The sequence below is a fragment of the Actinomadura physcomitrii genome, assembly GCF_008923205.2.
Lineage (GTDB): Bacteria > Actinomycetota > Actinomycetes > Streptosporangiales > Streptosporangiaceae > Spirillospora > Spirillospora physcomitrii.
On record NZ_WBMS02000009.1, the window covers coordinates 1 to 83,627 of the forward strand.

An 83,627-nucleotide genomic window follows, 5' to 3' on the forward strand; every position below is an offset into this window, starting at 1 on the left:
CTTCAACTCGTCGTCGATCCGGGCATAGAGTGCCGTTGCGAGGGTGTCTAGGTCTGTCTTCACACACTGACATTGGACGCCCTCGCCCCATGTCCGCAGGCGAACCCTTGGACTCATTCATCTAGGCGCGGACCTCGCGGATGATGCCGACGAGCTCGCGCGTCACGGACTTGAAGCCGGGCAACCGCGACATCGACACCATCCGGTCGACGAGCGGGACGGTCCGCTCGACCAGCAGGTACGTCTTGCGGCAGCCGGGGGAGCTGTCGTGCACCCAGTACAGGACGATGCCCATCGAGTAGATCCACAGCAGCTCCGGCAGCTCCTTGCGGAACTCCTTGTCGATCTTCAGGTCGGAGCCGTCGACGACCTCGCGGTAGATCGCCACCGCGGAGTCGCGGGCCGGACCGGACTCGGCGCTGAACGGGTTGAGCGGGCTGGTGGGCTCGGCGGCGAACTTGAAGAACTTCCCGGCGAACTCGTGGTAGGGGACCATCGTGTCGACGCGGGCCTTCAGCACGCCGAGCAGGCGGGGCGCGAACCCGGTCTCGGCGTCGAGGACGGCGCGGCAGGCGGCGAGGTGCTCGTCCTGCAGCTCGTCGTAGTACGCCTGGATCAGCTCTTCCTTGGACCCGTAGTAGTAGTAGGCGTTGCCGACCGAGACCCCGGCCTCCTTGGCGATCGCGCGCATCGTCGTCGCCTCGTAGCCGCGCTCGCGGAACAGCCGGAGCGCGGTCTGGACGATCAGGGCCCGGGTCTGCTCGGACTTCACCGCCTTCGTCTCGGTCACGCATGCCACCCTACGGCCCCGATCGGACGTCCCGCAGACGCCGCGTCCGGCACCGGCCCGCGACCGCCGCGAACGCACCGGCGTTTCCGACGGCGGTCGGCGCAGCGCTCCGGGCCGTCACGGGGTGAGGTCGGCGGCGACGAGCTCGGCGATCTGGACGGTGTTGAGCGCGGCGCCCTTGCGCAGGTTGTCGCCGCACAGGAACAGCTCCAGCGCGCGCGGGTCGTCCAGGGAGCGGCGGACCCGCCCGGCCCACGTCGGGTCGGTGCCGGCGGCGTCGGACGGGGTCGGGAACTCCAGCATCTCCGGGTTGTCGCAGAGCACCACGCCGGGCGAGCGGGCGAGCACGTCCTGCGCCTCGCGCCGGTGGACGCGCTCGCCGAAGACGGCGTGCACGGCGACCGAGTGCGCGGTGACGACGGGGACCCGCACGCAGGTCGCGGTGACCTTCAGCTCCGGCAGGCCGAGGACCTTGCGGCACTCGTCCCGGATGCTCAGCTCCTCCGAGCCCCAGCCGTCCTCGGCCGGGTCGCCGGTCCACGGGACGACGTTGAGCGCGAGCGGCGCCGGGAACGGGCCGAGGTCGCCGACGACGCCGCGCACGTCGCCGGCGCGGTGGCCGAGCGCCCGGTCGCCGCCGACCTTCTCCAGCTGCGCGTACAGGGTGTCGGTGCCCGCGCGGCCCGCGCCGGACGCGGCCTGGTACGACGCGACGACCAGCTCCCGCAGCCCGTACCGCTCGTGCAGCGCGCCGAGCGCCACGATCATGGACAGGGTGGTGCAGCCGGGGCCCGCGAGGACGCCGCGCGGACGGTCCCGGACCAGGCCCGGGTTCACCTCGGGGACGATCAGCGGGACGTCCGGCGCCGCGCGGAACGCCGGGGACCCGTCGACGGCGACGGCGCCGCGCGTCACCGCGACCGGCGCCCACCGCGCGGCGACGGCGGGGGGCACCGCGAACATCGCGATGTCGGCGCCGTCGAAGACCTCGGGGGCGAGCGCGGCGACCTGCACGTCCTCGCCGCGGACCCGGAGCGTGCGGCCCGCCGACCGGGGCGAGGCGGCGAGCCGGATCTCCCCGTACACGTCGCGGCGGGTGGACAGCAGGTCCAGCAGCGCGGCGCCGACCGCGCCGGTCGCGCCGACCACGGCCAGCGTGGGCGCCCGCCGCCCGTCGCGTCCGGTCCTCGGCCCGGCGGTCGAGCCCATGGTCGCCATCACCCCTCGTCGGTCGGGTCGTCCGCCGCACGCGGCCCCGCACTGTGAACTTCCGCGGGGTGCGGCCGGTTCCCGGACGAGGGTGCCATGGCGCGGCGCGAGAATTTGCGCCATACGCCCCATAACGGCGGCACGGTCCCGGAAAAGCGGCGCGGGGCGCCCACGGCGTACGGTGCGGCCCCCGACCCGGCGGGGAAGGGGCGGGGCCGACATGGCCGGGGCGTACCGGGGACGGCTCGGGCAGCTGGCCCGGCAGGCGGACGTGTTCCTCGTCGCGGGCGACCACAGGACGTCCTGTGCGGCCCGCGACCGGGCGTCGAAGGGCCGCGGCGGGCTGTGCCGCCGCGCCGCGTCAGCGGCCGGTGCCGCCGTAGACGACGGCCTCGACCTGGTCGACGTCGAGGTCGAACGCGTGGTGCGCGGCGGCGACCGCGGTGTCCACGTCGTCCTGGGCGACGACCACGGAGATCCGGATCTCCGAGGTGGAGATCATCTCGATGTTCACCCCGGCGTCGGCGATCGCGGCGAAGAACGTCGCGGTGACGCCCGGGTGCGAGCGCATCCCGGCGCCGATCAGCGAGACCTTGCCGATCCGGTCGTCGTAGCGCAGCGACTCGAACCCGATCCGCTCCTTCAGCTTGTTCAGCGCGGTCAGCGCGGACTGCCCGTCGCTCGCCGGCAGCGTGAAGGAGATGTCGGTGCGGCCGGTGGACGCCGCCGACACGTTCTGCACGATCATGTCGATGTTGATCTCGGCCTCGGACAGCACCGTGAAGATCGTCGCGGCCTCACCGACCTTGTCGGGCACCCCGACCACGGTGATCTTGGCCTCGCTCCGGTCGTGCGCGACCCCGGAGATGATCGCCTGCTCCATGTCCTGTCCTTCGATCTCGCTGCTGTCGACGACCCACGTCCCCTCCTTCTGGGAGAACGAGGACCGCACGTGGATCGGGATGTTGTACCGGCGCGCGTACTCCACGCAGCGCAGATGCAGGATCTTCGCGCCGGTCGCCGCCATCTCCAGCATCTCCTCGTAGGAGATCTTCGGGATCTTGCGGGCCTGCGGGACGATGCGCGGGTCGGCGGTGAAGACCCCGTCGACGTCGGAGTAGATCTCGCAGACATCGGCGTCCAGCGCCGCGGCGAGCGCGACCGCCGTGGTGTCGGAGCCGCCGCGGCCGAGCGTGGTGATGTCCTTGGTGCCCTGCGAGACGCCCTGGAAACCGGCGACGATGCAGACCGCGTTCTCGTCCAGCGCGCTGCGGATCCGGCCCGGCGTCACGTCGATGATCTTGGCTTTACCGTGCGTGCCGTCGGTGATGACCCCCGCCTGGGAGCCGGTGAACGAGCGGGCCTCGTGGCCCAGGTTCGCGATGGCCATGGCCAGCAGGGCCATCGACATCCGCTCGCCCGCGGTGAGCAGCATGTCCAGCTCGCGGGCCGGCGGGAGGGGGCTGACCTGCTTGGCCATATCGATGAGATCATCCGTCGTGTCGCCCATCGCGGAGACCACGACGACGACGTCGTTCCCCGCCTTCTTCGTCGCGACGATGCGCTGGGCGACCCGCTTGACGCACTCGGCGTCGGCGACGGAGGAGCCACCGTACTTCTGCACGACAAGAGCCACGGGTGGGCGCTCCTCGGATCGGGGTCAGGCGTACTGACCGACGAGTCTACCGAGGCCGCGCCACTGGATCACGAGCAGGTAACTGCGCCCCCCGCTGGAGCCGGACCGGGTTGGCGAGCGCCTTGAACACGTCCAGCAGCTCGGCCGAGACGGCGTCCTCGGGGACGTCCTCGGCGGGATGCGCGTTCGTCGTCATGGTCACCCGCAGTCTACCCGGACGTTTCGCAGAACCTCGATATGACGTCAGGACGTGGCGCGCGCCAGCTCCCCCAGCACCTCCGAGGCGGTCACCGGGTCCAGGTCGCCGATCGGCCGGAACCCCTCCCGGGCGCACCCGTCGCCGGTCTCCGGCCGGTCCTCCACCCAGATGGCCTCCAGCCGCTGCCCCGAGGCCATGCCGATGTCCAATCCCGGATTCAGGTGGACGTTGACGTACAGCCCGCGGGGTACCGCGCGGTACATGCTGTGCTGGATGCCGGCGTCCATGGGGTCGCCGCGCCGCCAGCCGCGCTGCTCCAGCGCGAACACGGCTCCCGGGGCGAGCGCGGCGCCCTCGAACCGCGCCAGCCGCCGGGCGGCGCGCTCGGCCTCGGTCAGCGTGTGCACCTCCCGGCCGAGCTGCGGGAACGGCTGCAGGATCAGGTAGTCGGCGAACAGCGCCGACCACGCCTGCACCGCGCCGCCGAGCTCCAGCGGATGCGGGATGCCGACGCGCGCCGACTCCGGCAGGGACACCTCGTCGTCGGCGGCGTCGGCGAACGTCCGGTCCTCGGCCACCCGGAACGCCACGGCCTCGGCTCCGTCATCGGCACGGCCCTCGCCGCCGTCCTCGGCGAGCCACACCAGCCGCCGCGCGACGTGCCAGATCAGCGGATGCTCCACGAACAGGCGGCGGAACTCCCCGGCCGTCCAGCGGCGCCGCGCCACCATCGCCGCCTCCAGCCGGAGCCGAGCCGCCCCTGCTCCGCCTCCGCGACCCGGACGCCCGGGAACCCCCAGCCGAGCCCGCTCAAATCGGCGAACGCGCGCGCCGCGAACGGCAGCCCGTGCTCGGTCACCCACGCGTCCGCCAGCGGCGCCGCGAGCTTCTCGACGACGTGGTCCCACCGCGCGTCCTCGGCCAGCAGCGCCGCACCCACGGCCGCGCCCAGCGGGTTCGCGGCCCCGGCCAGGTACTCCTGCGCGGCGGCGGCCGGTTCCGGGGCGACGCCGTCGCGCTCGCCGACCGGCCGCTCGCGCTCCAGCGCGCGGAGCCGCTCCCGCACGTCCGCGGCGGCGCCCGGGTCGACCTTGATCGCCGGCCCGGGGCGCCCGCCCCGGCGCGGGAACATCCGCCGCCGCCACGCGTCCGGAAGGACCAGAACGTCTTCGTCCGGAACCGGAAGATCAGCCATGCCGCACACCGTAGGACAGCCCTCCGACACCCGCCCGCCGATCCGCCGAACGGCCGGATCCGGTGGCCGGCCGGAAGGATGAAGCCACAGGTCAGGGGTGCCTTGACTTGATATTTCGGCGGTTCGCAGACTGGGAGTGAACGAAGCGTCCGTCAGGAGGCAGGACCATGACGCACAGCGGAACGACCTCCCGCGCGCAGGCCGCGCAACTGACCGTGCTTCGACCCGGCGCCGGACGCGTCGGCGACCTCGGCGCCATCGGCGTGCAGTTCAAGCTCTTCGGCGCCGACACCGGTGACCAGGTGGCCATCGTGGAGCACCCGTTCCCCGTAGGGGCGCTCGTCCCGCCCCACCGGCACACCCGCGAGGACGAGTTCTCCATCGTCACCGCGGGCGAGATCGGGTTCCGGTCCGGCGACGAGGAGGCCGTCCTCGGCGAGGGCGGCTACATCAGCAAACCCCGCGGCGAGCTGCACGCCATGTGGAACGCGGGCGACATGCCCGGCCGCATGATCGAGGTCATCAGCCCCGCCGGGTTCGAGCACTTCTTCCTCGACCTCGCCGACCTGGTCGCAGGCGGCCCGCCCGAACCCGCGGCGATCGACGAGCTCGCCGGCCGCTACGGGCTCAGCTTCGGCCGGCCCGACTGGCTGCCCGGCCTCATCGACCGCTACGACCTCACCCCGCCCCCGTTCGGCTGACCGCCCTCGGAGGCCGAGGGCCGTCACTGGGCTACGGCGGCCTCCTGGGCCACGGCGAGACGGTCGTTCGCGACGTAGGCGTGCAGCGCGCGCAGCGACGCGCCCGCGTGGTTGCCCCAGTGGTTGAAGTACGAGTACTGCCACCACCACAGCGCCTCGAGGGGACGGTCCTGGTTGTAGTGCCGCAGCCCGTGGACGAGGTCGCTGGCGACGTCGACGAGGTCGTCCGACAGCCGGTAGGGCGTCGGCTCGGTGTCCTTGTACGGGTCGAACACCTCGACGTACTCGTCGAGGTCGCCGAGCCGCTCCGCCAGGCCCGCGCGGACCGCGTCGAGGTCCGGGTCGTCGCCGATCTCCGGCTCCCAGTTGTCCGGGAGGATCACGTCGGCGCTGGCGCCGAGCTGCGCGCCCGCCAGGATGACCTGCGAGACCTCCAGCAGCAGCAGCGGGATCGTGTGCGTCCCGCCGTCGCCGCGCGCGACGGCCTCCAGGCCGTTCAGGTAGTTGTCGACGTGGCACGCCACGCGCTCGGCGAGGGCGTTCCAGTCCTGCGGGCTGTTGGCATCAGACATCGAGCAGCCTCCGTCCTTCGAATGCGCGTCCCAGGGTCACCTCGTCGGCGTACTCCAGGTCACCCCCCACCGGCAGGCCGCTGGCCAGCCGCGTGACGGTGAGTCCCATGGGCTTGACCAGCCGGGCGAGGTACGTCGCCGTCGCCTCGCCCTCCAGGTTCGGGTCGGTCGCGAGGATCAACTCCGTGACCGTGCCGTCCGCGAGCCGCTGCATCAGCTCCCGGATCCGCAGGTCGTCCGGGCCGACGCCCTCGATCGGGCTGATCGCGCCGCCCAGCACGTGGTAGCGGCCGCGGAACTCGCGGGTCTTCTCGATGGCGACGACGTCCTTGGACTCCTCGACCACGCAGATGACCGACGGGTCGCGGCGGGCGTCCCGGCAGATCCGGCACTCCTCCTCTTCCGCGACGTTCCCGCACGTCCGGCAGAAGCGGACCTTGTCCTTGACCTCCTTGAGCGCCTTGCCGAGGCGCTCCACATCGGCCGGATCGGCGGCGAGGAGGTGGAAGGCGATCCGCTGCGCGCTCTTGGGGCCGACGCCGGGCAGCCTGCCCAGCTCGTCGATGAGGTTCTGGACCACCCCTTCGTACAACGGACCCCTCCTTTCGGTTCGGTGATCTGGTCGCCGGCCGGTCCGCGCGGCCGGCGCCCGTCAGGCCGGTCAGGCCGGTCGTGCCGGTCGAATCATTCGGGTCGGTCGGGCCGTTCGGATCGGTCAGGCGCCGGGGCCGCCGCCGAGGCCGGGGAACCCGCCGGGAATCCCGCCGCCGCCCGGCGCTCCGCCGCCCCCGAGGCCGGGGATGCCGCCCCCGCCGCCGAGGCCCGCCGCGAGCGGGCCCATCTTCTCCTGCTGCAGCTCGGCCGCCTCCCGGGCCGCGTCGCGGATCGCGGCGAGCACCAGGTCGGCGACGGTCTCGGCGGTGTCGGCCGGGTCGTCGGCGTCGATCACCTTCGGGTCGATCGCCAGGCCCATCACCTCGCCCTGGCCGTTGACCGTCGCGGTGACGAGCCCGCCGCCCGCGGTGCCCTTCACCTCCGCCTCCGCCAGCTCCCGCTGCGCGGCGAACAGCTGCTCCTGCATGGCCTGCGCCTGCTGCAGCAGTTCCTGCATGTTCAACTGACCACCGGGTTCCACGGTGCACCCCTCTTCCGGCCCCCTCGGAAGGGCCTTCTCTCTCGCGACCGCGCCGACCACCGGACGTCCGTCCCCCGAGACTACGGGGTCACGGGCTGATGCGGTACGTGCGGGCCGCCCGATGTCCCCTCCGCGCTCCCGGCAGCCGTCGATCTTCCGGACGATCCGGCCGCCCGGTCCCCCGCGCCCTGGAATCCGGTCCGGAATACGGCAAAGGCGCGCGCCCTAAGGCGCGCGCCTCCCGGCTCTGCGGTCCGCCTCGTTCGGAGGAGGCCCCGGCCGTTCGTCGGGTCCGTCCGGGTGGGCCGCCGCCCGGCCCCGCGTTCGAGCGGGGCCCGGGCAGCGGCGTCACCTGATGTTCGGTCGCCGAGGCGACCGCAGGTCAGCGGGCGACGGCAGCCGCCTCGCTGTGGCCCTTGGCAGCGGCGTCGCCAGAGTCGCCGCCCTGGCCGCCGGCGCCGCCGACGGTGCTCGACTTGTTCCAGGCGTCCCCGCTGTCGCCGGTGTCGCCGGTCTTGCCGGAGTCGCCGGACGTGGCGACGGCCACCAGCAGCGCGTGCTCGTCGTGCTTGCCGCCCTTGCCGTGCTCGTCGTGCTTGCCGTCCTTGCCGTGCTTGTCGTGCGGACGGCTGACGTTGACGGCGGTGTTCCCGCCGGTGGAGCCGGAGTCACCGGAGTCGCCGGTCTTGCCGGACACGGCGATGTTCTTGCTCTTGGCGTCGCCGCCGTCGCCGCCCTTGCCGGTGTCGCCGCTCTTCGCGACGGACTTGTTGCCGGACTCGGCGGCGGCGTTGCCGTCGCCCTTGTCGTCACCGTCCTTCGTCGCGAGCCGGTAGCCCTCCTTCTCCGAGGACTTCTCGGCGCTCTCGGCGCCGCTCACGGCCTGGGCCTTGCTGTGGCCCTCGGCGGCGGCCTTGCCGGAGTCGCCGCCCCGGCCGCCCTTGCCGCCCTCGGTCTGCGAGAGGTTCCCGGCGTCGCCCGAGTCACCGGTCTTCCCGGTGTCCCCGGACTCGCCGGACGTGGCCGCGGCCCCGCACTTGCCCATCACGCAGATGTTGTAGGCCTTGTTGCCGCCGGTGGAACCCGAGTCGCCCGAGTCGCCGGTCTGGCCGGAGACAGCGGTGTTCTTGCTCTTGGCGTCGCCGCCGTCGCCGCCCTTGCCGGTGTCGCCGCTCTTCGCGAGGGACTTGTTGCCGGAGGCGGCGGCCGCGTCGCCGCCGCCGTTCCACCCGCCGTACTTCTTGGCGTAGACCACCGCCGCGGCCTCGGACTTGCCCTTCGCGAGGCTGTTGCCCGAGTCGCCGCCGCGGCCGCCGTTGCCGCCCTCGGTCTTCGACTTGTTGAAGGCCTTCCCGCTGTCGCCGGTCTTCCCGGTCTTGCCGGAGTCGCCGGACGAGCCGTAGGCCACGCAGTCCGACATGACGCAGAGGTTGCCGGCGGTGTTCCCTCCCGTCGAGCCGGAGTTGCCGGAGTCGCCGGTCTTGCCGGACGCGGCGGCGTTCTGGCTGGCCGCGTCGCCTCCCTTGCCGCCGTGACCGGTCTTGCCGCTCACCGCGGCGCTCTGGTTGCCCGAACCGGCGTTCGCGTTGCCGCGGCCGTCGTGGCCGTCCTCGCCCGCCTGCGCGGCGGCCTGTCCCAGGAAGAAGATCCCGCCGATGGAAGCCGCGACCAGCAGGCCGCGCTTGAGATTGTCGATCATGAGGTGGTGCACATCCCTTTCGGAGAACAGGAGTCCCTCCGTCCGGTCGCCGACCTCGGCGAGGAGGGACTCGGAAGCCGGCGCCGACCGGAGCGGCCCTGGCGCCGTGTCCGTGAAGGGGGGTGACATGGTGGAAGAGGGTTCAGTCCGGGGGGCGCCCGGGCGTGCCGGCCGTCCGTACCGCCGGGCTGTGGCCTTCGACCGCGCCTCGCCGGCGTTCGCCGATCAGTGCCCGCATTCACTCCTCCTCCGGAGTGCCGGCGGCATCGCCGCCTGTAATCGATCTTCCACTCTACGTGCAGGATAGCGCCGGACCTGCAGGTCATCGAGGATCGCCCCCGTGTTCGCGGCGATGTCGGGGGAAGCCCGCGGGCATCCGAGAGGGGGCGTCCGTCCCTCGCTGTTCCGCGTGCCGGGGCTTGATCGCGTACCCGGGAGGTCGCCGAGGAGCCATAAGGTCGGCACGGTTGAATCCCGTGGGAGAACCGGCGCGCCGCACCGGCGGGGGACACCCCGAAGCGCGGCAGAAGGGGACGAATTTGACGGGCGAAGGTGAAGCGGAAGCCCCGGCTCAGGGGGTGGCGGCTCGGAGGGCGGCGGCTCAGGCGGCGGCGACCGCACCGGCGCCCACCGGCTCGGGCGCGGGCGAACCGGCGTCCGCGTGGCGGGACGGCGGCGGGGTGCTCCGGTTGGGCACCCGGACCTCGCGGCTGGCGATGGCGCAGGCCCGCGGGGTGGCCGCCCGGTTGCGGGAACTCGCGGACGTGACGGTCGAGGTGGTCGGCATCCAGACCTCCGGCGACCGGCACCGGGGCCACCTGGGCGAACTGGGCGGCAAGGGCGCGTTCCTGCGCGAGATCGACCGGGCGCTGCTGACGGGCCGGGCCGATGTCGCGGTGCACTGCCTCAAGGACGTGCCCGGCGACGTCCCCCGGCCCGGCGAGCTCGTCTTCGCCGCCTACCCCGAACGCGACGATGCCGCCGACGTGATGCTGTTCCCGGCGGGGAGCAAGGTCCAGTGCATGGCGGATCTCGCGCCGGGGGCGCGCGTGGGCACCTCGGCGGTGCGGCGCCGCGCACAACTCGTCCGGGTGCGGCCCGACCTCCAGGTCGAGTACCTGCGCGGCAACGTGGATTCGCGGCTGGAACGGCTGGACTCCGGCGAGTTCGACGCCATCGTGCTGGCGCGGGCCGGCCTCACGCGCCTGGGGATCGACCGGCCGGGCGAGACCCTCGGCATCCTTCCCGCCGTGGGGTCGGGGGTGCTCGCGGTGGAATGCCGCCGCGCCGACTCCGACGTCGCCGACCTGGTGCGGCTACTGGACCACCGGGAGACGCGGCGGTGTGCAGGCGCGGAACGCGCGATGCTGCACGGCCTTCAGGGGCACTGCAACAGCCCGATCGCCGGCCACGCCCGGATCGGACGCGACGGGCGGCTGACCTTGCGCGGGATGGTGTTCACGCAGGACGGCACGCGGTTGGTGCGGTCGGAGGAGTCCGGCCCGCCGGAGAAGGGCGAGGATCTCGGCGCCCGCGTGGCCGCCGACCTGCTGCGCAAGGGCGCCCGCGACCTGATCGACGCCATCCCGCACTGACCCGGGTCAGGAGTTGTCGATCTCGCGGATGATCTGACCGCCCAACTCCCGCTGGATGAGCGCCATCCCGCTCATCTCGGCCTCGGTGCCGTCCGCGTCGGCGTCTCCTTCCGGGTCCACCTCGTCGCTCTCGTCCACGGGGGACGGCTCCGGAGGCGGCGGCGGCTCGTCCGGCGGCGGCGGAAGCGGCCCCGGGTCCCCGGCGGCCGCGCCCGCACCGAACGCGTTCCCGCTGCTTCCACTGCCGTTTCCGTTCCCGTTCCCGTTCCCGCCGGGAGCCGGGCGCGGCACGGCGTTCGAGGGCGGCCCGCCCTGCTGAGGTCCGCTCTGGCTCGTTCCGCCGCCGAAACCGGATGGTGTCCTTGCCGCCGTCGTCGGCGCGGTCGTCGCCGTCGTCGCCGTCGAGCCGAAGCCACCGGGGGACGGGGAAACGCCCGGGGAAGACGATCCGAAGCCGCCCCCGCTCGAGGAAGCCGACCCGAACCCGCTACCGGGCCCGCCACCGGCGCCGAACCCGCCGCCTGGTCCGGTACCTGGCCCGCCGCCTGCGCCGGACCGTCCGCCGCCCGGGCCCGTGTTGGGTCCGGGACCGCCCTGGCCGCGTCCGCCGCTCCCCGCGCCGCCGGACACCGTCTCGATCCGCCAGTCGACGCCCATCCGCTCCCGGAGGACCTCGCTGAGGATCACGTCACGGTTGCCGTTGACGAACCCGAGACGGTTCCCCTCGGCGTCGAACGCGAGGGTGAGCACGCGCCCTTCCAGCGACGCCGGCCGCACCCCGGACATGATGACCATCCAGGTCGCGCGGCTCTTCTGCTTGACCGCCTCGATGATGTCCGGCCAGTAGCGCTGCACGGTGGACACGTCCACCCCGCCGCCGCCGGAGGCCTGCCCGGCCCCACCGCCGGATGCCGGCTGCCGGGCGGTACCAGCGGCGGCCGTCTGCCCGGCGCTACCTGTGGGGGCCGCCTGCCCGGCGCCACCTGCGGGGGCCGCCTGCCCGGCGCCACCTGCGGGGGCCGCCTGCCCGGCGGTACCGGCAGGGTGCGCCTGCCCGGCGGTACCGGCGGGGGGCGCCTGCCCGGCGCTGCCTCCCGTCGGGGGGCGGTTATCCACAGAACCGCGTTCCGCTTCCGCCGCGCCCCGTGGGTGCTCGACACTGGAAGTGGGGTCGCCCCCCTGGGCGGGCGGGGGCTGCCTTCCCTCAACTCCAGAAGCCGCAGGGGCGCCTGTTACCGGAGGCGCGCCGGCCGCAGCGGCACTTCCCGGGGCGGGTGCGGGGGCGGAGGCGGGGTCCGGGTGCGAGGACGGCGAGAACGCGGCGAACGCCTGGCTCAGGCCGTCGCCCGGCGCGGCGCCCCCGCCACCGAGACCGCCCTGCGCGGCCTGGCGTTCGAGACGGTCGAGGCGGGCGAACATGGACGCCTCGTCCTCGTACGCGGCCGGCAGCAGGATCCGGGCGCAGATCAGCTCCAGCAGCAGCCGCGGGGACGTGGCGCCGCGCATCTCCGTCAGCCCGGTGTGCAGCAGGTCCGCGGCGCGGGTCAGCTCCCCGGGCCCCATCGAGGACGCCTGCCGCCGCATCTGCTCCAGTTCGTCCGGCGGGACGTTCAGCAACCCCGAGCCGCCCGCCTCCGGGACGTTCGAAAGGATCACCAGGTCGCGGACGCGTTCCAGCAGGTCCGCGGTGAACCGGCGGGGTTCCTGACCGCTCTCGATGACGCGGTCGATCGCGGCGAACACGGCGGCGCCATCGCGGGCCGCGAACGCGGCGATGACCTCGTCCAGCAGCGTGGAGTCGGTGTAGCCGAGCAGCGAGACGGCCCGCGCGTAGGTGATGCCGTTCTCGTCCGAACCGGCGAGGAGCTGGTCGAGGATCGACAGGGTGTCGCGGGCGGATCCGGCGCCCGCCCGGACCGCGAGCGGCAGCGCGGACGCCTCGTACGGCACGTCCTCGGACCGCAGGATCTCCTCGACGAGTTCGGTCAGCACGCCGGGCGGGATCAGCCGGAACGGGTAGTGGTGCGTCCGGGACCGGATCGTGCCGATGACCTTCTCCGGCTCGGTGGTCGCGAACACGAACTTCAGGTGCGGCGGCGGTTCCTCGACGAGCTTCAGCAGCGCGTTGAAGCCCTCGCGGGTGACCATGTGCGCCTCGTCGATGATGTACACCTTGAAGCGCGCCGACACGGGCGCGAAGAACGCGCGTTCGCGCAGGTCGCGGGCGTCGTCGACGCCGCCGTGCGAGGCGGCGTCGATCTCGATCACGTCGATGTGGCCGGTGCCGGACGGGCCGAGCGCGACGCAGGAGTCGCATTTTCCGCACGGGTCAGGCGTGGGTCCCTGCTCGCAGTTCAGGGAGCGGGCGAGGATGCGGGCGCTGGAGGTCTTGCCGCAGCCGCGGGGGCCGCTGAACAGGTAGGCGTGGTTGATCCGGCCGTTGCGCAGCGCTTGCTGGAGGGGCTCGGCGACGTGCTCCTGCCCCTTCAGTTCGGCGAAGGTCGCTGGCCGGTACTTGCGGTACAGAGCCAGACTCATCGGGGGTCCGCCCTCCCTCGAGAAGCAGAGCGTCACGGGCGCGGTGGCGCGGCGAAAGCAAGGGACCCCCCGCACACCCGCCAGAGCCTGCTTATCCTTGCTGCCTTCCGGCCCTGGGGAGGTTCACAGGGTGACGCCGTGCGAGGGGTCTGCACAGAGTCTATGGCATCGGCGGCGAGGGTCGGGACGGTTGCCGCGTACTCTCCCGTCCATGACCGACGCAGCGCAGCAGACGCTCCTGCACATCGCCGAACGCCGCCATTGGGAGTCCGCGCGGGACTCGGGTGTGTCGTACACCATGTCGACGCTCGGCCGGACGCTCGACGAGGAGGGCTTCGTGCACTGCTCGTCGGACATGGGCCAGGTGGACGGCGTCCTCGGCCGCTTCTACGGCGCCGTCCCCCGGTCGGACCTGGTGCTGCTGGTCATCGATGTGGCGCGGCTGGACGCGCCGGTCCGCCACGAGCGGGTCGGTGACGAGGTCTTCCCGCACGTGTACGGGCCGATCCCGGTCTCCGCCGTAATTGGTGTCAGGTCACTGCCCGGGAACCGGTAGGCTCTCCCGTGGAGGATTCGCCTAGTGGCCTAGGGCGCACGCTTGGAAAGCGTGTTGCGTGCAAGCGCTCGCGAGTTCGAATCTCGCATCCTCCGCTCGCCTGACCAGGCAGAACATCCGAGGGCGGTTCCCGAGCGGGGACCGCCCTCAGCGCTTCTAGTCTCAGTTTTAGTCTCAATTCGCGCCGTCCAGTGGACGGAGCGGGCACCCGTCCGCACGTACGGCCGCGCGATGCACGGCCGTACGTGGACGGCGAAGCCCTACTTGAGGATCTTGTGAAGCGCGGCGGCCGCCGCGAGGCCGGCCCCGATCCCCGTCACGGGAGCAGGGACGACCGCCACGGCGTGTGTCGCGGCCACGCCGTGGCCCGCAACATACGAGCACACGCCGATGAAGGCCCATCGCAGGGGCAGCCGCTCGGGCTCGTCGGGACGCTGCGGCTCGTCAGGACGCTTGGCAGCGTCCGGAGGGTTGCTGTGTCGACCGTGGCTACGCCAGGGTAGGGTCATTGAAGTGTCCTTCTCTCGACTAGTACCCGGGATCGGACGCGAGAGCGGCTCCCTTGCCAGAGGGAGCCGTTCGCGTATGTGGAGTGGGGCATTCGCCAGCTGGCGCCCGCCGCGTTAGCTAGCTAACACACGGTCCCGCCCGTTCCAGCCCATAGGGGCCTCCTGCCGACATATGCCACCCCGCCACCTCTCCCCCTCACTCTAGAGGGGCTCTAGATGCGTCTGAGGTCGACGCTGTGGCACCACCATACCGCGCCCCGACACCTTCGGCGGCAAGCCGGAGATAGGCCCTCAGAAACGCTTACAGGGCCGCGTGTCGCGAGCGAAATCTCCGGCCAGGGTGGTATTTACGCGCCCGCGCGCGGCACCCGCGCGCGAGTAAACCACGGGCAGCCGACTTCCCCCCATGTCTGATGGATGTGGTACTTCGCGCGTGCGCGCGTGATACCACATCACTATCCCCGGAGCGGTCGGTCGTTCCACTCAGGAGGGGGCAACTTCAAGTTGCCCCCTCAATCCCTGTACACGTTGAGGTCTCCGGAAGTGCCGGGAGCCTCACGATTGGCATTCAACGCCCCCGCACGCGCGCGGATGATTGAGGCTTACGCGCCCCCGCACGCAGGCGGCACTGATCCCCGCACCCCCCCCGCACGCGCGCGGATGATTGAGATTTACGCGCCCCCGCACGCAGGCGGCACTGATCCCCGCACCCCCCCGCACGCGCGCGGATGATTGAGATTTACGCGCCCCCGCACGCAGGCGGCACTGATCCCCGCACCCCCCCGCACGCGCGCGGATGATTGAGATTTACGCGCCCCCGCACGCAGGGATGGTCGCAGCGACATGGGAGGGCCAGATAGCTAGATATTTGGCTCCCCGCGCAGGTGGGGGAGGGTCGCCGTCCTCAGCCCCTCAGACTGTGGACATGCTTGGGGAGCCATGCCGTGATCACTGACCTCACCTCGCAACACGTGGTAGACGCGCGCACCTGCGTAGATAGATAGGCATCGACACGGCCACGGGTCCGAGTTGGAGTGTCCGCAGCTAGTTGCATTGATCTCGTAGCGCGTGCTACACGCGCGCGCATACGCGTAGATAGATACGTCTGATCCATCCTCGGCCGACAACGAGCCCCCCGCGCACGTAGGGATGGAGCCCTACGCACGCGGGGTGGTTGACCTCGCCACGCGCCAGCGCGCACTTGGGGATGGTTGGCTGAGTCGTCCCTCGCCGGCGCACCCCCGCTCCCCCTGCACAGACCTCGCGACTCAGCATTCCGACTCCCGCAGGGCTCTGGGCCGGTCAGGCATTCCGGGTCCATTCGAGTCCCGTGCGCGACGTTGTAAGTCCTAGTCCTCGTCTTCGTCCTGACCGGCCTGCCAGAGGAGGCCGCCGACGCGGGCTGCCACGTCGTTGCGGATGGCGTCGCTCATGTGCTGGTAGCGCTTGGCCATAGAGGCGCTCGACCATCCCATGATGGCCATCGCGGTCGGCGTCGGGACTCCGAGGATGAGGAGGACCGTCGCGGCCGTGTGCCGGGCATCGTGCAGCCGAGCCTCGCGGAGGCCAGCCGTTACGAGGAGGGTTTTCCACTCGTGGTAGTCGGTGAAGGGGTTGAGCGGTTCCCCGTCTGGCTTGGTGAAGACGTATCCCTTGTCGGTCCAGAGTTGCCGTGCCTGCTCACGCTCGGCGTCCTGTTGGGCCTTGTGCTGTTTGAGGAGCTCCAGGAGCGGCGCGGGGAGCCCGATCATTCGACGTCCGGCCTTGGACTTGGTCCGGCCGGTCTCCGCCCGGACCTGTTGCCGCTGCGGGCAGTATCCCGCCATACGGCGTCCGCAGGACTCGCCCTTGCAGCCGTGGACATACTTCGGGCGGAGGCGGCCACGTCGGATACGGATCATGCTGGTGGTGAGGTCAACGTCCTCCCACTTGAGGCCGAGAGCTTCGCCCTGGCGGAGACCGAGGGCGAGTGCGAACACCCAGCGAACACCGTTGCGCGGCTGGTCCTCCGCGACCTTGAGCAGCTTCTTAATCTCGGCGATCTCGTACGGCTCGAACTCTTCCTCTTCCAACCTCGGAGGGGTGGCGAGAAGAACGGGGTTGGTGCCGAGGTGGCCACGTTTGACGGCGACGTTCAGGGCGTTTCGAAGCGTGCGATGCACATGATGAGCCGTACCCGCCGAAAGTCCCTGTTTCTCCTGCATCCTGGCGTACAGCGCCTCGCAGTGTTCGGGCGTGAGTCTGTCCAGGCGGTGAGCGCCAATGCCGGGGATGAGGTGCTTCTCGACGTCCACGCGGTAGCCGGAGTGCGCGTTCTCCGAGATCTTCGGCGGGGTTGCGATGTTGTCTATCCAGTGCCGTAGCCACTTCTCGACCGTCCAGCGCTGTCCGGCCTTGGGCACCCTCCCCTTGTCTCGAAGCTCCTCCAGCTTCTTGACCTTCGCAGTGACCTCGGCCTTGGTCTTGGCCATGACGTGACGCCGGTCGGGCTTACCGTCATCTTTGGTGCCGACCGTCACTCGGCCATGCCAGTACCCATCCTTGCCCTGGTAGATGCTGGATCGGCCATTGGCGTTGCGTCCCATGATCGTTCCCTCCGGCTAGTTGTGCTGAGCGGCGGCCATGAGGCCGGAGACGTAGGCGGTGAGGCATTCGGCGGGAATCCGGCGTAGACGGCCGATGGTCACGCTCTGGACTTCGCCGGACGTGATGAGGCTGTACATCTGCGTTCGGCCGATCTTGAGTCGGCGAGCGGCTTCCTCGACGGTCAGGAGAAGCTCTGAGTCCGGGGCGGCGAGTTTCGCCAAGACGGAACCTCCGAGTTAGCGTCCGATTACGGGGCGTCGCATGGGTTTGGGCGGGGCGGAGGTCTACAGCGGTGAAGCAGGTCAGCGGAATCGAGCAGAATTCGCCGCAATCGCCTTTCTGTTGAATTCCGCTGACGTGGTGTGCCGCTGACATCGACTGCGGGGCCTCTGGTGACGTGACGGTCTGTGAGCGGTCGCTCGGTGGTCATCGCGTCCCTGATGTCGCGTCGGGGTGTGTCTCGTAGACCGGTCCGGCCTTGCGGCCTCGGCCGGTTTTGGGGGGCGTGGGGATGCGCCGGGTCCAGCCGTGGGACTCCAGGATGCGGAGCCCCGGGTCTAGGTCGGTGACCTTCTTGAAGCGGCGCAGGGAGGACAGGACGTCGCGTGCGCCGAACTGTGTGGTCGCCGTTCGTTGAATCCATTCAAGGAGGGCGCGGGCATCGGCGACGGCCGGATCCGCTCCGATGGCGTCGTATGCGGCCTGCGCATGGACGGTGAAGTACTCGCCGATCTGGCGGGCGTTCTGGAACGTGGCGAGGCTGATCGGCCGGTCCCAACCGGCGCGGAAGTGCTCGGCGAGGTGGAGCAGAGCTGCGATGCGGAGGACGGCGCCGACGTACTTGCCGCCCCAATCGGTCATGTGGGCGAGGTCGCCGGTTCCGGGGCGGAAGCGTGGCTCTGTCTCGGTCAGCAGGGCGAGTGCGGCGGCCTCGGCGTCCGGGGAGAAAAGGAGCGTTGCCGGGTCGGAGAGCCCGTGCAGGGACAGGACCAGTGCCGTGACGTTGGCGCGGTAGGTGTCGGTGATGTGCGGGGGGATGGGTTCGGGGTTGGGGTCGCGGTAGCCGAGCAGCGACTTGGGCACGGAGTAGAGCAGCCGGCCGAGTAGTCCCTGTTCGAGGAACTGGGGCGTTTCGCCGAGGCGCGTGAGAACACCGGGTTGCGTGCAGATTCCCAGGGTGATCGTGGCTGCGGGGATGCGTTCGGAGGGGCGCCCCATGCGATCGATGCGCATTTCCTCGCCCGCGTGTCCGGACTTGAGGACGGCGAAGTTCGGGGCGCCGGAGTAGCGTCCTGCGGCGATCGAGAAGACTTCGCCTTCCGGCGAGAGGATCGCGAACCGGCCGCCTTGCTCGGACAGATGAGAGGTAAGGCGTTCCACCGTGGCGTCATCGGAGAACAGGCACGGTTCGGCCGGAACGGTCGCCTCGTCCAGCGCGAGACGAGCCGTGGTCGCCTCGTCCAGGGCGGCGGCCTGCTGGGTGGCGTCGATGGCGCTTGCGGCGGCCTTCTCGGTCTTTTCGGCGTGTGCTTCGGCGACGCGTCGGGCAATGACCGCCTCGGCAATGACGGGCTTGGCCTGCTCGACGAGGACCGATTCAGCGGCCCGGATCGGGGCCGTCATGTGCTTGTAGACCTCAGACTTGCGGTTACCGGGAGGCAAGACGACGAGCATGAAGAGGTTTGTCGGTTCGGTCCAGGCGGGGCCCTGTACCCAGACCTTGCCTCCGGCCGCGACGCCGAGAACGGCGAGCGCGAGTGATCCGGCGAGATCCGCCGGAGTCTGGGTGACCTCGGCGAGGCGGGCAACGTATTCGCCTAGCCAGTCAGGAAATGCCCAGACCGGGAACGTCGGCAGGTCCGGAGTCGCGGACAGGGGCGCAGGGGTCGGCCAACCCTGCGCGTCCACTGCGGCGAGTGCGGCGACTTCGGCGGCGACGGCGCCTCGGAAGTCGGATTCGGTGTCGCTGTTGGCGCCGTAGCCGAGCTGCATAAGGCGCGTCCCGGTTTCGATGACGCGACGGGCGTAGGCGAGGCTGCGAACGAGCTGGGCGTAGTACGCGGCGTTGGTGGCGCTGGGTACCTGGCTGATGAGCGTGTGAAGGTACGGGGCGCCCCCGACCTTCGCGAGTTCCCGCGCGTCGATGGCGGTTGCCACGGCGACGGGCTCAAAGGGGGCGCCTCGGTCGGCGAGGCCGATGACGCCGTCCCAGATGATCCGGTGTCCGGGGCGGTAGAACTCGCTGCCGTCCAGGAGCGCACGAACGTCCGGGAGCGCCAGCGGGGAGAGCATGACCGCGCCTAGAACGTGCTGCTCCGCTTCGATGCTGTGCGGAAGCGGCCGGATGAACTCGGCGAGGTCGGAAGGGGTGTCCGAGTGGCTATCGACCGGGTGAAGCGATGGCGTCATGATGAATGGGCCTCCGTCGGTTAGTGATCGGTAGGGGCGCGGCCTCGGTGCTCGTGCTTGGTGGCTGTGGCACCGGGGCCGCTCTGTCGCTAGTGCTTGCTGCGGCTCCGGGTGTTCGCCAGGTACGTCCAGAGGCGGCGGCCGAGACGGACCTGAGCGGCGCGTCCGCCGCACCTGTCGCAGTAGCGCCACGCGCGGCCGGACGGCGAGCGGAAGCGTCCGGCACCCCCGCACTTGCGGCACGCTCGGAACGGCCAGACGAGGCAGTGAACGACGTAGGCGACGAAGGCGACGAGGGTGAGAAGGACGAACGATCCGGCGTCCGCTCCGCTGTCGCTAGCGGCGACGATGATGGGGGTCACGGGTCCTCCTGAGGGTGTTTCGGGCATGGCTGCGCCCAGGGCGCTAGAACGCTTGTTCGCTGGTCAGAGGGCAGATCAGCCGCTAGCGGGGCCGCTAGGTCTAGCGGGCGGGGGCGCTAGACCTAGCGGCGCCTGCGGCGTCGGTCAGGGCGTGCCAGTCGCCTCGCGGGCGGCCTCCTGGATGTCCTCTCGGACGATGCCGCGCCGGTTCGCGCCCTTGCCGTCCTCGTCCTGTCCCCAGACTTGCCGGGTGGCGACCCCGTAGGGCTTGAGGGCGTCGGCCAGTTGTCCGGGCGTCCATCCGGCGTAGAGACCGGGGCGGAGTTCGGCGAGGCGCTTGACGACGGTTTCCGACCAGATCTTTTCCTCGTCGGAGCCGATGACTGCGGCCACGTCGTCGATGAGCGAGACTCCGGCGTCGTCGGGCGCGGAGTCCTCTCCGGCCGCGTAGCCGGTCAGGGTGCCGGCGGCCTTCCGCAGAGCGCGGGCACGCTCGCAGATGCGGTCCGCGGTGAGGTTGTCGATGTAGTACGAGCGGCCGATCTGCGGGTCGTCAGCGTCCCCGACCAGGTACCCGATGCCCTTGTCCCGGAGGCCGAACGTCGTGGCGCGGAGCCCGTTGCGGTACGCCGAAGTGCCGAGAACCATGTCGTTCTCGACCTGTCCCATGACCCGCAGACAGAACCGGATCCCCACGTTCGCAGAGACGCCGGTCGGGAGAGAGTCCTTATCGGGGCGCTGCGTGGCCAGAAGCAGGATCACGCCGAACGCGCGGCCGAGCTTGATGATTGCGGTACAGAGTTCGGCGGCCTCGGCGCCGTAGGTCGGGTGGGCGAAGAGGTTCTGACACTCGTCGACGATGAAGACCAGGGGCCGGAGTCCGAGCGACTTCTTCGCGGCGAGCTGGGGCGTGACCTTGTTCTCCGGGCACACGTCCTTTGGCAGCTTGCGGAGCGTCTGCGCGCGCCGCTCCAGATCCTTGCGGACCTCGCGGAGCGAGGCGAGGCACGCGGCGATCGTCTCGTCATCCTGTCCGGATCCGTAGTGGTGGGCCACCTTCTCTAGGGCGGACAGGTCACCGGAGCCCTTGAGTTCGAAGGTGCGGAGTTCGGCAAGGGCGTCCAGCGCAGCCGCCAGGGCGAGGATGCGCAGAGCGAAGGTCTTGCCCATGCCGGGCATGGCAGCGATCAGCGCGTTCGCGTACATGAGCGTCAGCGTGATCGTCCGGCCGCGCTGGTCGGTGCCAAACGGGATCGCCTTGAACAGGTCGGCCGTTCCCGACTTCGCCAGAGGCCATGCCGGAGGCTTGACCTGGTTCATGTCCTGGTCGCCGACCCACAGGACGAGGCGTCCGGCGTGCTGGTCGTGCGCAGGTTCCGGCCAGACACAGCCGAGCGGACGCCGGAGGCCGGACGCGAGGCGCTCGCGCCGGTCCATGATGTCGGTCACCGTGACCCCATACGGGAGATCGACGTCAGCGCGCCAGCCGGGACCGTCGCGCGTGATCGGCGCGGGGAACGTGATTCCGGCGCCACCCTTGCCGAGCGCCTTGTTTATCTCGCCGATGCCCAGGGCTCCCAGTGCTCGGACGATGATCTCGCTCGTCAGCTTCGGCGCGCTCGTCGACACGACGGCCGGACCCATGAGCGGCTTGTCCGCAGGGGACCCGATCCAGCCGAGGACGCCGACGAGAGCGGCGAGAGCGGCGCCCTGCGCGACCCCTCCGGCGGCCGCCACGGCGGAGGCGGCGAGGCCAGCGCCGAGCAGGCCGCCAGAGGCGAGCAGACGGCGCCACCGGACGCGGTTGTCACGCTCGCGGAGCAGCCGCAAGTACGTGTCCGCGTCGTTGCCGTCGACCGCGTTCAGGCGGAGCGGCAGGGCCTCGGCGTCACACGTCCAGCGCCAGGTTCCGGCGACGAGCCGCCAGAGGCCGCGGGGTGACCGGGCGGCGAGCGTCGCGGCGTACAGCGGGATCCGAACGGCGTGGAAACCGGCGATGTGGGTGCCATAGTCAACCGCCCACCGGACGGTCGTCTTCGCCTCTTCACGGTCGCGAAGCCATGGGGCGATGATCGGACGGCGCCGCGCGCCTCGGCCCGCGAGGAGACGAGTCCGGAACTCTTGCCGGCGGGGCGCGGCCTGGTCGACCAGGACCTTGCCCTCAAGGATGTCGTTGTTCCCGTCATCGGGGCCGTCCTCGGCGGACGGGACGGCCGGACGACTCTCGTCCACCCCGTTGCCGCTGTAGTCCGTACGCGGCTCGTCCGCCTCGGCGTCGGTCGGCTCGTCGACGTACGGGACGGGAAGGCGGAGTACCTCGGCCATGGGCTTGCTGAAGTTCATCGGTGCCCCTCGATCGGGTCGTGTGCGGCCGGAGCGTCGTCGGTGGTCGGGCGGATCGGTTCGGTCGGGGCTTCTGTCTTGAGTCGGGCGAGGAGAGCGCTGGCACGCGCGTTGCTCACGGCCTGGTCCGCCTCGCGGAGGGCGGCGGCGACGTTGTCTCGGCTGAGGGCTACGCCGCGCGCTTCGAGGTCGGCGGCGATGCGCCAGCCGAGCGGCATGAGGTCGTCCACGTCCGGGACGGCCCGTTTGCTCCGCGCGGACCGTCCGCGCTTCCTCGCGGAGGCCGTCCGCCGGTTCGTCCGCTCATCCGTCCGGGACGGCGGTGCGGACGGCGACGCGGACGGGGGTGCTTCGATCGCCGGACGGTCCTCCGCGTCGGAGAGCGGGGCGGACGGACGGTCGTCCGCGTCGCGCCTGTCCTCGGCGTCCTCGCCGGACGTGAGTTCGCCCAGTCGGTAGAGGGCGCGAACTCGTCGCGGAGCGTGCCAGCGCCACGCCACCGTGCCGTAAGCGTCCTGTAGCTCGGTCAGCGTCAGGAGCCTCGCGCGTTCCCGGGTGAGCGCGTCGGAGTAGGAGCGGATCTCCCACAGCACCATCCGGCGCCACAGGGCGGCCGTCCGGAACGGGGACAGGAACCATCGCGAGGACCGGATCCGGTCCATACGGGTTCCCGCCTCAATGCCCGCCCGTACGCGGACGACGTGAGCGGCGACTTCGACGGCGACGACCCAGAGGCACGGCAGGACGGCGTGTGCGACCTTGCCGAACGCGGACGCCTCTCCGGCAACGTTCATGTAGACCGTTGCCGCTGTGAGCGTCCAGGGGATGAGGCGGAGCCAGCGCATCCGCATGTCGAGCCGCGCGAGGACGATGTCTAGGGCGGCGAAGATCGCGATGCCCAGATCGACGCCGAGAGGAACCGTCCAGGCGAGGAACCCGAACGAGGGACGCGCCGCCTCGGCGACCGCCGCGAAGCTGTTGACGAATCCCAGCAAGCCGAGGACGGCGACCAGGGCCGCGACGACGGCCACGGCGGCGAACTCGTTGCTGGAGAGCGCCCGCGAGCGGGAAGCGTTGTTCTCGGGTCCCCCGAACGAGGGCGGCGGCGAGAGCGCCTTGAGATCGCTGCTCATCACGCGGCCTCCCCCTGCGGGACCGCGTTCGTGTCGCGCTCAGTGAACGGTGTCTTGAACCTCTCGGCGTCGAAGGTCGCCCAGACACCGGGTTCTGGCGTACCGGCGACAGCCCGGTTCAGGCAGCGGCCGAGCAAGGGGCAGATCCGGCACACCTCCGCCGCGACCAGGAGCCGAGTGTCCTTCTCGTCCGGGGACTCGCCGGAGTCCGCCGGACCGGTGTGCAACTCCGGGTCATAGAGGCACTGCGCCTCCGTGAAGCCGAGAGCTTCGCGGGATGTGAACGAGAGCCTGGACGGGTGAACGGTCATGACAATCCTCACTGCATCCGTCGTGATCGGTGGGGGCGCCCCATCCCGGTTCGCGCTTGGTGGCTGTGGGCCGAGACGGGAGGCTTGAGAGTGATCAGCCGAGAGCGTTCGCGAACCGCTCGATCGCGTCGAACGCCTGGTTGATGAACTGGGCGGCCTTCTCGGGGTTGTTGAAGGCGAAGATCAGCGCGACCACGCCGAAGATGGTGGGGCCGTACTTCTTGGGCTGGGGGAACATGCTGGCCTCCCTTGAGGGTTCCTGACTGACTTGGCTAGTCAGGTGTGTTGAGACAGCATCATGGCCAGCTTGGCTAGCCATGTCAACAAGTTCGCGCAGGATTCTTCTGGCTTGGCTAGTCAGCCCGTAGGCTGACGAGCGTGAGTGCAGACAGCGAATACCTGGATGACCTGGACCCCGACGACCCGCGCACGCCGTCACAACAGATCGCGAACAAGCTCCGAGCGGCGATCCTGACTGGCAAGCTCAAGCCTGGAGAGAAGCTCCCGTCACAGCCGGACCTGGCTACCCGGTACGGGGTTGCGCGCGAGACGATCAAGGCCGCGCTGAGGACGTTGCAAGCCGAGCGCCTGGTCGTCAGTCGGCAGGGGAGCGGCTCGTTCGTACGTGCTCAGACAGAGCGCCCGATCGGGCTGCGACCCCACATCGAAGCGGCCTTCGAGAGCCCGCATGTCTCGATCGACTTCGCTGGATTTTCGGGCGAGACCCTTCACAACACCCTGATTGAGGTACTCGACAAGGTTCGTGCCGGTCGCCTCAGGCCGGAGTCTCTAAAGATCAGAATCATGATGTGCGACACGGCCGCCCCCATGGCCTTGCCGCGCAGAGTGGGAACGGAGACGGCCGAGGACGCAATCAAGCAACGAGCGGAGCGCATCACAAGGCGCGCCGTCGATGGGATTGCGGACGCCGTTCACGAACTCGCCGACATGGGTCTCATCAAATCGGCTACGGCCGAAGTTCGCGTTCACGAACTGACCCCCTCTTTCAAGTTGTACATCCTCAACTCGGAAGAGATTTTTTACGGGCTCTATCCCGTGAAGTCGCACACGATTCGCCTGAACGGCGATCAAGTGAAGATCTTCGATCTTCTCGGCAAGGACGCGACTCTTTTTCACTTCTCTGCCAGTGATGACGACACATCAAACGCGCCTCAGTTCGTCAAAGAGGCGCAAGAGTGGTTCGATTCAATGTGGGGGACGATTGCCCGTGAGTACACGCCGTGACCTCGCTAAGGGCACTCGTCCAGACATCCAAGGCCATCCTTCTTGACTTCGACGGCCCTGTCTGTCGGTTGTTCTCCGCCGTTCCCGCTCCGGGTATCGCCCAGAAGATCCGCTCATTCCTCCTTGAACGATCGGTGTCCGTGCCGGAACCGATGATGACGGAAGGTGACCCGCTAGTCCTTCTCAGGTGGACCGGAGATGCGGCGCCCCACCTCCTTGCAGAGGTCGAACGGATACAGGCCGTCTCGGAGAAAGAGGCAGCAGAGCTAGCGGAGCCCACCTCGGGTGCTGCCGAAGTAATCCGGTCGTCGGCAGCACAAGGCCGACCCGTGGCCATCGTCACCAATAACTCGGCGGAGGCCGTAGAGACCTACCTTGACCGCCATGACCTCGCAGCTTCCATTGCAGGGATTTCCGCGCGCATCCAAGGGCGACCCGACCTTATGAAGCCCGACGCGCATCTTGTGTTCAAAGGGGCCGAGATGACAGGGCAGTCGGCAAGTGCGTGCGTGCTCATCGGCGATTCCCCGACCGACATGCAGGCCGCTAAAAAGGCGGGTGCTCACTGCGTCGGTTACGCCAAACGCAAGGCGCGAATCTCCGAACTGTCCGACGCCGGGGCTGACTCCGTCGTTCAAAGTATGGAATCTGTGGCCGATATCGTGACTCGGCTAAGGAGATAGCGAAGATGGCGACGAGTAAGCCGCAGATCCCTGCTGACATCGTTGACTCCGTCTCGAAGCGTTGGCCCGAACGAGCCTCCGCCTGGCTAGATAACGCGCCCGACGAGCTAGCACAGATTTGCCAACGTTATGAAGGCCGTTATGTACGGACATTCCACGCTCGCTACGGGTTCGTTGTCGAAGTCGAAACACCCCGCGGGCCGCTGGTCCTCAAATCCACTCCCGACCCGCACGGAATCGACCAAGCTGAGGTTTCGCGGTCGCTATCACGCATAGGCGTAGGTCCACACATATACAAGATCCTTCAAACGCCAGTCAGCGTATGGACGGTGGCAAGCCGAGTCCTCCCAGGAGACCCCCTTAACGGTAGGGCCGTCTCGCTGGATCGTCTGGCGCCGGTCTTCCGGAAGATGCGAGATCAGAAGTCGGAGAATGACAGGCTTCCAAGCCTTGCCGCTTGGTTGCGCGCCCGCCTGGACGACGAGAACTTGAGTGATCTCGCGCCGGGCCGCTCCCAAGCTCCGCACAGCGAACGTCAACAAGCGACCGCGATCCTTGAAGACCTGGGATCCGGCGTCTCTGACATGGTCTGCCATGGCGACGCATCCTCGCGAAACATCCTCCTCGGGCCGGACGAGCAACTCGTGCTGATCGACCCTCGTGGCATCAACGGCGACGTGTGTTACGACGTGGCCGTTGCTGCGTGGAAAACAGCCAATGGCGACCCCCCACAGGACCGCGCCGCGCAGCTGGCGCGCCTGGTCGGCGTCGACACGGAACGCGTCCGTGCGTGGCTCGTCGTTGCGAACACCGCTCGCGTGTAGCGAGTGCCGGCAAGGCTGCTCGATGTGCCTAGACCTCGTCCTCCTGGACGAGATTCGCCGCCTCGCTTGCGCCCTGTGCAGACTCCTGGGACCCCGGAAGCTGCGAAACCTTCCTTGGCTCTGCGTTCGTCCCGTAGAGGCTCATCCTCCGTGGGCTCCAGTGACAGGCGACGTTGCCGTCCTCGTGAGTCCAAAAGGTCAGACTCGCATAGGACGACTGGCGGAGAGCCTCTCCGCAGTGCCGACAGACGACCACCGGTATACCTATCGCTACGGCGTTCGCACTACGGGCGCGGTTGGCTGATGAGGGTCCGCAGTTCCGTAGTCCACTCCGCCGGGACAGACTCCGGAAGTGCATGGATCGTGCGCGCGGCGCGATGCCGGTAGATCGGGTCAATAGGCGCCTTCTCCATGGCGAACGACCGCATGACGTCAGTGGCCATTTCGAGTGCCCTCCCCGGATCGTGAGGCGCCTCGGACCAAGCCTGATTGAGCCGCAAGAGCTTACGGAACCTCATGCGCTCTTTGGCCTCATACGCAGTCGCCTGAAATCCAGCGGCGAAGAACTCACTCGCACTCGGCTGCCGACGAAAGGCATGTGCAACTGCGAGCGAGTTGTACATCTGCGATGGCGTGAGTTCGAAAGCATTGGGCCTACGAATTTCCGGCATACGCTGCTGCCAGTCGCGTACCTGACGCTCATACTCCTCGGATAGGCCCGCGTGTTCCGGCAAGCGCGAGTAATGCACCATGGCTTGCGAGTGCAGCCCAGCGAGAATCAACTTTCCGTAGTGTGTCCCTGCCTCGCCCTCGATTACCTTGATGCCGCGTACGGCCGCCCGTGAGCCGAGTTCTGGCGTCCCATACCAAATCTCGGCGATCGATTCGCGATCGTAGGCACTGGCAACGGCCGCACGGTCGCCGCACTGGTAGCCGAATTCCCGCGCGATAGCCGCCGCTTGGCGAGCTTGTTGGATCTCCCCGAGTCTCGTGTGAAGCGTCGTGAGGAGTACCCCTTGCCACGCCATGACTCGATACCCGGCGCGCTGCCGAGTCCGACCGTTGGCACGGTTGGCAAGGGACCGGGTGACGAGAAAGTCAGCATGCACCTCACCCAGAAGCGCCCTCGTCGACTCAGGATGTGCAGCCGCGGCCGCCCAGTCCTGGAAAATACGGGTCTCGAAATCGGAGATTCCGAGTTCGTTGCGTGCCAGGGCGGCACTCTGGAAGTGCATCATCCTTTCTCCTCCGTTTATGACGGGCATCAGCCCAACGAGCGCGATCCTGGAAAGTACTTGCCTTCGCCTCATGACACCTCTCGGATTCGTCGTCCTGCCCGGATTATGCAGAAATGCAGACCCTCCTAACCTTCTTGGCGATTCTCAGAAGCGGGCAACGTTCCGTTGCCACCCTGTCCCTGCTCCGCAACTCTGATCGCCGTCTCAGTCCGGAGATCGTTTGCCGCCTCTGTCATCTCGACCAACTTGGCTATAAGCCGCGTGGCGTAGTCGAATGCTTGGCGCAGATCCGGAGTAGAGCGGATTACCGACACTGCTGCTCCGTGAGCTTCGCTAAGCCCTTCCAGAATCCCCGTGAACGTCTTTGAAGAAACAGATGGGAGCGGGGGAAGACGACCCTCATCACTAGATCTCGGCCGAACAACGGATCTACTCCCTTGACGGCCGATTATGAGGTCCTCAGCGGCAAGTTGCCGCAAGGCGGCCTTGACGGTTTCCCGCGCGACGCCGTATCTCTTGGAAAGCTGCTGCTGAGAGGGAAGTCTCGTGTCCGGCTTCAAGTGACCAGCCAGGATCGCCGATCGAAGCTGCGCCGCGATTTGCTTCGACGGAGAACGCGAATCGTCGGGATCCAGTCCGCCGAGGAGGTCGTCCAGCCCCAGAGATAGCCCAGACTGCTCGCCGGCCGGTTGGCTGTCGGTTCCCGACATGAGACCTCCGCCGCTCATGAGCACGTCGCTTCGTCCGCGCTACTGACGAGGGACTCGCACTGCGAGGTGGCCAGCCACGAGGGTTCATCCTGGCTAGCCCTGCGGGTGTTGACCTTGGGGTTCGGAGCGATCCCCGGTCCGGCAGCCTCCGCCAGGGCGAGCCGCTCGGCCAACCGTCGCTGTGCATCACAGAGGACCCAGAGCTCTACGTCCGTCCGTGCCTCAACCTCCGACACCGCCCCCCAATGGCGCTGGTAGTCGGTGAGGCTCTCAGTCCTGGTCGCGACGTACGTCCGATTTTCGAGCACGACCGACCAACCGTTGATCGCGGGTACGGCCATGGCTGACTGCATGTGATGGCTCTCCTCACGGCCAGTGGCGCCGGAGCGGGGTGAACTTGGCGGACAGGTGGCCAAGGAAGTGTACGTGCCATATAGAGCTATGCATAGCTCTCTGTGCCTTTATGCAGGTCAACGGGGCTCTACGTTGGTCTCGTGAGTGATCGTCCAGGGGTTCCAGAGTTCGATCCGCAGGGGCCGCAACTCGTCTACATGGCGTTTGCTGACCACATCGCGGCGCGGATCGCTGCTGGCGACCTCCGGCCCGGCTCTCGACTCCCGTCCGAACGCGAACTTGCGGACGAATACGGCATCGCGTACATGACGGTCCGCCGTGGAACGCAGGAACTACGCGACCGCGGCCTGATCCTCACCGTCCACGGCAAGGGCACGTTCGTAGCCGACCCACCCCAGAACGACGCCAGCGAAGGAACTCAGGAAGGCTCCGAGAACTGATAGCCCGGACACCCTTCTAGAAACACTTGACTGACAGGGCTTGCCTACCTCGCATATCACACCGCATCAGGCACTTCGAACTCCCATGTCCGATAGTGGACGCAGGTTGCGTTGATCGTCACAAATCAATGCCCGCGCCGATAGGTGTGCTTCATCATGACTCCATGAGCGTCGCGGCACTCGTCCGAGCATCCCCCTCTGCTCGGCACCTAGTCATCACAAGCTTCGATGCGCACACCACTCCGAGAGGATGAGAATGGAAGAAGTTACCCCGGAAGACATCGCCCGGTGGATGCTGAAAAGGATCGAGAACGGAGAGGAGCTTTATCAGCAAGACGTCGTCTATGAAATCTCGCAGAAGTTTGGAGAGAAATTCGTCTACGACAATGAGCGTGGCAATCCAGCCATAGACAAGAAGGTCTTGAAGGCTTTCCGGGAAGTATCTGAAGATACGGTGGTATGGGAGAAAGGAATGCGTATGTGGCGTAAGCGGGAAGTCTATGATGATCCTGGTCGCGGCCAACAGTGACCAGTCTGCGGCAGGACGGATTAGGTTCGATACAACCGAATCAACATGCGTAGCATTCTGGGCACCCTGCCAGCTTCGAACCGGTAACTGAGCCGCATGGGTGCAAGGTCAGGCGAGTTGGACACAGGGATATTCAGCCCCGTTTCTCCAGCTCGCCCGGCCGAACAGTCGTTGGTCAGCCAGGTCATGAGCGAGCGAGGATGTGTGAACGGCTGAGATATCAGTCCTCGTCCAGGGGGACGACTGCGGCAACGAGCGCGAGGCATAGGTCGCCCATGTCATTCGTGCGGTAGATGTCACCGGGACCGAAGCTAATTCCCCTTCGAACATTCTCAACGAGCCCGTGACGCACTAGAACGGCAAGCAAAGAGTCTCCAACGAGTTCCATGCCCGGCTGTCGTTTAATCAGGGTAGCACTCCATCCCTCCTCTTGTTGGCTACTGCCACCATCAGGTGGGGAAGTACTTAGAAGCCTCAAGAGGCGGATATGCGGCCCTTCCATATCGTGCAAGGCTGCAACCAGACAGATCGACTCGTCAATCCTGGCATCGTCTGCGACAGCCCGACCGAGAGCTCTGCCCAGAGCACGCAGCTTGGGTTCGAGACTCGTGGCCCCACTAGCCGCATCGATGCGAACGAGGAGGCTATAAAGCTCCGGGTTATCGACTACCTGCTGTAGTAACGATTCTCGTTCTATCCCAGACTCTACCTCTGCTGCGTCGATTACAGTGCGACCTCGCTTTTGTCTTTGCTTCACCGTTAATTCGATGAAGCTCTGAGTCACTGGACCAGCGGTCGCACCCAGGTAAGCGCCCACTGGGCCAGCGATGAGAAGTCCGACGGTCGCCCCGACGACGCCGCCAGCGACGCCCGCTGTGGGCGTCAACCACTCTGGCTGATCCGTGTCCGAGTCACGATCCGTCACAAGTCCCCCGGCCTAGGTTGTGATGCTAGGTCTCCTCGACGGGGCCGCGTTCTCCCGCCGTTCCCCGAACATGTGCCAACTTCAACTAGGAAGAGGCTACAGGCCGCCTTCGTCGAGCAGGCTCGATTAACGGCCTAAGCGCTTGCTGACGCACGGGAACAGCCGTCGGTCAGTCTCAGTTCTAGTCTCAGTTGGTCGTCGTCAGGGGGACGTTCGGGGCCGTTCGTGGGCGTCTGGCCGCGGGCGCCGCTTGGTTTCCGCAGGGGTTGACCTCGGTTTGAGCGGGTGCGGCGTACTGCGGTGATCATGGGCGGACGGGGGGCCGCAGACTTGGAAAGCGTGTTGCGTGCAAGCGCTCGCGAGTTCGAATCTCGCATCCTCCGCCACCGGCGTGAGCCGAACGAAGGTCCCGGCCGCTCAGCGGCCGGGACCTTCGTGGTGTCCGGGCGGGTCGTACCGCCGTTGTCAGGCGTGCTGCGGCACCTCGTCCTTCAGCAGCTTGCGGATCTCCTCGCGGAGTTCCGGGCTGTCGGCGTGCCCGTGGACGGACGCCGCGTGCTCGGCGGCCGCCCGTACCACCTCCTGCTCCTCACCGGCGATGGTGAGGGTGCAGTTCATCTCGCTCGGGTAGTCCCTGCAGTCGGCAATCTTGCGCATGTCGGCACCTCCCCTCCCTGCCAGTCTCGGACGGCGCGCGCTCGCGGACGAATACGGGAAATCCCGTATGCGCCGTCTCGCCCGGCCCCGGCCCGGAGTTGCCGCCTTGTGCCGTCTGACCAGGGATTTTAGAGTGGAGGCATGACCGGCTGCGGGGAGGTCGGGCTGCGGCGGGCGCTGGCGGTCGCCGATCTGCTGATCGACGCCGACGACGAGCGGACGCTGCTCCCCGCGCTGCTGCCGATGCTGCTCAGTGTCCTGCCTGGCGACAGCCTCGTGTGGTCGGTGCGGCCGGACGGCGCCGGAGGGCCGCGCACGCTGCCGGACGGGCTGGTGACCCGGGACGCGCTGGTGGCGTTCGAGCGGGACAAGGCCGCCGATCCGCTGGTCGCCCACACCACGGCCGGGCCGGGCACCCCCGTCCTGCGCTCCGACCTGCAGTCGCGCGCCGAGTACCACGCGCTCGCCGCCTACGCGGACGTGTACGGCCCGCTCGGCGCCGAGTACCAGCTCGCGATGGCGTTCCCGGCGGGGTGGGCGGGGGACGCGCCGCGCAGCGTGTGCCTGGCGGTCAACCGGCGGCACGGGGACTTCGACGACGCGGACCGGGCCGCCGCCGAGCTGCTGCGTCCGCGGCTCGCGCGGGCGATGCGCCGGCTGGCGCGACCGGCACGGGACCGGGTTACGCGGCGGGAGGCCGCGGTCCTCGACCTGCTGGCCCGGGGGTTGACCGACCGGCAGATCGCGCGGCGGCTGGCGATCAGCCCGCGGACGGTCGAGAAGCACCTCGAGCACGCCTATCCGAAGCTCGGCGTGCACGGCCGGGTGGACGCGGCGACCACCTGGCTGTCTCTCGGCGGCGGCGCCAGCCGGGGGCCGTCCGCGCCCGTTCCCGGGACCGCCGGACCCGTGTGACGGCAGTTACTCACGGCGCCTCTGAGCTGCGGCGTAAGTGGTTTACCAATCGGTGGAATGCGGTGACCGGGCCAGTCGGGGCACGTAGACTCGGGGGGTGATCTTCAAGGCGGTGGGCGAGGGAAGGCCCTATCCCGAGCACGGACTCTCGTCCCGGGACTGGGCCAAGATCCCCCCTCGCCAGGTCCGCCTCGACCAGCTCGTGAGCACCAAGCGGGAGCTGGACCTGCAGTCGCTGCTGGCCAAGGACTCCACGTTCTACGGCGACCTGTTCCCCCACGTCGTCCAGTGGAAGGGCGAGCTCTACCTGGAGGACGGCCTGCACCGGGCGCTGCGGGCCGCGCTGCACCAGCGGCTCGTCCTGCACGCCCGCGTCCTGGACCTGGACGCCGTCGACATGACCGGCTGACCCGGCCTCAGCGGGTCCGGGCGGGTTCGGCGGCGGCGGGCAGGGCCTTGGGCTCGACGAGACGGCCGTCCAGGTGGGCGGGCCGGGCCGCCGCCGGGCGGACGAACCCGGGCCGGGCGGCGAGCATCCCGAAGACCAGTTCCGGCGCCACGAGGACGAGCAGCAGCGTCAGCGGGACGTGCCGGCCGCCCGTCGCGCCGTGCAGGACGCCCATGGCGAGCGGTCCGAACCCGGCGAGCAGGTAGCCGCCGGTCTGCGCCATGCCGGACAGCCGCGCCGCGACCGACGGGCTCGGTGAGCGCAGGCTGAGCAGGGTGTAGGCGAGCGGGAACGCGCTGCCGGTGCCGATGCCGAGCACGACCGTCCAGGCCCGCCGGCGGCGCGCTTGATGACCGCGGGCATGAGGACGTTCCCCATCGCGATCCCGGCGCCCGCCAGGACCGTTCCAACGAAGAGCGCCGCCGGCGCCGTGACGACCCGCAGCGCGATCCCGGCCGTGATCAGCAGGAGGGAGCCGGCGATCGCGGTCTCGGTGCCGAGCCGGCGCGCGGCGACCGGCGCCAGCGACGCGAAGACGCCCAGGCAGAGGACGGGCAGCGTGGTGAGGACGCCCGCCTCGACGCCGGACAGGCCGAATGCGTCCCGCAGATCGCCGAGCAGCGGGGAGATCCCGGTGATGGCGGCCCGCAGGTTGATCGTCAGCAGCACCAGGCCGACGAGCGACCAGGCGGTCAGGGCACGGGGGACGGGGGTCGTCGCAGGGGTGTTCATGTCGCCTTCGCCATGCGCCCGCGGGCGCGTCGAACCGGATGGGGGCGGCGTGCCGGCTCAGGGCCTGGTCACGCTGGTGATCGTTGATGGGACGCGGTGAACCGCGCGATGCCGGACGCGCGCCGCCGCTACGGCTCGCGCTCCTCCGGGGCCGGCGGGGCGCCGGGCGCGGCGTTCCACGGGCCCGTCGAGGCGAGGATCTGGTCGAGGCAGGCGTGCGTGGCCTGGACGGCCGCCGCCGCGTCGCCCGCCTCCACCGCCGCGGCGATGGGGCCGTGCGGGACGTCCGGGTGCTCGAGGAGGCTGCCCGCCGCGCCGATGCTGGCCCTCAGGGCGGTGCTGAAGTCGCGGTACAGGTCGGTGAGGACCCGGTTGTGGGTCGCCTCCACGACCGTGGTGTGGAACGCCAGGTCGGCCTCGACGAACGCGGTGTGCTCCCCCGCGGCCCACGCCGCGTCCCGGCGGGCGAGCGCGCCGGTGATGGCGGCGACGTCGGCATCGGTGCGGCGCGCGGCGGCGAGCCGGGCGGCCTCCACCTCCAGGCCCCGCCGGACCTCCAGGATCTCGACGAGTTCGGCCGTCTCCAGGCGCCGCCGGACGGCGCTGGACAGCTCGCTGGTGGCCCGCACGTAGGTGCCGTCGCCCTGGCGGCTTTCGAGCAGCCCCGCGTGGGTGAGCGCGCGGACGGCCTCGCGGACGGTGTTGCGGCCGACGCCGAGGGTCTCCGACAGCACCGGCTCCGCCGGGATCTTCCCGCCGACCGGCCAGGAACCGCCGGTGATCTCGGCTCTGAGCTGCTCGATCACCTGATCGACGAGCGACGACCGGCGGGCGGTGCGCAGCGTCACGGTCCCTCCTCGCGCCGACATCCGGTCAGCCGGTCATCCCATGTTTCCGCCACCATGGTAGGACGCGCCCGTCCCGGCTTTTATTCCGGGCCGCCGATCAACCCTTGGCCGTCAGACGCGGCCGAGGTCGTGATTCGCCTCCTGGGACGGCGCGGCGTGCAGGCCCGCGGCCTCCAGCGCCTGCCGGTACGCCGCCGCGGCGGACTCGGTGTCCTGGACGAGCTCGAACAGCTCCCCCAGCTCGCGCAGCAGGTGCGCGGCGGGGCGCCCGGCCGGCAGCGTCCTCAGCTGCTCGGACGCGGCGCGCAGCACGACCTGGGCGGCCTGGCTCTCCCCCTGCGCCACCCGGGCGCGGGCGAGGACGAGCCGGGCCAGCACGGTCTTCTGTGTGCGCGCGGCGAGGTCGTTGCCGGGGTGCGGCGTGATGCTGTGCGCCAGTGCCGGGGAAGGCGCCACCAGGGCCATCCCGGTGTCGAGGAACTGCTCCAGCTCGGCGATCGCTTCGTCCAGTTCCCCTATGAGGACCAGCGCGCGCGCCTTGGCGATGGTGCTCTCGGTGGCCTCGGCCCCTTCGAGCGCGCCCGTCCCCCGCAGCAGCTCCAGCGCCTCCCGCGCGGCCTCGCGGGAGCCTTCGGCGCGCGGCTTCTCGATGCCCGGCACGCCGTCGGCCGGCGACACCACGTCCGCCACCGCGGACGGCTCCGGCTCGGAGAACGGCATGACGCCCCTCAGCAGCGCCTTCGCGGCGGCGAGCGCGAGCCGCGCCCGCGCCTGCACGGGCGTCGCGTCGGTGCGGGCGGCCAGCGCCCGGTCGGCGAAGTACAGGGAGTCGCCGATCGTCCCCTCCTCCAGCGCGCGCATGCTGGCCCGCTGGTAGTGGACGCTCGTGGACGCGTCGTCCCCCGCGCCCTCCGGATGCAGGAGCCGCCTGCCGAGCTCGTGCGCGCGCGCCGGGTCGGAGCGGTCGACATAGGCCAGCAGCAGGATCCGGCCCGCCTCCGTGTACTCCTGCCCCGTGCTGAGCCCGAGCGTGCCGAGCCGGTCCATCGCGCGCTCGCCCAGCGCGATCGCCTGCCCGAGGTCGCCGACCGTGTGGTAGCAGCGCGCCAGCGCGATCACCGGCGGCAGCCAGCTCGCCCGTCCCGGGTCGCGTTCGGCCTGCTCGCGCAGCTCCTCGAACAGCGCGATCGCCTGGTCGGCGCGGCCCAGCTCCTCCAGGGCGCGGGCGCGGCCCCACCGGGCGCGGGACGTCAGGTCGGGATCGTCGCTGCGCGCGATCACCTCGTCGAAGCCGGACTCGGCGGTGCCGGGGTCGCCGCCCAGCAGCGCGAGGTGCGCGTGGCGCTCCCGCACCTCCAGGTGCGCCCGCTGCTCCGGCTCGACGCCCTCGGCGAGGTACTCGGGCGTGCAGCCGAGCCGTTCGGCCAGCATGCGCAGGACGGTCGGCGTCGGAGTCCGCTTACCGGACTCGATCAAAGAGATGTAGCTGTCGGAAAGGTCGTGACCGGCGAGCTGTGCCTGCGACAGGCGTCTGGTGAGCCGCAGGTTGCGGACACGTTCGCCGACATTGCCTGGACCCGGCATGTGGACTCACTTAGCGGAAGTAATCAGGCGGCTGGGGTGCCGACATGATTGCACATTGCGGGTTAACGCACATCGAGAGTAATGAAGCGGGACCCCCCGGACGCTCGCGGCACCTGTCGTCCTCGACGTTATCCGACGTTCCCCGCAAGATCGCCGATTCCGCCGAGATTGGTCCCGTACCCGCCCTACACCGTCCCGCGGGCCCCCCGCAACCACTCGTCCAGAACGCGATAATCCGCGTCCCCCAACCCCGTCCGAGCGTCGACCCGCCGCAACAGCGCCCGCCCCGCATGCCACACCGAAACCCAGGCGCGATCGGCATCGGAGATCTCGTCGTCGACCCAGGCGAACGCCCGTCCGGCCGCCCACTCGACGAGCGTGCGCGTCTTCCAGTGCAGGCCGTTCCGCGCGTCCTGCTCCTCGGTGGCGGACGTTTCCGGCCAGTCGACCACCGCCAGTTCCGGCAGGCCCAGGCGCGGCGCGATGCAGTCATTGGCGTCGGCCGCCCAGGTCGTCGCCCACACCAGTTCGCAGGGGAGCGCCGACAGCCGCGGGCCGTGGGCGGGATCCAGCCGGGGCAGGAGGGGATGGGAAGCACCGCCCCCTGGTTCCGAACGATCCGTCTCGTATGTCGGGTACGGCTGCGGGGAGCCGAACGGGATGAGCGGACCGTCGACATCGAGGAACAGCAGCGGCACGGGACCGGGCACGACCGAACGGTAGCGCCCAGGGCGCGCGGCGTCAGTCGTCGGCGGTGGCGTTCTTGTTCGGGAAGATCATTTCGCAGACCTCGAGGTAGAGCTGCTCCGGGTAGGGCAGGTACGGGACGTTCGACAGCGCCTGCTCCTGGCCCGCCGACTCCAGCACGAACTCGCCGTAGCCGAGCATCCGGCCCGCGATCGTCCGCTTGAAGCTCATGTCGGTGACCTTCGCCAGCGGCATCATCGCGACCTTGCGGGTGATCAGGCCGGTGGTCAGCAGCATCCGCTGGTTGGTGATCACGAAGTAGTCGACCGACCACTCGGCGACCCGCCAGACGAACCAGGCGAGCAGGATCAGCCACGCCCACCAGATCCAGCTGATCACCGTCCCGGCCTGGCTGGCGACGGTGTTGCTCAGCACGCCCGCGACGATCAGCCCGCCGAGGACGAGCCCCACCGGGACCATCAGCACCGCCGGATGCCGGCGCACCGTGATCACCTGGTTCTCGTGCGGGAGGAGGTACTTGTTCACCGAGGCCGGGGCCGAGTCCCCCGGGGTCACCAGCCTCATCGCGGCCTCGGGCCGGAGCGGCGCCGGTCAGGCGGGGCCGCCGCGGCCCACCTCATGTGCTTGCTTGCGGGCACGGCTGCCTCCCGGAGCGTCGACCCACGGACCCCGGTTCAGTTTCGCACAGCCGCAACCCCCGGCAAAGCAACGGCTATGGCGCGTTGTCGAGAGAAGACCGGCGCGCCCGGCGGCGCTTCTCGGCCGCCACCGTGGCGAGCACCTCCAGGTGCCGGCGCGCGATCCGCTCCACGAGGTCCGGGGTGGCTCCCCCGCACACCTCGTCCGCGCCGTGCCGCGCGGCGGACACGCACCGGTCCACGGTGTCGGCCTGGTGCACCCCTTCGAACTCCTCGGTGAGCCGCTCGCCGATCGCGGCGTAGCGCGGCAGGTCGCCATCCCCTTGGTGAGTCATCGCGACTCCTAGATTTCGCTCGCGCCGCCCGGTCCGTAACGGTCCCCTGTGCCGGGGCGGCGGAGGGGAACGCGCACTGACGTTCCGTAGCGCGTTCGTACCCCTTGCCACCGGGAACGAACATCCGGAACACGGCACGCGTCCGGATCCTTCCGGCAAGAACGTCAGACGACGCCGTAGAGGCGGTCGCCGGCGTCGCCGAGGCCCGGCATGATGAAGCCCTGCTCGTTCAGGTGCGAGTCGATCGCGGCGGTGACGACCCGGATCGGCGCGGCCGTCCCGGCGAACGCCTCCTCCAGGTGCTTCAGGCCCTCCGGGGCGGCGAGCAGGCAGATCGCGGTGACGTCGTCGGCGCCGCGGTCGAACAGCAGCTCGATCGCGGCGGCGAGGGTGCCGCCGGTGGCGAGCATCGGGTCCAGCACGTAGCACTGCCGGCCGGACAGGTCGTCGGGGAGCCGGGTCGCGTACGTCTGGGCCTGCAGGGTGCCCTCGTCCCGGACCATGCCGAGGAAGCCGACCTCGGCGGTCGGCAGCAGCCGGGTCATCCCGTCCAGCATCCCGAGCCCGGCGCGCAGGATCGGCACCACGAGCGGCTTCGGGTTGGCCAGCTGGACGCCGTCGGTCTCCACGAGCGGGGTGGGCACGGTGACCGGGGCGACCCGGACGTCACGGGTGGCCTCGTAGGCCAGCAGGGTGACGAGCTCGTCCGCCAGGCGGCGGAACGTGGGGGAGTCCGTGCGGGCGTCCCGCAGCGTGGTGAGCTTGTGCGCGACGAGCGGATGGTCGACGGCGAGGGTCTGCATGCGCACACGGTAGCCCACCGCCCGCCCGCCGCGGCCGGGCCGGCAATCTTGGATAGACCCCACTGAGCTGGGGCAGTATGGCTTTATGAGCAGCGACAGCGATCGGCGGCCGGAGCGGGCGGACGAGCCCGCGCCGGACCCGCCGGTGCCGGGGTCCGGCCCCGCGGAGAGCGCGCCGCCGGCTCCCGACTCCCTGGTCCCCCCGCCCGAACCGGTGCCCTTCCCCGTCGACGCCTCCGACGCGGACGAGGCGGTGAGCGATGTCACAGCGGCGGGCGAACCGGCCGGCGCCGGCGACGTCTCGCCCGAGCAGGTGCGGGAGCGGCTCCGCCGCCGCGCGATCTTCCTGCGGGAGCTCGCGGAGGCGCGGGAACTGCGCCGCCGGGTGACGCCGCACAGGTCACGGCGTGCGCGGATCCACGCGGCGCTGCGGCGCCGCACGTTCCGCATCAACTGACCGGACGGGCGCCGCCGGGTACCGCCCCCTTCGCGGCGCGCCGGAGGGGATCGAGTAGGTTCGTCCCTTGGGTACCGGAAAGCGGAACTGACTCCCCGCTTCACCCGGCGGTGCGGCGCCGAGTTTGGCGGTGGGGCACGCGAGCGCGCGCCGCATCTGCGACCATGCCCAGGCAGGAACGGCGCCGGTGGGGTGGAAATGACGGATGTGGACGCGACGGACTTCGCCGTCGTGGTGTACCGCGAGGACGACCGCTGGGAGGCCGAGATCCTTCCGGTGGCGCTGACCGAGGATCTCGCCGGGCTGATCCATGCCCTGCGGCAGCAGCCGAGCCTGGGCGGGACGGTCGGGCTCGTGTCGGTGGGCGACGACTTCTTCGTGGCGATCCGGCTGCTCGGCGACGAGGTGATGGTCTTCCTGTCGGACGTCACCGCGTCGGTGGACTGGCCCCTCGCCGGCCAGGTCCTGGAGTACCTGGACATCCCGATCCCGGAGGACGAGGAGCTCGACCAGGTGCTGCCGGTCGGCGACATGTCGATCTTCGCGGACCTCGGGCTGGACGAGATGGAGCTCGGCGCGATCTCCGGCGACCTGGAGCTCTACCCGGACGAGATGCTGCTCAGCATCGCCGGACGCGTCGGCTTCGCCCCCGCCTTCGAACGCGCCCTCGACGCTGTGTCCTAAGGCATCGCCCTCGGCGGTCGGGCGTTGAACGCCCTCCCTTCAACGGGCAATGCGTGCGATCGCTGCATCGCTCCGACTCGCCTAGCGGCTCGCTGCGCGATCGGATTCTCGCTTCGCTCGAATCCGGCTTCGCTCGCGATCGCGACGGTTCAGGTCGTCGCGTGGCTGGGCAGGCGGGCTGGGGCTTACTTGAAGCCGTGGGTCAGGGCGTAGGCGTTCAGCTGGGCCCAGTCGTCGCCGGTGTGGGTGTGCTGCGGGTCGAGGCAGCCCAGGGTGAGGGGGCGCGGGACGTCGTAGTGCGGCGCCGTCAGGTTCGGGGCGCTCTCGAAGTCGAGGACCTCGGCGATGTTGCGGGCCGCCGCGTCCCGCACCGACAGCGGTTCGAGGCCCCAGCGCCACTCGATCGCCTTGAGGACGGACGTGTGGTCGTACACCTCGTGGGCGATGGCGCCGCGCCGGGCGCGCGGGGAGATCAGCAGGCAGGGGACGCGGAAGCCGCGCAGGCCGGTGCCGAGGTCGGGGCGCGGGTCGGGGCCGGCGGGCGGCGGGACGTGGTCGAAGAACCCGCCCCACTCGTCGTAGTTGATCACCAGCAGGGTGCGGGCCCAGTTCGGCGAGTCGATGATCGCCGTGTAGACCTTGTTGAGGAAGCTCTGGCCGAAGCGGATGTCGGCGAGCGGGTGCTCGTCCTCGGACAGGCCGGGCAGCGCCTCGCCGACGAACCCGGGCTCGACGAAGCTGACGGCGGGCAGGTTCCCCTTCCTGGCGTCGTCGTAGAAGTAGGTGATGTGCCGGCTGATGTCGAGGTGCTTGAGGCCCCACAGCGCGGTGAACGGCACGTCGCTGAAGTAGTAGTGCGCGGGGATCTTCTTCTCCTTCAGCCGGTCCCAGACCGTGGTGAGCTCGGAGAAGGTGAAGGTGTTGGAGATCCGGTCGGTCTGCCCGGCGTGCTGGAAGATCCGGTTCGGGAACGTGGACGACATGACGGCGGCGAAGTAGCGGTCGCAGAGCGTCCAGTCGAGGGCGGCATGGCCGTGGAAGCCGAGGTCGGGGCCCTTGAAGTAGCCGATGGAGAAGACGTCGTTGTCGCCGGCGCGCAGCCATCCGTCGCAGGCGCCGCCGTTGTACTCGGTGCGTCCGCCCTCGTAGGAGTGGTCGGGGTCGTTGAAGCCGCACCCGTAGGGGACCTTGAGGTGGTGGGTGTCGTGTGCGTCGCCCTGCGCGTCGGTGAAGGTGAGGCCGGCCTGCACGCCGTCGGCGCCGGGGACCCAGCCCATGTAGTGGTCGAACGACCGGTTCTCCATCATGACGACGACGATGTGGTCGATGCCGGAGTCGCCGGGGCCCGGGAGCGCGGAGACGGGCGCCCGGACGGTCGCGGCGGCGTCGGCCGCCGTCCCGCCCGTCCCGCCGGCCGCGATGAGCGCGGCGGCACCGGCCGTTCCCGCGAGGAACCCGCGCCGCGTCAGTTCGTCCTTGCCCATGGTTCTCCTCCCGCCCGCCTGGCGGTGAGCAGTATCACGATCATTGGGGCACCGGGGGAAGAACCGCAGTGGTCCACTATGGGACAAAACCCGAAATATCCTCATGACCGAAAGCGCGCAGAGGGTGTGACCGGAGCAACCCCGTGGGTCAGAATGAGCAGGTGCCGTACTTCGCCGCCGTGTTCGCGCAGAGCCCGCAGGGCTGGGTCGGGGCCGAGGCCGTGCTCGCCGAGGCCGAGCACGTCGACGACGTCGCCGACCTGATGCGGGAGGCCGCCGTCGAGTCCTACGGCGACCCGGTCGTCCTGCTGGTCGAGCAGGACGACGACTGGTTCGCGGTCGTCCGGCTGGACGGCGACGACGAGCCCCGCGCGTACGTGTCGACCGTCCGCGAGGACGGGCTCGCCGCGCTGTTCCACCAGCTCGTCGGGGAGGTCCCGGACGGCGACTCCGGCGGCGACCCGGCGCTGCTGGAGGACCTCGGGGTCGACCCGGAGCAGCTCAGCGACCTCGGCGAGCGCGCCCTGCCCGGGGACGCGCTGCTCGCCGTCGCCGAGCGCGCCGGGTTCGGCGAGGAGTTCGACCGTCTCCGTGACTGAACCGGACGAGGAGTTCGGCGCGGCGATGCGCCGAGCGCTGGACGAGGCGCGCGCCGCCGCCGCGGACGGCGAGATCCCGGTCGGCGCCGTGGTTCTGGACGGCTCCGGTGCCGTGATCGGGACCGGCCGCAACGACCGGGAGCGCAGCGCCGACCCGACCGGGCACGCGGAGATCATCGCGATGCGGGCCGCGGCGAAGGCGCGCGGCGAGTGGCGGCTGTCCGGCTGCACGCTCGTGGTGACGCTGGAGCCGTGCACGATGTGCGCGGGCGCGTCCGTCCAGGCGCGGGTCGACCGGGTCGTGTACGGGGCGGTGGACCCGAAGGCGGGCGCGGTCGGGTCGCTGTGGGACGTCGTCCGGGACCGCCGCCTCAACCACCGGCCCGAGGTGCTCGCGGGCGTGCTCGCGGCCGAGTGCGGCGCGCTGCTCTCCGAGTTCTTCGTACACCGCAGAGTCCGGTAGGCTTCCCCGCGGTGGTGTCGCCTAGTGGACGAGGGCGCACGCCTCGAAAGCGTGTGAAGGGCAACCTTCCGTGGGTTCGAATCCCACCACCACCGCCATCGGCCATGACATGGCACAGCGCCGGGGGCCCCGCCCCCGGCGCTTTCTCGTCCGCCGCTCGCCTCGATCAGCGCGCGGGCTGCCGGCGAAGCACCGCCGCGAGTCGGCGGGCGTAAGCGGCTTCGCTCTTCGCGCCGGTCTGCGCGTTCTCGCTGTCGTCGATGCTGATGTCGGCCGTGAGGTTGTCGACGCGGAACATCAACTGCGGCGTGGCGAAGGGGTCCGAGGGATCGATGAAGTGGCCCTCGTCCCCTATGTCGGAGACGGAGTCGCCGCCTCCCGCGCTCATCATGGCCGCGTGCGCGTTGTCGGTCCCCGACTCCCGGCCCTTCTTGCCGTACCGCTTCAGCTCGACGGTGATGCTCCCCCGGTCGGCGAAGTTCTTCGGCAGGACCGAAAAGGTGCACTGCACCGAGTCCTTGGTGCCCGGCAAGCTCTTCGTCGGGGAGACCTCCGCGCCCTCGATGCTGGGCGTGGGGAGGCGGTCGCACGCGGGAGGCGCGGAGAATCTTCCGTCGTCCACCCCGCGCCCCGTGGGGTTCTCCAGCAGGAACCAGCCGCCCGCGACCACGGCGATGATCCCGGCCGTCGCCAGGAGCCAGGCCCTCAGGGAGATGGACGAGTCCTGTTCCACGGCGACCGTCGGCGGCGCCGGCTTCTCCGGGGCCTCCGTGACCGGCCGCGTCGCGAGGTCCGGGGGCGGGGGCGCGGGCGGGGGCAGGACCGCCCCGGGGACCGGGGCCTGTCCCGGAACCGGCGGCCTCGCCTCCGGCGGGGGCGCGGCGACGGCACGGAGCCGCTCGGCAACGGCATGGAGCCGCTCGGCGACGGCGCGGGCGTCCGGCGGCCGGTCCCGCGGATCCTTGGCCAGCAGCGCGTGCACGAGCTCGTCGAGGTCCGCGGGGATGTCGGGGCGCACCTCGCGCGGCCTCGGCGGATCGCTGAGGACGATCTCCCGGATCAGCGCGCGCAGGCTGTCCCCGTTGAACGGGGTCCGGCCGGTGAGCAGCGCGAACAGCACGCCGCCCAGCGCGTACAGGTCCGTCCGCGGCGTCGGCTCGTGCGCCTTCTCGAACTGCTCGGGCGCCATGTACGCGGGCGTCCCGAGGATCGCGCTGCCGGTCAGCTCCGTGACCTGGTCGGCGTACCGGGCGATGCCGAAGTCCATGACGGTCACCCGGTCGCCGGGGCGGGCCATCACGTTGGCGGGCTTGACGTCGCGGTGCACCACGCCCCGCTGGTGAGCGGCGTGCAGCGCGTCGGCGATCCCCTCCGTCAGCCGCACCGCCCTGTCGACCGGCAGGCCCTGCGGGTGCCGCTTCAGCACCGCGGACAGGTCCTCCCCGTCGAGGAGCTCCATCACCAGGAACAGCAGGTGCTCGTCCTCGCCGGCGTCATGGACGACGACGATCCCCGGATGGCGGAGCCGGGCCATGATCTCCGCCTCCCGGCGGAACCGGCTGACCAGCCGCGCGTCCGCGCCCGCCGGCTCCGCGAGGATCTTCACCGCGACCGGCCGGCCGAGCCGCTCGTCGAGGCCGCGCCAGACCTCGCCCATCCCGCCGCGTCCCAGCAGGGCGTCGAGCCGGTACCTGTCCGCCAGTCTCAGCCCGGTACGCACTGCCCCTCCCCCGGTCGTCCGCGCGCGTCCGATCATGGATACACCGCCGGACGCCCCCTTTGCCAGAGATCGACCGGATCACCGCGCGTCAGCCGAGGGTGACGAGGGCGACGCCCGCCACGGCCATCGCCATGCCGACGCGCTGGACGGCGCGGAGGCGTTCGCTGTAGGCGATCCGGGCCAGCAGCACCGTGATGGCCGGGTACAGCGAGGTCAGCACGGTGACGAGGCTGAGCAGGCCGTCCTGAACGGCCAGGTAGTACAGGGCGTTGGCGCCGGAGTCGAGGATGCCGGACAGCAGCGCGAGGCCGATCAGCGTCCGGCCGCTCACCCACGGGCCCCGGTCTCCGCCGCGCGTCCGCAGGGCGATGAGCAGCGCCGTGGACACCACGGTCAGCGTGCCGACCCGGGCCGAGGCGATCGGCCAGAGCCCGGCGCCGTCCCCGGCCGCCTTCAGCAGGATGAAGAAGATCCCGAAGCAGGACCCGGACACGAGCGCCATCAGCGGGCCGCTGTCCAGCGCCCAGCGGAGGAGGGAGGTCCCGCCGGACGGCTCGGCCGCCTCGCCCTTCTCCATGCTGACCAGGCCGATCGCCGCCAGGCACAGCAGGACGCCGAGCAGGGCGGTCTCGTCCAGCCGCTCGCCGCGCAGCACGCCGACGCCGACCGGCAGCACGGCGGAGGCCAGCGCGGACACCGGCGCGACGACGTTCATCGGGCCGCGGGCGAGCGCGCGGTAGAAGGTGATGAGGCCGATGCCGCCGCTGAGGCCGCCGAGGAAGCCCCAGGCGGCCGGGCCGGGCGCGGGGGCGCCTCCGGCGAGGAGCGCGGCCACGGCGACGACGAGCAGCCCCATCGGTGCGGACAGCGCCAGGGTCTTCAGCGCGGTGGACCGGCGCGAGACCGCGCCGCCGAGGAAGTCGGCGACGCCGAACGCGACGGCGGTGACGAGCGCGAGCGCGGTGACCATCAGGCCCCGCCGATGAGCCGGGTCTCGATCCGGACGTCCGGGGACACCGCGCGCAGCCGGGCGGCGAGGTCGTCGCCGGCGGCGTGCAGCCGCTCCAGGGGGTGGGGGGCGAGGCGCTCCAGCAGGAACAGGCCGTTCTTGGTGTCCTCGGTGACCCGGGTCCGGACGCACTGCCGCCAGTTCCAGCGCCGGCAGGTGACGCCCGCGTCGTCGCGCCAGACGACCTCGCCGGCGTCCGGGTGCTCCACGGCGGGCTCGCCGGCGGCGATGACGTCGAACGGCTCGCCGCCGGTGGCCCTGACGAGCCGGGCGGGGCCCTGGTAGGCGTCGAGGTCCTCGCCACCGATCGGCAGGGCGTGCGCGACGCTGACGGCGTTGTAGGCGTCGACGACCTTGTTGATGGCGGGGAGCGCGCCGGCGCGGCGCAGCAGGGCGTCCACGGACGGGCGGGTGCGCTTCGGCTTCGCGCCGAACGCCCGGTACGCCTCGTGCCACGCCTCGACGTGCGGGTCGGCGGGGTCGGCGCGCTCGCCGGCCTCGCGCAGCCAGGCCTCGGACGCCGCGTCGCTCGGCCCGTTGCGCAGCCCTTCGGCGGTCATGACGAGCACGGCGAAGTCGGGACGGAGCTCCCGCACGGCCTCGTCGACGGTGATCCGCTCCAGCATCCCGTTGCTCCCCTCGGCGGTCATTACAGTGAACTTGAAAGTTCAGCTTACCGACCGCCGGGACATCGGGCACAGCCGGTTGTCTCCAACACGCACGTCCCGGCCCCTACTCCGTGGTGAACGTTCAGTGGTGACCACGGAGGCGCCCCGTACTCCCGCCGGGGAAGGCTGTGACCACGGCGATCGGCCGGGGCGCGAGGCACCGGCGATCGGAGCCACCACCCAAGGAGCGATCATGGCGGGGACCAAGGACAGCGGTTACGAGGGTTTCACGGCCGAGGAGCGGGCCGCGATGAAGGAGCACGCCAAGGAGCAGAAGAAGGCGGCGCGGCGCGCGTCGGCGGCGGAGAAGGCCGCGGAGGCGGAGCGGGACGTGCTCGACAAGATCGCCGCCATGCCGGAGTCGGACCGGGTGATGGCCGAGCGGGTCCACGCCGTCGTCACGGCCGCCGCTCCCGAGCTGGCGCCGAAGACCTGGTACGGGATGCCCGCCTACGCGCTGGACGGCAAGGTCGTCTGCTTCTTCCAGAGCGCGGAGAAGTTCAAGGCGCGCTACGCGACGCTCGGGTTCAGCGACCTGGCGAAGCTGGACGACGGCCCGATGTGGGCGACCGGTTTCGCGCTGACCGAGGTGACCGACGAGGTCGAGGCCCGCATCGCCGACCTGGTGAAGCGCGCCGTCGGCTGAACACCGGCCCCGGGCGGTCAGCGGGTGGTCATGGGGGCGAGGCCGAGGCCGGCGAGCGCGGCCTGCCCGGCGGCGGCGTGCTCCCCGCCGGCGAGCACCAGCGTGCGGGCCGCCTGGTACCGGCAGCCCGCCGCCTCGAACGCCGCCGCCGCGGCGAGCTGCCGCGGGACGTCGCCGTCGAGCAGCGCCTCCGCCCGGTCCACCTGGGCGGACGCGACCGGGTTGCCGGCGACCACGGCCCTGGCGGCGGCGATCCGGTCCCGCGCGCCGCGGTGCCCGGCGAGCACCGCCGTCTCCGCCCGCAGCGCCGCGTACCAGTGCAGCCACACCCAGCAGACCCACTTCCACACCTCGTCCGGCGCCGGGGCGACGCGTTCCAGCGCCGCCGCGGTGTCGCCGTGGTGCAGCGCGACCATGGCGTCGAAGACGGCGCCGTAGCCGAGCCGGTGGTCGGCCTCGGGCCCGGCCTCGTCGACGATCGCGAGCCACGCCTTGCGGGCGTCGCCGTCGCCGCGCAGGCCGTGGATCATCGCGACGGACGCGGCGGCTGGGCCGAGCGAGCGGGTCCGCAGCCGCCCGCTCTGCTCCCACGCGTCGCGGAACCGCAGGCCGCCGGCCAGGACCGCGGCGGCGTCGCCGGCGAACGCGTCCGCGACCAGCAGCCAGGACGTGGCGTGGTGGCCCGCCTCGGCGAGCAGCGGATGCCCGGCGAGCCGCGCACCGTAGCGGCGCGCGTCCGGCAGTCCGCCGACGCCGACGGCGGTGCCGGCGGCCATGGCGAGGGCGTCCATCAGCTCGTGGGTCTCGGCCGGGCCCGACGGCTCGGACGGCAGCAGCCCGATCCGTCGCCGTGCCGCCGCGGCGGCCCCGAACGAGTCGCCCGCCCAGCTCAGGGCGCCGGAGAGCGCGTCGAGGGCGGCGGACTCCGCCACCGGGTCGCCCGCGCGCCGGGCCGCCCCGACCGCCCGTTCGGCCTCCGCGACCGTCTCCAGCGCGGGATTGTCCGGATCGCCCTGGACGGAGCCGAACGCGTCCGCGAGCACCGCCGCCTCGGCCAGCGCCACGGCCGCCCCTGCGCCCGGATCGTCGCCGGACAGCGCGCGCGCCTGCGCGAGCATGGCGGCCACCTCGTCGACGGGCGGCGCCTGCTCGAACGAGCTGGAGAAGCGGTACGCGACGGTCGCGGCGGTCGCGAGGTCGCGGCCGGCGCCGGTGTCGTCCCCGGCCCGGCGCGCGGCGTCCGCGGCGGCGCGGTACAGCCGGAACATGTCGCCGTCGGCGCTGCGGCACCCGGCGACGGCCGCGGCCTGCCGCAGCGCGGCGGCGGCCTCGGCGTCGTCCGCGAGTCCGGCGGCCTGCTCGAACCGCTGCTGCGCCTCGCCGAGCAGCGTGCGCGCGAACGCCAGCTCGGCGGTCGCGCGGGCGAGCCGGCAGGCGTCCGCCCGGTGCTCCGGCCGGTCGGCGGCCCAGGTGAGGGCGGCGCGCAGGTCCTCGGCGACGGCGTCGAACCGGACGCGCCAGTCCGCGCCGCGGCCGCCGGACAGCGCGTCGGCGGCGTCCAGGCACCACGCCAGATGGCGCGACCGGACGTCCGCCGCCTCCCCGGCGCCGGCCAGCCGCTCCGCGCCGTACTGGCGGATCGTCTCCAGCGCGTGGTAGCGGGTGCCGGTCTCCGACGGCGCCGCCGACAGCAGGCTCTGCTCGGCGAGCCGGCCGAGCCCGTCGACGACCGCCGCCGGCTCCAGCGGCCCGAACCCGGCGACGTCCGCCGCGGCCTCCGCGGTGAACGGCGCGACGAACACCGACACCCGGCGCAGCAGCGCCCGGTCCGCCGGGTCCAGCAGGTCGTGGCTCCAGTCCAGCACCGCCCGCACCGACCGGTGCCGGTCGTCCGCGCGGGACCCGCCGGTGAGGATCCGCAGCTGGTCGGAGAGCCCGGCGGTGAGGCCGTCCAGGCCGAGCGTCGCCCACCGCGCCGCGGCCAGCTCGATCGCCAGCGCCATGCCGCCGAGCCGCTCGCAGACCGCCAGGACCCCCTCGCTCACCGCGGGTCCGGGCGGCCACCCGGCGGCCGACGCCCGGTCCATGAACAGCGCCACCGCGTCCGACGCGTCGCCGCCCTCCCGCGACAGCGGCGGGACCGGCACCACCCGCTCGAACGGCACCATCAGCCGGGCCCGGCTCGTCACGAGCACCCGCAGCCGGGGGCACGCGGCGAGCAGCCGCTCCACGAACGGCGCGACCCCGTCGCGGACGTGCTCGCAGTTGTCCAGCACCAGCAGCGCCCGGCGGTCCGCCAGCGTGGCCGGCACCGCGTCGTCGATGCCGCGGCCCGGCTGCTCGCCGACGCCCACGGCCGCCGCGACCGCCGCGCCCACCCGGCCCGGCTCGGTGACCGGGACGAGGTCAGCGAACCACACGCCGTCGGGGAAGTCGCCCGCCACGTCCGCCGCGACCGCCAGCGCCAGCCGGGTCTTGCCGACCCCGCCCGGGCCGGCGACGGTCACCAGCCGGTGCGCCCGCACCGCGCCGGCCAGCTCGCCGCGCTCCCGGACCCGGCCGATGAACGCGGTCAGCGGCGCCGGCAGCGCGGGCGCCGCGTGCGACTCCTCGGCGCGGGCGACCTCGGCGGCGTGCCGGGCGAGCGCCCGCCGGTCCGGCAGCTGGAGCTTGCGCAGCAGCGACGACACGTGCGACTCGACGGTGCGCACGGAGATCACCAGCCTTGCGGCGATCTCCGCGTTGCTGAGGTGATCGCCGAGCAGCGCGAGGACCTCGGCCTCGCGGGCCGACACCGCTGGACTGGACACCGGTTCATTATCCGTGGTCGTTTCCGTGACCGGCACGGAGGCGGCCCGCGCCCCGGCGGAGCGAGGCTGTGGACCACGGCGGCCCGCCCCACCGGGCCGGCCCTTGATCCACGGCCTTCGGAGCGACCATGACCAGCCCTTCCGCGCAGGAGACCCCCGGCGAGGCCGGCACCGGCCCCTCGGCCGCGCCCGAGCCCCGCTCCCGGGACCGGCGCCGCCGCGACACCGAGAAGCGCCTCGGCCAGGACGTGGACCTCTGGGTCGCCACCGCCTCGCCCGACGGCGCCCCCTACCTGGTGCCGCTGTCGTTCGACTGGGACGGGGAGGCGCTGCTGGTGGCGACCCCGGCCGGCAGCCCGACCGGCCGGAACCTCGCCGCCGCCCGCACCGTCCGGCTCGGGCTCGGCCCCACCCGCGACGTCACGCTGATCGACGGGGACGTCGAGGTCATCGAGCCGGCCGCGCTGCCGGGCGCGCGGGCCGACCGGTTCGCCGAGCGCACCGGCTTCGACCCGCGCAGGTCGGGGACGTACCGCTGGTTCCGCATCACCCCGCGCCGGATCCAGGCGTGGCGCGAGGCGAACGAGCTGCCCGGCCGCGACCTGATGCGCGACGGCCGCTGGCTTCCCTGACGCCCCGCCGCTCTCCCGGACGGCGGCCCGCCGGGGCGCTCCGGCGCCGGTGATGGTGGGATCGTGGGGGACGTCGGATCACCGGCCGTGCGCGGCCGTGCGGGCGGGAGGCCGGGGTTGAGCGGGCAGGAGACCGGGCACGGGACCGGGCCGGGCGGGCAGCAGGCGATCGGCGAGGCCGTCGCCCGGACCGTCCGGGCGCTGCGGGCGGGGCACGGCTGGAGCCTGGACGAGCTGGCCGGCCGGTCCGGCGTCAGCAAGGGCGTGCTGGTCGGGCTGGAGCAGGGGCGCGGCAACCCGAACCTCGGCACGCTCATCCGCATCTCCGACGCGCTCGGCGTCCCGCTGACCCGGCTCGTGCAGGTGGAGGAGGAGCCGCCGGTGCGGGTGTTCCGCCCGGAGCGGCACGTCGTGCTGTGGGAGGGCGAGAACGGCGGGACGGGCACGCTGCTCGCCGGCAGCGACCCGCGGCCGTCGCTGGAGCTGTGGCGGTGGGAGCTGCGGCCCGGCGAGGTCCGCGAGAGCGACGCGCACGTCCCCGGCACCAAGGAGATCGTCTACGTGGAGGCGGGCACGCTGACGCTCGGCGTGGACGGGCGCACCGACCTCATCGAGGCGGGGACCGCCGCCGTGTTCGTCGGGGACCGCCCGCACTCCTACGGCAACGCCGCGGCCACCGACCTGCGCTTCGTCCTCGCCGTCCTCGACCTGTGAAGGCCCCGGGGTCAGGCCGTGAGGCGGACGGGCATGGCGAGGTAGCGGAAACCGGTGTCGGACGGGGCGTCCGGGCCCGGCTCCTCGCCCTCCTTCCGGTCGGGGATGCCGGTGAGCAGCGCGGCCTTGGTGGGGCCCGCGCATTCGAGGCGGGCGTACTCGGTGTCGATGCCGGCGAGGCCGTCCAGCAGGTACTGGGGCGCGAACGCGATGTCGATGTCGTCGCCGGACAGCTCGGCGGCGACGCTCTCGTTGGCGCGGGCGGAGTCGCCGGACGCGGCGCGGATGCGGACCTCGCCGGCGCCGAAGGCGAGCCGGATCGGGGTGCCGCGCTCGGTGACCAGCGCGGCCCGCTTGATCGCCTCGACGAACGGCGCGGTGCGGATCTCGGCGACCGACGACCAGTCGCCGGTGAGCCGGGACCGGTAGTTGATGTACTGCTCGTCGAGCAGCCGGCTGGTCATGCTGCGGCCGCCGCCGGACACGCCGATCAGGGTGTCGGCGGTGCCGGTGAGGTCGAGGGCGACCTCGGCGCCGGGCCGGATGGCCTTGGCGGTGTCGGCGAGGGTGCGGGCGGGCACGACGACGCCGGCGGTGAACCCGGGCTCGGCGGGCGACCAGGTCAGCTCGCGGGCGGCGATGCGGTACCGGTCGGTGCAGGCGAGCCACATGGTGTCGCCGTCGAGGTCGATGCGGACGCCGGTGAGCATGGGGAGGGTGTCGTCGCGTCCGGCGGCCGGGGTGACCTGGGCGACGGCGGCGGCGAACCGGTCGCCGGAGACGGTGCCGGCGCGGGCGGGCGGTTCGGGGAGCGTCGGGTAGTCCTCGACGGGCAGCGTGAGCAGGCCGAACTCGGCGGGGCCGCAGCGCAGCACGACCTCGGCGCCCTTGGTGGTGAACTCGACGGGCTGCGCGGGCAGGTTCCGGACGATCTCGGCGAGGAGCCGGCCGGGGACCAGGGCGCGGCCGGGCGCGGCGACGTCGGCGTCCACGCGCGCGCGGGTGGACGCCTCGTAGTCGAATCCGGCGAACGCGAGGCCGCCGCCGGCGGTGGCCTCGACGAGCATGCCGGCGAGGACGGGCAGCGCGGGCCGTGCGGGCAGCGTCCGCGCCGCCCACGCCACGGCCTCGGCGAGGGGTTGACGGTCGACTCGGAACTCCACCTTGGTCTGCCTTCCCACGTTTCCCGTGCTCTCCGTGCACGGTAACGCGCGCCTCTGACAGAACGGTGTTTCACCCCTGGAGCCGGTGGCTCAGAAGAGCGCCGCCTCGACGCTGCGGGTCCCGCGCTCGAAGTCGAGGAGGTAGCGCTTGCGGTCGAGGCCGCCGCCGTAGCCGGTGAGGCCGCCGGTGGAGCCGACGACGCGGTGGCACGGGACGATGACGCCGACCGGGTTCTTGCCGTTGGCGAGGCCGACGGCCCGCGACGCGCCGGGGCTGCCGAGTTCGACGGCGAGTTCCCCGTAGGTGGTGGTCTCCCCGTAGGGGATCTCCTGGAGCGCGGCCCAGACGCGCACTTGGAACGGGGTGCCGCGCAGGTTGAGCGGCAGGTCGAACTCGGTCAGGTTCCCGGCGAAGTAGGCGGCGAGCTGTTCGGCGGTGGCGGCGAAGGGCTCGGCGCGGGGGTCCCCGGGTGCGCCGAAGGTCTCCTCGGGTGGACGGTGCCGCTGGTCCACCATGTAGAGGCCGCATAGTGCGCCGTCTACGGCCACCAAGGTGAGCGGCCCGACGGGACTGTCCACGACGACGTGCGTCGGTTGCATGGGTGGGTCTCCTGGTCAGCTGGCGGGGAGAAGGTTGATGGGGTGGTCGCTCGTGGCCCACAGATACTGCACGGCGTAGGCGCGCCATGGGCGCCATTGTGCGGCGTGCCTGGTGAGAGCGGCCGGGGTGGTGGGGAGTCCCAGTCCCTTGGCGGCGGTCTTGATGCCGAGGTCGCCCGGTATGAACGCGTCGGGGTCCCCCAGCGCGCGCATGGCGATCGTCTCGACGGTCCAGGGGCCGAAGCCGGGGAGGGCGGACAGGCGCGTCCGGGCCTCGTCCCAGTCGCTTCCGACACCGAGGTCGATCTCGCCGCCGGCGAGCGCGTCCACGAGCGTGGTGAGCGTGGTGCGGCGCGTCTTGGGGAAGGCGAGTGCCTCGGGGTCCAGTTCCGCCAGGGCGGCGGGGGTGGGGAAGAGGTGGGTGAGGCCGCCTCCCGGGTCGGTGATGGGGTCGCCGTAGGCGGTGACGAGGCGCGCCGCGTGTGTGCGCGCGGCGGCCACGGAGACCTGCTGTCCGAGCACGGCACGCACCGCGAATTCCGGCGCGTCCATGGTGCGCGGGACACGTCGCCCTGGCGCTTTGTCGACAAGCGGCGCCATGACGGGGTCCGCCCTCAGCAGCTCGTCGACGGCCACGGGATCGGCGTCGAGATCGAGCATCCAGCGGCAGCGGCTTATCGCGATGGTCAGGTCGCGCAGGTCGCTGAGCGTCAGCGTGCAGGCGACGTGGTCGGGGCGCGGGCTCAGGGCGGCGATGCCGTGCCCGTGGGGGAGCCGCATCGTGCGGCGGAACGCGCCGTCCCGCCACTCCTCCACGCCCGGGACGGCGGTGGCGGTGAGGTGCCCGAACAGGTTGTCGGGGCACAGCGGCGCGCGGAACGGCAGCCGCAGCGACAGCGTCCCCGACCCGGCGGGCGGGTGCCCCTTGGCGACGCGGTCCCGCAGCTGCGTCGGGGTGAGCGCGAACACCTCCCGGACGGTGTCGTTGAACGTTCGGATGCTGGCGAATCCCGCCGCGAACGCGATATCGCCCATGGGCAGCGGCGTGGTCTCGATGAGCAGCCGCGCGGTCTGCGCCCGTTGCGCGCGCGCGAGCGCCAGCGGACCTGCGCCGAGTTCGGCGTTGAGCTGCCGTTCGATCTGGCGGGTGCTGTAGCCGAGACGTCCGGCGAGGCCGGGGACGCCCTCGCGGTCGACGACGCCGTCCGCGATGAGCCGCATCGCGCGGGCGACGACGTCCGCGCGGTGGTTCCATTCGGGGGAGCCGGGGCTGGTGTCGGGCCGGCAGCGCTTGCAGGCGCGGAACCCGGCCTGCTGCGCGGCGGCGGCGCTGGGGTAGAACCGCATGTTCTCGGGCTTCGGCGGCACGACCGGGCAGCTCGGGCGGCAGTAGATCCCGGTGGTCACGACCCCGGTGAAGAACCATCCGTCGAAGCGGGCGTCCCTCGACCGGACGGCCCGCACGCACCTTTCCACGTCCTCGTGCATGCCTCCAGCATCACCGATGGTCAGGCATGTTCACCGGCGGGAAAACGACATCATCCTGCCGGGCGGGCCGCGCATGACGTCCCAGGTAATCGATCTCCCACCGCCGGCCCGGCACCGTAGTGGCCACCGGGGCGGACGAACCCGGACGGACGATGGGAGAACCGAGATGAGCGACGTTCAGCAGCGGGTCGAGCAGTACCTGGCCGCCTGGAACGAGACCGACCCCGCCGCCCGGCGCGCCGCGATCGACGCGCTGTGGACCGAGAACCCCGTCTACGTCGACCCGCTCGGCGTCGCCGAGGGCCGCGAGGCGATCGACGCGTTCATCGCCGGCGCGCAGGGCCAGTTCCCCGGCCTGGTGTTCCGGGCGGCGGGCGCGGTCGACGCCCACCACAACGTCGCCCGGTTCGCCTGGGAGCTCGGCCCCGAGGGCGGCGAGGCCCTCGTGGTCGGCTTCGACGTCGCGACCTTCGACGACGACGGCCGCTTCGACCGCGTGACCGGCTTCCTCGACAAGGGCCCGGCCTGAAGGACGGAGACGGATCGAAGGACGGCGATGGGCCGGGCACCCCGCGCCCGGCCCGTCAGCGGCTCAGGAACAGCGCGGCGAGCTCCAGCAGGAAGGCCAGGCCCTCGGTCAGCACGTGCAACGGACCTGGTAGACGCATGGCAGCGATCGTCCCACCGGGCGCGGCGGCGCCGCTACCCTGCTCGGTGTGGACGAGCGGACCGTGATCGGCTGGCGCGAGGACGGCCGGGACCGCTCGGCGCGGTGGCGGTCGGAGAGCGGCGCCGCGCCGCCCCGCCGCGTGGTGGTCGCCGACGACGCGACGCGCGCCGACGAGGCGTACCGGCTGGCATGCGAGGGGACGGCGCTGCTGTGGCGCGGCGACTTCCAGAACGCGCGGCAACTGCTCGCGGCGATGGCGCGGCGCGCCGACCGGACGCCGCGCAGCCGCAGGCGGAAACCGGAACCGCCGCAGGTGCAGGCGTTCCACCTCTACCGGCAGGCGCGCGCGCAGCGCGCCCATACGCTCGGCATGCTGCTCATCCCGTTCGAGCCCGGTCACACGATCCCGTTGCGGCGTGCACCGGACGTGGCGCAGGCCTGCACGGAGGCGTACGGCCCTGACGACGAGCCTTACGTCACGTCCCTGCGGGAACTTCTCGGCATCATCGGCGCGCACGAGTGGCGCGAGAAAGGGGTTCCGATCCCCGCGCTGGGGGACGACCACATCCACCCGCACTACGGGGTGTTCTCGCCTGTGCGAGGCGAATACGTGGACCTGGTCGCGCAGGCGCCGCTGCCCGCGACGACCGTCGCGTTCGACATCGGTACGGGAACCGGTGTGCTCGCCGCGGTGCTGGCACGGCGCGGTGTGCGGCGTATCGTCGCGACCGACCAGGACCCGCGCGCGCTTGCGTGCGCCATAGAGAACGTCGAGCGGCTGGACGTGGCGAAGCACGTCGAACCCGTCGAGGCCGACCTGTTCCCGGACGGGCGCGCCCCGCTCATCGTGTGCAATCCGCCGTGGGTCCCGGGGAAGCCGGCCACACCGCTCGAACGCGCCGTGTACGACCCGGACGGCCGGATGCTGCGCGGCTTCCTCGCCGGCCTCGCGGATCATCTGGAACCGGGCGGCGAGGGCTGGCTGATCCTGTCCGACCTGGCCGAACACCTCGGCCTGCGCACCCGCGCCGACCTGATGGGCCTGGTCGACGCGGCCGGCCTGGCCGTCGCGGGGCGCCTCGACGCCCGTCCCGCGCACCCGCGCGCCGCGGATCCGGACGACCCGCTCCACGCCGCCCGGGCAGCCGAAACGACGACCCTCTGGCGCCTCACGTCCACCCGCTGATCTTGCCCGCCGCGCTCATCGCGTGTGGCTGCGGTGCGCGGTCTCGGGGCCGACGACACGCAGGAGTTCGAGGGCCTCGATGGCGCCGGTGCCGGGCGGCGGGGTGAACACGAAGACCCGCTGGTCCTCGGCCGGGGTGAGCAGGGCCTCGGTGTCGAACTCGATGGCGCCGACCTCGGGGTGCAGGACCTTCATGCGGCTGCTGCGGTGGACGGCGACCTCGTGCCGCTCCCACAGCCGGGTGAACTCCTCGCTCGCCCCGTGCAGCCGCTCGGCCACGTCGCGATGGCGGAGCGCCCCGGCGAGTTCGCCAAGGTCGTCCTGGACTTCGTCGACCGGCCGTGACCCGCCGCCCGGAGGCGCCCAGCCTGTTGACCCGGATACCAGGCTCTGTGCGCCCTGGTTACGGCCGGCGCCGCTGACCACGATGGGACCATGCGTCCCATCGACCAGCAGACCATCCTGATCACCGGCGCCACCGACGGCCTCGGCCGCGCCCTGGCCGGGCGGCTCGCCGCCGAGGGCGCGACCGTGCTGGTGCACGGCCGCGACGACCGGCGCGGCGAGGACACCCTGAAGGAGATCGGCGGCACGGCGTCCTGGTACCGGGCCGACCTGTCCTCGCTCGCCGAGACGCGCGCGCTCGCCGCGGCGGTCCGCGCCGACCATCCCCGGCTGGACGTCCTGGTCAACAACGCGGGCATCGGCAACACCGGGCCGCGCCGGTACGAGAGCGCCGACGGCCACGAGCTGACCTTCCAGGTCAACTACCTGTCCGGGTACCTGCTCACCCGCCTGCTGCTGCCGGCGCTGACCGCCTCGGCGCCGGCCCGGATCGTCAACGTCAGCAGCCTCGGCCAGGCCCCCATCGACTTCGACGACCCGATGATCACCCGCCGCTACAGCCCTGTGCAGGCCTACTGCCAGAGCAAGCTCGCGCAGATCATGTTCACCATCGACCTCGCGGACGAGCTCGCCGGCACGGGCGTCACCGCGAACGCCCTGCACCCGGCCACCAACATGCCGACGAAGATGGTCGACGCGCCGGTCAGCACGCTGGAGGAGGGCGTCCGCGCGACGCACCGGCTCGTCACCGACCCGGCGCTCGACGAGGTGTCCGGCCGGTTCTTCGACGGGCTCCACGAGGCCCGCGCGAACCGCCACGCCTACCGCTCGCGGGCCCGCGCCCGGCTCCGCGAGCTGTCCGAGCGGCTCACCTCGCCCTGATCAGGCGGCGGGCGGCCCCTGGATCGGGGTCGAGCGGACGCCGGCGATGCGCCGCCCGCCGGCCGTCCGCGCGGCCCGGAGGTCGGAGCGCCTGCCGGGCCTCGTGGCCTCGAAGACGGCGGCCATTCATTGGTCATGCCAACGAGTACACTGGCCCGCATGATCACCGACGACGCCCGGCAGCCCGAACGGCTCCGGCACGCCGCCAGCTGGCTGATCAACCAGGCGTCCGCGCACAGCCACCGGCTCGTCGCCGACGGCTTCGCCGCCGCCGGCGCCCGCGGCTACCACTACCGGCTGCTCGCCGCCCTCGAGGAGTACGGCCCCGCCAGCCAGGCCGACCTCGGCCGCCGCGCCGCCATCGACCGCAGCGACGTCGTCGCCGCGCTCAACGAGATGGCCGAGGGCGAGTTCGTCGAACGCGCCCCCGACCCCGCCGACCGGCGCCGCAACATCATCACGCTCACCCCCGCCGGCCGCCGCCACCTGCACGAACTCGACCGCGTCCTCGCCGGCGTCCAGGACGAGCTGCTCGCCCCGCTCTCCGCGCCCGAACGCGCCCGGCTCACCGAACTGCTCACCCGCATCACCGACCACCACGCCAGGAGCCGCCCATGACCCTCCGCCTCGTCGAACTGCCGCCCCCGGTGATGGCCGCGCTGCTGGACGGCGACCTCGCGACCGCCTCCGCCCTCGCCGGCGCCCCCCTCACCGCCTACTTCCTCACCGAGGAGGCGCGCTGGCTGTGGCGGTACCGGCTCGACCAGCTCGAACGGTCCCCCGAGGACGCCGCCTGGATCGTCCGCGCCGCCGTCGCCGAACCCGAGGGCGCCGTCGTCGGCCACACCGGCTTCCACTCCGCGCCCGACGAGAACGGCACCGTCGAGATCTCCTACTCCGTCGACCCCGCCCACCGGCGCCGCGGCCACGCCACCGCGATGCTCGCCGCGCTCCTCGCCCGCGCCGCCGCCGAACCGTCCGTGCGGACCGTCCGGGCCACGATCAGCCCCGACAACGCCGCGTCCCTGGCGACGCTCGCCGGCAACGGATTCCGCCACGTCGGCGAGCAGTGGGACGAACGCGACGGCCGCGAGCTCATCTTCGAACGCCCCGCCCGCTGAGGACGGTCAGCCGATCGGCATCGTCACGGCGATCGGCCAGGCCAGCAGGGCACCGCCGACCAGCGCCGTCACCCACACCGGCGCCCGCAGCGCCCGCAGCGCCGCCGCCTGCACGCCCTGCCAGACCAGCAGCCCCGCGAGCAGCGGCGCCGCCAGCAGCACCAGCCACGACACCAGCCCGAGGACCGCGGCGAGCCCCAGACCCGCCAGCGCGCCCGCCGCCGTCCAAGCGTGGATCAACACGGCGGCGCGCGCGCTGTACCCGCCGCACAGCAGCTCGATCCCGGCGAAGAACACCATGGCGCACACGGCGACCGGCACCAGCGCCCACACCCTCGGCCCCACCGGAACGGCGTGCGCCCAGCCGAGCTGAGCCGGCACGGCGAACGACACCACGGTCAACACCACCAGCGCGACGGCGGACACGACGGTCCGCCACCACGGCCGCCCGCCGTCACCGCCCTTCCGCAGCGACACCGCGGCGCACAGGAGACCGGCAACGGCGAAGAAACCGGCCAGCGGCCCCGCAATCCCCACCGCAAGCACCATGCGCGGAATCAAACCGACGACCCCGACCGCCGCCAGCACCGCCACCACCGGCGCCCCCAACGCAAGCGCCAGAGGAACCTTCGTGCGCCCGCCGCCCTCCCCACCGGGTCGCCCCAGCAGCACCGACGCGACCGCCGCGAAGCTCAGCACCGCCGCCAGATGCAGCAGCATCGCCGAACCCGCCCGCTGGAAAGGCCGGATCCCGGCACCGGACGCCCCGCCGGGACGCCCGAACGCCCCATCGAACCAGGCCGCGACCTCGCGATGCGTCCGCGGCTGGAACAGGACGCCCACATGCTCGGCCCCGCCCACGATGACGGCCCGCCGCGCCGTCCCCGCACGCGGATCCCCGTACGTGACCCCCGCCCGCCCCTGTGGATAAGCCGCCCGCACCCCCGCCACCGCCCCATCACGGTAACCGGCGAACTCCAGCCCGCCCGCGACCAGCAGCAGGTCCCGCGGCCGCGCCTTGCCGAACGGCATCGTCCCCTGCGAGATCGCCACCGTCGCCGCCACGTCCGGATGCGCGCCCGCGTAACGCACCGCCGCCGCGGCGCCCATCGAGTGCCCGACGAGCCCGATCCGGCTCCCGTCCACCCCGGGCACGGTCCGCAGATGACGGACCGCGACGTCCACGTCCGCGTCCAGCCGCGCCTCCGCCTCCGGCCCTTCCCCCAGGTCCGGCAGCCGCTCCCGGCTCGCGCCGCCGCCCGCCAGATCCACCAGCTCGACCACGTACCCGCGCCGCGCCAACGTGTCCGCGAACCCCCGCATGAGCTGCATGCTCGCCGACAACCCAGGCGCGACCACCACCCCCGGCAGCCGCCCTTCCGCGCCGTCCGGACGCACCACCTCGACCGGCACCCCGGACACCACCGCCGACCGCCGCTCGATCCCCCGGTCCGCCGTCACCAGCCCGGCGACCCCCGCCACCACCGCCAGCACCATGCACACCCACCGAATCCACCGCACCCCCACATGGACGCGACCAACCCCACCCGAGTTCGCCACGCCCCGGCAGAGCCGAGCCCTGCCGAGAACGCACCAGTCCGCAGGATCGCGGGCCGCTACTGGGCCATGTCGACGAAGCGGCTGTAGTGGCCCTGGAAGGCGACCGTCACCGTCGCGGTGGGGCCGTTGCGGTGCTTCGCCACGATCAGGTCGGCCTCACCGGCGCGCGGCGACTCCTTCTCGTAGGCGTCCTCGCGGTGCAAAAGGATGACCATGTCCGCATCTTGTTCGATACTGCCCGATTCGCGTAGATCGGACACCATGGGCTTCTTGTCGGTTCGCTGCTCGGGGCCTCGGTTGAGCTGGGAGAGCGCGATGACCGGGACGCCCAGCTCCTTGGCGAGCAGCTTCAGCGACCGGGAGAACTCCGACACCTCGACCTGGCGGCTCTCCACCCGCTTGCCGGACGTCATCAGCTGCAGGTAGTCGATGATCACCAGGCGGAGGTCGTGCTGCTGCTTCAGCCGCCGGCACTTCGCCCGGATCTCCATCATCGACATGTTCGGCGAGTCGTCGATGAACAGCGGCGCCTCGGCGACCTCGCTCATCCGGCGGGCGAGGCGCGTCCAGTCCTCGTCCTGCATGGTGCCGGACCGCATCGCGTGCAGCGCCACCCGCGCCTCCGCCGACAGCAGCCGCATCGTGATCTCGTTGCGGCCCATCTCCAGGCTGAAGAACGCTGAGGTCAAGCCGTGCTTGATGGACGCGGCACGGGCGAAGTCGAGCGCCAGCGTCGAGTTGTGCGTCGGGATGCAGGAGCGCCCGGCGAGGTACATGTGGTCTGCGTTGTCGACCTGGACGCACCGCACCGGCACGCTCGGGACCGGCCGCACGTCCACGATGTACCGCACCCGCGCGCCGGGACGGGCGGCCACCCGCCGGGCCCGGAACACCGGCTCGTGCGGGGTGAAGGCGATGTGGTGCACCGGCTCGTCGCGCGGGTCGAGGACGGCGCGGTGGCCGAGGCCGACGACGAGCTCGCGGACCCCGTCGGCGAGCCGCGCGGACGGGAGGGCGACCTCGACGCGCCCGCTCGGGGACGTCTTGCCGCACGCGTCGAGGAGCCCGGCGAGGAGTGCGCGCCGCTGGGCGATGGACGCCCGCAGGTAGGCGGCCGGAATGTGCGCGGCGTCCGCAAGGCCGAGCGCGGCGAGCCGCCCGCCGAGGCCGGGCAGGACGTAGCAGCCGGGGAGGGGCTCGGGGACGACCGGCTGCCCGGCCAGCTCGATCTCGGTGATGACCGCCGGATCGAGGCAGGTGATGCGGCCGTCGCCGTCCTCCCCGGCGGCGAGCCACACGCCGAGGACGTACGGGTCGACGGGCAGGTCGGCGTCGGGCAGGTCGAACGGGGCGGCGACCTCCACGGCGTGGCTGCGCGCACCATGGCGCAGGTCGTCGAAGATCTCCTCGGTCGTCCGGATCCGGGCCCCGGAGAGCGGCGCCCGCTCGGCGCGTCCGTCCGCATGCGAGCCGTCGTGGTGATCCTGCCGTGCGGACACGCCGTGCCCGGGCGTCCGGCCGTGCGGCGGCCTGCACGTGGAGAGGGAGGCGGACGCGGGGGCCGCGCGGGGCCGGAGCCTCGCCGGCGGCAGCGGAACGGCTGTGCCCGGTCTGGTCTCTCGGTGTGCACCGACCATCCGCCAGCGGGCACTGCCACCAGGGTGAACCGGTCCCGTCGCGACGCGGCCGGCCTCGAAGGTCGTGCCCATGCCGGTGGCACACGCGATCAGCGGCCGCGTGCTCTCGAAGGCGCGGTGCTGAGCGTGGAGATCGTTGGCGGTCCCGCAGCGGTCGGGCGCGTTGCCGTCCGTGGCGGGCGGTTCGCCGCCCGACGCCGCCGGGTGCCCGCCAGGGGAATCGGGGCCGGTCGAGGTGCTCCCGCCCCGGCGGCCCGCCGGACCGCCGCCGCCGTCGTCGGTGGTGGTGCGCCACTGGTGCCGGGCGTCCGCGACGATCACTTCGCCGTCGGAGAACTCGACCTCGTAGCAGGGGCGGCCGTGCATGACCTCGGTGGCCGCGACGACGCGGGTCGGCTTTCCGTCGGCTCCGATCAGGTGGTCGCCGACGGCCACGTCCCCCATGGTGGTCCAACCAAGGGGGGTCGGAAGGGGCGTATTCAGACAAATCGCCTTTCCCATCGCGGGACGGGCGGCGACGACGATCATCTGGCCGGGGTGCAGGCCGTTGGTGAGGGCGTCGAGGTCGGCGAAGCCGGTGGGGACGCCGACCATCTGGCCGCCGCGGCTGCCGATCGCCTCGATCTCGTCCAGGGCGCCCGGCATGATCTCGCTGAGCGGGACGTAGTCCTCGCCGGCGCGCTTCTCGGCGATGGCGAAGACCTCGGCCTGCGCGCGGTCGAGGACCTCGTCGGCGTCGGCGCCGTCGGCGGCGTAGCCCATCTGGACGATGCGGGTGCCGGTCTCCACGAGGCGGCGCAGCACCGAGCGCTCGTGCACGATCTTGGCGTAGTAGCCGGCGTTGGCGGCGGTGGGCACCGAGGAGATGAGGGTGTGCAGGTAGGGGGCGCCGCCGATGCGGCCGATCTCGCCGCGCTTGGTGAGCTCGCCCGCGACGGTGACGGCGTCGGCGGGGTCGCCGCGGCCGTACAGGTCGAGGACGATGTCGTAGATGATCTGGTGCGCGGGCCGGTAGAAGTCCTGGGTGCGCAGCACCTCGACGACCTCGGCGATGGCGTCCTGGGAGAGCAGCATGCCGCCGAGGACGCCCTGCTCGGCCGCGATGTCGTGCGGTGGGGTGCGTTCGAACTCCTGCTCGTGCGGTCCGAGCTCGGTCACGCTCACCTGCGCACCCCCTTCCTCCCCGGCCGCCGGGCGCCCCGTCCGCCCCTCGCCGGCCGTTCATCTCACGTCTACCTCAGGCGTCCGACATTCTCGCGAGCCCACGCGGGCGGGGGCAAAGCGTCTTGTGGACAGACCTGTGGAATACCTGTGCAGACACGCGGGATACGTTGTGCACGACCTGTGGACAACTCTGGGGAAAGTTCGTTCGCTGCCTTAACGGAACGGTTGTGAGCTGCGGAAACGCCGTCCACCGGGTGTGGGGGAGAGAAAGTCGGCCGATCCGGGTGCTGTAAGGTGTGAACTTCTTTGAAGAGTTACAGAGGCCGGGGAGCGCATGGTGAGGTTCCGGGCGGGCCGGCATGACCGCGAGATCCTGCGGCTGGCGGTGCCCGCGTTCGGCGCCCTGGTGGCGGAACCGCTGTTCCTGCTGTCCGACTCGGCGATCGTGGGGCACCTCGGGACGGCGCAGCTCGGCGGGCTCGGCGTCGCCGGGCAGGCCCTGAACACGCTGGTGTACCTGTGCGTGTTCCTCGCCTACGGCACGACGGCGGGCGTCGCGCGGCGGATCGGCGCGGGGGACCGGCGGGCGGCGGTGCGGCAGGGCATCGACGGGATGTGGCTGGCGGTCGCGATCGGCGCGGTGCTGATCGCGGCGGGGTGGCCGCTGATCCCGCCGATCGTGGACGCGTTCGGCGCGTCCGCCGCGGTGGCGCCGTTCGCGGAGACCTACCTGCGGATCAGCCTGTTCGGGATCCCCTCGATGCTGGTGGTGCTGGCCGGGACGGGCGTGCTGCGCGGCCTGCAGGACACCCGCACGCCGCTGGCCGTCTCGATCGGCGGGTTCACGCTGAACCTGCTGCTCAACGCGGTGTTCGTGCTGGCGCTCGGGTGGGGGATCGCCGGATCGGCGTGGGGCACGGTGCTCGCGCAGACCGGCAGCGCGGCGGTGTACGCGGCAGTGGTGCTGCGTGCGGCGCGCCGGGAGGGCGCTCCGGTCCGCCCGGACTGGGCCGGGTTGCGGACGTCCGCGACGGCCGGTTTCAGGCTGCTGCTGCGGACGGCGGCGCTGCGGATGGTGCTGATCGTCGGGACGTCGGTCGCCGCCCGGATGGGCGACGCGGAGATCGCCGCGTACCAGGTGGGGTTCCAGGTGTGGACGCTGCTGGCGTTCGCGCTGGACGCGATCGCGATCGCCGGCCAGGCGATCACCGGACGGTATCTGGGCGCGGCGGACGTGTCCGGAACGCGGGCCGTCACGCGCCGGATGGTGAGCTGGGGCGTGGCGTGCGGGGTGGTGTTCGGGCTGGCGGTGCTGGCGGTGCGGCCGTGGCTGCCGGACCTGTTCACCTCGGACGGCGACGTGCGGCATCTGCTGCTGGTGTCGCTGGTGCTGGTGGCGGTGCTGCAGCCGGTCGCGGGCGTGGTGTTCGTCCTGGACGGGATCCTGATCGGGGCGGGCGACGGCGCGTATCTGGCGGTGACGACCCTGGTCGCGACCGTCGTGTTCCTTCCGGCGGCGCTGCTGCTGTACGGGGCGGACGCGGGGATCGTCGGGCTGTGGGCGGCGATCGGGCTGTGGATGGCGACGCGGATGGTCACGCTGGGTCTGCGGGCGCGGGGCGACCGGTGGATGGTGACGGGCGCGGTCCGGTAGCCGTCCCCCGGGCGGCGAGGCGCGCGCGCATGCCGTCGATGAGCAGGCCCAGCCCGTACTCGAACGCCTCGTCCGAGCCCGGGACCTCGGCGACGGCCCGGCCGAGCAGGCCGCTGGCGGACGGCGCGCCCTCGAGGCGTTCGAGCCCGTCGTCGTCCCGGTCGCGTCCGGCCTGCTCCTCGAGGACGGCGCCGCCGACGTAGTCGGTGGCGACGAGCAGGTTGAGCAGCGCCTCGCCGGGGGTGAACCCGGCGTCGCACAGCACGCGGAGCATGCCCTCGACGGCGGGCGCCCGGTCGGCGGTGGGCCGGCTGCCGTGGAGGTGGTCGTCCTGGACCGGCTCGCCGAGGTGGACCGGCGCGCGAAGGCCGGCGCGATCCACGGGCGCGTCGGCGAGATGCTCGACCGGCGCGGGCTCGGCGACGCCGTCGCCCGCGTCCAGGAGTCGATCATGGCCGGGGACGCGCTGACCCGCTGGTACGGCGCCGCCCGGGTCCCGGTGGCCTGACGGGCCGGCGCGCCGGGGAGGCGGAGGGATTTCCGCAAGCCCACCCGCCTCCCCCGCCCCGCTCGCTACTATTCGAACATGTGTTCCACCCACGGCGAGCGGATGGCCCGGCTCACGCAGGCGATCGACGACCTCGCGGCGGAGGGCCTGGCCGGGCTGCCGCCCGAGACGCTGGTGGAACGCATCGCCTGCATCTGGTCGCTGGTCGAGGGCATCGACCCCGAGATCGCCCGCCGCCGCACCCGCTACACCACGCCCGAGAACTGACCGCCCCGCCCCGCGTCTCGGCCGCGCGCCGGCCGTGCCGGATCACCAGTTCAGGTTCAGCAGCCCGGGCCAGTCGCCGTCGCCCTGGTAGTACTGGGTCGGGTTCCCATAGTCATGGCCGCCGCCAGGCTTCGGCGGCGCCTTGGGCTTGCCCTTGGGCTTGTGCTTCGGTCTGCCCCTCGGCTTCGACGCCACCGCCGAGCCCTCCAGCCGGTCCGCGACCGCCCTGCGCAGCGCCGGCAGCCGCGAGTACAGCGCGTCGCCCGGACACGAGGTGTCGTTGTAGTCGCGGTGCCCGACGATGGCCTCGCCCGGGTCGAGGTCGTACTCCCGGCAGAGCCACACGCACACCTCCAGCAGGGAGGCCCACAGGCGGCCGGGGGGCGCCGCCCTCATGTAGTTGCCCTCGTTCTCGATGCCGAGGGTGTGCTCGTTATTGTGCAGCGCCTGGGCGCCCACCACCAGGTCACCGGACCGGATCGACGCCAGGCTCCGGTTGCGGCCCTCCATCACGACACCGCCCCGGCTGATCGTGAGCTGCTGCCCGGTGTCGTCCCAGCCGCGCTTGTCCATGTGGAAGTTCTGGATGTAGCGGGACAGGCTGAACGCGTGCCCTAACGAGTAGTTGGTGGAGTTCCCCGTGTCGGTGTGGTGCACGATGATGTGGTCCGGCGCGCGGTCCAGGACCTTGGCCGGACGCTTGGGGGCTCGAGCCTTCCACTGCGCGCGCGTGTAGATGTGCGGCGCGTCCGCCGTGAACAGGGGCGCCTGCGCGTCGAGCAGGCGGCCGGCCGCCGGGGCGGGCGGCACCGCACCCGTGACGCCGTCCAGGTCCGGACCCGCCGGGGCTCCGTCCGCCATCGCACTGCCGCCGAACGGCGAGCCGAACGCCAAAACCTCCAGCAGCCCCGCGCCCACCGCGCCGCCGATCACCGACCGCCGCGTCACGGCCGCCACGGCCGTCATGTCGCGTTCCCGTCCGGCCGCGCCGTCCCCCGATTGCGCGATCAACACCGTCCCCCTTCGCCCCGCGATGATCTGATCACGGAACGTCATGGCCGCTCAGACGATCACCAAACACCGGGCGGTTCAGGGACGTTTCACATGAAACCCAGAGAGATACGGGACGTGCCCGCCCTGTTCTTGTGCAAGAGATTGCGGGGACGAGAGGCGATGCGGACCGGAAACGCGCGCCGCCCCGGACGCGGAACGACCCCCGCGTCCGGGTTGATCCCGGTACGCGAGGGCCGTCCTGAACGCGTGCGCCGACGGACCGGCGCGGCCTGCCTCAGGCCCGGGACGCTCCGCGCTCAGGCGAAGGCACCGGGCCCCAGGCGGACCTCAGGCCTCGACGACGTTGACGTCGATCGTGGCGTTGACGTCGCTGTGCAGCCGCACGCTGACGCGGTGGGTGCCGACCGTTTTGATCGGGTTGCCGATCTCGATCCGGCGGCGGTCCAGCTCGGGACCGTCGGCCGCGCGCACCGCCTCAGCGATGTCCGCGGCGGTCACGGCGCCGAACAGGCGGCCGTTGCTGCCGGTGCGGGTGCGCAGCGTCACGCGCAGCGCCGCCAGCTGGCCGGCGACCTCCTTGGCGTGCTCGACGGTCGCGATCTCGCGGGCCGCGCGCGCCTTCTTGATCGAGTCGATCTGCTTCTCGGCGCCCCGGGTCCACTGGATGGCGAACCCGCGCGGGACGAGGTAGTTGCGGCCGTAGCCGTCGCGGACCTCGATGACGTCGCCGGGCTCGCCGAGCCCGGAGACCTGCTGGGTCAGGATGAGCTTCATGATCGTTACCCCCGGCCTCAGCGCGCGGTGCTGGTGTACGGCAGCAGCGCCATCTCGCGGGCGTTCTTGATCGCCGTGGCGACGTCCCGCTGGTGCTGGGTGCAGTTGCCGGTCACCCGCCGGGCACGGATCTTGCCGCGGTCGGAGATGAACTTCCGCAGCAGGCCCGTGTCCTTGTAGTCGACGTAGGAGATCTTCTCCTGGCAGAAAACGCAAACCTTCTTCTTCGGCTTGCGGGGAGGTGGCTTCGCCATCGTGGTGCTCCTTAGAGAGAGCCCCGCTCACGCGGGAATGGACGTGGAAATGTCGCTGGTCTTGCTGTGCGGTTGGAAGAGCGGTTAGAAGGGCGGGTCGTCGGAGAACCCGCCGCCCCCACCGCCGCCGCCGGTCGCCCAGGGGTCGTTGGCCTGGCCGCCCTGCTGGCCGCCGCCGAAGCCGCCGCCGCCCTGGCCGCCGTCACCGAAACCGCCGCCCTGGCCACCGCCGCCGAAGCCGCCGCCGCCCTGGCCGCCGCCTCCGAAGCCACCGCCGCCGCCCTGCCGCTGGGTCTTGTTGACCTTGGCGGTGGCGTTGCGCAGCGACGGGCCGACCTCGTCGACCTCGATCTCGAAGACGGTGCGCTTCTCACCCTCGCGGGTCTCGTACGAGCGCTGCTTGAGCCGGCCCTGCACGATCACCCGCATGCCGCGCTGCAGGGTCTCGGCCACGTTCTCGGCGGCCTGCCGCCAGACGTTGCAGGTGAGGAAGAGCGCCTCGCCGTCCTTCCAGTCGTTCGACTGGCGGTCGAAGAACCGCGGCGTCGAGGCGATGCGGAAGGACGCGACCGCCTGGCCGCTGGGGGTGAAGCGCAGGTTCGGGTCCTCGACGAGGTTCCCGACGATCGTGATTACGGTGTCGCCTGCCATGGGGCTCGCTCCGGCTGGTGTGAGGGCTGAGCCGGGCTCAGTGGACCTCGGGGCGGATGACCTTGGTACGGAGGATCGACTCGCTCAGGTTGAGCTGCCGGTCGAGCTCCTTGACCGTGGCAGGCTCAGCCGACAGGTCGACCACCGCGTAGATGCCTTCGGACTTCTTCTGGATGTCGTACGCCAGGCGCCGCCGGCCCCAGACGTCGACCTTCTCGACGCTGCCGCCGCCGTCCTTGACGACCTTCAGGAACGGGTCGAGCGCCGCGTTCGCGGTGCGCTCGTCGATGCCGGGGTCGAGGATCGCCATCAGTTCGTATCGACGCATGCTGTGTCCCTACCTCCTCTGGACTGGCGGTCACGGTCTCTCCGTGACAGGAGGGCTCTTGCGTCCCCCGCGGCCGCGCCGGACCCGGATCAGCCGGGTGCGCACCTGCCGCGAGACCGGTACAGGCTACCAACAGTCGGCAGCGTACGAGCCGGTTCCGGGCCTCCGGAGGCCGCGAGGGCCGCGGGGAGACCGGGCCGCGGGGAGACCGGGCCGCGGGCCGCGGAGATCGGGACCCGCGGCCACGGGGGACCGGGTATCGGGGCCGCGGCTAGCGGCAGGCGGCCGGATGGCCGGGGGCTCTGCGCCGCCGCCGCTCCAGCTCCGCCATGATGTCGGCCATCCGGGCCCGCATCCGGGCCGTCTGGGTCGTCAGCATGGACAGCTCCTCGACGAGCTCCGCGTCGCCGATGACCCCGAGTTCGCTGGAGTTCATCGCCTCGCCTCCGCTCCCCGGCCCGCGCGGGCCGGCACGCTCTCCCTCACGGTGTGCTCCTCCCGGACCCGGCGTCCCCCCGGATCCCGGCCGGTGTTCTCGAATCCATGTTCGACCGTACCGGGTGATGCCGACATTTCCGAGCGCCCGCCCCGGTTGATCTTCCGGTCGGCTGGGCATTTTTTCTGCACATGGTCCGTCCGGTCCCGCGTTCACCATGCGCACCGCGCGGGGCACCACGAAGTGAGGAGGTCCGGATGCCAGAGCAGGTAGCCGGCACTGGGCACGCGACCACCGGGAGCCGGGCCGAGGCCGAGAGCCACCGGCTCCAGGACGTCCTCGCCGTCCTGGCGTTCACGCTGGGGATCGCCGCGCTCGTCCTCGGCGGGGGCGTTCCCGCGGCCCACTTCGTCGGCCTGGTGGTCGGCATCATCGGCCTGCCGCTCGCGCTCGTCTCGCAGATGATCTCGGCGACGACCAACGAGCGCTGGCTGAACGTCATCGGCATGGTGGGCTCGTTCGTCGGCGCCGGCTTCGCGATCAGCCACGGCGGCTTCTCGATCTGACCGCACCGCCCCCCGCGCCCTGACCGCACCGCCCCCGGCGCCGGGCCGGGCGCCGTCCCCGCCGGCCCGGTGCGACCGCGCCTCCGGCCCCCGCCGGAGGTGGTTTCCGCATGCCTGCAGCGACGCACACCGGGCCAGGACGCTCCGGCCGCGGGGCGCGTTGCGGGGCGAAACGTCGGAGGGCGCGGCTAACCTCGGTGCCATGCGCATCGGAGCCCACGTCGACCAGACCAACCCGCTCGACAACGCCCGCGCGGTCGGAGCCGACGTCGTCCAGTTCTTCCTGGGCGACCCGCAGGGCTGGAAGAAGCCCGTCCTGCCGGAGGGCGTCGAGGCGCTGGAGGGCTCCGGCGTGGACGTCTACGTGCACGCCCCCTACACGATCAACGTGGCGACGTCCAACAACCGGATCCGGATCCCGAGCCGCAAGAACCTCGCGCAGCAGCTCGACGCGGCCGCGTCGGTCGGCGCGAAGGGCCTGATCGTGCACGGCGGGCACGTGCTGAAGGACGACGACCCCGAGACCGGCTTCGAGAACTGGCGCAAGGTGTTCGAGCGCACCGAGTGCCCGATCCCGGTGCTCATCGAGAACACCGCGGGCGGCGGCAACGCCATGGCCCGCAAGTTCGACCGGATCGCCCGCCTGTGGGAGGTGCTGTCCGGCGTGCCGGGGCTGGACGACAAGCTCGGCTTCTGCCTCGACACCTGCCACGCGCACGCCGCCGGCGAGGAGCTGGTCGACGCCGTCGACCGGATCAAGGCCATAACCGGCCGCATCGACCTCGTGCACTGCAACGACAGCCGGGACGCGTTCGGCTCCGGCGCCGACCGGCACGCCAACCTCGGCAGCGGCAGCATCGACCCCGAGCTGATCCTGGCCGTGGTGCGGGCCGCGGACGCGCCGGTCGTGGTGGAGACGCCCGCCGCCGGGCAGGCCGACGACATCGCCTGGCTGCGCGACAAGGTCTGACCCGACAAGCCCGGCAGGCCCGGCGGCCCCGGCAGGCCCGGCAGGCCCGGCTGGCAAGATCAGGCCACCCGTGGAACCCGGACGGCGCGCCGGGCATCCAACCCAGTGACGACCGGCATGGCGACAAACTCGCGATGGCACGTCACACTGGCATAATCCGGAACCCCAGCTCATCAGCGCACGCGCGTCCTCTCGGCGGCGGGCGCGCGAACCGATCGGGAGCCCCCATGGCCCAGCCCCCGTACGATCCCTACGGTTACGGGTCGAACGACCCCTACGCTCCCCAGCCGTACTCGCAGCCGCCCGTCCAGCACCACTACTACAGCGGCAGCAGCGTGCCGGCCTCCCGCGGCACCAACGGCATGGCGACCGCGTCGATGGTGCTGGGCCTGGTCGGTTTCGTCAGCTGCGGCCTGACCTCCGTGCTCGCGATCATCTTCGGGCACGTCGCGCAGAGCCAGATCAAGCGGACGCGCGAGGAGGGCTCGGGGATGGCCGTCGCCGGCCTGATCCTCGGCTACATCGTCACCGCCGGCTGGGCGATCTTCTGGATCTTCTACATCTGGCTGTGGGCGATCGTGTTCGGCAGCGCCGCGACGTCCGGCACCACGTACTAGCAAAGGGGCGCGCCCTCGGTCAGGACGCGAGCCGGGGGACGCCCGCGATCTCCACGCCCACGCTCGCCAGCAGCACCACCATGGGCGTAGGCGTGTCCCGCCAGGCCTTGACCGCGTTTCCGAAGACGTCCAGGACGGTCCGGAAGGCGCCCTGGTCGGCGTCGGCGAGCTCCGCCCACGACTCGTAGAGGACGAGGTAGCCGCTCTTGGCGGGCGTCCACGACAGGTCGGACAGGCAGTCCTCCAGCGCGTCCCAGTTGGCGCCGAACCAGTCGGGGAACGCGAAGGCGTCCGCGCACACCCGCAGGAACGCGTCCTTGTCGTGAGCCCGGCGCCCGTCCAGGTGGACGGCGTGCCAGCCCGCCTCCTCGGCCCGTTCCGTCCAGGACGTGTCGCCGACGGCGCCGGGGACGGCGGGCGTCCGCCACTGGTAGACGCCCGGCCGCAGCCGCCCGGCGAGCAGCTCGTCCAGTGCTCGATTCGCGTTCACGTCGTCTCCCGGTGGTCGTGCTCCCGCGCACGCGGGACGTCCCGGGGCCGCTCGCCCCACCGGCCGCGATCATCCCCGGCATTCACCTACGAAATCCTCAAGTCGCCGCAATCGTCGCGGCGATCCCCTCGCAACCGCGGCTGACCTGGCACGACGCCCGGGGCCCGATCCGGCCATCGCGTAGGCCAACGAACGTGAACGCCACCGAGTTTCTCCGACCGCTCGCATCGACGAGACGTTCGCCGGGCTGGAGGTGAACCCCGGGTTCGCCGCGAAGATGCGGGCGGCGCTGCCCGAGCTGCCCGACGCCCCGTCGCCCGGGCAGGTCGAGGCGTGGGTGGAGCTGGCCGAACTGGTCGGCGACCCCGGTTTCCGCGCCGCGGTCCGGCGGATGGCGGAGTTCCAGGCCGAGGAGTCCGCGCGCGGCACCGCGCAGGACGGCTGGCCCCGCCTCACCGAGATCACGATCGAGAAGGCGAGCGCGTGGTTCATCGCCGCCCTGCGCCGCTGACCCCGGCGCCGCTGACCCCGGCGCCGCGGTGTCAGACCGGGTCGACCGCGAGGTGGTGCCGGGCGCCGCGCCACCGGCGCAGCGACACCACGTCGTCCGCGCCGTCGAGCACCCCGCCCGCCGGATCGTCCTCGCCGCCCGTCCGCACGGTGTCGCCGGACGGGCGCAGGACGTCCCACACCACCAGCAGCGCCATCGCCAGCACCGTGACGAACCGGGCGAGCAGCGCGATCGTGTACACGTCGTGGCCGATGCCGCCCTCCGGCGCGCCGAGATGCGCCGCCGCCGACAGCGTCGACGGCAGGTCCGCGCCCGGGACCTGCAGCGACACCGACATCAGGTACCACCAGATGCCGAAGAAGTAGACGAGCTCCCCGGCCTGCCAGAGCACGAACGCCGGCAGCTTCGGCCGCGCCAGCACCGCGAGCGGCAGCAGCCACAGCACGTACTGCGGCGACCAGACCTTGTTCGGCAGCATGAACGCGACCAGCACCAGGAACATCAGCTGCGGCAGCCGCGGCCGGCGCGGCGCCGCGAGCGCGAGCACCGCGATCCCGGCCGCGAGCACCAGGAACGTCCCCGTCCCCGCCAGGTTCAGCTCGCCCGTGTCGGTCGCGAGGCCGGACAGCCCGTGGTCCTGCAGCACGAAGAAGATCGAGCCCCAGTCGATGCCGCGCTTCTGGCTGAAGCTGTAGAACTCCACCCAGCCGTCCCACGCGAACACCATCACCGGCACGTTCACGACCAGCCACGCGCCCGCGGTGCCCGCGAGCATCCGCCCCATCGCCCGCCACTGCCCGGCGCGCACGCACAGCAGCACCAGCGGCCCGAGGAACAGCAGCGGGTAGAACTTCGCCGCGATCGCCAGCCCGAGCAGCGCGCCCGCCAGTGCCGGGCGCCGCGCCGACCACGCCGCCAGCGCCAGCGCAGCCAGCGCCACCGCCAGCAGGTCCCAGTTGATGTACGCGGTGAGCAGCAGCGACGGCGACAGCGCCACCATCAGCCCGACCCGCAGCGACCGGCGGCCCGCCGCGTACGCCGTCGCGAGCACCGCGACGACCGCCAGCACCGCCAGCAGCAGCGCCGTCACGTTGTAGAACGCCATCCCCCGCTCGTCCACCCCGAACGGCTTGACCAGCCACGCGACCAGCTGCATGAAGCCGCCGCTCAGCACCGGGTACTCGACGTGGTGGATGTCCGAGCCGGTGAACGAGTCGAAGTACGGGATCTTCCCGTCGTTCAGGCCGCGCACGTAGTACAGCGGGTACACGTCGGTGTAGCAGGCGTGCTTCGTCGTCTTGATGAAGTCGAACTTCACCGACGCGCACGGCTGCTTCTGCAGCCAGCCCAGCGCGCACACCACGGCCGCGACGCCCGTCAGGACCGGCGCGAGCCGCGCCATCCGGCCGCGCTCCCGCGCGGGACCCGTCCCGGTCCCGGCGCCGGCCATCGCGACCCTCTCAAAAGACGACGACATGGACAGCAGACTATTGGTCGGCGCCCAAAGAACACGCCCGCGCACCGCCCGCGCGTCCGGATGTCCGGCGAACCCTCGGCAACGACGCCGGGCGAACCCGCGGAAAGCGGAACGGCCCGGAGCCGCCATGGGCTCCGGGCCGTTCCGTTCGGGCTCTCGCTCAGTTGTTGTTCTGATTGTTCGGGTTGCCCGGTTCCTCTTCCTTGCACGCCTGGTTGTTCGGGTGCGTCTGGCACCATCGCTTCAGCGCGGTCGGGTCGGTCGGCGGGAGGTTCGGGTCGCAGCCGGGCGGCAGGTTCAGACCGTTGCAGGGCACGCCCGTCGTCGGACCCGTCGGTGTGTTCGTCGGGCCCGGCGAGGTGCTGTGGCAGGGCTGCCCGTTCTGCTGCTGTCCCTGGCCGTTGTTCCCGCAGTTCGGCGTGTTCGTCGGCGACGGGGAGTTGGTCGGCGAGGTGGTCGGCTCCGGCTTCGCGACCGCCCACGGGGCGAGGGTGCCGCCGTAGACGGGCGGCGGGAACGGCGTGATCTCCTTGCCCTCCAGCGCCTTCAACATGACCATCTTGAACAGCTCGGCCGGGACGGTACCACCGTAAACCTGGCTGTACCCGCCGACGCCGACCAGGGACTTCTGGGTCCTGCCGTCCTTGGTCGAACGCCACATGCCGACCGCCGTCACGAGTTCGGGCGTGTAGCCGACGAACCAGGCGGACTTGTTCTGCGACGACGTACCGGTCTTACCGGCGACCGGACGCGCGCCGAGGCTCGCCCCGGTACCGGTGCCGTGCGTCACGACCCCGCGCATCGCCTCCGTGGCGTCCGCCGCGACACCCGAGCTGAAGACCTGCGTGTCCTTCTTGGCCCACGGCTCCTTCTTCACCGGCTTGCCCGCGTCGTTCAGGACGGGGTTGCCGTTCGCGTCCGTGATCGACTTGATCACGTGCGTCGGCCGGTGCACGCCGCCGGCGGCGAACGTTTGGTAGACGCCCGCCATCGTGACCGACGTCGCGGTGATGACACCGAGCGGCAGCGAGGTGTAGTTCGCGCTGAGCCCATCGGTGTTGGAGGGGATGCCCATCTTCTCGGCCATGTCGACCACCTTGTCGAGCCCGACCTTCTGGCCGAGGTCGACATAGGCGGTGTTGATGGACTTGGCCGTCATCTCCTTCAAGTCGAAGATGCCGTTCTCCGACGGGCTGTCGTTCGTGAACTTCGTCCCGTTGATGATGCGCCGGTAGTGGCCGTCCATCGTCGTCTTCAGGCTGACGCCGTTGTCCAGCGCGGTCGCCAGCACGATCGGCTTGAACGACGAACCGGGCTGCACCTTGCCCTGGAAGGAGTCGTCGAACTGCTGCTTGGCGTAGCTCGGGCCGCCGTAGGCGGCGACCACCCCGCCGGTCTTCGGGTCGACCACGGTGAGGCCGAAGTGGATGGTGCTGTTAAAGCCCTTCTCCTTCTTCAGCTGCTTGACCGCCACCGCGGTGTAGTCCTGCAGGCTCCTGTCGAACGTGGTGGTGATCCGCAGGCCCGCGGTCTGGACGCGCTGCTTGGAGATGCCGAGCGAGGCGAGCTCCGCGATGACACGGTCGGTGAGGTACCCGGTCTGCCCCGTGTCCTTGATGTCGCTCCACTTCTCGTACGTCTGCGGGAACTTCGCCTTGGCCTTCTCGTCCGGCGTGATCCAGTTCTTCTTCTCCATGCCCGCGATGACGTAGTTCCAGCGGGCGATGAGCGCCTGCTTCGCCGGGTCGGAGTCGGGACCGTAGGACTTGAAGTACGTCGGACGCTGGATCATCGCGGCCAGCAGCGCCGCCTGCGAGGCGTCGAGCTTGTCGACGGTCTTGTGGAAGTAGGCGCGCGAGGCGGCCTGGACGCCGTAGGCGTCGCGGCCGAAGAACACGGTGTTGAGGTACTGCTCGAGCACCCAGTCCTTCGACTTCTCGTTGCCCATCCGGACGGAGATCAGGATCTCCTTGAGCTTGCGGCTGACGGTCCGCTGCTGGCTGAGGCCCTGGTAGTAGTTGCGGGCGAGCTGCTGGGTGATCGTCGATGCGCCGTTGACGTCGCCGCCGGTCGCGGCCCGGTACAGCGCCCCGGCGATGCCGGTCGGCGAGATGCCGGGCTCGTTGTAGAACTCGCGGTCCTCCGCGGCGAGCACCGCGTGCTGGACGACCGGCGGGATCTTGGAGAGCGGCAGGATCTCGCGGTTCATGCCGACCCGCGCGATCGTGGTCTTGCCGTCGGCATAGCTGATGACCGACGCCTGCTTCTTCACGTCCTCCTGCGTCGCCTTCGGGATCGGGGTGTTGGCGTAGGCCACCCCGACCAGCGTCGCGGTCCCGAGGATGCCGACCGTGACGACCGCGGTGACGATCTTCCAGTTCGGCACGTACTTGCGCCAGCCGGTCTTCTCCGGCTTGTCCTTGCGCCGTCCGCGCCGGCCGCTGCGTCCGCCGCCGCCCCCGCCGAAGCCGCCGGGACCGCCCGGGCCCCCGGGGCCTCCCGGCCCGCCGGGTCCTCCCGGGCCGCCCGGGCCTCCCGGGCCGCCGGGACCGGACCGCATCGCGTTCGGAGGCGCGGCCCGGCGGCGGCCGCCCGGCCCGCCGGGTCCGCCGGGTCCGCCGGCGCGCGCGGGACCCGCGCCCCGGGCGTCGGCGCGCCCATCTGCGATCCGCGCGGCGCCCCCTGGGCTCCGCGCGGCATGCCCTGACCCCCGCGCGGCCCGCCCTGGGACATGCCCTGGGCGCCGGGGCGGGGGGCGCCCCTCGTGGGCGGGGGGCCCTCTCCGTATTCGGGTCCGTAACGGCTTGGGTTGCTCACGCGACCTCATCAACTGGGGTACGGCTTTGCGTCGTCCGAGCGTACTGCTCACCCGGATGCGTAGGGGGCGGGGAGGGAACGACGCCCTCCCCCGGCTCGGACGAACGCACGGGAACGTGCCCGTTGAGTCCGGGATGTCCGGACCGGTGGCGGGCGGGGCCGGCCGGGCGGGACGACCAGCCCCGCAGCGGCTCGGCATACCCCGCCGGATCCGGGTGCGCGATGCCCGCCGCCGCGCCGCACGGCGTTCCGCGAACATGGCTCATGTCACACCCCGATCCGTCGAGGAGTCTGTGGGCACGGCCGGGGTGGGCCGGGTCTCGCCTCCCTGCGGACGAAACCCGGCCGTCGGCCATGAGTACGTGCGCGGACGGCCCCTGCGGTTCAGCGGACGGCCCCCGCGGTTCAGCCGCGGCCCGACCGCTCTCGGCCCGCCGGCTCAGCGGCCCGTTCATTCCGGCGGCCTCGTGACGGGCAGCAGCGGTGCCACCGCCGCGCTGTTCGGCTGGTTGCCGCCGCCGCGCTGCCTGCGGCACGCGGGGTCGCCGCGGTGGATCGTGCACCACCACTTCGGCGGCGGATCGCTCGGCGGCTTGTTCGGGTCACAGTCGGTCTGGAACGGCGACTGGCACGGCTGCCCGTTCCCCTGGCCGCCGCCACCGCCGCCGTCGCCCCTGCACCGCGGGTCGAACTTGCCGATCGGGCTGTTGCACCACGCCGGACGGTCGTCGTGCTTCTTCTTCTTGGGCGGCAGCTTCGCCCACTTCTGCACGATGCCGCCCCACACCGGGTTCGGGAACGGCTCGACGTCCATGCCCCGGGTCGCCTGCGCCATGTAGGACCGCCAGATGCGGGCCGGGATCGTCCCGCCCTCGACCTCGCCGATCTGCGGCAGCACCACCGACTTCTTCTTGTGGTCCGGCCCGAGCTTGTCGTTGTACATCGTCACCGCGGTCGACACCTGCGGGACGAACCCGATGAACCACGACGACACGTTCCGGTCGGTGGTCCCCGTCTTGCCCGCGGCGGGCCGCCCGTCCGGCAGCGCCGCCGCCGTCGCCGTACCGCTCTTGACGACCTGCTGCAGCGCGTACGTCGCGTCCGACGCCACCTTCGCGTCGAACACCCGGCGCGTCTTCACCTTCGGCTTCAGCCGCGTCGTCTTGTTGTCGCTCTCCTTGACGATCCGGATGACGTGCGGCTCGTGGTACACGCCGCCGTTCGCGAACGCCTGGTAGCCCGCCGCCTGCTCGATCGGCCGGATGTCGTTGACGCCCAGCGCCAGGTTCAGCTGGTGCTTGTAGCCCTCCAGCAGCGTGGACGCGACCCCGGCGTCCTCCGCCGTCTCGATCGTCTCCGGCACGCCCACCTTCGCGATGAGCTGGATGAACGCTGTGTTCACCGACTCCTTCAACGCCGTGACGAGGTCGACGGCCGGCGCCACGTCATGGCTGTTCGGCACCGTCACCGAGTTCGGCGACCCCTTCGGCACGACGTTGCCGGTGGTGATGTCGATCGGGGTGTCCGACTTGCCCTCGACCATGCTCTTCAGGCTGTAGTTCTGCTTCAGCGCCGTCGCCAGCACGTACGGCTTCATCGCCGACCCCGCCTGCGCCGACCCGCTCCACACGTTGTCGAACGCCTGCTGCAGGTAGTCCGGCCCGCCGTAGAACGCCACGACCTCGCCGTTGGCGGTGTTCACCGACACCAGCCCGACCCGGATCCCCTTCTTCGCGAGCTTCTTCGGGTTCACCTGCGGGACGGTGTGCTCGGCGGCCTTCTTCGCCATCGCCATCCGCTTGCGGTCGAACGTCGTGTAGACGCGCAGGCCCTTGGTCGTCAGCTCCTTCTGGTCGATGTGCTGCCGGCGCAGCTCCTCCTTCGCGCGCATCAGCATGTAGCCGCGCTGGCCGCCGTACAGCTGGTCGCCGGTGCCCGCGTCCTTCACCTTCGGGAGGCGCTGCATGTACTTGTCGGCGTCGGCCTTCGACATCTTGCCCATCGAGACCATGCCCTTGAGCGTGTACTGGTACCGGCTCGTCACGTACGCCTTGTTGGCCTTCTCCGCCGGGTCCTTGTTCGCGTCCTGGATCATGCCGCCGAGCAGCGCCGCCTGGTCCGGCTTCAGCTGCCACACGTTGACGCCGAAGTACTCGCGGGACGCGGCCTGGATGCCGTAGGTGTCGCGGCCGAAGTAGATCGTGTTCAGGTACAGCTTGAGGATCTCGTCCTTGGACCGGCTCTTGTCCAGCTTCACCGCGATGAACAGCTCCTTGAACTTCCGGCTCATCGTCCGGTTGTTCGGGTCGGAGTAGTAGTTCTTCGCCAGCTGCTGCGTGATCGTCGAGCCGCCGCCGTGGCCGCCGGTCAGGTTCACCCACACCGCGCGGGCCGTGCCCTTCACCGAGAACCCGGGGTCGGTGCGGAAGCTCCGGTTCTCCGCGGCTAGCACCGCGTCCTGCACGAACGTCGGCACCTGCTTCAGCTCGACGCTCTGCCGCCTCTTGCCGATCCGGCCGATCTCGGTGCCGTCGGTGTAGTAGAAGATCGACGCCTGGTCCTCGACGCCCGCCACCGTGGGCTCGGCGGGCGTCGGCGTGTTCGCGTACGCCACCCCGATCATGGTGACGACGCCGGCGACGCCGAGCAGGAAGACCCCTGCCACGACCTTCCACGACGGGAGGAACCGCCGCCAGCCCGTGCTGCGCGACCGCAGATGGTCGACGAAGCCCTTCTTCGCGGGCCGCCGTCCCGGCCCGCCGGGCCCACCGGGGCCGCCCGGGCCACCGGGACCCCCTGGACCGCCCGGGCCGCCGGGCTTGCCGGGCCCGCCGGGCGCTCCGCCGCTGCGGAACTTGGCGAGGACCCCGCTGACCGCGCCGAGCGCGGCCGTCACGCCCGCGCCCACGGCGGCCCCGACGCCACCCGCACCACCCGCGCCGGCACCAGCGGGCAATCCGGGCGTACCGAACCCTGCCGGCCCGCCCTGCATCCCAGGCCCGCCCGGGCCACCGGGACCGCCCGGCCGCCCCGGGGCGCCGATGCCTGCCGGAGCGCCCGCGCCGGGACCGCCCTGACCGCCAGGAGAACCCATCGGACCGGCCGGGGCGCCCGAGCCCATCGGGCCGTTCGGGGCGCCGGGGCCTGCGGGGCCGTTCACCTGCGGCGTGCCGGGGCCGGGGTGCGGGGACACCGCGGCGCCGTGGAGGTCGGGCATGGTGAGGGACCCGGCGTCACCGCCCGCCGGGGGACTCGCGCTGCCGGGAGGAGCACCGAGCGGGCCGGACGGACCGGCCTCGCCGGGGCCGGGGGAGGCGGGGCCGGGGGAGGCGGGGCCGGGGGAGGCGGGGCCGGCGAGCGGCCCCTGGCCGAGGGAGTCCCCGGCGGACGGTCCGGGCGCGGACGCGGCCGATCCGAAGGCCGGGCCTTGTCCGAGCGGGTCGCCGCCGTAGTCGTTGGAGGCGTTCGAGGCGTTCGAGGCGCTGCCCGATCCGGTGCCTGCGCCTGGGGTGCCCATGAAGGACGAGCCGAGCGGGTCGTCCGGGAGGAAGGCGGCGCCCGGCTGGGGGCTCGCCGGCGCGGCGGGGCCGGACGGCGGGGGGCCGAAGACGGCGGTCGCGTCGAGCTTGATCCCCGAGGGGTCGACGGGCGGCGGCGGCGAGCCGAGCGGCCCCGGGCTCTGGGCGGGCGTGCCCGGCGGAGGCGGGGGCGTCGGTCCGCCGGCGGCGGCGTCGCCGACGCGGCGCTGGGCGTCCGGGACCTCCGGTTCGCCGGTGCGGCCGAGACGGGGGATCTGGTGCCCGCCCGGCCCTGGCGACCCGGACTCCGGTCGGGGCTGGCTTGGATTACTCACGCGACCTCATCAACAGGGGACGACGACGGGCGGCGGGCCGTGCGCACCGGAGGGGGCTCCGGTGCCGCGGCGGCTCGTGCGCCGTCCGAAGGGTACTGTGCGGGCTGGTGAGCGGGGGGAGCACGGGGCAGGGTCCGGAACCGTTCCTGCAGGTCGGACGCCCTCTCCTCGGCTGCTCTCCTCTCTGGTCACCGCTCGGGGCGCTGCTCCCCGCGGCCGAGGACGTAGGACACGGTCAAGTGGTTCCAGGCGCAACTTTGACACACTTCCACCACATACACCCTGAATTCGCCATATTCGCGGTCCAATCGGGCGAGTTCCGCGGCCGCCGCGGCCCGTCCCGCCGACCGTCCGAGCTCGTCCCCGTACACGTAGGCGACGTGGGTGAGGCGCACCCGCCGGCAGACCGGGCACAGGGTGTCGGTGGGCTCGCCGTGGTGGCGGGCCGCGCGCAGGAGGTAGGGGTGCGCGTCGCACGCGTCGTCCCTGGTGACGGCGCCTTTCCGCAGGTCCGCGAGGGCCGCGCGCTTGACCAGCCCGTAATCGACGACGAGCCGGCGTCTGATGGGCGGCTCCGACCCCGGCATAGGAGCAGGGTAAGCCGCGCGTCCCGCGCCCGGTAGATCACCGCGAAGAACCCGTTTTCGGCGGGCGGGTTGCCATGATGCGGCCGGGTACGTATCTTGGCGATGTATCGAGCCGATACATTCACTCGATACATCGAACGGAGACATCGACTCTGCGGAGGGACTCGCCATGGCGGGCAAGAAGGGCGCGGGCGTGCTGGAGCTCGCCGTGCTCGGCCTGCTCCACGAGTCCCCGATGCACGGGTACGAGCTGCGCAAGCGGCTCAACACCCTGCTCGGCATGTTCCGTGCCTTCTCCTACGGGACCCTCTACCCGTGCCTCAAGCAGCTCCTCGCCAACGGGCTGATCGTCGAGGACCGGCCGGAGGAGCCGAACGCGCCGCTGGCACTGCAGAGCCGCCGGTCGAAGATCGTTTACAAGCTCACCGCCGACGGCAAGGAGCGGCTCCAGAACCTGCTGACCGAGGCCGGTCCGGCGTCCTGGGAGGACGAGGGGTTCGGCGTGCACTTCGCCTTCTTCTCGCACACCCGCGCCGACGTCCGGCTGCGCATCCTCGAAGGCCGGCGCAGCCGGCTCGAGGAGCGCCTGGAGGCCGTCCGCGCCGCCCTCGGCCGGACGCGGGAACGGGTCGACTCCTACACCCTGGAGCTGCAGAACCACGGGCTGGAGTCGGTCGAGCGCGAGGTCCGCTGGCTCAACGAGCTGATCGGGCGCGAGCGGGCCGAGCAGGAACAGCAAGCCAGATCTGAAAGCAGCAAGGACATGCCTCGGGACAAGGGCCGCTGAGGAGCGGCCCGACCTGGGACGGGTGAACACCACCTCAGGTCCCGCCAGTGGTGGCGTTCGCCCTCCGGGGCGGGCGAGGATCGCAACCGCAAGAGAGTTAAGGAGCAATCGGATGGGTTCCGTGCGCGTAGCCATCGTGGGTGTGGGCAACTGCGCCTCTTCGCTCGTCCAGGGTGTCGAGTTCTACAAGGACGCGAGCCCCGAGACGCGGGTCCCCGGCCTCATGCACGTCCAGTTCGGCGACTACCACGTCGGCGACGTCGAGTTCGTCGCCGCGTTCGACGTGGACGCCAAGAAGGTCGGGATGGACCTGTCCGAGGCCATCCACGCCAGCGAGAACAACACCATCAAGTTCGCCGACGTCCCGCCGACCGGCGTCACCGTCCAGCGCGGCCACACCTTCGACGGCCTCGGCGAGTACTACCTCGACATCATCGAGGAGTCGGACGCCGAGCCGGTCGACGTCGTCCAGGCGCTCAAGGACGCGAAGGTCGACGTGCTCGTGTCGTACCTGCCGGTGGGCTCGGAGGAGGCCGACCGCTTCTACGCGCAGTGCGCCATCGACGCCAAGGTCGCGTTCGTGAACGCGCTGCCGGTGTTCATCGCCTCCGACCCCGCGTGGGCCGCCAAGTTCACCGAGGCCGGCGTCCCGATCGTGGGCGACGACATCAAGTCGCAGGTCGGCGCCACCATCACGCACCGCGTCATGGCCAAGCTCTTCGAGGACCGCGGGGTCGAGCTGCTGCGCACGTACCAGCTCAACTTCGGCGGCAACATGGACTTCATGAACATGCTGGAGCGCAAGCGGCTCCAGTCCAAGAAGATCTCCAAGACGCAGTCGGTCACCTCGCAGATCCCGCACGAGATGGCGAAGGCCGACGTGCACATCGGCCCGTCCGACCACGTGCCGTGGCTGGACGACCGCAAGTGGGCCTACGTCCGCCTCGAGGGCAAGTCCTTCGGCGACACCCCGCTGAACCTGGAGTACAAGCTCGAGGTCTGGGACTCCCCGAACTCCGCCGGCGTCATCATCGACGCTGTCCGCGCCGCGAAGATCGCCAAGGACCGCGGGATCGGCGGCCCGATCCTGTCCGCCAGCAGCTACTTCATGAAGTCGCCGCCGGAGCAGTACAACGACGACCAGGCCCGCCAGGCCGTCGAGAAGTTCATCGCCGGCGAGGTCGACCGCTGACGCCCGCCTCGCGGCGCTGAGAGCCTCGTCACAAAGCTCTCGAAGGACGCCCTGGCAGTGGACATCCGCTGTCAGGGCGTCCTTACTTCTCTACAGAAAACGGTGATGTAGCGGCTCTTTGTCACGCTCTGGCCCTACTGTGACACCGCCGGTTATCGCACACCAGCTGCCGGGTGCCGGACTGGAGGACGACATGGCACGCGAGGTGATCAAGGTGACGGCGGGCATCGCCGGGCTCGCGGTCGGGCTGGCCGCGTGCGGCGGCGGGGGCGACGGCGCGTCCGCCGACGGCCCGCCCCGCGACGGCGGGACGCTGCGCATCGTCGGCTCGTCCGACGTCGAGCACCTGGACACCGCGTCCGTCGCCAGCGTCGGCGGGTACGGGCTCGTCCGCACGTTCGCGCGGACGCTGTTCGCCACCCGCGCGTCCAACGACTTCGCCGAGACCCTGCCCGTGCGGGCCGACGTCGCGGCCCGGGTGCCCACCAAGGAGAACGGCGACGTCGGCAAGGACGGCCGCAGCTACACGATCCGGCTGCGCGACGGCGTCATGTGGAACACCGCGCCGCCGCGGCCGGTGACCGCGCAGGACTTCGTCCGCGGGTTCCAGCGGCTGTGCAACCCGGCGTCCCCGTCCGCCGGCAAGGGCTACTACATCTCGACGATCAAGGGGATGGACGCGTTCTGCCGCGGCTTCGGCGGCGTGGACGCCAAGGACGCGCGGGCGATCGCCGCCTACCAGCGCGCCCACCCGATCGAAGGGGTCCGCGCGAAGGACGACCGGACGCTGGTGTTCCGCTTGAAGCGCCCCGCCAGCGACTTCCTGAACCTGCTGTCGCTGCCGTTCACGGCGGCCGCGCCGCGCGAGTACGACGCCTACGTGCCCGACAGCCCGCAGCTGCGCCAGCACCTGATCTCGGACGGCCCGTACCAGATCACCCAGTACCGCCCGGGGATGTCCTACCTGCTGACGCGGAACCCGGCCTGGCAGCAGGACACCGACCCGATCCGCGAGCGGCACGTCGCGCGGATCCAGATCACCCTCGGCCAGGACTCGGCGGAGACGGTCCAGCAGCAGATCGAGCAGGGCACCGCCGACCTCGCGTGGGACCAGCCCGTCCCGACGTCGGCGATCCCGCGGCTGCGCGACGACCCGCGCTTCGCCATCCGGGAGACCCCGAACAACAGCCCGTACCTGGTGTTCAACCTGCGCAGCCCGAACAACGGCGGCGCGCTCGGCGACCGGGCGGTGCGGCAGGCGCTGGAGTACGCGGTCGACCGCAGCGCCCTCATCAAGATCGTCGGCGGGCCCTCCGTGGCGCAGCCGCTGCACACCGCAATCCCGCCCGGCAACTCCGGTTACGCCGCCTCGAACCCGTACCCGACCCCGAACGAGTCCGGCGACCCGGGCAAATGCCGTCAGCTCCTCGCCAAGACGAACCACCGGAAGATCACGCTGAAGTTCCCGTACCGCACCAACAGCGTCCACAAGCTCATCGCCCAGTCCATCGCCGAGAACCTCTCCGCGTGCGGCGTCCGCACCGAGCTCACCCCGGACACCGGCGGCTCGTTCTACTCCGACACCATCGCGACGCCCGCGCGCGCCCGCGAGGGCCAGTGGGACATCGCCGCGCCCGGCTGGACGCCCGACTGGTACGGCAACAACGGACGCTCGATCATCCAGCCGCTGTTCGACGGCCGCGGTTACGGGCAGAACTCCACCGACTACGGCGGCTACGACAACCCGCAGGTCAACGCCCTGATCGACGGCGCCCTCACCGCCCCGGACGCCGGCCGCGCGGCCGGCTACTGGCAGCGGGCCGACCAGCTGATCATGGCGGACGCGGCGATCGTCCCGCTCCTCGACCGCGCGCACACGATCTTCCGCTCATCGCGCGTCCACGGCGCCCTCTTCGTCCCCACCGCCGCCGGCTACGACTACACCAGACTCTGGCTCTCTCGTTGAGTTGTGGGGGGGGGGGGGGGGGGGGGGGGGGGGGGGGGGGGGGGGGGGGGGCCCCCGCCCCCCCGGGGGGGAGCGGGGGGGGGGGGGGGTGGGGGGGGGGGGGCACGGGGGC

87 protein-coding genes, 2 tRNA genes and 1 other RNA gene are annotated in these 83,627 nt (G+C 71.6%); 35 read left to right on the top strand and 55 right to left on the bottom strand.

The features are described from left to right. Positions 1-121: 121 nt before the first annotated feature. From F8568_RS13105 to F8568_RS13130, 6 genes are all read right to left on the bottom strand, one after another. Positions 122-790 (bottom strand): TetR/AcrR family transcriptional regulator, encoded by a 669-nt coding sequence (locus tag F8568_RS13105; RefSeq protein WP_151593829.1) that lies wholly within the window; start codon positions 788-790, stop codon positions 122-124. A 117-nt stretch (positions 791-907) separates the two neighbouring features. Next, a complete protein-coding gene (locus F8568_RS13110) occupies positions 908-2,008 on the bottom strand; it encodes an aspartate-semialdehyde dehydrogenase (RefSeq protein WP_236008711.1) in 1,101 nt (366 codons plus the stop codon). Positions 2,009-2,360: 352 nt separating this feature from the next. Continuing rightward, positions 2,361-3,635 carry an aspartate kinase gene (locus F8568_RS13115; protein ID WP_151593830.1) on the bottom strand — a complete coding sequence of 425 codons (1,275 nt, stop codon included), beginning with the start codon at positions 3,633-3,635 and terminating at the stop codon, positions 2,361-2,363. A gap of 46 nt (positions 3,636-3,681) precedes the next feature. Next, entirely contained in the window at positions 3,682-3,837 is a 156-nt protein-coding gene (locus F8568_RS13120) for a hypothetical protein (protein ID WP_160573603.1), read from the bottom strand. Positions 3,838-3,878: 41 nt separating this feature from the next. Further along, complete coding sequence (locus tag F8568_RS13125; RefSeq protein ID WP_151593831.1) at positions 3,879-4,565, bottom strand: DUF4132 domain-containing protein; 687 nt, start codon at positions 4,563-4,565, stop codon at positions 3,879-3,881. Further along, on the bottom strand, positions 4,502-5,029 hold the full coding sequence (locus F8568_RS13130; protein ID WP_151593832.1) for a hypothetical protein: 528 nt from the start codon (positions 5,027-5,029) through the stop codon (positions 4,502-4,504). The genes F8568_RS13125 and F8568_RS13130 overlap by 64 nt, the downstream gene beginning before the upstream one ends. Positions 5,030-5,196: 167 nt before the next feature. On the opposite strand from F8568_RS13130, the gene F8568_RS13135 reads away from it, so the two are divergent. Then, complete coding sequence (locus F8568_RS13135) at positions 5,197-5,730, top strand: cupin domain-containing protein (protein ID WP_151593833.1); 534 nt, start codon at positions 5,197-5,199, stop codon at positions 5,728-5,730. A 23-nt stretch (positions 5,731-5,753) separates the two neighbouring features. Here the strand turns inward: F8568_RS13135 and F8568_RS13140 are convergent, their stop codons facing one another. The 4 genes from F8568_RS13140 to F8568_RS13155 form a co-directional block, all read right to left on the bottom strand. Further along, the gene (locus tag F8568_RS13140) at positions 5,754-6,302 is read right to left on the bottom strand and encodes a DUF5063 domain-containing protein (RefSeq protein ID WP_151593834.1); all 549 of its coding nucleotides are present in this window, start codon (positions 6,300-6,302) and stop codon (positions 5,754-5,756) included. Then, a complete protein-coding gene (gene recR / locus F8568_RS13145) occupies positions 6,295-6,894 on the bottom strand; it encodes a recombination mediator RecR (RefSeq protein ID WP_151542562.1) in 600 nt (199 codons plus the stop codon). The genes F8568_RS13140 and recR overlap by 8 nt, the downstream gene beginning before the upstream one ends. 123 nt (positions 6,895-7,017) lie before the next feature. Beyond that, a complete protein-coding gene (locus F8568_RS13150; protein WP_236008724.1) occupies positions 7,018-7,413 on the bottom strand; it encodes a YbaB/EbfC family nucleoid-associated protein in 396 nt (131 codons plus the stop codon). Positions 7,414-7,819: 406 nt separating this feature from the next. Beyond that, positions 7,820-9,136 (bottom strand): hypothetical protein, encoded by a 1,317-nt coding sequence (locus tag F8568_RS13155; RefSeq protein WP_160573604.1) that lies wholly within the window; start codon positions 9,134-9,136, stop codon positions 7,820-7,822. Between the two features lie 689 nt (positions 9,137-9,825). On the opposite strand from F8568_RS13155, the gene hemC reads away from it, so the two are divergent. Beyond that, positions 9,826-10,731: a hydroxymethylbilane synthase gene (gene hemC, locus F8568_RS13160; protein WP_202124903.1), complete on the top strand. Its 906-nt coding sequence runs from the start codon at positions 9,826-9,828 to the stop codon at positions 10,729-10,731. Positions 10,732-10,737: 6 nt separating this feature from the next. On the opposite strand, the gene F8568_RS13165 is transcribed toward hemC, so the two are convergent. Together F8568_RS13165 and ffs are read right to left on the bottom strand one after the other, a co-directional pair. Next, positions 10,738-13,269, bottom strand: a complete 2,532-nt coding sequence (locus F8568_RS13165; RefSeq protein ID WP_151593836.1) for a DNA polymerase III subunit gamma and tau — start codon at positions 13,267-13,269, stop codon at positions 10,738-10,740. 57 nt (positions 13,270-13,326) lie between these two features. Then, positions 13,327-13,422: signal recognition particle sRNA small type (gene ffs / locus F8568_RS13170), an RNA gene on the bottom strand. 58 nt (positions 13,423-13,480) lie between these two features. Between ffs and F8568_RS13175 the strand changes: the two genes are divergently transcribed. Together F8568_RS13175 and F8568_RS13180 are read left to right on the top strand one after the other, a co-directional pair. Next, positions 13,481-13,825, top strand: coding sequence for a DUF952 domain-containing protein (locus F8568_RS13175; protein ID WP_151593837.1), 345 nt, complete (start codon positions 13,481-13,483; stop codon positions 13,823-13,825). A gap of 10 nt (positions 13,826-13,835) precedes the next feature. Then, positions 13,836-13,920 (top strand) — tRNA-Ser (locus F8568_RS13180). Between the two features lie 1,763 nt (positions 13,921-15,683). On the opposite strand, the gene F8568_RS13185 is transcribed toward F8568_RS13180, so the two are convergent. From F8568_RS13185 to F8568_RS13220, 8 genes are all read right to left on the bottom strand, one after another. After that, on the bottom strand, positions 15,684-16,919 hold the full coding sequence (locus F8568_RS13185) for a tyrosine-type recombinase/integrase (RefSeq protein ID WP_151593838.1): 1,236 nt from the start codon (positions 16,917-16,919) through the stop codon (positions 15,684-15,686). A gap of 15 nt (positions 16,920-16,934) precedes the next feature. After that, positions 16,935-17,141, bottom strand: coding sequence for a helix-turn-helix domain-containing protein (locus F8568_RS13190; RefSeq protein ID WP_151593839.1), 207 nt, complete (start codon positions 17,139-17,141; stop codon positions 16,935-16,937). Positions 17,142-17,346: 205 nt separating this feature from the next. After that, complete coding sequence (locus F8568_RS13195) at positions 17,347-19,329, bottom strand: DUF3987 domain-containing protein (RefSeq protein WP_151593840.1); 1,983 nt, start codon at positions 19,327-19,329, stop codon at positions 17,347-17,349. Between the two features lie 89 nt (positions 19,330-19,418). Beyond that, complete coding sequence (locus tag F8568_RS13200; RefSeq protein WP_151593841.1) at positions 19,419-19,691, bottom strand: hypothetical protein; 273 nt, start codon at positions 19,689-19,691, stop codon at positions 19,419-19,421. A 144-nt stretch (positions 19,692-19,835) separates the two neighbouring features. Next, positions 19,836-22,034, bottom strand: a complete 2,199-nt coding sequence (locus F8568_RS13205) for an FtsK/SpoIIIE domain-containing protein (RefSeq protein ID WP_236008712.1) — start codon at positions 22,032-22,034, stop codon at positions 19,836-19,838. Beyond that, positions 22,031-23,167 (bottom strand): DUF2637 domain-containing protein, encoded by a 1,137-nt coding sequence (locus F8568_RS13210; protein ID WP_151593842.1) that lies wholly within the window; start codon positions 23,165-23,167, stop codon positions 22,031-22,033. Before F8568_RS13210 ends, F8568_RS13205 begins: the two co-directional genes overlap by 4 nt. Beyond that, entirely contained in the window at positions 23,167-23,478 is a 312-nt protein-coding gene (locus F8568_RS13215) for a WhiB family transcriptional regulator (RefSeq protein ID WP_151593843.1), read from the bottom strand. The genes F8568_RS13210 and F8568_RS13215 overlap by 1 nt, the downstream gene beginning before the upstream one ends. Before the next feature lie 94 nt (positions 23,479-23,572). Continuing rightward, positions 23,573-23,716 carry a hypothetical protein gene (locus F8568_RS13220; protein ID WP_160573605.1) on the bottom strand — a complete coding sequence of 48 codons (144 nt, stop codon included), beginning with the start codon at positions 23,714-23,716 and terminating at the stop codon, positions 23,573-23,575. A gap of 140 nt (positions 23,717-23,856) precedes the next feature. Between F8568_RS13220 and F8568_RS13225 the strand changes: the two genes are divergently transcribed. The 3 genes from F8568_RS13225 to F8568_RS50320 are packed head-to-tail and all read left to right on the top strand — an operon-like array spanning position 23,857 to position 26,230. Next, complete coding sequence (locus F8568_RS13225; RefSeq protein WP_151593844.1) at positions 23,857-24,723, top strand: winged helix-turn-helix domain-containing protein; 867 nt, start codon at positions 23,857-23,859, stop codon at positions 24,721-24,723. Next, positions 24,720-25,406, top strand: coding sequence for an HAD family hydrolase (locus F8568_RS13230; RefSeq protein ID WP_151593845.1), 687 nt, complete (start codon positions 24,720-24,722; stop codon positions 25,404-25,406). The genes F8568_RS13225 and F8568_RS13230 overlap by 4 nt, the downstream gene beginning before the upstream one ends. A 5-nt stretch (positions 25,407-25,411) precedes the next feature. Further along, positions 25,412-26,230: a phosphotransferase gene (locus tag F8568_RS50320; protein WP_151593846.1), complete on the top strand. Its 819-nt coding sequence runs from the start codon at positions 25,412-25,414 to the stop codon at positions 26,228-26,230. 284 nt (positions 26,231-26,514) lie between these two features. Here the strand turns inward: F8568_RS50320 and F8568_RS13240 are convergent, their stop codons facing one another. From F8568_RS13240 to F8568_RS13250, 3 genes are all read right to left on the bottom strand, one after another. Further along, positions 26,515-27,468, bottom strand: coding sequence for a hypothetical protein (locus F8568_RS13240; RefSeq protein WP_151593847.1), 954 nt, complete (start codon positions 27,466-27,468; stop codon positions 26,515-26,517). Positions 27,469-27,593: 125 nt separating this feature from the next. Continuing rightward, a complete protein-coding gene (locus tag F8568_RS13245) occupies positions 27,594-28,178 on the bottom strand; it encodes a GntR family transcriptional regulator (RefSeq protein WP_151593848.1) in 585 nt (194 codons plus the stop codon). A 14-nt stretch (positions 28,179-28,192) separates the two neighbouring features. Next, a complete protein-coding gene (locus tag F8568_RS13250; RefSeq protein WP_151593849.1) occupies positions 28,193-28,531 on the bottom strand; it encodes a hypothetical protein in 339 nt (112 codons plus the stop codon). 141 nt (positions 28,532-28,672) lie between these two features. Between F8568_RS13250 and F8568_RS13255 the strand changes: the two genes are divergently transcribed. Both F8568_RS13255 and F8568_RS13260 read left to right on the top strand, forming a co-directional pair. Further along, positions 28,673-28,972, top strand: a complete 300-nt coding sequence (locus F8568_RS13255; protein ID WP_328600855.1) for a GntR family transcriptional regulator — start codon at positions 28,673-28,675, stop codon at positions 28,970-28,972. A 256-nt stretch (positions 28,973-29,228) separates the two neighbouring features. Then, positions 29,229-29,501: a DUF6953 family protein gene (locus F8568_RS13260; RefSeq protein ID WP_151593850.1), complete on the top strand. Its 273-nt coding sequence runs from the start codon at positions 29,229-29,231 to the stop codon at positions 29,499-29,501. Positions 29,502-30,891: 1,390 nt separating this feature from the next. On the opposite strand, the gene F8568_RS13265 is transcribed toward F8568_RS13260, so the two are convergent. Beyond that, positions 30,892-31,083: a DUF1059 domain-containing protein gene (locus tag F8568_RS13265; RefSeq protein WP_151593851.1), complete on the bottom strand. Its 192-nt coding sequence runs from the start codon at positions 31,081-31,083 to the stop codon at positions 30,892-30,894. A gap of 141 nt (positions 31,084-31,224) precedes the next feature. On the opposite strand from F8568_RS13265, the gene F8568_RS13270 reads away from it, so the two are divergent. After that, on the top strand, positions 31,225-31,998 hold the full coding sequence (locus F8568_RS13270) for a helix-turn-helix transcriptional regulator (protein ID WP_151593852.1): 774 nt from the start codon (positions 31,225-31,227) through the stop codon (positions 31,996-31,998). Positions 31,999-32,095: 97 nt separating this feature from the next. After that, entirely contained in the window at positions 32,096-32,407 is a 312-nt protein-coding gene (locus tag F8568_RS13275) for a type II toxin-antitoxin system VapB family antitoxin (RefSeq protein WP_151542554.1), read from the top strand. Positions 32,408-32,414: 7 nt separating this feature from the next. On the opposite strand, the gene F8568_RS48040 is transcribed toward F8568_RS13275, so the two are convergent. Beyond that, the gene (locus F8568_RS48040; RefSeq protein WP_236008713.1) at positions 32,415-32,765 is read right to left on the bottom strand and encodes an MFS transporter; all 351 of its coding nucleotides are present in this window, start codon (positions 32,763-32,765) and stop codon (positions 32,415-32,417) included. Between the two features lie 42 nt (positions 32,766-32,807). On the opposite strand from F8568_RS48040, the gene F8568_RS48045 reads away from it, so the two are divergent. Then, the gene (locus F8568_RS48045) at positions 32,808-33,278 is read left to right on the top strand and encodes a hypothetical protein (RefSeq protein WP_236008714.1); all 471 of its coding nucleotides are present in this window, start codon (positions 32,808-32,810) and stop codon (positions 33,276-33,278) included. Positions 33,279-33,306: 28 nt separating this feature from the next. Here the strand turns inward: F8568_RS48045 and F8568_RS13285 are convergent, their stop codons facing one another. From F8568_RS13285 to upp, 6 genes are all read right to left on the bottom strand, one after another. After that, a complete protein-coding gene (locus F8568_RS13285) occupies positions 33,307-34,026 on the bottom strand; it encodes a FadR/GntR family transcriptional regulator (RefSeq protein ID WP_151593853.1) in 720 nt (239 codons plus the stop codon). Between the two features lie 111 nt (positions 34,027-34,137). Beyond that, on the bottom strand, positions 34,138-35,610 hold the full coding sequence (locus tag F8568_RS13290) for a helix-turn-helix transcriptional regulator (protein WP_151593854.1): 1,473 nt from the start codon (positions 35,608-35,610) through the stop codon (positions 34,138-34,140). Between the two features lie 185 nt (positions 35,611-35,795). Then, positions 35,796-36,320 carry an HAD domain-containing protein gene (locus tag F8568_RS13295; RefSeq protein WP_151593855.1) on the bottom strand — a complete coding sequence of 175 codons (525 nt, stop codon included), beginning with the start codon at positions 36,318-36,320 and terminating at the stop codon, positions 35,796-35,798. Positions 36,321-36,351: 31 nt separating this feature from the next. Beyond that, positions 36,352-36,882 (bottom strand): PH domain-containing protein, encoded by a 531-nt coding sequence (locus tag F8568_RS13300; protein ID WP_151540952.1) that lies wholly within the window; start codon positions 36,880-36,882, stop codon positions 36,352-36,354. 148 nt (positions 36,883-37,030) lie between these two features. Next, positions 37,031-37,291, bottom strand: coding sequence for a hypothetical protein (locus tag F8568_RS13305; RefSeq protein ID WP_151593856.1), 261 nt, complete (start codon positions 37,289-37,291; stop codon positions 37,031-37,033). A 164-nt stretch (positions 37,292-37,455) separates the two neighbouring features. Then, the gene (upp, locus tag F8568_RS13310; RefSeq protein ID WP_151593857.1) at positions 37,456-38,094 is read right to left on the bottom strand and encodes a uracil phosphoribosyltransferase; all 639 of its coding nucleotides are present in this window, start codon (positions 38,092-38,094) and stop codon (positions 37,456-37,458) included. Positions 38,095-38,179: 85 nt separating this feature from the next. Here upp and F8568_RS46740 point away from each other — a divergent pair, with 85 nt between their 5' ends. Both F8568_RS46740 and F8568_RS13315 read left to right on the top strand, forming a co-directional pair. Next, positions 38,180-38,551 carry a hypothetical protein gene (locus F8568_RS46740; protein WP_151593858.1) on the top strand — a complete coding sequence of 124 codons (372 nt, stop codon included), beginning with the start codon at positions 38,180-38,182 and terminating at the stop codon, positions 38,549-38,551. 198 nt (positions 38,552-38,749) lie between these two features. Next, the gene (locus F8568_RS13315) at positions 38,750-39,235 is read left to right on the top strand and encodes a tRNA adenosine deaminase-associated protein (protein ID WP_151593859.1); all 486 of its coding nucleotides are present in this window, start codon (positions 38,750-38,752) and stop codon (positions 39,233-39,235) included. A 185-nt stretch (positions 39,236-39,420) separates the two neighbouring features. Here F8568_RS13315 and F8568_RS13320 read toward each other — a convergent pair whose 3' ends face one another. Then, on the bottom strand, positions 39,421-40,719 hold the full coding sequence (locus F8568_RS13320) for an alkaline phosphatase family protein (RefSeq protein ID WP_151593860.1): 1,299 nt from the start codon (positions 40,717-40,719) through the stop codon (positions 39,421-39,423). A 143-nt stretch (positions 40,720-40,862) separates the two neighbouring features. On the opposite strand from F8568_RS13320, the gene F8568_RS13325 reads away from it, so the two are divergent. The 3 genes from F8568_RS13325 to F8568_RS13335 all read left to right on the top strand — a co-directional run bounded on the left by F8568_RS13325 (position 40,863) and on the right by F8568_RS13335 (position 41,879). Continuing rightward, positions 40,863-41,318 (top strand): tRNA adenosine deaminase-associated protein, encoded by a 456-nt coding sequence (locus F8568_RS13325; RefSeq protein ID WP_328600856.1) that lies wholly within the window; start codon positions 40,863-40,865, stop codon positions 41,316-41,318. A gap of 25 nt (positions 41,319-41,343) precedes the next feature. Beyond that, on the top strand, positions 41,344-41,781 hold the full coding sequence (gene tadA, locus F8568_RS13330; protein WP_151594035.1) for a tRNA adenosine(34) deaminase TadA: 438 nt from the start codon (positions 41,344-41,346) through the stop codon (positions 41,779-41,781). Between the two features lie 10 nt (positions 41,782-41,791). Beyond that, a tRNA-Ser gene (locus tag F8568_RS13335) sits at positions 41,792-41,879 on the top strand. A gap of 68 nt (positions 41,880-41,947) precedes the next feature. On the opposite strand, the gene F8568_RS13340 is transcribed toward F8568_RS13335, so the two are convergent. From F8568_RS13340 to F8568_RS13350, 3 genes are all read right to left on the bottom strand, one after another. After that, entirely contained in the window at positions 41,948-43,501 is a 1,554-nt protein-coding gene (locus tag F8568_RS13340; protein WP_160573607.1) for a serine/threonine-protein kinase, read from the bottom strand. An 88-nt stretch (positions 43,502-43,589) separates the two neighbouring features. Beyond that, positions 43,590-44,471: a DMT family transporter gene (locus F8568_RS13345; protein WP_151593862.1), complete on the bottom strand. Its 882-nt coding sequence runs from the start codon at positions 44,469-44,471 to the stop codon at positions 43,590-43,592. Further along, the gene (locus F8568_RS13350) at positions 44,471-45,160 is read right to left on the bottom strand and encodes a B3/B4 domain-containing protein (protein ID WP_236008715.1); all 690 of its coding nucleotides are present in this window, start codon (positions 45,158-45,160) and stop codon (positions 44,471-44,473) included. The genes F8568_RS13345 and F8568_RS13350 overlap by 1 nt, the downstream gene beginning before the upstream one ends. A 211-nt stretch (positions 45,161-45,371) precedes the next feature. Between F8568_RS13350 and F8568_RS13355 the strand changes: the two genes are divergently transcribed. Continuing rightward, positions 45,372-45,824 carry an iron chaperone gene (locus F8568_RS13355; protein ID WP_151593863.1) on the top strand — a complete coding sequence of 151 codons (453 nt, stop codon included), beginning with the start codon at positions 45,372-45,374 and terminating at the stop codon, positions 45,822-45,824. A 17-nt stretch (positions 45,825-45,841) separates the two neighbouring features. Here the strand turns inward: F8568_RS13355 and F8568_RS13360 are convergent, their stop codons facing one another. Continuing rightward, positions 45,842-48,634: an ATP-binding protein gene (locus F8568_RS13360; protein WP_151593864.1), complete on the bottom strand. Its 2,793-nt coding sequence runs from the start codon at positions 48,632-48,634 to the stop codon at positions 45,842-45,844. 128 nt (positions 48,635-48,762) lie between these two features. Here F8568_RS13360 and F8568_RS13365 point away from each other — a divergent pair, with 128 nt between their 5' ends. Together F8568_RS13365 and F8568_RS13370 are read left to right on the top strand one after the other, a co-directional pair. Further along, positions 48,763-49,266 carry a pyridoxamine 5'-phosphate oxidase family protein gene (locus F8568_RS13365; RefSeq protein ID WP_151593865.1) on the top strand — a complete coding sequence of 168 codons (504 nt, stop codon included), beginning with the start codon at positions 48,763-48,765 and terminating at the stop codon, positions 49,264-49,266. Positions 49,267-49,383: 117 nt separating this feature from the next. Beyond that, positions 49,384-49,980, top strand: a complete 597-nt coding sequence (locus tag F8568_RS13370) for a helix-turn-helix domain-containing protein (RefSeq protein WP_202124906.1) — start codon at positions 49,384-49,386, stop codon at positions 49,978-49,980. An 11-nt stretch (positions 49,981-49,991) separates the two neighbouring features. Here the strand turns inward: F8568_RS13370 and dnaN are convergent, their stop codons facing one another. From dnaN to F8568_RS13385, 3 genes are all read right to left on the bottom strand, one after another. Further along, positions 49,992-51,143, bottom strand: coding sequence for a DNA polymerase III subunit beta (gene dnaN / locus F8568_RS13375; protein ID WP_151594039.1), 1,152 nt, complete (start codon positions 51,141-51,143; stop codon positions 49,992-49,994). Positions 51,144-51,233: 90 nt separating this feature from the next. Then, complete coding sequence (locus tag F8568_RS13380; RefSeq protein WP_151593866.1) at positions 51,234-51,743, bottom strand: methylated-DNA--[protein]-cysteine S-methyltransferase; 510 nt, start codon at positions 51,741-51,743, stop codon at positions 51,234-51,236. Between the two features lie 15 nt (positions 51,744-51,758). Next, positions 51,759-53,231: a DNA-3-methyladenine glycosylase 2 family protein gene (locus tag F8568_RS13385; protein ID WP_151593867.1), complete on the bottom strand. Its 1,473-nt coding sequence runs from the start codon at positions 53,229-53,231 to the stop codon at positions 51,759-51,761. Between the two features lie 166 nt (positions 53,232-53,397). Between F8568_RS13385 and F8568_RS13390 the strand changes: the two genes are divergently transcribed. Continuing rightward, complete coding sequence (locus F8568_RS13390; protein ID WP_151593868.1) at positions 53,398-53,760, top strand: nuclear transport factor 2 family protein; 363 nt, start codon at positions 53,398-53,400, stop codon at positions 53,758-53,760. A gap of 187 nt (positions 53,761-53,947) precedes the next feature. Beyond that, entirely contained in the window at positions 53,948-55,087 is a 1,140-nt protein-coding gene (locus tag F8568_RS13395; protein WP_151593869.1) for a methyltransferase, read from the top strand. Positions 55,088-55,102: 15 nt separating this feature from the next. Here F8568_RS13395 and F8568_RS13400 read toward each other — a convergent pair whose 3' ends face one another. Further along, a complete protein-coding gene (locus F8568_RS13400) occupies positions 55,103-55,630 on the bottom strand; it encodes an MmyB family transcriptional regulator (RefSeq protein WP_160573608.1) in 528 nt (175 codons plus the stop codon). Here F8568_RS13400 and F8568_RS13405 point away from each other — a divergent pair. Further along, positions 55,523-56,314, top strand: coding sequence for an SDR family NAD(P)-dependent oxidoreductase (locus tag F8568_RS13405; RefSeq protein WP_151593871.1), 792 nt, complete (start codon positions 55,523-55,525; stop codon positions 56,312-56,314). The two genes, F8568_RS13400 and F8568_RS13405, sit on opposite strands and share 108 nt — an antisense overlap. Here the strand turns inward: F8568_RS13405 and F8568_RS49525 are convergent, their stop codons facing one another. Further along, positions 56,315-56,440, bottom strand: coding sequence for a hypothetical protein (locus F8568_RS49525; protein ID WP_268896243.1), 126 nt, complete (start codon positions 56,438-56,440; stop codon positions 56,315-56,317). A gap of 33 nt (positions 56,441-56,473) precedes the next feature. Here F8568_RS49525 and F8568_RS13410 point away from each other — a divergent pair, with 33 nt between their 5' ends. Continuing rightward, complete coding sequence (locus F8568_RS13410) at positions 56,474-56,932, top strand: MarR family winged helix-turn-helix transcriptional regulator (protein ID WP_151593872.1); 459 nt, start codon at positions 56,474-56,476, stop codon at positions 56,930-56,932. Beyond that, on the top strand, positions 56,929-57,435 hold the full coding sequence (locus F8568_RS13415; protein ID WP_202124908.1) for a GNAT family N-acetyltransferase: 507 nt from the start codon (positions 56,929-56,931) through the stop codon (positions 57,433-57,435). The genes F8568_RS13410 and F8568_RS13415 overlap by 4 nt, the downstream gene beginning before the upstream one ends. A 6-nt stretch (positions 57,436-57,441) precedes the next feature. Here the strand turns inward: F8568_RS13415 and F8568_RS13420 are convergent, their stop codons facing one another. Together F8568_RS13420 and dnaB are read right to left on the bottom strand one after the other, a co-directional pair. Further along, positions 57,442-58,932 carry an alpha/beta fold hydrolase gene (locus F8568_RS13420; RefSeq protein WP_236008731.1) on the bottom strand — a complete coding sequence of 497 codons (1,491 nt, stop codon included), beginning with the start codon at positions 58,930-58,932 and terminating at the stop codon, positions 57,442-57,444. A 119-nt stretch (positions 58,933-59,051) separates the two neighbouring features. After that, the gene (dnaB, locus tag F8568_RS13425) at positions 59,052-61,796 is read right to left on the bottom strand and encodes a replicative DNA helicase (RefSeq protein ID WP_151593874.1); all 2,745 of its coding nucleotides are present in this window, start codon (positions 61,794-61,796) and stop codon (positions 59,052-59,054) included. 334 nt (positions 61,797-62,130) lie between these two features. On the opposite strand from dnaB, the gene F8568_RS13430 reads away from it, so the two are divergent. Continuing rightward, positions 62,131-63,450, top strand: a complete 1,320-nt coding sequence (locus tag F8568_RS13430) for an MATE family efflux transporter (protein ID WP_151593875.1) — start codon at positions 62,131-62,133, stop codon at positions 63,448-63,450. On the opposite strand, the gene F8568_RS13435 is transcribed toward F8568_RS13430, so the two are convergent. Further along, complete coding sequence (locus F8568_RS13435; RefSeq protein ID WP_328600857.1) at positions 63,392-63,832, bottom strand: TetR/AcrR family transcriptional regulator C-terminal domain-containing protein; 441 nt, start codon at positions 63,830-63,832, stop codon at positions 63,392-63,394. The two genes, F8568_RS13430 and F8568_RS13435, sit on opposite strands and share 59 nt — an antisense overlap. On the opposite strand from F8568_RS13435, the gene F8568_RS50325 reads away from it, so the two are divergent. Beyond that, positions 63,767-63,958 (top strand): hypothetical protein, encoded by a 192-nt coding sequence (locus F8568_RS50325; protein ID WP_151593877.1) that lies wholly within the window; start codon positions 63,767-63,769, stop codon positions 63,956-63,958. The two genes, F8568_RS13435 and F8568_RS50325, sit on opposite strands and share 66 nt — an antisense overlap. A 78-nt stretch (positions 63,959-64,036) precedes the next feature. Next, entirely contained in the window at positions 64,037-64,225 is a 189-nt protein-coding gene (locus F8568_RS13445) for a hypothetical protein (protein ID WP_151593878.1), read from the top strand. A gap of 42 nt (positions 64,226-64,267) precedes the next feature. On the opposite strand, the gene F8568_RS13450 is transcribed toward F8568_RS13445, so the two are convergent. From F8568_RS13450 to F8568_RS46745, 6 genes are all read right to left on the bottom strand, one after another. Further along, on the bottom strand, positions 64,268-65,239 hold the full coding sequence (locus tag F8568_RS13450; RefSeq protein WP_328600858.1) for a peptidoglycan recognition protein family protein: 972 nt from the start codon (positions 65,237-65,239) through the stop codon (positions 64,268-64,270). A 327-nt stretch (positions 65,240-65,566) separates the two neighbouring features. Beyond that, a complete protein-coding gene (gene rplI, locus F8568_RS13455; RefSeq protein ID WP_151540985.1) occupies positions 65,567-66,013 on the bottom strand; it encodes a 50S ribosomal protein L9 in 447 nt (148 codons plus the stop codon). 17 nt (positions 66,014-66,030) lie between these two features. Beyond that, the gene (gene rpsR / locus F8568_RS13460; protein ID WP_019631633.1) at positions 66,031-66,267 is read right to left on the bottom strand and encodes a 30S ribosomal protein S18; all 237 of its coding nucleotides are present in this window, start codon (positions 66,265-66,267) and stop codon (positions 66,031-66,033) included. An 84-nt stretch (positions 66,268-66,351) separates the two neighbouring features. Further along, positions 66,352-66,918, bottom strand: a complete 567-nt coding sequence (locus F8568_RS13465; RefSeq protein ID WP_151593879.1) for a single-stranded DNA-binding protein — start codon at positions 66,916-66,918, stop codon at positions 66,352-66,354. Positions 66,919-66,955: 37 nt separating this feature from the next. Next, positions 66,956-67,246 (bottom strand): 30S ribosomal protein S6, encoded by a 291-nt coding sequence (gene rpsF, locus F8568_RS13470; RefSeq protein ID WP_151540987.1) that lies wholly within the window; start codon positions 67,244-67,246, stop codon positions 66,956-66,958. A 271-nt stretch (positions 67,247-67,517) separates the two neighbouring features. Continuing rightward, complete coding sequence (locus tag F8568_RS46745; protein ID WP_202124909.1) at positions 67,518-67,682, bottom strand: hypothetical protein; 165 nt, start codon at positions 67,680-67,682, stop codon at positions 67,518-67,520. Between the two features lie 257 nt (positions 67,683-67,939). Between F8568_RS46745 and F8568_RS13475 the strand changes: the two genes are divergently transcribed. The 3 genes from F8568_RS13475 to F8568_RS13485 all read left to right on the top strand — a co-directional run bounded on the left by F8568_RS13475 (position 67,940) and on the right by F8568_RS13485 (position 69,835). Then, positions 67,940-68,248: a hypothetical protein gene (locus tag F8568_RS13475; protein WP_151593880.1), complete on the top strand. Its 309-nt coding sequence runs from the start codon at positions 67,940-67,942 to the stop codon at positions 68,246-68,248. Between the two features lie 202 nt (positions 68,249-68,450). Continuing rightward, complete coding sequence (locus F8568_RS13480; protein ID WP_151593881.1) at positions 68,451-69,218, top strand: deoxyribonuclease IV; 768 nt, start codon at positions 68,451-68,453, stop codon at positions 69,216-69,218. Positions 69,219-69,445: 227 nt separating this feature from the next. Then, entirely contained in the window at positions 69,446-69,835 is a 390-nt protein-coding gene (locus tag F8568_RS13485; RefSeq protein ID WP_151593882.1) for a DUF4190 domain-containing protein, read from the top strand. Between the two features lie 19 nt (positions 69,836-69,854). Here F8568_RS13485 and F8568_RS48050 read toward each other — a convergent pair whose 3' ends face one another. Beyond that, positions 69,855-70,325 (bottom strand): barstar family protein, encoded by a 471-nt coding sequence (locus F8568_RS48050; protein WP_160573609.1) that lies wholly within the window; start codon positions 70,323-70,325, stop codon positions 69,855-69,857. A 253-nt stretch (positions 70,326-70,578) separates the two neighbouring features. Here F8568_RS48050 and F8568_RS46750 point away from each other — a divergent pair, with 253 nt between their 5' ends. Next, positions 70,579-70,836 carry a hypothetical protein gene (locus F8568_RS46750; RefSeq protein WP_151593884.1) on the top strand — a complete coding sequence of 86 codons (258 nt, stop codon included), beginning with the start codon at positions 70,579-70,581 and terminating at the stop codon, positions 70,834-70,836. A 31-nt stretch (positions 70,837-70,867) separates the two neighbouring features. On the opposite strand, the gene F8568_RS13495 is transcribed toward F8568_RS46750, so the two are convergent. The 4 genes from F8568_RS13495 to F8568_RS13510 form a co-directional block, all read right to left on the bottom strand. Then, positions 70,868-72,313, bottom strand: a complete 1,446-nt coding sequence (locus F8568_RS13495) for a glycosyltransferase family 87 protein (RefSeq protein ID WP_236008716.1) — start codon at positions 72,311-72,313, stop codon at positions 70,868-70,870. Positions 72,314-72,473: 160 nt separating this feature from the next. Further along, positions 72,474-74,873 carry a transglycosylase domain-containing protein gene (locus F8568_RS13500; RefSeq protein WP_151593885.1) on the bottom strand — a complete coding sequence of 800 codons (2,400 nt, stop codon included), beginning with the start codon at positions 74,871-74,873 and terminating at the stop codon, positions 72,474-72,476. Between the two features lie 708 nt (positions 74,874-75,581). Further along, positions 75,582-78,983 carry a transglycosylase domain-containing protein gene (locus tag F8568_RS50330; protein ID WP_151593886.1) on the bottom strand — a complete coding sequence of 1,134 codons (3,402 nt, stop codon included), beginning with the start codon at positions 78,981-78,983 and terminating at the stop codon, positions 75,582-75,584. 188 nt (positions 78,984-79,171) lie between these two features. After that, entirely contained in the window at positions 79,172-79,570 is a 399-nt protein-coding gene (locus F8568_RS13510; RefSeq protein ID WP_151593887.1) for a DUF5318 family protein, read from the bottom strand. Between the two features lie 169 nt (positions 79,571-79,739). Between F8568_RS13510 and F8568_RS13515 the strand changes: the two genes are divergently transcribed. The 3 genes from F8568_RS13515 (at position 79,740) to F8568_RS13525 (ending at position 83,515) form a co-directional block, all read left to right on the top strand. Beyond that, positions 79,740-80,357, top strand: coding sequence for a PadR family transcriptional regulator (locus F8568_RS13515; protein ID WP_151593888.1), 618 nt, complete (start codon positions 79,740-79,742; stop codon positions 80,355-80,357). A 112-nt stretch (positions 80,358-80,469) separates the two neighbouring features. Further along, the gene (locus F8568_RS13520; protein ID WP_151593889.1) at positions 80,470-81,549 is read left to right on the top strand and encodes an inositol-3-phosphate synthase; all 1,080 of its coding nucleotides are present in this window, start codon (positions 80,470-80,472) and stop codon (positions 81,547-81,549) included. 193 nt (positions 81,550-81,742) lie between these two features. Then, positions 81,743-83,515 (top strand): ABC transporter substrate-binding protein, encoded by a 1,773-nt coding sequence (locus F8568_RS13525; RefSeq protein WP_151593890.1) that lies wholly within the window; start codon positions 81,743-81,745, stop codon positions 83,513-83,515. Positions 83,516-83,627 lie beyond the last annotated feature (112 nt).

What these genes read in the sequence shown, in the direction of transcription:
- F8568_RS13110 (WP_236008711.1), bottom strand. Translation starts at nt 2,008, where the DNA reads ATGGCGACCATGGGCTCGACCGCCGGGCCGAGGACCGGACGCGACGGG.
- F8568_RS13125 (WP_151593831.1), bottom strand. Translation starts at nt 4,565, where the DNA reads ATGGTGGCGCGGCGCCGCTGGACGGCCGGGGAGTTCCGCCGCCTGTTC.
- F8568_RS13130 (WP_151593832.1), bottom strand. Translation starts at nt 5,029, where the DNA reads ATGGCTGATCTTCCGGTTCCGGACGAAGACGTTCTGGTCCTTCCGGAC.
- F8568_RS13135 (WP_151593833.1), top strand. Translation starts at nt 5,197, where the DNA reads ATGACGCACAGCGGAACGACCTCCCGCGCGCAGGCCGCGCAACTGACC.
- F8568_RS13140 (WP_151593834.1), bottom strand. Translation starts at nt 6,302, where the DNA reads ATGTCTGATGCCAACAGCCCGCAGGACTGGAACGCCCTCGCCGAGCGC.
- F8568_RS13150 (WP_236008724.1), bottom strand. Translation starts at nt 7,413, where the DNA reads ATGCAGGAACTGCTGCAGCAGGCGCAGGCCATGCAGGAGCAGCTGTTC.
- F8568_RS13155 (WP_160573604.1), bottom strand. Translation starts at nt 9,136, where the DNA reads ATGATCGACAATCTCAAGCGCGGCCTGCTGGTCGCGGCTTCCATCGGC.
- F8568_RS13165 (WP_151593836.1), bottom strand. Translation starts at nt 13,269, where the DNA reads ATGAGTCTGGCTCTGTACCGCAAGTACCGGCCAGCGACCTTCGCCGAA.
- F8568_RS13175 (WP_151593837.1), top strand. Translation starts at nt 13,481, where the DNA reads ATGACCGACGCAGCGCAGCAGACGCTCCTGCACATCGCCGAACGCCGC.
- F8568_RS13185 (WP_151593838.1), bottom strand. Translation starts at nt 16,919, where the DNA reads ATGGGACGCAACGCCAATGGCCGATCCAGCATCTACCAGGGCAAGGAT.
- F8568_RS13195 (WP_151593840.1), bottom strand. Translation starts at nt 19,329, where the DNA reads ATGACGCCATCGCTTCACCCGGTCGATAGCCACTCGGACACCCCTTCC.
- F8568_RS13205 (WP_236008712.1), bottom strand. Translation starts at nt 22,034, where the DNA reads ATGAACTTCAGCAAGCCCATGGCCGAGGTACTCCGCCTTCCCGTCCCG.
- F8568_RS13210 (WP_151593842.1), bottom strand. Translation starts at nt 23,167, where the DNA reads ATGAGCAGCGATCTCAAGGCGCTCTCGCCGCCGCCCTCGTTCGGGGGA.
- F8568_RS13215 (WP_151593843.1), bottom strand. Translation starts at nt 23,478, where the DNA reads ATGACCGTTCACCCGTCCAGGCTCTCGTTCACATCCCGCGAAGCTCTC.
- F8568_RS13220 (WP_160573605.1), bottom strand. Translation starts at nt 23,716, where the DNA reads ATGTTCCCCCAGCCCAAGAAGTACGGCCCCACCATCTTCGGCGTGGTC.
- F8568_RS50320 (WP_151593846.1), top strand. Translation starts at nt 25,412, where the DNA reads ATGGCGACGAGTAAGCCGCAGATCCCTGCTGACATCGTTGACTCCGTC.
- F8568_RS13240 (WP_151593847.1), bottom strand. Translation starts at nt 27,468, where the DNA reads ATGATGCACTTCCAGAGTGCCGCCCTGGCACGCAACGAACTCGGAATC.
- F8568_RS13245 (WP_151593848.1), bottom strand. Translation starts at nt 28,178, where the DNA reads ATGTCGGGAACCGACAGCCAACCGGCCGGCGAGCAGTCTGGGCTATCT.
- F8568_RS13250 (WP_151593849.1), bottom strand. Translation starts at nt 28,531, where the DNA reads ATGCAGTCAGCCATGGCCGTACCCGCGATCAACGGTTGGTCGGTCGTG.
- F8568_RS13260 (WP_151593850.1), top strand. Translation starts at nt 29,229, where the DNA reads ATGGAAGAAGTTACCCCGGAAGACATCGCCCGGTGGATGCTGAAAAGG.
- F8568_RS13265 (WP_151593851.1), bottom strand. Translation starts at nt 31,083, where the DNA reads ATGCGCAAGATTGCCGACTGCAGGGACTACCCGAGCGAGATGAACTGC.
- F8568_RS13270 (WP_151593852.1), top strand. Translation starts at nt 31,225, where the DNA reads ATGACCGGCTGCGGGGAGGTCGGGCTGCGGCGGGCGCTGGCGGTCGCC.
- F8568_RS48045 (WP_236008714.1), top strand. Translation starts at nt 32,808, where the DNA reads ATGAGGACGTTCCCCATCGCGATCCCGGCGCCCGCCAGGACCGTTCCA.
- F8568_RS13290 (WP_151593854.1), bottom strand. Translation starts at nt 35,610, where the DNA reads ATGCCGGGTCCAGGCAATGTCGGCGAACGTGTCCGCAACCTGCGGCTC.
- F8568_RS13300 (WP_151540952.1), bottom strand. Translation starts at nt 36,882, where the DNA reads ATGAGGCTGGTGACCCCGGGGGACTCGGCCCCGGCCTCGGTGAACAAG.
- F8568_RS13305 (WP_151593856.1), bottom strand. Translation starts at nt 37,291, where the DNA reads ATGACTCACCAAGGGGATGGCGACCTGCCGCGCTACGCCGCGATCGGC.
- upp (WP_151593857.1), bottom strand. Translation starts at nt 38,094, where the DNA reads ATGCAGACCCTCGCCGTCGACCATCCGCTCGTCGCGCACAAGCTCACC.
- F8568_RS46740 (WP_151593858.1), top strand. Translation starts at nt 38,180, where the DNA reads ATGAGCAGCGACAGCGATCGGCGGCCGGAGCGGGCGGACGAGCCCGCG.
- F8568_RS13315 (WP_151593859.1), top strand. Translation starts at nt 38,750, where the DNA reads ATGACGGATGTGGACGCGACGGACTTCGCCGTCGTGGTGTACCGCGAG.
- F8568_RS13320 (WP_151593860.1), bottom strand. Translation starts at nt 40,719, where the DNA reads ATGGGCAAGGACGAACTGACGCGGCGCGGGTTCCTCGCGGGAACGGCC.
- tadA (WP_151594035.1), top strand. Translation starts at nt 41,344, where the DNA reads ATGCGCCGAGCGCTGGACGAGGCGCGCGCCGCCGCCGCGGACGGCGAG.
- F8568_RS13345 (WP_151593862.1), bottom strand. Translation starts at nt 44,471, where the DNA reads ATGGTCACCGCGCTCGCGCTCGTCACCGCCGTCGCGTTCGGCGTCGCC.
- F8568_RS13350 (WP_236008715.1), bottom strand. Translation starts at nt 45,160, where the DNA reads ATGACCGCCGAGGGGAGCAACGGGATGCTGGAGCGGATCACCGTCGAC.
- F8568_RS13355 (WP_151593863.1), top strand. Translation starts at nt 45,372, where the DNA reads ATGGCGGGGACCAAGGACAGCGGTTACGAGGGTTTCACGGCCGAGGAG.
- F8568_RS13365 (WP_151593865.1), top strand. Translation starts at nt 48,763, where the DNA reads ATGACCAGCCCTTCCGCGCAGGAGACCCCCGGCGAGGCCGGCACCGGC.
- F8568_RS13380 (WP_151593866.1), bottom strand. Translation starts at nt 51,743, where the DNA reads ATGCAACCGACGCACGTCGTCGTGGACAGTCCCGTCGGGCCGCTCACC.
- F8568_RS13385 (WP_151593867.1), bottom strand. Translation starts at nt 53,231, where the DNA reads ATGCACGAGGACGTGGAAAGGTGCGTGCGGGCCGTCCGGTCGAGGGAC.
- F8568_RS13390 (WP_151593868.1), top strand. Translation starts at nt 53,398, where the DNA reads ATGAGCGACGTTCAGCAGCGGGTCGAGCAGTACCTGGCCGCCTGGAAC.
- F8568_RS13405 (WP_151593871.1), top strand. Translation starts at nt 55,523, where the DNA reads ATGCGTCCCATCGACCAGCAGACCATCCTGATCACCGGCGCCACCGAC.
- F8568_RS49525 (WP_268896243.1), bottom strand. Translation starts at nt 56,440, where the DNA reads ATGGCCGCCGTCTTCGAGGCCACGAGGCCCGGCAGGCGCTCCGACCTC.
- F8568_RS13410 (WP_151593872.1), top strand. Translation starts at nt 56,474, where the DNA reads ATGATCACCGACGACGCCCGGCAGCCCGAACGGCTCCGGCACGCCGCC.
- F8568_RS13415 (WP_202124908.1), top strand. Translation starts at nt 56,929, where the DNA reads ATGACCCTCCGCCTCGTCGAACTGCCGCCCCCGGTGATGGCCGCGCTG.
- F8568_RS13420 (WP_236008731.1), bottom strand. Translation starts at nt 58,932, where the DNA reads ATGGTGCTGGCGGTGGTGGCGGGGGTCGCCGGGCTGGTGACGGCGGAC.
- F8568_RS13430 (WP_151593875.1), top strand. Translation starts at nt 62,131, where the DNA reads ATGGTGAGGTTCCGGGCGGGCCGGCATGACCGCGAGATCCTGCGGCTG.
- F8568_RS13445 (WP_151593878.1), top strand. Translation starts at nt 64,037, where the DNA reads ATGTGTTCCACCCACGGCGAGCGGATGGCCCGGCTCACGCAGGCGATC.
- rplI (WP_151540985.1), bottom strand. Translation starts at nt 66,013, where the DNA reads ATGAAGCTCATCCTGACCCAGCAGGTCTCCGGGCTCGGCGAGCCCGGC.
- rpsR (WP_019631633.1), bottom strand. Translation starts at nt 66,267, where the DNA reads ATGGCGAAGCCACCTCCCCGCAAGCCGAAGAAGAAGGTTTGCGTTTTC.
- F8568_RS13465 (WP_151593879.1), bottom strand. Translation starts at nt 66,918, where the DNA reads ATGGCAGGCGACACCGTAATCACGATCGTCGGGAACCTCGTCGAGGAC.
- rpsF (WP_151540987.1), bottom strand. Translation starts at nt 67,246, where the DNA reads ATGCGTCGATACGAACTGATGGCGATCCTCGACCCCGGCATCGACGAG.
- F8568_RS46745 (WP_202124909.1), bottom strand. Translation starts at nt 67,682, where the DNA reads ATGAACTCCAGCGAACTCGGGGTCATCGGCGACGCGGAGCTCGTCGAG.
- F8568_RS13475 (WP_151593880.1), top strand. Translation starts at nt 67,940, where the DNA reads ATGCCAGAGCAGGTAGCCGGCACTGGGCACGCGACCACCGGGAGCCGG.
- F8568_RS13480 (WP_151593881.1), top strand. Translation starts at nt 68,451, where the DNA reads ATGCGCATCGGAGCCCACGTCGACCAGACCAACCCGCTCGACAACGCC.
- F8568_RS13485 (WP_151593882.1), top strand. Translation starts at nt 69,446, where the DNA reads ATGGCCCAGCCCCCGTACGATCCCTACGGTTACGGGTCGAACGACCCC.
- F8568_RS13495 (WP_236008716.1), bottom strand. Translation starts at nt 72,313, where the DNA reads ATGTCGTCGTCTTTTGAGAGGGTCGCGATGGCCGGCGCCGGGACCGGG.
- F8568_RS13500 (WP_151593885.1), bottom strand. Translation starts at nt 74,873, where the DNA reads ATGCGGTCCGGTCCCGGCGGCCCGGGAGGCCCGGGCGGCCCGGGAGGA.
- F8568_RS13510 (WP_151593887.1), bottom strand. Translation starts at nt 79,570, where the DNA reads ATGCCGGGGTCGGAGCCGCCCATCAGACGCCGGCTCGTCGTCGATTAC.
- F8568_RS13515 (WP_151593888.1), top strand. Translation starts at nt 79,740, where the DNA reads ATGGCGGGCAAGAAGGGCGCGGGCGTGCTGGAGCTCGCCGTGCTCGGC.
- F8568_RS13520 (WP_151593889.1), top strand. Translation starts at nt 80,470, where the DNA reads ATGGGTTCCGTGCGCGTAGCCATCGTGGGTGTGGGCAACTGCGCCTCT.
- F8568_RS13525 (WP_151593890.1), top strand. Translation starts at nt 81,743, where the DNA reads ATGGCACGCGAGGTGATCAAGGTGACGGCGGGCATCGCCGGGCTCGCG.